The sequence below is a fragment of the Acetivibrio sp. MSJd-27 genome (assembly GCF_018918095.1).
Lineage (GTDB): Bacteria > Bacillota > Clostridia > UMGS1840 > HGM11507 > HGM11507.
Map to the genome: position 1 here is coordinate 57672 of NZ_JAHLPV010000001.1, position 115343 is coordinate 173014.

Here is a 115343-nt window from a genome sequence, read left to right on the forward strand (position 1 = left end):
TATTATATTCCGCACTCCCGCCAGCATTTTTAATTATATTGCTATCACAGTCACTTTCGTCAGTGTATTTTTGCTGGGAATGAACCGCTACAAAGTAAAATTAAATAAAAACTGGCTGATTTTCTGTATCACTGCTTTTCTGGCCAGCGGAATCTATCAGACGATTTCAGCGATTCCCTCACAGTTTCAATATACTGATACCATCAATTTCAGAGGCTTTTCTTTCGCGCTTGGCATTCTGCTGTTTTTCGGAATAGCCAAATTTGCCCTGAAAATTAAGAATGACCCGCTGTGTATCAAAATCGGCTTCTTTACAGGCGGCTTCATTGCAACAATCGTTCAATTTACCATGTACAAGGCCATGGATTTACTGGCATTGAATGACGCGGTTTATATGTATTACCCGATTGTCACCGCACTGACGATCCTTCTTTATTCTCTATACAGCATGTTTGTGCTGAAAGAAAAGTTCCGTCCGCTTCAGATTTTAGGCCTGTTCGGCTGTGCATTCGGTATTCTTTTGCTGATTATATGAAACGGTCTGTCTGTTGAAGTACACAGACAGAAAAAGCCAGATGATTTCAAATTTCATCTGGCTTTTTAAGCATTAAAAAGCTGCATACAGCACCATTTCCCGCGATTTTTCACGACTTTCTCATAATGCAGCGCTTATCACTTAAAGCATTTTGAACAAGGAGTATACCCCTGTGCAGCCGCTTTGCTTTTGCTGATAGGGATCTTGCTCTTGCTGAGGGAACTGCAGCCGTCTCTATGGTATTTCTTTCCACTTTTTGTAACATAAACCGTACCGGAATTTTTATCATCCGCATCGGTGCTTTTCTCATTGGATGCAGCCGCCGGCGCCTCCGTGTTCTTCTCCGTTTCCGGCGTTTGAGTTGGTTCCGGAGCAGGACTGTCACTGGGGGTTATAGCTGGTGTAACCGTCGCGGATGGCTCAGGAGTATAAACTTTTATATTCTGCGTTTGCTTGTCTTCCCCGCAGCCTGACAGTAAAAAGAAAAGAACAAATACCAGACAAACTGTTTTTTTCATTTGTTTTTCCCCCTTTTTTCCTATCTTACACCGAATGGCGTTTTTTGTCAAATAAAATAGAAAAAGTGAAAATAGAATTTTTATCGATTCCCCTTTTTTCAAATGCCGCTGTGCAGCACTCAAAACGGAAGGAAAATTTCTGTAAAAAAGTACAAAGAGGCTGCAGCAAATATTGCTGCAGCCTCTTATCTGTTTTCAATAGGGGGCGTAGCCCCGGTAAACAACATTTCTGCAGTGGATGGTACCACCCAGAAAAATGAAGGGAACCTCGTCTAAAAGGCGGAGAACCTCTTTCTTTTGTTATATGTCAACTCTCTACTTTAATATCACTTCATGGCCCGTCCTGGCAGATTCATAAATCGCATCCAGAATGCGCATTAATTCAATACCGTCCTCTGCCGGAGCAATGCACTTTGTTCCATTTGCAACGCAATCCACAAAGTGATTGATTTCTCCCTCAAATAGCCCGTCAAAATCGAGTGCTGTCTGGGTGTCCAGCTGAACATTGGCAAGATAATCATTTAACTCCGTATACATTTCCAATTCCGGATCCAATTTCGCGCCGCCCTTTGTCCCGAAAAGCTCGATCTTTCCTTCATCCTTTTTTATATTCAGACTGAAGCTGGCTTCAACCGAAAGGACTGCCCCGTTGTCAAAACGGATAAGAGCAGAAGCCAGATCCTCCACATCGCAAATGTCCTCCGTGCTTCTTCCCACAGAGGAATACCCTTTGACCGATTTTATATTTTTACGGTTGAACAGCTTTTGAAACGTTGCGCCGTACACTGAAGTTACCTTTGGATTTCCCATCAGATATCGAACCAGATCGATTACATGAACGCCGAGATCAATCAGAGGTCCTCCTCCGGAACGGGATTTATCCCCAAACCATCCGCCTGGATTGCCGTTTCTTCTCAGATAAGTCGCTTTTGCATAATAAATTTCTCCCAGAGAATCATTTCGGATAAAATCCTGAAGAACTTTGCAGTCATTTCCATGTCTTCTCACAAATCCAATCATCAGAAGCTTTCCGTTTTTCTCTGCCGCTTCCTTCATGGTTTTTGCCTCTTCCTCTGAAACCGACATGGGCTTTTCACACAGAACATGCTTGCCGGCGTTCAGTGCCGCAATAGTGCAGGAGGCATGTGCGGAATTCCAGGTGCAGACGCTGACCGCATCCAGTTCCTTTAATTTCAACATTTCATTCACATCTGTGAACGTGCGTTTGACCTGATATTTTTCCGCCATATCGTTTAGCTGTTTTTCATTGATATCACACAGCGCGTACACTTCTACATCAGGATTTTTTTGATAGGCCTGAATATGGCAATTCGAAATATTTCCGGCACCGATAATGCCGATTTTTATTTTACTCATCTTTCTACCTCTTTAAATTTTGTGTCAAAAAATCAATCGCGGTCTGAATATCTTTCACCGGCTGCTCGCCGACTTCTCTTTCAATGGTCAGAAAACCTTTGTAGCCTATGTCTTCCAGCGCTTTTAAGTAAGCAGGAAAATCCACATCCCCCGTGCCGAGAGGAAGTTCAATAAAAGCCGGATCCGTCAGCATTTCGGATTCCACCACGCCATAGATAATTTCAGGATCCTTGTCAAGAAGCTTGCGTCCATCCTTCGCATGTGTATGTACAATATAATCTTTTAAATTGTAAACAGCCTGAACCGGATCATCCCCGGTCACCATAACCAGATTTGCCGGATCCAGGTTGACGGCAACCCCGGTGGAGCCGAGTGAATCCAAAAATTCTTTCAGTGTTGCGGATGTTTCCGGTCCTGTTTCTATCGCAAAATGGGCATTTAAACCATCCGCATAGCGGGACAGTTCATAGCAGGCCTCCTGCATGATTTTATAACGGTCATGATTCTTGTCCTGCGGCACTACACCAATATGGGTTGTCACAACATCGGTATGAAGTTCCTTTGCCAGTTCCATAATTCTCTTGGAACGCTCAATTAAATCTGGATTTAACTCTTTCTTGCCAAATCCCTTGCCGAGATCGCCGCACAAGGCCGATAAAACCAGTCCATTGTCTGAAAGCAAGCTGTTTAGTTCATTGATGCGGTCTCTCGTCATGTTTTCAGGCGCAAATTCCCCGTATGTGGAATGAATCTGAAGCCCCTTTGCCCCCATCTGTGCCGCTTTTTCAATCGCACTCTTATAATCCAATTTTAAGGATTCCAACATAATCCCAATCGGAAACTGATACATTGCAATATCCTCTCTTTCGTCTGTTTTACAAAATATTTTTGTTCTCTCATAAATTTATTTTATTTACAATTTAATTATATAATGCTATACTGAAAAGTAAAGAACATATTTTGCTTTATTTTAGCTCTATATTGCGCTGAAAGGAGTACAAATGTATGGAACAGAATTTTTATGAACACCATACTTATAAAGAACATGATCTCCCCATTATCTTTAATCAACTGGAAACCAAATATAAGCGCTTCTATTTTCACTGGCATGAAAACCTTGAAATCCTTTATTTTATGAGTGGGCAAGCCCGGGTGGTTTCCAACGCCAAGGAAATAACCGTCGGCGTGTCGGACATTGCCGTGATTAACTCCAACAGCATCCACGATGTTCAGGTAACTGACGGCTCTGTCAAATACTGCTGTCTGATTATTGATAAAGAATTCTGCGACAGTTTTGGCTTTCCTATTGAAGAGGTAACCTTTCAGCAAAAAATGAGCGATCCCGTTCTCGTCGGCTGCTTTGAAAAAATAAAGCTGGAAATGGAACAAAAAAAGCCTTACTACAAGGAAGCAGTAAAGCTGGAAATCGTAAAGCTGCTGCTTCATCTTTTCCGCAATTATCAGCAAAAAAATGATCATATCGTAAAAAATTCAACCAAGATCGATATGGTCAAAGAGAGCATGAAATATATCAAAATGCACTTCAGCGAACATATTTCGCTGGATTTGATTGCCGATCACGTTGGATTCAGCAAATATTACTTCTGCCGGGCATTTAAAGATGTCACCGGCTATACCGTGAACTCTTACATCAATTTTCTGCGCGCAAACTACGCCTATGATCTGATCAAAGACAAAAAATATACCATCGGAGAGGTTGCTCTTCAAAGTGGATTTGAGAGTTTTTCTTACTTTACCAAAAACTTCAAAAAATATATCGGCTTGCTCCCCTCAAAGGTAGACTAAGGGGAAATACTTTTTAATGTTATAACTGCGTGCAAGATGTCCCCCGCCTCTTAAGGTGGCGGGTTCCATATCCGCAATCATCGGGAGTACAATCTCCCGATGATTGCGGCACTGCATAGCAGTGCCCTTGTCCTCGTTGAATGACGGGACAAGCCCTTATTGAACAACAATTTCTCCGCGGTTGAATATCCTGGGCACCGAAACCGCATTTCCGATTCCCCGGCTGACAAGATAAGTATGTCCATTCACCTCATATCTGCCGCCGCTGTACTTTGGGAACCAATCTCCATGAGGGGATTTGAGCCCGCCTAAAAAAGGAATTCTAATCTGACCTCCATGCATATGTCCTGACAGAACAAGATCAAAAGTTTCGCCGTTAAATAGATCAAGCATATTGGCTCTGTGAAACAGAAGGATTTGATAGCCGTCTATGCGTTCTTGTTTCTGCAGAGCCTTCTTTACATAGGTCTCCGCCTCGTCGTTTTCCCATGTATCCGGATCCCCGATTCCATACACAGAAATGGATTGTCCTCCCCGCTGAATCACTGCACTTTTCCCATCCAGAAAGGTAACCGGGTAATCCCGCTCCCATTTTTCTCTCAGTTCATCAAATCTTCCCGACCATTTATCATGATTGCCGGATACCGCATAAACCGCTTCCGGCAGTTCGCAGTTCTTAAGCATTAGAGAGTCGAACACAACATGGTTTACACAGGCAAATTTTCCGCAATCCTGCGTCAAAATGCTCGTCAATCCGTCAGGATTATCTGCGCTTTTTCCTTGTCTTACGAAAAAATTTGCTCTGTGGAAACTCTGCGACCCTGCACATAGGAAAATTTTCGTTTTTTTGGTGCGTAAGGGTGCAGCAAGGCTGACGCCTTGCAAGACCGACAATCCGAAAAGGCGGAAATTTAACATGTGCATGGCATATTGGGTTCGAGTCCCTAATGCTTAAACAGATTTTCGATCGTCTCTATGCTTCCGGGAACTCCCATGTCAATCAAATCGCCTGCAAAAACGACCATATCAGCCTGCTGCTGTTCGATCTTGTCTATCATCATCTGATTTTTTCATCGAATTCAGAGCCTTGAATATCAGCCAAAAGTACGATCTTGTACCCATCAAAAGCAGAGGGAATCTTTGCATTTTCAACCGTATAGTTTGTAACTCCCAGCGTGTAATTATCCCAGTACAGATAATAACAGCCGCCTATTGCCAACGAAAGAAAGAGCAAAAGGCATCGTATCTTTTTCATAAATGCACCTCTTATTTGTTCTTCCACATTTCCACAATCTGTTCCAGGTGATCAATCAGAAATTGCTGTGCCTGCGGACTGTACATTACCGCCTCATATTCCCCATACATACCGCTTCTTGTCTCAGAAAAAATGCCGACTCCTTCCGCGGCAGGTACAGGTACCTTTCTTCGCTTGTTTCCTCTGGTCAGTTCCTCCCGCAAAAGTTCCTTGGAAACAAGCCAGTTGGTGAAAGCGGTCGTTGGAAGGTTTCGCATTCCGTATTCCTCTATGATCTGATTGATCCGCTTGGTAAAATCACTGATTTGAAGCGCCTGCTCTGCCGGCTGCATGCGTGACAGCATATCGTTGTGCAGCAGCAACTCCTCCTTTTTTACGGACGGTTTTCTCCCGACCGTTCCGCCATTTTCAATCACCTTATTCAAAATATCCGCCACATAGTAAAAACATCTGGCCAGCCTGACCTGATTCAAACAGGTATCTTCCGGCATTTCCTGCCCGGAAATCGGATCGGTTCCCTCGGCCAGACGGATAAGATAATACTTTGCCCGTTCCAGTTTTTCCAAATCGTTCATCTCATTTCCTCCTCTTGCAAAATGACTGGTATTTTCTCATCTATCTGCATACTGTTTTCCGTTACCCGGCAGTCAAACGCCAGCACTTTCACTCCCGCGTTCTGAGCGAAAACCAAAGCATCTGCGAAAGCGGGATGGGTGCGCCGATTGGGTAAAAAACATTGAATGCCTTTCATCTGCACAACAAAAATAACATATGCCTCATAGCCTTCCCTAACGCACTCACGCAGCTCATTCAAATGCTTGACGCCCCGCTCGGTGGGAGCGTCCGGAAAATAAGCGTTTCTCTTTTCCTCAAGGGTTACCCCTTTGACTTCCATATAAATTTTCCGATTCTCCGTTTCCACATAAAAATCAAATCGTGAATGGCGGAACACCTTTTCCGGCTTTATCAGAGAAATTTTCTCAAGCAAACGTCCTTCCTGCAGCATCTCATAAACCACCCGGTTCGGCGCCTGGCTGTCCATATTGATAAGAGTCCTGCCTTTCCAGACAGCAATCAAATCATACTCCGTCTTGCGTGCCGGATTTCCGCAAAACTGTACAATCACTTTCACGCCGGGAATTAAGAGTTCCCTGCACCGGCCTGTATTTTTCACATGACATCTCTCCGGTCTGCCGCCAATCTCTATCACAGCGATAAAACGGTTTGGCCGTTCCAGAAAGATACCCTCCATGGTATTTTCATACTTCATTGTTCGAATCCTTTTCCCAGTCAATTCCGGCTTTTCTCGCTTGTTTGTGCTGAAACTGCCGTTTGATGCGATAGTATTTCCCGTCCTTTTTAAAACGGGCTCCGGTCTGCTTGAAATGAAAGGATACCCCTTTTGTGATACACTGCTCCCTTAAATCGAGTATCCAGTCATAATCACAAACTCTGGCCTCATTGCCCGATTCCCCGCCGGCAATCACCTCCAGGACCCAATCACCCAGATAGGTTGAAAGATCCATTCTTTCCAGCAAGGGTTCACAGATAATACTTTTGTACCGAATGGGAGCTTCTTTGTAAAGCGGCAGCCGGTAATCGGCTCTATCCTGATTTTCGGCTGTACAGCAGATATGCACATTTGGATAACCTTGCCCCCAGTCCTCCGGAATACAGCTCCAAAAACGGTCAATGCGTTTTGTAATCATCAGAAAACGGCAGTCTGACCGCTCCCGCATCATCTTCCAAGCTTCCTCCCGCCACGGATCCGCATCCTCCACAAAAAAGTCTGAGGTAAAGCAGGTATAAATCATTTCTCCGGACGGTATTTTATAGCTTCCATCTCTCTTTCTCTTCAACGGAAGAGAAAAGTCTTTGTTTTTCGTCACTTTGGAGCTGTCCTTTTCCCGCTTTGCATCCATGCGGTACACATAACAGTTCATGCACCCCGGGCTTAGCTTATGGCATCCATGCCATGGATTCCAGTTAACCGCCATCCGCTTCCCTCCCTAAAAATCTACTCTCTGTTGTTTAAAATGCTTGCTCATAAGGGCATTTTTACACAACCGTCAATCACACAAGTTCGTGAGGACCACGAAAGGGCATCACTCAAAAGTTTGCAAAGCAAGCCTTCTTGTGGATATTATAACAAGATGAAAACGCTTTTGCAAGGCAAAAGCCATTCAATAAGGGCTTGTCCCGTCATTCAACGAGGACAAGAACACTGCTTGGCAATGCCGCAGTCAGCAGGAGATTGCACTCCCGCTGACTGCGGATATGGAAACGGTTTCACAGAATGAAAAAATTCACAAAATGTCATAAAAAACCGAAAATTTTTCTATTCAAATGTTCCCTTATCGTTTATAATAGAATTCAGAAAAAGGAAAGGCGGCAGACGGAAATGAAAATAACCAATCTTCAAACCGGGGATATATACTTTGGGGAAAAAGATCAAATGCTGATTGACGTTCTCAATCAAAACAATCTTTTTATCACAGCGCCTTGCGGCGGCAAGGGAATCTGCGGGAAATGCAAGCTACAGCTTCTTCCTGCCGACACTCCCGTCTCGCCGCAGGATCTCAAGCTTTTAACCTCTGCGGAGCTGGAAAATGGCTTTCGGCTGGCATGCACCTTTCCCCTTACGCAAGATATCTCCTTTTTTCCTCCAGAGGAGGAAAACGGGTTGGTCCAGATATGGAAAAGAACAGAAGATGCAACATTTGGAATCGCGGTTGACATCGGGACAACCACGATTGAAATGGTTCTCGTCGGATGCAGCGGGGAAAAGCTTGCACAGTTCTCTATGCTGAACCGCCAGAAAAGCTTTGGAGCCGATGTTATTTCCCGCATCAACTATACCATAGAGCATTCGAATGGCCTTTCTGTACTTCATCAAATTCTTCTCCATCAAATCAATCATATGATTGACCGCCTCACCGAGGAATATGGCTGTCCCAAAAACGCAGTCAAAAAAGCGGTTGTTGTGGCTAATACGACCTTGATTCATTTGCTGCTGAACCGAGATCCCCGCTCTATCGCTTTCTATCCATTTACACCGCTGTTAAAGGAAGCGCAGGTCCTGCCGCCGGAAGCACTCCCGATTCATGCACAAGAAATTGATATTCTGCCCTGTATCTCAGCCTATATCGGCGCTGATATCACGGCAAATATGGTATATTTTGATCTGGAACATGCAAAGAAAAATATTCTTGTCGTAGATATCGGAACCAACGGTGAGATGGCTCTAGCCGCAAACGGTACCATTTTATGCTGCTCCACCGCGGCAGGCCCCGCCTTTGAAGGTGCAAATATCAGTTGCGGGGTGGGAGGTGTTCCCGGCGGAGTCTGCCGGGTTTGGCTGGAAGAAAACCGTCTCCGCTTTCACACCATCGGTAACCGGGATGCTGTCGGACTTTGCGGCAGCGGCGCCATTGATCTTCTCGCTGTCCTTCTTGAACTGGGCATTGTGGATTCCTCCGGTTATATGGCAGATTTCTCTGAGGTCACCTCCATCACTGGTATGAAAATATACAGACAGTCCATCCGGGAGGTTGACAATGAAAAACGGATTTATCTGACGGATAAAGTATGGCTGTCGGCCAAGGACATCCGGGAATTCCAGCTGGCAAAATCCGCCGTTTTTTCCGGCATGCAGATCCTGTTAAGAGAAGCCGGTCTGGCAGTGCCTGACAGATTGATTGTGACCGGCGGTCTTGGAAATCATTTAAATATCGAAAGCGCTCTGCGGATTGGCCTGTTTCATCCGTCTTTGAAAGAAGTGATAGAAGTGGTTGAAAACGGGGCGCTTGCCGGTGCCGTTCAATGTATCGACTCTGCGGAATTTGAACGTTCCAAAAGATATAAAAATACCTGTAACTACATTGAATTGTCCACACATCCTGATTTCTCAGAGTTATATATCGAAAATATGGAATTTTAAAATTTATCTTACTTAAATGTTCAATAAGGGCTTGTCCCGTCATTCAACGAGGACAAGGGTACTGCATAGCAGTGCCGCAATCATCGGGAGATTGTACTCCCGATGATTGCGGATATGGAACCCGCCGCCTTAAGAGGCGGGGGACATCTTGCCCGCAGTTATAACCTCGCTAAGAGAACCCCGTTTCCTTTAAACGGAGGGTATCGTATTATTGAAGCAAGCGGGCGGGCATATATCCTCCGCTTCGCGAGGTTGAAACGCCTGCAAGGCGGATTTTGCAGCAAAATGCTACAAAAGTGATTTCATCTTGTTATAAAAAATAACGCCAAAGGTTCTTTCAAAGAGCCCTTTGGCGTTGTTTTATCCCGTTTCTTTCCATAAGGGGTATAGCCCTGGAATGCGGCGTTTCTGTGGTGGATGTACCGTCAGAAAAATGAAGCGAAACCCGCCGCCTAAGAGGCAGGGGATATCTTGCTGTTCGTTATTTTCTGTCGTAGGATACCTCTTTTTTCTTTCTCTGATGTTTTGCTTTTTTCATCGCACGGTAAATCAGATAAGAAGCGGCAAGCACGACCAATCCAATGCAGAGCCAAACCATTGCAAACCCCAGTGTATTGGTAAAATGTCCTTTTGCTGTTATTTTATTTACCGTGCCGGGGATCAGAATCCATTCCAGAGTCTTTCCATGATCTGTTATCTTTCCCGCATTGCTTGAAATCACCTTGTCCGGAAATTTCATGACGACTTTCAAGGTTGCATTTGCAAGCAATTTATTAACACCATCTTTTTGAGCTTCCGCCTGCTGCAACTCACTAGGTTTCGAAGTATCTTTGACTTCCTTGTCATCCACTGTCACATTTTTCTTTTCATAGATCTCATTCGTCTTCTGCGTACCTGCCTTATCCGTTTTATCAATAATCGTCACGTTGCTGTTCTGATAAACATTGGCGGCAGCAGTTTGCTGCGGTGTTACCGAAGTCAATTCTTTCTGAACATCCGGTAAAAGTTCCGCTTTTTTCTGCTTCAGAAAGTCTTCTGTCAAAAAAGTTAAGTCAATCGATGAATCCAGTTGAAAACTGTCTGCAAATACTCCTTCCGTGACAACAAGTCCCTGCAAAAGCTCGCTGGAATAGTCCACGTTTTCTTCTCCTGCCTTGCCTGTCACCGCAAGTTCGCCGGGGCTCACATCCCGCTTCACCACCTTGATGCCTGTAAATCCGTCCTCCTCATACTCTAAGACCTCGTATTTATCCTCGGTAAAATGTTTCCGGAATTCTAAAACCAAAGCATTCACGATTTCCGCATCAGCCGTTTTGGAATCGAACAATATTTTATACTTCGCATCCGCAGAACCGTTGCGGTGAATTTTAAACTCATACGTAGCATTTACACATCCGGAAAAAAGCAAAGTGATACACATCAGGATTGAAACCAAACCCACAAATTTTTTCAATATAACATCCCTCCAGTACTTGTTTTCCCCTATTCTTCTCATAACACATAAAATGATGCAGCTCTGTGCATAATTCGAAATGTTTTAAGAAATTTACCAATATCCCCTAGAACGGGGATAGGGGTTGAAGTGCTATAACACTTTTTATTATGTATTGAGCGGACTTTCTTATTTTACACTAAAAGTCCTCAAATTTCAATACCAAAAACCATGATGAACCAAATACTGGATATTCATATCGTTTACTTTTCTTTATATACAACTGATTTCTCTATGCTGGTTAAACGCTTTTTAATCAGTTCAATGTCTCGCTTCAGGCTGCATAATTCCAAATCGTTTTTTCGGTTTTCAATCTGTTCCCTGTTAAAATCGTCCGTCGTTCTATGAAGTCCCGCAAAGCGTTCAATCTCTGAAGAATCGTTTGAGGACTCCCTTTTATCACCATCTTTCAAAATTAAGAGCTCCGGCATATTGTGATTCAGGTACCCATAACTCCGCCGTACGCTGCTGCCCGACTTAAAATAAAAATCTTTAAAATCTCCCCGGCTGACAAACTGCTGTGGCGTGCTGAATGTATAGGTGCCCAATGTACAATAGGCGGCGAACATACTGGCTCCGTTATGATATAGTATCCACAATTTTCCGTCTTCTATGACAAGGCGCACGTTTTTTTTCACACTGTTTAAAAAAGGCAGTGGAAACTGCTGTTGGGAATACGCCGTTTGATAAGTATCTTTTTTTAACAACTTTAAATAGCAAGCCTCCTCCTGGCGGTAAACGACATAAAGATTATCCTCGCCGTCCTTCACAGCGGAAAGAAGTTCCCCCTTATCAATCGTCTCAAAACGGCTCCATTCTTTCTGATTCCATGCGTAAAGTTTGAACCCCAGATTGCCGTTTGAATAATCAGAATGATATACCGCCAAAAAATCTCCGTTCTCCAGTTGGAATACATGGAACGTTTCCCCGCACAACAGATCCACAACCTCCGGCTGTATATCCTCATTATCAATAACATGATGCACCAGTAAAATCTGCTCCTGATAGCTCAAACAATAAAAACCGTTGAGCCATCCGCTTACCTCGAACAGAGAAAAATTTTTGGGGCCGCTTTGACCGCTTTTACTTTTCAGCAAAGTGGTTTTCAGCCAATCTCCACTGTCCTCCGACAAAAAGACGATTCCCCCCTCCTGATCCTCACATAAAATGACCATTCCTCCGCAATCCAGTTCCAGCACATCAAACTGTCCGGTACAATCTTCATAAATCATTTTCTGAGGCTTTCCAGAGCTCCCTATCTCGCGAAAACACAGACCTCTGTCATAAAAAAAGTAGAACTGCTTTCCGTCTTTTGTTTTGAGTATCACATTGGATTCCATTTCATCACCATCTTTTTCAATAAGGTTTTCAAGCGCTATGCTTCACTCTGTTTTATCTATATGGCGGGATTTTAAAAATCATTACCCTCTTTTCGGGTCAATTCTTAAAATTTCCGTTTTTCTTTGACTTATTTGTTTTTTTATACTATAATTTAAAAGAAGTTTTCACCATATTTTAGAGAACCGTTTCATATCTATAAAATACGGAAAATAAAAATTTAACAGAGAAAGAAGTGTGACAATTGATTGAAATCATCAAATCGATTCTTTTTGGTATCATAGAAGGGATCACAGAATGGCTTCCTATCAGTAGCACAGGCCATATGATTCTGGCGGAGGAATTCATTAAACTGAATGTCTCGCAGGAATTCTGGAATATGTTTCTTGTGGTTATCCAGCTGGGTGCAATTCTCGCTGTGGTCGTGCTGTTCTGGAACAAAATCTTTCCTTTTTCCATCAAAGAAAAACCCCATATAAAAAAAGATGTCTGGTCCATGTGGTTTAAGGTTCTGGTTGCAATCATCCCAACCATCCTAATCGGCTTACCTTTTAATGAAAAGGTGGAGGAACTATTTTATAATCCCTTTACAGTCGCTGTCATGCTGATCTTGTATGGCGTTCTGTTCATTGTCATTGAAAACAGGAACAGGAAAAGAAATTTTCTGGTCAATGATATTCCGGAATTAACCTATAAAACTGCTTTTCTGATTGGATTGTTCCAAGTGCTGTCCATCATTCCCGGCACTTCCCGTTCCGGATCGACCATTATCGGTGCAATGCTTTTGGGATGCTCCCGTTTTGTGGCGGCAGAATTCACTTTTTTCCTGGCGATTCCGGTTATGTTCGGTGCGAGCCTGCTGAAAGTAGTTCAGTTTGGATTTGCATTCCAGCCGATGGAAATCGCAATCCTGATAGCCGGCATGGTTTCCGCGTTTGTCGTTTCCGTGATTGCCATCAAGTTCCTTATGGGATATATCAAGAAGCATGACTTTAAGGTGTTCGGATGGTACCGGATTGTATTAGGAATCATTGTGATTGCTTATTTCGCAGTCAAAGCGTTTGTTTAAATGAAAACGACGGTGCGGGGCGAACTGCCCTGCGCCTTCTTTCGTTTCATAACGATTCAGAGCGATTTCTTGAAGGAGTGAGTATATGAATCATTTTGACACCATTGCCGCGATTGCAACGCCGCCCGGTACCGGGGGAATTGCTGTTATCCGCGTCAGCGGAAAGGATGCCTTTGCAATTGTTCAAAGGTGTTTCCAGAAAAAATTATCGGAAGTAGAATCCCATCGCATTGTATTCGGTCATATTGCGGATGACGAGGGAGCAAAGATAGATGAAGTATTGGTATCGGTATTCCGCGCACCCCATTCCTTCACAGGAGAGAATACCGCCGAGATATCCTGTCACGGCGGCTATGCCGTCACCCACATGGTGCTGAACCGGATCCTGCAATGCGGCGCACGGCTGGCAGAAGGCGGTGAATTTACCAAACGGGCTTTTTTAAACGGAAAAATGGATCTCTCTCAGGCGGAGGCTGTCATTGATATCATCAACGCGGAGAGCGCCCTTTCCGTTTATGCAGGGGAAAATCAGCTTTTTGGATGTTTAAAAAACAAAGTGGAAGAAATCCGGGGACAAGTGCTGGATGTTATCTCCAGCATTCTAGCTGTCATTGATTATCCGGACGAGGATATCAGCGAGATGAAACAGGAGGATATTTTACATTCTCTTCGGGAGGCAAAAGAAAAAACCGAACAGCTGACCCGCACCTATCAGACCGGAAAAATTCTTCGGCAGGGTGCGAAAATTGTGATTGCAGGAAAGCCCAATGTAGGAAAATCCTCTCTTTTGAATGCCATGCTGAAAGAAAACAGAGCAATTGTCACCGACATTCCCGGCACCACGAGGGATATATTGGAGGAAACGCTGGACATCGGCGGTTTGAAAGTGCAGATTCTGGATACTGCCGGTATCCGGGAAAGCGGAGACAGAGTGGAAGCTATCGGAATCGAACGCGCGGTGGAACACATCCGTTCCGCCGATCTGGTTTTGTTTCTCGCCGACCGCTCCCGTCCTCTTTCGGCGGAGGATTTCCGACTGATGAAAGAGATAAAGGATAAAAAAGCCTTTTTACTTTTGAATAAAACGGATATCGAAGCACGGATGGATGCTGCAGAACTGAAAAGCTATCTGCCGGACAAGCCGGTTTACGCCATCAGTGCGAAAAATTTTGAGGGAATCAATGAGCTGACGGATGATATCCGCAAAGCAATTTTGGAGGGAGACATTCCGAAAAAAGACGCTTTGTATCTGACGAATCAGCGGCATTATGAAGCCCTTTCCGGATGTGCCGTCCATCTTGAAGCCGCCATTTCCGATTTGGAAAAAGGAATTTACCCGGACATTGTCACAATTGAATTGGAAAACGCTGTTCAATCGTTGGGAGAGGTTACCGGAATGACGGTCAGTGAAGAGGTGATTGGGAACATCTTCGCAAAATTCTGCGTGGGGAAATAAAGGAGCTATAGGAAGGGCGCATCGCAATAAGCTGTGCGCCTTTTTAACGTTTTCTGCAGTGCATAATTCATCATAGTATTTTTAATAGTTTAACATAGGAACCGTATTCGTCTTCTCCTTCAAACAGAATATCGTTAAATCCCTTTGACTGATATAAATGCAATGCAATAACGTTGTCTTTGTCTACCCCTATGCTGATTTCAGAAAATCCCATTCGCTTAGCTTTATCGCACAGATAATCAACTAATATTTTGCCAATGCCACGATTTCGGTGTTCTTTCTTTACAATTAATCTCGAGAGATACACTCTCCTGTTAGGAATCGTATAATGAGGATCACTGTTTTCTATAACCAATGCGCCTTCCCCTAAGAATTCGTCGTTGACAACATATGTATATGGAATTCTTATCCCTGCTTTGATTTCCGCAAGCCATTTTTGTGTTTGCGGCTGCTTATCCATATTCCAAATATTATTACATTTCGCATAGGATTCCGGAGTTATCCGGATTATTTTATCGTTTTGCATCGTTTCTTCCTTTCCATTCCAGTTCTGTTTTGATTCGGTCAAAGCAGCCTTATTCTGAAATTCTGTTCTTCCCGATCCTGCACGATATGGACGCGAACACCGTATTTTTCCTGCCAAAGCAGAACATTTTTTCTCCGGTTTCCAATCACTTTTGACACCATAGAGGGAGCACAGACGATTTCCAGCTCTTTCCCCATAGTCTGCTTGCCATCCAGAGCATGTTCAACGGTTCTGCATATCCGGTAGCTTTCCACCAGTTCCCGATAAGCAGAATGATAAGGTCCCGCTACCTCTTTTTCATGAACCTCCTCACCTGCCATCAAGCCCAAACGGATCACCGGAATGCCTGCGGATTCAAACAGCTCAAGCAATTCTGCGGAAAGCCGTACGGAATCCTCCAATTCCATCGGGACATATTTTCCCTGCAAATATAAATCATATAACGCGGTATCCCGCAAGACTACGGTCGGATAAATCCGCACAAAATCCGGTTTCAGGCGAATTAACTCTTGCGCGGTAAAGAGATCCTTCTCCTCATCGGAACCAAGCATCCCGGTCATCATCTGAAGGCCCAGAGAAAATGGATATTTCCGGATATACGCCACAGCCGTCTCGACAGCGGAAGCCTTCATTCCCCGCCGGTTCATCCGAAGCACCTCGTCATCGGCAGACTGTACCCCCAGCTCGATGGTTGTGACATGGTTCCGGTACAACCGTTCACAGATTTTTTGATCCATATAATCCGGCCTTGTGGAAACGCGAATCCCTTTCACCTCACCCCTTTGTATATACGCCTGGGCAATTCGAAGGTACATCAATTGTTTTTCTTCTTCAATGCCGGTGAAACTGCCGCCGAAATAAGCGATTTCTTTCTCCGCTCCGCTTGTCCGGCAGGTGGAGAGAAAGCGTTCTATCTTCTGTCTGATTTGTTCTTCCGTCTCCTCATTCCGAATTCCTGTAATGCGTTTCTGATTACAGAAAACACAATCATTCGGACATCCTTGATGAGAGACAAAAATAGGTATGTTAATCGTTCGTTTCATGATGTACTCCCTTAAGCATAGAACGCAGTATCCGAACCCGCCGAAACCAACCAAAAACGGGTTCGTATGCTGTGCTCTATGCTTATACTTTGTTATCCTCAGTATAGTATGAAACCGAAAAGAAATCAAACTTTTTTCAGCAGATTGGAAGCTATATTTCATAAAATATTGAAAATTTGTTGAAATAAATGCGCTTTCTTTGTTAATTTTACAAAAAAGCCTTTTCAGAATCCAGTTTTAATGCTATAATATCTAAGTTAAAATGTATATTGAATTTTTAAATACAGAGAAGTGTGTTTGTGTTTTTCACAAAGAAAAACGTTTCATTGAATAGATTTATGCTGGAAACGATGCGATTCATTTTTCTTTTTCAGTTGTTTTCCAGCGGGCTGAAATGAATTTTATTGATAAATTTAGGAGTGAAAAATTTTGGAGAAATATGTGATAAATGGGGGAAAGCCGCTTTTTGGTGACATTGTTATCAGCGGAGCAAAAAATGTTGCTGTGGCGATGATTCCGGCCTGCATCCTAGCCGATGAACCTTGTATTATTGAAAATGTCCCTTTTATCAGGGATGTGGAATTGATGATAAAAATTCTGAGAGAACTGGGCGCTGAGATCGACTTCATCGAACCCACCACGCTGCGGATTGACAGCACAAAACTGCACACCACCTCCTGCTCTGCGGAGTATACCAGCAAGATGCGCGCGTCCTATTATCTTCTGGGAGCGCTTGTCTCCAAATACGGTTCTGCTGAGATTTCCCTGCCGGGCGGGTGCGATCTTGGTCCCAGACCGATGGATCAGCATATCAAAGGATTTCAGGCTTTGGGCGCTGACATGAAAATCAGAGGCGGCCGCGTACTTGCGTCTGCGGAACAGCTCAGCGGAGATTCTGTGTTTTTGGATATTGTTTCGGTAGGCGCAACCATTAACATCATGCTGGCTGCCGTCAAGGCAAAAGGGGTAACGGTTATTGAAAATGCGGCAAAGGAGCCGCACATTGTGGATCTTGCCAATTTTTTAAATTCGATGGGTGCTAACATTAAAGGCGCCGGAACAGACATTATAAAAATAAAGGGAGTCGATCGTTTAAAAGGTTCCCGCTATCAGATTATCCCCGATCAAATTGAAGCTGGTACTTATATGATCATGGCCGCGGCAAGCAAAGGCGACCTCATGATTAAAAATGTGATCCCGAAACATATGGAGCCCATCACAGCGAAACTGGAGGAAATGGGCGTCGGCATAGAAGAACTGGGAGATTCCATTCACGTTTTCTATAAAGGTTTGCTGAAAAAAGCAAATGTAAAAACGCTTCCCTATCCCGGTTTTCCTACCGATATGCAGCCTCTGATTACCACTTTGCTCGCATTGGCGGATGGGACAAGCACGGTCACCGAAAGCATCTGGGACAACCGTTTTAAATATGTGGAAGAGCTGAAAAAAATGGGAGCTAATATCACTGTCAACAGCACCACCGCGATTGTGGAAGGGGTAAACGAATTGTCCGGCGCTCCCGTCTTTGCCACGGATCTCCGCGCAGGTGCCGCAATGCTGGTGGCAGGTGTTGCCGCCAAAGGAACCACTGAAATTATGGATATCTACCACATTGATCGCGGCTATGAGAATGTGATAGAAAAAATTTCAGGAGTAGGCGGCACCATCAAAAGGACTGTGGAAGAATAATGGAAGCAAAATTTACTTCACTCTATTCCGGAAGTGACAAAAACTGTCTTGTGCTTGCCTATGGCAGAACAAATTTACTCATTGACTGCGGCGGCAGTATGAAGGCCATCCGGGAAAGGCTTACCTCCCTTGATATGGGCTTAGAGGATATCTCTGCTTTGCTGATCACCCACGATCACATTGACCATATCAATGCATTGAAAACACTGGTAAAAAACACAGATATGAAAATATATTCCTCTTACGGAACCCATAAGGCAATCTATAAAAGCGGAATTGATATGAACCCACACCGCCGGATTATTGCGGAAGCAAACACGGTATTTGATATCGGAGATATCGGCGTGGAACCTTTTGCGACACCTCACGACGCGGCAGAGCCTTTTGGATATAACTTTTATTGCGGAGAAAAGACCGCTTCCGTCGCTACCGATTTGGGTCATATTCCACAAAATTTTGAGCATACGGTAAAAGGCAGAGATTTTTTATTTTTGGAATCCAATCATGACATCACGCTTTTGAACCAGACAAACCGTCCTTATTCCCTGAAGAAAAGAATTTTAGGAGAAAAAGGCCATTTGTGCAATCAAATCAGCGCCGATTTCGCCTCCGGCCTCGCGCTGAAAGGCTTAAAACGTTTGATGCTGGGGCATTTAAGCGGCGATGCGAACAATCCCCCTCTTGCATACCGCACTGCGGCGGAAACGCTGGAGCGCCGAGGTATAAAAGTACGGGAAGATATTCTTCTCGGTGTAGCTATGCGTGGGACACTGAGCGAAACGGTCTGTTTTTAAGAAATTCATTCAGGGGACGATTTCGTCTCCTGTTTTTCACAGTAGGAGAAAAAGATTGTGCTGAAAATAAAAATTGTATCGGTTGGAAAACTGAAAGAAAAAGCTATGCGGGAACTGACCGCAGAGTATGAGAAGCGCCTTTCCCGCTATTGCAGTCTGACGATGGTGGAACTAGCGGATCTTGCTCTGCCGGAAAAGCCTTCCCAAGGAGAGATTGACGCCGTTCTCAAAAAAGAGGGCCGTGAGATCGAAAAACATCTCTCACAAAGAGGGTTGAACATCGCTTTGTGCATCGAAGGAAAATCCTATTCCTCCACCGCTTTTGCGGAACAAATTTCCAAAGCTTCTCTGCAATATTCTGAAATGGTCTTCGTGATCGGCTCTTCTCACGGGATAGATGCCGCTGTAAAAAAGCAATGTGGTCTCCTGCTTTCTATGAGCGAAATGACTTTCCCTCATAATTTCGCGCGTCTGATGCTCTTAGAGCAGATATACCGCAGCTTCAAAATCATCAGCGGAGAAAGCTATCACAAATAGCATACAAAGGGTGATTCTGTTTTTCACACGGAAAAACTTTTTATGGATAAAAAGCAAGGTACCCCTGCCTCTTTTCGGTGGGGGTACCGCTTTCTTTTTTTCAGCATGGATATAAAAATCGCTGCATTTCGTGCGGGGCGTCTCCTTTTGAAAGGAACCCGAGGTATTCATCAGCCACAAGTCTGATCCTTTTTCACGTTGCCGGTAGCGACCAGATCGATTCCCGTGTTTTCAATATTTCTGAAAAGGATATCACCAATCTGAACCGGCGCTGCAACCTGGAGACGATTTATCTTCTCCATACAAGGCAGCAGTAATTCTTTGGGCAGAGGCATATCCGATTTTATACTGACCAAAGGCTCTGTCCCGCCGCTTACCCTCATGGTAGTCGTAAGCGTTCTGACCGGATGGGTACATTCGCTTTCCGCATATGCTTTCCCACGTCCGCAAGTGTTTCCTGTAACGTTTAAAACCTCGCCGTTCTCATCCAATTCCGCTGTTAAACAGCATCCTATGGGACATATGATACATGTTAACTGCCTTTTCATTGTTCCTTCTCCCTCATTTCCAGTACACAGTTGTTTGTCAGCCGGGAAACAATTTCCGGCGTAAGGATTACGTATTCCATTTCTCCCGGCGCAACTTTTGGGTGTCTTTTGCTGTATAACAGACTTTTTCCATCCCGCAGGACGATTTCAACATTGCGCTTCACGTCGGTTACTCGAAAATAAAGTTTGAGTGCTTCATGGGACTCCCGGTGAAGCTTCTGAGGTACCAGATAACGAATGCCCTCACCTCTTTTCAATGTAACCGTTTCCCCGTCCCGTTTCCACTTTTCCAGAATAAATTTCGCAGCGGAACGTCCGGCCAATTCCGCCTCCTCCGATACATAGTCCACAAGATCGTGTACATGCAACACATTGCCGCAAGCAAAAATACCTTTGAAAGAGGTCTCTCTGTTTTCAAACACCTCGGCCCCTCCCGTGACCGGATCCAACCGGATGCCAGCCTCTTTGGCCAGCTCGTTTTCAGGAATCAGTCCTACGGAAAACAGAACCGTGTCACACTCTATGAATTCCCCGGTGCCTTGAATGGGCTTTCCTGAGCGGTTTACCTTTGCAACGGTTACACCGCAGACGCGGTCTTTCCCATGGATTTGTGTGATGGTATGACTGAGTTTCAGGGGAATCTGAAAATCCTCCAGGCACTGAACAATATTGCGGTTCAATCCCCCTGAATACGGCATAATTTCACATACGGCTTTGACCTGAGCGCCTTCCAGAGTCATCCTTCTTGCCATAATCAATCCGATGTCACCGGAGCCCAATATCACGACCTTTTTTCCGGGCAGATATCCCTTCCCATTCACAAGCTTCTGCGCTGTTCCCGCACTGTATATTCCCGCAGGGCGCATTCCGGGAATATTCAAAGCACCGCGGCTCCTCTCGCGGCATCCCATTGCAAGAATAACAGCCTTTGCCTGGATCTGAAAAACGCCGTCGCTGCTGTTGACCGCAGTGACAATACGATCCGGGGACAGGTTCAGAACCATCGTATCCAGCAGAAATGAAATATTTCTTTTGAAAATTTCCTGCTGGTATTTCCATGCGTACTCCGGTCCGGTCAGTTCCTCGCCAAATCGGTGAAGACCAAATCCATTGTGAATACACTGATTTAAAATTCCGCCCAATTTTCCGTCCCGTTCCAATAGGATAATATCCTTTATACCGGCATCATAAGCACCCAGCGCTGCCGCAAGGCCAGCTGGTCCTCCTCCGATAATCACCAAATCCGCCTTTTTCATTTCACACACTCTCCCGCTTTACATTTTCCAGCCAAAAGCCTTGAGCCCCCGCCGCTCTTTGTAACCTGTTCCATAGAAATCCCGAGTTCTCTTGCCAAAATCTCTATGACGGAAGGGGTACAAAATCCGCCCTGGCACCGCCCCATTCCGGCACGGGTACGCCGTTTGACGCCATCCAGCGTGGTTGCTCCGGGATTTTTATGTATCGCTTCTATGATTTCTCCTTCTGTGATTCCCTCACACCTGCATATAACACGGCCGAACCGGGGTTCTTTCTGTATCAGCTGATTTCTCATTTCCATACTCATTTGTCTGCAGTGGTGCAGCGGTCTGCGCTCGGCCTGAAAAGCGGGGTTCGCCTTCAATGAAATTCCCTCCCGTTTCAGCAGTTCCATAACATACCGGGCGATAGCAGGGGACGCGGAGAGACCCGGAGATTCTATCCCTGCCACATGAATCAACCCCTTCAGCTTTTTGGAGGGCTCTATTATGAAATCCTCTTTTTCAGCGCAGGCGCGCAGCCCGGCAAAAGAGGTAATCACAGTCCGAAGCTGTATGCCGGGAACGGATTTCAAAGCAGTGGAAGCCACCTTCTCCAATCCCTGCTGTGTGGTGGAAGAATCCGTCTTATCAAGTATATTTTCCGAGGTGGGGCCAATCAACAGATTGCCGTCAACCGTAGGCGTAACCAAAATACCTTTTCCCATCTTTGATGGACATTGAAATATCGTGCTGTTTACCAAACCGCCCTGCGCCTTGTCCAGCAGCATATACTCCCCTTTTCTCGGGGCTATGAAAAATCCGTCTTCCCCTGCAGCTTTTGCGATCTCATCGGCGAACAGTCCGGCAGCATTGACGACGTACCTTGCTTTGACCGTCTCATTCTCCGAAGAAATACAGAAATACTCCTTCTCCTTGGAAAGGCCAGTCACTTTAAAACACAGCTTTAGATGAACTCCATTATCCATAGCATTTCCTATCGCAGCCAAAGCCAGCTCATAGGGACATACAATCCCCGCACTTGGCGCATAAAGCGCTTCCAAGACCTTCTCAGAAAGATTTGGTTCCTGTTTTAGAAGCTCTTCCCGGTTCAAAAGCTTCAGATTCTTTACTCCATTGACGAGCCCCCGCTCATACAATGCATGGATATGCTTCACATCTTCCTTATCAAAGGCCAGCACAAGGGAACCGTTTTGCCGGTATGGAACATGCAGTTCGCCGCACAGTTCAGGCATCATCCCGCATCCCTCAACATTCAGCTTTGCCTTCAATGTACCTGGTTTCGCGTCAAAGCCGCCATGGACGATGGCGCTGTTTGCCCTGGTTGTCCCCATTGCCACATCGGACTCCTGTTCCAGCACGCAGACATTCAGATAAAATCTGGACAGATTCCTTGCAATAAGAGCGCCGCAGACGCCGGCGCCGATTACCGCCACATCATATATCATAATTTATAACCTCCATTTTAAACTTCAGAATACATCCTAAATAAATTGCCCAGCCTGTCTGCCACGATATCAGGTTTAAACTCCGCATGTTCCAAATCTTCCTGTCGGGTTTCCCCTGTCATTACCAATATACTCAGCATGCCGTGCTCTGCTCCGATTCGGATGTCCGTATAAAGGCGATCGCCGACAAAAGCGATTTCTTCCTTTGCACAGTTCAGATACCGGCATAAATATTCTGCCGTCTCCACAAATGGCTTGCCGATAAACTTGGGATTTACTCCGGTTGAAGCAGTAATAAAAGCACAGATTGCGCCGCAGTCCGGGATAAAGCCGTCCTCAGTCGGACAATTATAATCCAGATGGGTTGCAACAAACGGTTTTCCCGCACGGATAAAACGGCAGGCATCCGCCAGTTTTTCATAAGTGATAGTTGTATCAAATCCAGCCACTACCACATCCGGATTCTCCCTTGTAAGCAGAATGCCGGCTTCCTTAAAATCCATTTCCAGCATAGGCGTTCCCAACAGATAAACCGTTGGATCACCGTATGTTTTCTTAAGATAATCAATCGTAACCATCCCGGAAGTGACAATTTTTTCTCTTGGCACTTTGATTCCCATTCCCTTTAATTTTTCTTGATAAATCTTATTATTTTTGGATGAATTGTTGGTGAAAAATAAAAAGTCCTTCCCGCTTTTTTTAAGATCGTCAAAAAATGAGTGAGTGCCTTCCAAAAGTTGATCCCCCAGATAGATGGTCCCATCCATGTCCAAAATAAAATATTTGATTGCCTCAAGCTGTTTTTTCATTTTTTCCTCCCTCGTCATAATAAGATGAAATATTTTGCCGCACATCATGCACAAAAGCTGCCATGAAAGTGTTTTCGCCTCACGAAACAGGTAATATCTTTCTTCCGTTTGTCCTGAAATCGGTTCCTCCTCACATGAAGATGCGAAAATTGCACCGCAATGAAAAACTGCGCGTCTGCTGTTTTTTGAAACATGCAATTGCCCACGATTCCGCGCAATTTCCTATGTTATAAAAAAAGCCACAAAAAAACAAAGGTCTTTCCACACCTTGTTTTCATGTGACTCCAAATCTCCGCACATTTATGAAATTTACACTCCCGCCCCATCATCGATAGAAGCACAAACAGACTGCTGTTTTATAACACAACTCTCTCTAATAAAGAGGAAAACCTGTTTCTTATACAGCGGTGAAACTGTTCATATATTATTATTTTATAAGAAAAATTTCTCTTTGTCAATATTTTTCTGGAAAATGCATAGGATAAAAAAGAATGAAATGTGAATAAGAATTCTTAAAAACATCTTAAGATTTGATTAAATTACTTGGAAAATGAAATGATTGTGGTATAATAACCTCACAAACCTCTAAAACATTGAAAATGTTAAGAGGTTTGGAGAACGATTGAATCACAATACTGCGGCGACATTCCGCCGCCTTCGTTGTTGTGGTATCATAAAATCAAATGAAACGTTGAGACAATTTATTTCTTTTTATAGGAGCATATTATTTATGTGGAAATTTAAAAATAAAGACGCATTTGAAGAATGCATCAAAGATCTTTTAGCCGATTCCTCTGTACAGGAAATGCGGCATATTCCCCAGCACACAAAAAACATATCCTGTTTGGATCACAGCATCTTTGTCGCTTATCTCAGTTTCTTAATTTGCCGGCGGTTTCATCTGGATTATAAAGCGGGTGCCAGAGGCGGACTTCTGCACGATTTATTTCTATACAACTGGCGGGATAAGGAACATGAGGGCCACCACTTATTCAACCATCCCAAAATTGCCTTAAAAAACGCTTCCGAACAATTTGAACTGACGGATAAAGAAAAAGACTGTATTGTCAAGCATATGTGGCCTGTTACCAAAAAGCTGCCAAAGTACAGAGAAAGCTTTATTGTAGGCTGTGCGGACAAAATATGTGCAGCACTTGAGATGATGAGGTTATTCCGCGTATTCGGGGTTCAGGCAAAATTATGCGCCGCTGTTTAAACGTCATGTCCAATCGTTAACAAATAGAAATGCCAGATTTCTTAGATACAAGAAATCTGGCATTCTTTATGAAATTTGGGTTTTTATTATCCTTCTATCATCCCCATAAACCGTTTGAGATTGGCAAGACCAATTCGGACTCCGTCCAGATTGTCCTCATGGCCCTCATACTCGATCCCGACATATCCGTCATAATTTGCACGTTTTAGTATAGATAGGCACTGTACGACCGGTACGGTCCCCTGACCAATGATCGCACCCTTCAGATAATTTCCTCCCCTTGTACGGAAAAATCCTTCTCCCGGATCGGGTTCGTTTCCCGATTTCATATAAAAATCCTTTGCGTGTACATGGAAAGCATAAGATGCAACCCTGCTGACGGCTGTCACAGGATTTTCATCCACACATAAGAAATTGCCCATATCGCACAAAAGACCGAAATTCGGATGATTTACTGCGTTAAAAAGCTGTTCAACCCGCAGGGAGTCCTGACAAAAATATCCGTGATTCTCTACCATTGTGCGAATTCCCTTTTGCTGTGCATATTCCGTAACAATCCGGCAGGCATCCGCTATAATTGGCAAAACAGAATCGAAGGATTTACAGTTTATCCCCCCGGTTGCATCATGACGGATACTTTTCGCCCCCAATATCTCAGCAATATCAACCATTTTTTTGACCCGTTCAATCTCCTTCTGGGTATCTCCGCCGCTTCCGTTGATAAAATCAGCCGGAAATACGAAATTGGAAACCGTCATTTCATATTTTTCACATTCCTGACGCAGTTCTTCCGCATATATTTCCTGAGAGGAACTGTTGTGCGGAAGAATGTCCGAAAATTCAATTGCGTCAAACCCCAAATCCTTTGCCAGCTTTATGGTCCCCAATTGGCTTCTGTTTTTCATCCATTTTGCAAAACTATAAGAACTCACCGAAATTTTCATCTTTTTATTTCCTTTCTGAACATGAATATTATTTCTATTTCATTATACAAAGCTGTCCTGAAAAGTAAAGGACGAATTTTGCTTTGTTTTGGCTCTATATTGCGCTGAAAGAAGTACAAATGTATGAAAACAAATTTTTATCAAATCTTGCTGGTATCCAGCCGTTTTTTCAAAATAATAAGGCAAAAGACTAATTGAACAGAAGCTGTCACAAGCCAGGAAACCGGATACGAAATATAAAGGCATTCCAGTGTTCTGAACTGTCTGAATACAGTGAGCAGCCATCCTGCCCGTATGCCGCAGACACCAAAAACGGAGACACACATTGGAACAAATGAGGAGCCCAAGCCCCTTGTCGCACCGACAATCGCCTCCATCAGACCGCACAGAAAATAGGTGGACACGATAATATCCATTCTTCTGACTCCATAGCTGATAACCTCAGCGTCCTGCGGCGTATACAAACCAAGCAGAGGCCGGGAAAAGAGCAGCAAAAGGGCACTGATGCATACACCCATTACCGTTACCTGCAGACATCCCAATGCGATGGTTTTCTTCAGCCGATGTTTCTTTCCTGCGCCAAGATTCTGTCCGACAAAGGTCATCAGCGCGTGGTGGGTTGCATTCATCGTGATATAGGCGAAGCCTTCCAGATTTCCCGCCGCTGAATTTCCCGCAATCGCCGCCGATCCAAAGCTGTTGACAGAGGATTGAATCTGCACATTGGAAATGGAAAAGACAATCCCCTGCAAACCCGCCGGCACCCCGATCCGCACAATTCTTTTTAACATGCTGCGGTCAATCCCAATATTGCGCAGAATCAACTTATAATTGGAATCCCGAGACATCAGGAAACGCAAAATCAAAAATGCAGACAGGAATTGTGAGGTAACGGTGGCTATGCCTACCCCTTCTGCGCCCATGTGAAATACAATCACAAAGACCAGATTCAGAATCACATTGACAATACCGGAAACCGAGAGAAAAAGCAAAGGTGTTTTCGCATCACCGGAAGCTCTTAAAATCGCTGAACCGAAATTGTAAACCAGCATTGCCGGCATACCGGCAAAAATAATCCGCATATAAAGGGTCGCTTCCCCTATAATATCCTGCGGCGTTTCCATCATCTGAAGCAAACTATGGGAAAAAACAATCCCAACAACTGTGAGAAAAATTCCTCCGGCCAATGCAAGACAAATGGATGTATGAACTGCTTTATGTATCAGCTGCTTTGCCCGTTCGCCGCCCATTCCTGTAAACTGTGCAACACACACATTGGTGCCGACAGACAAACCGACAAACAAATTGACCAGCAAATTGGTAAGAGCGGAGGTGGAACCAACCGCCGCCAGCGAATTGCTTCCGGCAAATCTTCCGACAACAATGATGTCTGCAGCATTATATAAAAGCTGTAAAATTCCTGTCAACGCAATCGGCAGGGTAAACAGCAGCAAATTTTTGAAAATCGATCCCTCTAAAATGTCAACCTCTTTTTTCATACATTCTCCCCCCATAGGTACGAATAATACACCCTTTTTCACTTATTGTCAATAAGAATTGCTTTTTTGATATAAAATTAGAACAAAAGGAAGATGTTCCCCCCTTAGACGGCGGATTCCTCTTCATTTTTCCGTGATGATACAATCCGCCGCGGAAAAATTCCATTCCGGGGCTATTCCCCTTATCAGATAATAAGACTTTTTTATAACATAGGAAATTGCGCGAAATCGTGCGCAATTGCATGTTTCAAAAAACAGCGTGCGAAGCGCGGCTGCGTTTTTCAGAATGAAAAACTTTTTTAAAAAAGAAAAACCCGGCATCAGCTTAAACTGTGTGCCGGGTTTTCTATATAAGAAAATATGTGATTGGCATATAACGAATGAAATGCTTTCGGTTAACTAACTAAAGTTGCCTGAAAAGAACACAAAGCGGAAAGCAAGCTTGTTCTTATTTTCCGTAGTATACCTTCAGATACATTTCCTTAATCTCACTCATCAGAGGATATCTCGGATTCGCACCTGTGCACTGGTCATCAAACGCCTGCTCCACCATCTCATCCAGCGTTGCCAGGAAATCTTTCTCATCGATGCCGTATTCCTTGATTGTCTTTTTGATACCGACTTTCGCTTTCAAATCTTCGATCGCTTTTAACAGGTTGTTGAACTTTTCTTCATCATTCTTTCCCTGGATGCCTAAGAAATCAGCACATTCACAGTATCTTTCCAAGGTATGGGGATACTGGTACTGCGGGAAAGTACCCATCTTTTTCGGACAGGGATTTGCATTGAACTTCATCACCTCGGTGATAAGCAGTGCATTGGCAACACCGTGGGGCAGGTGATGGAAAGCGCCCAGCTTATGTGCCATGGAGTGGCAAACACCCAGGAACGCATTTGCAAAAGCCATACCAGCCATAGTGGAGGCATCCGCCATTTTCTCTCTCGCTTTCGGATCGTTCGCACCGTTTTCATAAGCGGCCGGCAGATATGCGAAGATATTTTTCAGGGCTTTTAAAGCAAGACCATCCGTGTAGTCGGTTGCCATCATAGAAGCATATGCTTCCAGTGCGTGGGTCATCGCATCAATCCCCGATGCGGAGGTTAAGCCTTTGGGCATAGACATCATCATATCCGCGTCAATAATTGCCATGTTCGGCATCAGCTCATAGTCAGCCAACGGATACTTCACACCGCTTTTTTCATCGGTAATAACGGCAAAAGGCGTACACTCGGAACCGGTACCTGCAGAGGTCGGGATTGCGATAAAATATGCTTTCTCACCCATTTTAGGGAACGTATAAACCCTTTTGCGGATATCCATGAAACGCATTGCCAGATCCATGAAGTCCACTTCCGGATGCTCATACATTACCCACATAATTTTTCCGGCATCCATTGCGGAACCGCCACCGATTGCAATGATACAGTCAGGCTGGAAAGCACGCATAGCAGCTGCTCCTTCTTTTGCACAGGCCAGTGTCGGATCCGGTGCAACATCGAAGAAAGTGGTGTGGGTGATGCCCATTGCATCCAGTTTATCTGTAATATTTTTCGTATAACCGTTATTATATAGGAAAGAGTCGGTAACGATGAAGGCTTTCTTTTTGCCCATCACGTTTTTCAGCTCATCCAAAGCTACCGGAATGCAGCCTTTTTTAAAGTATACTTTCTGAGGTGCTCTGAACCAAAGCATATTCTCTCTCCTCTCAGCGACTGTTTTGACATTTAACAAATGTTTTACTCCTACGTTCTCGGAGACAGAATTGCCCCCCCAGGAACCGCAGCCCAGTGTCAGAGACGGTTTTAAACGGAAGTTGTACAGATCACCGATACCACCGTGAGAGGATGGAGTATTGATAAGAATACGGCAGGTTTTCATCATCGCCTGGAATTTTTCAATTTTTTCGCTTTCCGTTACCGCGTTGACATACAGGGAGGAAGTATGTCCATAGCCCCCGTCGGAAACCAGTTTATCCGCTTTTGCAAGTGCATCCTCAAAGTTTTTCGCCTTGTACATCGCCAAAACAGGAGACAGTTTTTCATGAGCGAATTCTTCTTCCAGCTCTACGCTTTCCACTTCGCCAATTAAAATCTTTGTATCTTCAGGCACCTTTACCCCTGCCAAGCTGGCAATGGTATAAGCAGACTGACCTACGATTTTCGCATTCAGAGCGCCATTTATCAAAATCGTTTTTCTGACTTTTTCCGTCTCATCTTTTTTCAGGAAATAGCATCCGCGGTCAGCGAATTCTTTTTTCGCCTGTACATATACTTTATCCAGAACAATAACAGACTGCTCGGAAGCACAGATCATACCGTTGTCAAATGTTTTGGAATGAACAATCGAGTTAACAGCCATGGTGATGTCAGCCGTATCGTCAATAATCGCCGGTGTGTTGCCCGCGCCGACGCCCACCGCCGGTTTGCCGGAAGAATAAGCTGCCTTCACCATGCCGGGGCCACCGGTTGCCAGGATGATGTCCGCGCTCTTCATCAGTTCATTGGTCATCTCCAGAGAGGGAACGTCAATCCATCCGATGATTCCTTTGGGCGCACCGGCTTTGACTGCCGCTTCCAGAACAACCTTTGCCGCCTCAATCGTACAGCCCTTCGCACGGGGATGAGGGCTTATAATAATACCGTTTCTGGTCTTCAAGCAAATCAAAGATTTGAAGATTGCCGTCGAGGTTGGGTTTGTGGTCGGGATAACCGCCGCAACCACACCGATCGGCTCCGCAATTCTTTTATACCCTGCAGCGGTATCCTCTTCCAAAACGCCGCAAGTCTGTGTATTTTTATACGCGTTGTAAATATACTCGGATGCATAATGGTTTTTAATAACCTTATCTTCCACAACGCCCATGCCTGTCTCTGCTACTGCCATCTTTGCCAGCGGGATTCTCTGCTTGTTGGCAGCCATTGCCGCTTCGAAGAAAATTTTATCAACCTGTTCCTGTGTATAGGTTGCGAAAATTCTCTGCGCTTCCCGGACTTCTTCAATTTTTGCAATCAAAGCGTCCAGATTGTCCACTACACCTTTCAACTCTTTGTTCGCCATAATAATTCCTCCAATTTTGAAAATCACATATTTCTTAAATTGTATTACAAAGTAAGTTTGTTAACTTATTAACAATTGTATTATACCAGATTGTTAATTATTTATCAAGCGTTTTCCTACAAATATTATAGATAATATTTCACAAATGGTTACATTATGTTTTGTGCAAATTGTATAATTCGGAATGCTTTTTCTGATTTTCCAAAGAACAAAGCATCGAAATGGTCTGAAAATATGTCGAAAAAAGTGGTAAAATCACTGTTGATTTTCAAATAATCCCCTGTTAATATATAGGTGAAACATGTTTCAATTATATTTCATAAACCCCAACATTTTACAACCTGCAACAAATGAAAGGATGGTTATCATGAAAAACATGAAAAAATCGTTAGGCCTGGTTCTCATTTTTACAATGTGTTTCACCTCGGCAGTCTTTGCTGTGGATACAGCGGATACAGCAAACTTGGAAAATGAATATTTACAAGCAATTTTAAACGAGATTAAGGAGCAGGGCGGTTACTCTGACGAAGAGATGGCAACCGCGGAGATTATTTCCGGAAGCAGCGCCCAGCAAGCCAGTCTGTATAGTACGAGTACGGAAAGTCCTTTGATTGAGGATGCGGCTTTAAAAATTGAAACAGTGGAAGATAATATAATAAAATCTGATTATATTATTCCATATAAAATTGATGAAGATGGTACACTAGTAAACAGTTTTGAATTGATCTCAAGGTCACCCGATATTAGTTTTGATGGAAATATCAGTTTAGTCGATGCTACTATTTTTTCTACAGCATATTGGCAGCATAGGGTATGGACACAAAATAATCCGTCTAATGTTTATCATCATATAGGTATAACCGCTAGATGGGTATCATCTAGTCCAAGAGTATATATAGACAACTTAGAAGTTGGGTATGAAACAAATGGTATAAAAACAAACTTTAATACAGGTGTAATTTCAAATATAGAACTTAATAAAGTCAGTAAAATTTTTGAAGTTGCTCCTGTGGCCGGAACACTGTATAGCGATTGGGAACATCAAATGGCGAGTGATGAAGGTGTGGTACTTACCGATGCCTTTCGTCATAAAGGGATCCAATATATAGAAGTAAACTATGCAGTAGATGGAAAGATGCAACCGTTCAAAAGACAAATGTGGACGTTATACTCTAAGATATAATGAATAAAGCGCCGTCCACATGCTCCATCGCGCTCACCGTATCTTACCGCAATGTGCGATAACGGAACAGAAAGAAGGGGATAGAATGAATAAGCGCCGTTTCCTGCGAATCACGATAATCGCTGTCTGCCTTATAACAGCGGCGGCGCTCCTGACCGTCATCCATCGGTCTCTTAATTCTTATCAGGACTTTGCCGAGACTGTAACGGACGGTAAGGGCAACTATCATTTTCGCAGTCTAAAGATGGGGATGAGCCTGGAAGAGATCATCCAAAGCGAACAGCTTGACCGGGAGCGCTTGTTGTACTGGCCGGAAAAAAATGCCGAACATCCTCCAACCTACATTCAATACATGGTTCCCATCTATTTTGAGAGCCTGAACACCGCTTTTTACTGTATTTACTATTTAAAAAGCGATTATTTGGTAATGGTTGAATATTCCGCTTCCTTCGACAAGGAAGAGAGCTTTCAGGAAGCCTGCAGCCACATCATCCGCTTTGCGGAGAGATGGCTTCCCAAGAATCCATCGAACGGCTCAATGGGACTGACGATTCCAAGGGAGGGCAAGCTGCTCAGCGCGCCCCAGTGGGAGGATACCGATCCGTCAGGCAACCGTCTGTCGATTCTGATGCAGGACAGAACAGCAGATGCAGCGGCCTCCATACGGGTCATTTTTCAGTAGCATCCTCTGGATGCATTGATGTTTATGGATGGATATTCCGCAGCCGAATTCAAAGAGTGCCGCAAAAACTTTTATTCTTGCGGCACTTTATTGTTTGTCTATTTCGCATTGATTTTACAGATAGAAACAGTTCATATAAGGATAAGAACGGCATTGTCTTCAAACCGTGATTTTAACGGAAGGAGTGTTCGCATTATGCGCAGATCATCCCTATCTTTTCTTTTGATTGTCACACTGGTTACATCTTGCCTATCCCTCTCCGGCTGCGGAAAGGTAGATAGGGAATACCGGGCTTTTTATAACAGCCTTGTCAATAAAGACGGAAATTTCCGTTTTCGGGGAATGGAGCCTGGAACCAGTCAGAAGGATATCATTCAAATGGAGGGCATCGACGGGATAGAAGGCGAGGATATCACCTCCAAAGACAGCACTGGTCTTTTTCGCTGTCTCGTTCCGGTACAGTTCCCCTGCTTTTCTTTTGATCTGTATCGGGATTACAAAACGGCAACTCATATCCCCTCACGGGACGGCGGAAGATTGGACGGATTTTTGACAAGCGGCAGCTACCTTGCCTTTTTTGAACAGGAAGAGGATTTCACGGCGGCATGCCGGCAGATTTCCGCCTTTCTGAAAGAGCATTTTCCAACGGGAACTTCCTTTGAAGGGCTGGATCAAATCCCGGAGCCGGAGCAGCGGATCCTCTCTCCTCAATGGCAGACGGAGGCGGAGGACGGCAGCCGGCTTCTGGTCACCTTTCAAAACAGGGTTTCGCCGATAAATCCCAACCGTGCTCCTGCTTTCTGCTCCATTCGGATAGAGGTTTCCTATCAAAACCTCGCAGAGTCATCGATGGAAGACTATCAGGAATTTTATCAGGCTTTAAGCAATCGGGAGGGTAATTTCCGTTTCCGTGGAACAGAACCGGGACAGACCTATGAAGAACTGATCGCTTCCTTTGAAAAAGAGGGGTATGGAAAAGATGTGCTTACCCCCTTCGATCTTTTTGTCAGCTGCACCGTTCCGGACAGCTTCCCTTGCTTTGACTTTTCTCTATATAAAAGATATCATATGGATGAATCTTCCAACTCCATAAATGGTAAAACAGATTGGACGACGAAGGATTCTTTGACGGGAGGATCGTATCTTTCCAGTTTCTATCGGGAAGAGGACTGGATTGCGGCATGCCGGCAGATCATTACCTTTCTGAAAGCAAAATTTCCGGGAGGAGTTTCCTTCGAAGAATTGGAACACACACCGGATCCTGAAAAATTAATGTCTCCGCAATGGGAAATAGAAGGAGCCGATGGAAGCAAGATTAGCGTTACCTTTCAAAATAAAAATATGGATCATCCTCTGAATAAAGCGCCGTCCACATGCTCTATCATGATCACAGTATATTACCGTAATATGAATTAACGGCTTACAGCGTACTATGAAGCGAAAATTTCATAGTGCGCTGTACTTTTCATTGACTTTACAGATAGAAACAGTTCATATAAGGATAAGAACGGCATTGTCTTCAAACCGTGATTTTAACGGAAGGAGTGTTCGCATTATGCGCAGAGCATCCCTATCTTTTCTTTTGATTGTCACATTGCTTTTCTCCTGCCTTTCCCTCTCGGGATGCGGAAAGGTGGACGGGGAATACCGGGCTTTTTATGACAGCCTTGTGAATAAAGACGGAAATTTCCGTTTTCGGGGCACGAATCCGGGGGACAGCCAGGACAGCATTTTTCAGGCAGAAGGGCTCAGCGGCACGATAGATGAGGATGTCAGTATTATGGACAGCACCGGCCTTTTCTACTGTTACCAGCCGGTACAGTTCCCCTGCTTTTCGTTCGATCTGTATCGGGATTACCGGACGCCGCTTCATACGCCTTCCACTGTAGATGATTTTAGATATAACAGTTCCATGACAAGCGGAAGCTATACCGCCTTTTTTGAACAGCAGGAGGAGTTTACGGCGGCGTGCGGACAAATCACTGCCTTTCTGAAAGAGCATTTTCCAAAGGGAACTTCCTTTGAAGCCCTGGAGCAAATCCCGGAACCGAAACAATTCATCTCCGCCCCCCAATGGCAGGCGGAGGCAAGGGACGGCAGCCAGCTTCTGGTCACCTTTCAGAATAAAATTTCTCCTCAGTCGAATAACAAAAAGCATATGGTATCCCAGATTCCTCCCTGCGGTTTTATCCGGCTGGAGGTTTCCTACCGCAAGCTTACGGAATCTTTCACAAAAGATTACCAGGAATTTTATCAGGCTCTGGTTAACTCGGAGGGCAATTTCCGCTTCTGCGGTACCGAATCGGGACAAACCTATGAGGCGCTGGCCGCCTCTTTTGAAGAAAAGGGATACGGGAGAGACGCTCTTGCCCCCTTTAGCGATATGTTTCGCAGCAAAATTCTTGACATTTTCCCCTGTTTTCCTTTTTTCTTCTCCGAAAATTACTGGATGGATACCTCCGTCAACCTGGAAAACGGCAAAGCGAAATCACAGACGGAGGATTCTCTGTCCGGCGGATGGTACACCAGCTTTTTCTATCGCGAGGAGGACTGGGCGGAAGCATGCGGGCAAATAACCGATTTTTTGAAAGTAATGTTTCCGGAAAGGGGATCCTTTGAAACTCTGTATCATCTTCCCGAAACGGAAGAATGGAATGAGGAATGGCGGGTGGAAGCCCCCGATGGAAGTCAGCTTTCCGTCGATTTTCAAAATAAGGAACGGTATTATCATCCTTATTTGAACTTTATAGAAAGTTCCCGGATTCAAATCACGGTGTTCAATTGACGGCAACCAGCGAGCTGTAAAATCTTTTCTTTTCAGCTCGGCGGGTTCCGAATACATAGAATGTCCAAGGTATCAATACCTTGGACATTCTGCATGTTACGTCTCTGTTTTTACCGCAGCACCTGCATCGCCGCTTCCTCCGCAAACTGTTTGGAATACAGCTCAAAGTAGGCGCCCCGTTTTTTCATCAGCTCCATATGCGTTCCCTGTTCGACAATTCTGCCGTCCTTCACCACCAGAATCAAATCCGCTTGGCGGATGGTGGAAAGACGGTGAGCGATCAGGAAAGAGGTACGGTTTTTCAGAAGGTTTCCGATGGCGTTTTGGATCAGCTGTTCGGTCTGCGTGTCGATGGAGGAAGTGGCCTCGTCGAGCACAAAGATCCGCGGATCCGCCAGCACCGCTCTGGCAAAGGACACAAGCTGCTTTTCGCCGGTGGAAAGACAGTCTCCCCCCTCGCCTACATCGCTGTCATAGCCGTTTTCCAGGTTCGCCACCACCGTATCGGCAGAGACGCTTTTGGCAACCCGTTCGATATCCTCATCGGTTGCTTCCAGGTTCCCATAGCGGATATTTTCCCGCAGGGTACCGGAAAACAGATGGGGATTCTGGAGAACATAACCGATGTTGCTGTGAAGCCAAAGCTGGGAGCGCTCCCGGTAATCCCTGCCGTCAATCAGCACGCGTCCGCTGGTTGGTTCAAAGAAACGGCAAGCCAGATTCACCAGAGTACTCTTTCCCGCGCCGGTCTCCCCCACGATAGCCACATTGGTTCCCGCCGGAATTTTCAGGTTAAAGTGCTCCAGCACATACTCGTTGCCGTCCGGATACTTGAAGGAAACATCTTCAAATTCGATATCGCCCTTGATGGGTTCCCAGTTCTCCTTTTTGGGATGAAAGGAATCCCCGTATTTTTCGATCACCTCCGGTGTGTCGGTGATCTCCTCGGGCTTTTCCAGCAGACCGGAAACCCGCTCGATATTCGCCTGGGTCGCGATGACATTGGAGAAGGTTCTCGCCAGCTGTTGAATCGGCTCAAAGATACCCACCGCATAGGAGATAAAAGCGGAGAAGGTGCCGAATTGAAGCGCCTGATTCATCACCAGATATCCTCCTCTTGCCAGCACCAGCGCCGTGGCGATGGAGCTGAAAAACAGGATGGAGGGAATGTAGATAGCGCTCAGCTTATAGCCATGGAGCATGGTTTGATACATTTCCTTGGATTCCTTCTGAAATTCCCTCAGGTTCTTTTCCTCGATAACCAGCGTTTTGGAGGTTTTCGCCCCCACGATTCCCTCATTGTACGCGCCGGAGATCCGGGAATTCATTTTCCGGATCCGGCGGTTATTGTTGAGCAGTTTATTCTGAAAGAACACCGTGAGGATTGCGATCAAAGGCACCACAACAGCAATCAGAAGCGCCAGCTTCCCATTGAGCAGGAACATGGAGATGAATACGCCGACCACATAGGCCAACGCCCACAAAATGTCCACCAAGCCCCAGGCAATCATACTGCCGATCCGCCCGGTATCGCTCATCACCCTCGCCAGCAGGTAGCCAACCGAATTTACATTGTAGAAGGAAAGGGAAAGCTTTTGCAGATGGACAAAGCTCGCCCGCTTCAGATCCCGCCCCACCTGCATCTCCACGCTCATCGCCTGGCGGGAGAAGACAATGACGATCCCCGTCTGTATCAGTACCAGCGCGGCATAGAACGCGATAAAGAAGCCAAGCTGTGAAAGGCTCCCCTCCATGATAAAGCGGTCCACCGCATACCGCTGAAACAACGGGAAAATGACATCAATCCCCGCCGACCCCAGCATCAGAAGCACAATGGACAGCAACAGCCAGCGGTAAGGCTTGAAAAACGGCAGCATTTTTGCCCAAATTTTTATGTCAAGGGATTTTTTTGACTGCGTTTCCTCATAGAACGCCATTATTCTCCCTCCTTTTCTGTCAGCAGCTTATCCTGCTGGTTCATCTGAATATCATAAATCTTTTTATAGATTCCATCCTGTTTCACCAATTGCTCATGGGTGCCCATTTCCTCGATCTGTCCGTTTTCCATGACCAGAATCTGATCCGCCTGCATCAAGGTGGTGATGCGGTGTGATATCAGGATCACGGTGGAATCGCCCAGATTATCCTGCAGGGCGCGGCGGATCTGGGAATCCGTCTCGGTATCCACTGCGGACAGGGAATCGTCAAATATCATGATGGGGGCTTTCTGCATCAGCATGCGGGCGATGGCTACCCTCTGCTTCTGGCCGCCGGACAGGGTGACCCCCCGCTCCCCGACAATGGTGTCGTAGCCGTTGGCGAAATTCAGAATGGAGCGATCCACACAGGCAACCCGTGCCATCCGCCGGATATCCTCCTCGGAGGCTTCCGGACAGCAGACGGCAATATTCTCCCGAATGGTTTTGGAGAACAGGAACGGCTCCTGAAGCACCATCCCGATATTGCCGCGCAGCCAATCCCGGCGGATATGCCGGATGTCCACACCGCCGATGGTGATCCTTCCGCAGCCGTCCGGCAAATCATAGAGCCGGTTCAGCAGATGCATCAAAGTGGACTTTCCAGAACCTGTGCCGCCCAGAATGGCAAAGGTTGAGCCCTTCCTGATGGTAAAATCAATATTTTTAAGGACTGGCTTAGCCCCCTCATAGGTATAGCTGACATGCTCGAAAACGATATCCTCGGTGAGCGGCGGGGTGATATCGTCCGGATTGTCCCGTTCCTCCTCCGCCTGAAAGATATAGTTGATACGGGACAGGGATACCCCTGTTTTACTCATCTCGGAAAGAATCCGTCCCAGACCGCGGATCGGCCAGATAAGAGTCGTATTGTAAGAGATGAAAACCAGGAATTCTCCCAGCGTGATATTCCCGTGAACCGTCTCCACCGTGCCCAGGGCAATGATGGTGAGAATCTGCAGGCCGGTGATCAAATCGCCGATGCCCCAGTAAGAGCCCAGCACATAGCCCAGCTTAATCCACAGGTTGGAAAACCGGTTATTCTTCTCATCAAACCGATCAATTTCATATTTTTCCCGCCCAAAGGCCCTTACTACCCGAACGCCCGTCAAATTCTCCTGTACCCCTGCGGAGAGCTCCCCCTCCGCCTCGTCCGCCACCTTGAACTTCTTGCCAATTTTGGCGTAAAAAATGCCGGAATACGCGATGATAATGGGAATGAATACCAGCGCCGTCAAAGACATTTTCACGTTCATGGTGAACATGATGCTAAGGGCAAACACAATCAAAAAAATGGTGCGTATGATATCCAAAAATTGATTGGCAATAAAGTTGCGGATTAGATCCACATCCATCGTGCACCGCTGGATGATATCCCCCGTCTGATGCCGCACATGCCACCGAAACGGCAGCTTCTGAATATGGCTGTAAAGCGCGTCCCGCATCCTGCGGATCATGCCTTCCGCACCTTTCGCGTTGATGGTGATCCGGATGTATGTGCAAAGCCCCGACAGAATCGAAAACAGCAGGATAAATCCTGCACACCATAGAAGATTCGTCCGGAACAGCTCCCGCACAGCGTTGAGATCCACTTTTTCCGCAAAGAACGCCGGCAGGGAAAACGGTTTGTCGCCTATCACCGAGTCAACCGTAATCCGGATGACCTGAGGCGTTAGAAAATCAAACACTGTGCCAAACATAGAGGCGATAAACGCAATCACAAAATAGTGTATTTTTCCTTTGGAAAACCGCAGAAGCAAACCGACACGCGGAAATTTCTGCTGAATCATTTTTGTCCCCTCCTTTGTTGAAAAACGTTATGCTCCTGATAGAATCTTTTTCCTGTTTTGACTTGACCTTTTTCCCTTTGAAAAAAATGCCCCTCCCCATTGTCTTCTTCTGTCTGCCGCGGAGGACAGAGAGGCGGACGGAGAAGAGGCGTTTTTCACAACGAAAAAAGCGCCCCCGAACCTTCAGAGGCGCTGTCTGTACCCTTTCTTTGGACGGCAAAGAAGCCCGTCTATCTGGACGCAGGCAAAATCCCTCTGAATGGTATCTGGCTATTGCCATAAAAATTACCGTGATTCATTCTCTTTTTCATTTTGCCTGCCTCCTTTCTTTCCAAATTTGTATCTTTTTCTATCAAGAACGTGTGGCTATTCTAACATAGATATGCTTTCCATGTCAAGAAAATTTTTCTATTTCTGCATTACATTTTTGTTACAGTAATAAATATCTTTTTTGCTGTAAATACATTACTCTTCTCTAGGACTAGGCGAAAGTCCCCTGAAGAAGTCTTCATAATTGACGTTAAGAATTTGTTTAAACAATATGAGGTCACTGACAAAAATATTTCTTCTGCCTTGTTCAATATGAGCATATTGAGCACGTGACATAGAACGGCCTGCTAACTGTAATTTAACCGCCATATCGTTTTGGGATAAATTTTTCTTTTCTCTCAATTTCTTTAAATTAGCACCAATATTAACGTCCTGTAAGAATTTTTGCATGATTAACCCCTCCATCAAGATACCAATTAGTATCTTTTTCTTGATTGTATCAGCAAAAAGATGTATAATTAGATACTATGTAGTATCACAAAGAGGCATATTTTTATTATGCATTTTGAGACAAATAAATATTTAACAATAAGGAGGAAAAAAATTGAAAAAAGTTTTCTTTTTAACGCATAGTCCAATCTCAGAACAAGAAGCAAGAAAAATATGTGAACGACTCATTCAACAAGGTTATTTGTATTTTATCTGTTATGCAAAAAATTCAACAGACATTTTAATACTTCAAATTCTAAAACAATTAAAGAAAAAAGGGTATAAGCTCCGAATTGAGTTGGTTTGCTCAGACGCAAATCTGAAATTTTCATTGAATGGTAGAGAGAGATTATATCATGACTGCAACGAGTTTTGTTTAATAGATAATGTATCAAATAATATAGAAGATCAGATAAAATATCTCGCATATAGAGCGAATTTAGTATATGAAATATAATTATTAGAAAACCAGAAATTAATATATTAAAACACGAAACGCCAGAGAGCATATTGCTCTCTGGCGTCAATTTTTCTAAAAACTTGGTAAGCACCTACTTGCTGTCCATTCTTACTGCACGCTTTCCCTTCCGAAAACATCCATTTTAAACTGCGCCCTTCTGCGGTATTCGCTGGGCGTCATATGATAAAGCTTTTTGAAATTCCGGTCAAAAGATGTTGCGGAATTATGACCTGTCTGAAACACAATCTGCATAACCGGCAATTCGGTTGATTTGAGCATCACCGCCGCCATACGTATCCGTATCTGGCTTAAATATTCATAGGGAGTCAGATTCATCACTTCCCGAAATACCCTTCTGAAATGGGTGGGACTTAGAAAACAGAGAGAAGCCAGCTGTTCGATTGTGATTTCCTCCCCATAATTGTGACAGATGTGGGTAAGCGCCGGGGCAATCATCTGATATTGCTTATCGCTCCCCTCTTTGATCTCTCTGCCGTCTTTCTCCGCATCGATACGGGCAATCTTTAAAAACAGCACCCAGAGCAAAGACTTCACAACCGCCTGGTAATCCTGCTTCTGTCTTTGCATTTCCTCCACAATCATCTTCATCAGCTCGGACGCATCTCCATATTCCTTTCGGCTGATGATATTGGGAACACTGCTGTTAAAATAAAACAGCCGGCTGATATGCGGATCCAAGCTGATATCGATGGAAGAAAACAGCCTTTCCACATCCACGCCGATATACACCCACTGGCTGGGACTGTCATCCGGGCTTTGTGCCACGTGCGGTTCCCCCTTTAAGACAAAAGACACATCCCCCGCGTTAAACCGGTAATCCCTGTCCTCCACATGAAAGATTCCGTTTCCAGAAAGGCACAGGCCGATTTCCAGCACATTGTGAAAATGGTAGATATCCGAATCGGACAGCATCTGCTCATATTCCCGATAATCCACCGGAAACAAAGGATCCATCTGAAGTTCAAAGAAATTGATTACATTTTTGAGCTCCTTCATAATCCGCATCGCTTCTCCTCCTTAACGGCTGTTTTTTCCGTGTGAAAAAGAGTTAGTGTTGGCGAATAAAAGCTGCAATGTCATCAATCACTTTCTGCTCCACATGTCCTTTGATATCGTACTCGGTAGTATCCTGCTTTCCGTTATTCGGCATGAACAGATGGTTTAATCCGTCATATAAACGAAACTGCACATTGTCTTTTCCAGCCAAAACCTGCTGCCAAAGCGGGTAATCCTTATCCGCATAAACCTGAAAATCTGCGCTTCCCTGCTGGATTAAGATGGGGATGGAAAGCGATTTTGCTATGCTCTCGGTATCAATTTCATTCAGGCTTAACCAATAAGCGGCCGGCATATTGAAAATCATATCGGCGGAGGCGCCTTTTTTCAGTTCCTTAATTTTCTGCACTTCCGCTTCAATTTCGCGCAGTGTTCTATCCTTCTGTGACTGGGACTGCTGGGTCTGATCCAACAGCATTTTATTTTGATCAAAGACGATGTCCTCCAAACGGCGGGGAGAGCCTGCCATGATCACCAATCCTGCGACAGCGGGGTTGTCCTGCGCAATTTTGGGCGCCAGCATGCCGCCCAGGCTGTGCCCCAAAACATAAATACGGCTGGTGTCCACAGAGGTGAGCGTTTGCGCATAGGCAACCGCGGCATTCACGTCATTGAGCACCTCATCCTGAATGGTAACCTGTTTGCCCAACTGCCGGAAGGTTTCCGGATAGGCATAATTGCGCTTGTCGTAGCGGATGGAAGCAATGCCCTGTTCCGCCAGCCCATGGGCCAGATCCTCGAAAGGCCTGTTGTCCGCCGCACCGACGCTTTCATTCAGATCCGTAGCGCCGGAACCATGAACAAACAGCACAACCGGAGGATTCTGTATTCCTTTCGGAAGCGTTAACGCACCGGTAAGCGGTTCCCCGCTGTCCCCGACTTTAATCTCCTGCTGGGTATACGTCTGCGTTTCCGTATTTAAGTTCCCGACGATGGATTTATAGTTCATATATAATGCTTTAATCTCGTAATTGGTATCGAAGGAAAAGGTCGCTGTCATACCGTTCTGCTCAAACTCGGAAACCAATAGAACCGTGGCGTTTTTCCCGTTTGATTCCACATCGGCGGATACAAAACGGACAAAGTCACCCAGCTTTTCACCGGTTTGTTCCCAAGCCTGCTGCAGGTTTGCCGCGCTCAGTTTAGAACGGCTGGAACGCTTGACCATATTTTCCACACCCGCAAAGTCTTTTTGGATAAACCGATTCATACAATCCTGGCTCAGGTTCCTGAGTTTTTCTTCCTCAAAGGCAAATTCCTGTTTTCCGCAGGAAGCCATTGCCGTAAGCATAATCAATGTCAAAAATAATACTAAGATTCGTTTCATTTGTCTTTCTCCAATTTGTCATATTCTTCTTTCAGCAGCGCAAACATTTGACTGTCCAGCAAAACGCCGTCTTTCACAACCGCTTTCCTATGGATGGCCTCCTTGAAAAATCCGGCTTTCAAAAGAACTTTTTCAGAGGCAAAATTTCCCTCAAAGACTTCCGCATAAATCCGGACAATATCCCTGTTTTGAAATGCCCAGCCGCTCAGTTCCTTCACAGCGGCCGTCATGATACCGTTGCCCCAGTAATCCTCTCCGAGCCAGAAGCCCAGTTCCGCGGATTTGCGGTAAACGTCCTTTCCAAACGTGAGCCCGATACAGCCGACTGCCTCCCCCGAGACGTCAATGGCTTTTGTAATCTGGTCTTCCGAAATTGACTCTTTGCAGACATTGATGAAAAATTCCGCGTCTTTTTTCGTGTAGGGCGATGGAAAAACATCTCTGAGTTTCTGTGCAATTTTCGGATTGTCCGCATTTTCTGCAAGGCTTTCCACATCGCTCCTTCTCCAGTCACGCAGTGTGAAAATCATGGCTCTGCCTCCGTTCTTGTCGTTTTTTTTATTATACAACATACCGGAATAAATGCAAAGCTTTTTCACAATCTTTTTCTGTTGTAACACGGGAACATTTTTAGTATAATATAAGTATCATAAATGGATAAGCATTAGAGAGTTCATTAAAATAGGGGGCTGCAATGGATAAAATAGTAAATGTTTTTCTGCCGGACACATGCAGGCTGGCTGTCATAAGCGATATTCACGGCAGTCTTTCTCTGCTTCGTCGGCTTTTGAGAAAAGTGGAACGCCGCCAGCCGGACTATCTCTTTCTGCTTGGCGATTTTATCGAAAAGGGAAAACAGGGGTTGGAAACCCTGCAGTTTATCCGCCGCCTTTCCAAATCCGGAAACGTGTATGCTCTTCGCGGAAACAATGACGGCGTACTGAATTATCTGCTCAATCCCCCTTCGCGAAAAAACGCTTTGGATTATATCGCCCGGAAGCCTTTTAATATTCTGTCGCAAATGGCTGCATCCCTTCAGCTTCCCGCTGTGACTTTGCAGAATTACAGGGATATCGCCGCAGAGATTGAAAGATGCTATGAGGAGGACATTGCATGGCTTTCCGGTCTGCCTCTGGCGTTCGAGACAGAACATTTTGTTTTTGTCCATGCTGGGATGGAAAACCGCAGCGACTGGCAAAACAGCTGTGAGGACAGTTTTCTCCGTATACCCTGGTTCCATACACAGCAAAATCCCACCGGAAAGTGGGTGATTGCCGGGCATTTTCCCACCTACAATTATCCTCAGTCTGCCCTCTCCTGTTCTCCCCTTATCGATTGGAAGAAAAAAATCATTTCCATAGACGGAGGGAATGAGACAAAAAACGGAGGGCAGCTGAACGCGCTTATCATCGATGGGAAAGATTCCTTTTCCTTTGAATGGGAGGACAGTTACCGAAAAGCGAAGGTTATCCGTTCTGTCCGCGGGAATTTGTCTGATTTCTCGCTGGTCAATTATGAATATCCGGAAATAGAGATCGTGGAACCGGGAAAATATTTTTCCAAATGCCGTTTTTCAAGAACCGGCAAAACCGGCTGGTGCAAAAATGAATCCATTCAGAAAGAAGGAAATGTTCTTTATTCCTATCGCAGTTTTTCAGACTTTGTCCCCCTTCGGAAAGGCGACATCATCTCGGTTGTCGACGGCACCTGCGCGGGATATGCTCTTGTAAGAAACGGAGATCTCAAACTGGGATGGGTACCGAAAAACAGCTATGAATTGCTCTGAAAGTATCTTATTTCCCTTTCATACGCAAAAAAGGACAGCCGGCAAGAGCTGTCCTTCTATGTATATTTTATCATCTGATATGCCGTGTACACACCCAGAGCGATGATAGCTGCCGAGAGCAGAAGCTTAACCCACATACCGATCCCTTCTTCCATCTTTCTTCCGGTATCAGCATATGCGGTCTGGTAAGAGGATGTGCAGATTTTATCTTTTCCGATCCTTGCTCAGATCTTTTTTTCTCTTTGACAAAGCAGAAAATCCAAAAGCTTCTCCGCAGTCTCCTCTTTGCTCATCAACGGCAAAGCATGTTCTTCCGCCTCGGTGATCAGAGTAACCACGTTGGTGTCCCCCTGAAAGCCAGCCCCTTCCACCTTCAGGTTATTGGCGGCAATCATATCCAGCTTTTTCTTTTCCAATTTCAGCCGTGAATTTTCAACAAGTTTTTCGGTTTCCATCGAAAAGCCGCAGATATACTGTCCCGGCTTCCGGTTTTCTCCCAGCCACTGCAAAATATCATCGGTCTTTTCCAGAAGGATTTCCATGGAAGCTCCCGCCTTTTTGATCTTTTCCTGTGCGGCATTTTTGGGACGAAAATCCGCCACAGCCGCTGCTTTTAAGATGATATCCTGCCCGCTGTAATGGTCTTTTACCGCTTCAAACATCTCTTTTGCACGTACTGTTTGAATGACCTTCACAAAAGGCGGCGGCGCAACCGAGGCATTTCCGGTTATCAGCGTCACTTCCGCCCCCCGCAGCATGCAGTTCTTCGCCAGCGCATAGCCCATCTTTCCGCTGGAGTGATTGGTGATATAGCGTACCGGATCGATGGCTTCACAAGTCGCGCCTGCCGTTACCAATACCTTGAGTCCGTCCATATCCTTTTCATGGGAAATCTCCCGTTCTATATAGGAAAACAGGGTTTCCTCCGAAGGCATTTTACCTGCCCCCACGTCATTGCAGGCCAGCCTGCCGACCGCCGGCTCAATCACCTCAAAACCGTATTTTATCAGAAGCTGCAGATTATCCTGGGTAATGGGATTCTGAAACATATTCGTATTCATTGCCGGAGACACCATCTTTTTGCAGGTACACGCCAAGACAGTGGTTGTCAGCATATCGTCACAGATGCCATGGGCAAGCTTGGCAATCACATTGGCGGAGGCCGGGGCAATCATAACCGCGTCCGCCCGCTTTGCCAGGGCTACATGTTCCACATTATACTGAAAATTCCGGTCAAACGTGTCTATCAGGCATTTATTTGAAGTCAATGTTTCAAAGGTAATCGGGTTGATAAAATGGGCGGCGTTTTTCGTCATCAGCACATGGACGTCACATCCCTGTTTTACCAGCATGCTGGCTAAATTCGCCGTTTTATATGCGGCGATGGAGCCGGTCACTCCCAAAAGTACTGTTTTTCCTTTCATCCGAAACGTCCTCCTTGTTTTCTTCTGTCTGTTTTGGTTTATTCCTTAAAAAAGCTTACTCCATCGATACAAAGTACAGATCCAGCTGATCAGCGGTGGAGGAACTATAAATTGATTTGGAAGCTTTCTCAAAGGTTAGATTTCTGTCGTTTGTCAGGACAATATAGCTGCTTTCCCTCTCTGCGTTTGGCAAAGTACCCTTTAATGCAACGCAGTATTTATAATAGCTGATATCCCTGTCGGCTGACAGCTTACGGAACAAATACCATTTGCCGTCGACCGGTATTTCAATCGTATCTCCTGTGCCCAGCTGATAGCCAAATTCCGTCCCGAAGTTAGATGTATTCTCCTCTGCTGGAATCTTGGGCAACTCTGTTTCAGCGGTTATCTGACCGTCCATAACACCGCAGCGGGCTTCTGTTTCACTCTCTTTTCCGGTGTCATAATACAGCTCTCCGTTCACATTAACCATCCGTACGCCTTGCCCTGTGTTTTCTTTGTTCTCCTGCGCGCCATCTGAGGATACATAAACCTGCGTAGGCCCATCTGCACCGCCGATGATTCCAATGCTTGAACTGGAACATCCCGTAAACAGCACGCAAACCGAGAATAAAAGCACTGCGATTTTATGCATTTCTATATACCTCCCGCATTATCTTTTTCATTTTAGGTTATTATACCACAACAACGAAGGCGGCGGAATGTCGCCGCAGTATTGTGATTCAATCGTTCTCCAAACCTCTTAACATTTTCAATGTTCTAGAGGTTTGTGAGGTTATTATACCATAAAAGCAACACTTTTTATGGTATAATTGTCCATGAGCTTCGGTTGTCCGGACTTGTTCCGGACGAGAAGCTTGGACATAGCTGTATAATATGCCCTGCGCATATTATACCATAATCTCACCTGAAGTAGCAAATCTTTTGAAGAAAAGATGGAAAGGTTGTCTTTTTGCGAAATGGAAATGCTTTTCATATGGATTTTGTTGCCAAAAGCGTTTCATCTTGTTATAATAAATTCATTCCGAAAACGATTTTAGGATTCCATTGAAAGGAGGAAATACCATGCTGATTGCTGATTTGCATATCCATTCCAAATATTCAAGAGCCACCAGCAAAGACTGTATACCGGAGCATTTGGATGTCTGGGCCAGACGGAAAGGGATCGATTTGGTAGGAACCGGCGATTTTACCCATCCAGCCTGGCGGGAAGAACTGAGAGAAAAACTCCAGCCCGCCGAGGAAGGGCTCTATTGCCTGAAAGCTCCTTATCGAATCGGAACGGACGGGAAACAACCTCGTTTTGTGATATCCGGAGAAATTAGTTTCATTTATAAAAAGAACGGAAAAGTGCGCAAAGTGCACAACCTGATTTTGCTGCCCGGTCTGGAAGAAGCGGAAACACTTGCAGTCCGTCTGGAAGCGATTGGAAATATACATTCCGATGGCAGACCGATCCTTGGACTGGACAGCCGTGATCTTTTGGAAATCACTCTGGAAGCATGTCCAAATGCCATATTCATTCCAGCACACATCTGGACCCCCCACTTTTCCCTTTTCGGTGCCTTTTCCGGATTTGACACCATCGAGGAATGCTTTGAAGATTTAACACCCCATATTCACGCTCTGGAAACCGGTCTTTCTTCCGATCCACCGATGAACTGGCGGCTTTCCGCACTGGACGGTTACCGGCTGGTATCCAATTCCGATGCCCATTCCCCCTCCAAGCTCGGACGGGAAGCTACCCTTCTGGACTGCGAGCTCTCTTATACCGGACTTTATCAGGCTCTGAACGGATCGGGAAAGGGATATGCGGGAACTCTGGAATTTTTTCCCGAAGAGGGAAAATATCATCTGGACGGTCATCGGAAATGCAATCTCTGCCTCACGCCTGGGGAAACGGAGGAAAACAACGGAAAATGCCCTGTCTGCGGCAAAAAGATTACGGTGGGAGTTCTTCACCGCGTCGAGCAGCTGGCAGACCGCCGGGAGGGCTTCCGCCCGCAGAGTGCCGGGCATTTTGAAAGCATCATTCCTCTTCCGGAGATCATCGCGTCCTGCTTTGGGGTTGGAGCCGCTTCCAAAAAGGTTCTCGCACAATATGAAACCATGCTGGAAAAATTGGGTTCCGAATTTGATATTCTGCGCCGGATTCCAACAGAGGATATCCGGCAAGCCGCCGGTCCTCTGATTGCGGAGGGAATTCTGCGCATGCGGCTGGGCAAAGTGGTTCTGGAACCAGGATATGACGGGGAATACGGAAAAATTAAGCTGCTGAATCAGGATGAAATCAATCTTCTGTCAGGACAAATCAGCTTTGCGCCGGAAACGGCCGGCAACTCTGAGAGAAAAAAGAGGAAGGGAAAGGCCATTGGAAAAACCGAATTTGCTTCCGCCCTTTCGCCGGAGCCGAAAAGCCAGCCTTCACAGACAGAAGGGCTAAATGATCGGCAAAGACTTGCCGTTCAATCGGAGACTTCCTCCATTGCTGTCATTGCCGGACCAGGAACCGGAAAGACAAAAACACTTGTTTCCCGCATCGTTTTCTGTATCCGGGAAAGAGGTGTGCTCCCCTCTGAAATCATTGCGGTAACCTTCACAAACAAGGCTGCCGAAGAGATGAGGAAACGTTTGAATCAGACACTTGGGAAAGAAACCGCGGATGAAATCACCATCGGAACCTTTCACAGCATCTGTCTGAAATTTCTAGCACAGCATGATAAGGCATTGCCTCTTATCGAACCATACTGCGCGCAAGCTGTGGCGGGAGAGGTGCTGCAGGCGCTTTCACAAAAAGGCTCCGCACAAAAGCTTCTGGATAAAATTTCTCGGATGAAAAACGGTTTGACCGATTCGGTTACAGAGCCGTTGGATAAGGCTTGTTCGCTTTATCAGCAGAAACTTTCACAATATGGAGTCATGGATTACGACGATGTACTGCTTCATGCACTGCGCTTGACAGAAGAAGGAGAAATGCCTTCGTGCCGCTATCTGTTAGTGGATGAATTTCAGGATATCAACGAACTGCAATATCGTTTGATCTGTGCCTGGGGAAAACAGAATATCTTTCTGATAGGAGATCCGGATCAGTCTGTCTATGGATTCCGTGGATCGGATACCGAATTTTTCAAGCGTTTTTTGGAAGAGCACCCTCAAACGCAACAAATTTGCCTTCTTGAAAACTACCGCTCCACACCTGAAATTTTGTCCTGTGCCCTTCCGGTTATCCAGAAAAATCCTGCATCCGGATATGAACGTTTTCTTACTGCCCGCAACAATCCTGGTGAACCCGTCCGGCTCGTCACATCGGAAAGCGATTTTTCCGAGGCAATCTATATTGCCAAAGAAATCAACCGAATGGTGGGCGGGGTTGACATGCTGGATTCTTCCCGACACAGTGACAACGGACACCGCTATGGCTTTTCCGATTTTGCCGTGCTGTACCGCACTCACCGTCAGGCGTCTGTCCTGGAAAAATGTTTAAAAAAAGAAGGCATTCCGTATACGGTATCCGGCAGAGAAGATTTTCTGGAGGAAGAATCCGTTAGAGGTATTTTAAGTTTCTTTTCTCACCTGCTTCATCCGGAGGATGTTCTTTCCCTGAAAGTATGTCTGAAAACGCTTATGGATGGTTCAGAGGATATGATACAACGTTTCCCCATTCATGTCTTTCGAGAGGTTCAGACAGCGGAGGAATGCTATCAAAAACTTCCTTTATCCTTCCAGGAGGATCGCGCCGTTGAGAAATGGCATCGGCTGGCAATACGTTATCTGCCCATGCTGGAACAGGAAAGAACGCAGAAGCTGATAGCGGGTTTTGCTGCGGAGCTTGCAATAGATGAGAACCCCTCTGTCGTCCGCCTGATAAATATGGCTTGTTTTTTTGAAGATCCGGCAGATTTTTTGCTCAATTTGAAACTGGGACGGGAAAGTGATCTCATCCGCAGCGGAACTGGATTTCACTCCTCCGACTCTGTTTCTCTGATGACATTGCATGGAGCAAAGGGCTTGGAATTTCCCGTGGTATTTCTGTGCGGGCTGAAACAGCCGTTTCTGCCCCTTAAAACCGCAAAAAATACAGCGGATACCGAGGAGGAGAGAAGGCTTTTCTATGTTGGAATGACAAGGGCACAGGAGAAGCTAATCCTTCTGACAAACGGAAGCCCTTCCCGTTTTCTGAAAGAAATTCCACTCCATTTACTAAAGGAAGAAAAGGCAAGCCAAGACGCAGCCGGTCCCCAGCAATTACGGTTCTTTTAGAAACCTTTTCCATAAGCATTAGGGAGTTGAACCCCATATGCCCTGCACATGTTAAATTTCCGCCTTTTCGGATTGTCAGCCTTGCTGCACCCTTACGCACCAAAAAAACGAATTGATCGAAAGATTCCTATGTGCAGGGTCGCAGAGTTTCCACGGAGCAAATTTTTTGTAAGACAAGGAAAAAGCGCAGATCATCCTGACGGATTGACGAGCATTTTGACGCAGGATTGCGGAAAATTTGCCTGTGGAAACCATATTGTGTTCGACTCTCTAATGCTTAACAACGCTGCAAAAAATAATCTTAAAAATAATTTTTTGAAATACAGTTCATCATAATTTTTTCGAAACTGGAAATCCTATCAGAGATATTGAAATATTTTTCGGACAAGGAGGATTTTCAGATGGATTTTAGAAACAGCGAAACCAAAACAAACCTGATGCGCGCTTTTGCCGGCGAAAGTCAGGCCAGAAACCGCTATGTCTTTGCCGCCTCCCAGGCAAAAAAAGAACATCTTCATGTCATTGAAGCGGTCTTTACCTTCACGGCGGCCCAGGAGAAAGAACATGCTGAGATTTTTTATCATCAGATGAAAGAACTGGCTGGTGAAAATATCACGATTGACGGGGCTTATCCCATCGATCTGTACGACAGTATGTACGACGTTCTCAAAGCAGCACAGCACAATGAATATGAGGAATATGATCCGGTTTACAAGGCCTTTGGCGATAAGGCGAAGGAGGAAGGATTTTCCCGGACAGCAGCCATTTTCCATAATATCTCGGTCATTGAGAAGACGCACAGCGACCGCTTTGGAAGGCTTGCGCAGATGCTCAAGGAAAACAAACTGTTTGTCTCGGACGTGGAAACCGGCTGGATGTGCTTAAACTGCGGCTATGTCTTTCACGGAAAAGAAGCCCCTGCTGTCTGTCCGGTCTGTGAACACGACCGCGGCTATTTTATCCGGTTGGAGCTGACGCCTTTTATCTAAATAAAGAATTAACCCGCTGTTATTGATATAGCGGGTTATTTTTTACTGTGTGATATTTGTTCCATAGACTCTCTGATAGAGTTTCAGCAATTCCATATTCTTTTTGATCTCTGCAGGATTTCCTAGGCTCGTGCACATTTTTTTGCAGCCGCATGGAATGATGTCCTGTCTTCTCAACGCGGAAAACGTTCTGTTCTTACAGCGTTTTATTTTTCTGCAGCATTTCACTGTTGCTCACTCCCATCTTTCCTCTTCATCAAATTCCAAAAGAGAGGCACAAATTTCATCCATATTACCGTAGTCCATAACAAGCTGCACCATATCCTCCGGAATCATACCCTGCAATTCCTCAAGCACATCCATTTCTTTGAGTATTCCCTCCTCCAATGCATACAGCAACATGTCCTCCTTCCGCTCAAACATCTCATTTTCAAGCAAAAACATTGGACACCTCCTTTCCCTGTCGTTCTCCTCCGCATCCGTGAATCGATATTTTTTGGCACTTCCATTTTTTAGTTTTTTCAATTACATCGAACGCTGGAATCTGCATATTGTTTTCACAATTCTCCGCACACATATCGGGGTTTAAAGATGAATAAAGTATGAGATAAAACCTTTTACTCTTCTGACAAAAACAGCTTCGAAAGAATAAGCACCGTATCGAATCCATTTTATTCCATGGATTCGCCGATATAATCGCAAATACGCTGTTCGTTATTTTTTGAGACAATTAAGCATTAGGGAGTCAAACCCCATATGCCCTGCACTTGTTAAATTTCCGCCTTTTCGGATTGTCGGTCTTGTAAGGCGTCAGCCTTGCTGCACCCTTACGCACCAAAAAACGAAAATTTGCCTATGTGCAGGGTCGCAGAGTTTCCACAGAGCAAATTTTTTCGTAAAACAAGGAAAAAGCGCAGATAATCCTGACGGATTGACGAGCATTTTGACGCAGGATTGCGCAAAATTTTCCTGTGGAAACTATATTGGATTCGACGCCCTAATGCTTAAGAGAAAATTCACTGTCTGACACGGATGACACCTTTATTTGATTCTATTATAAAATAGTTCCATACCATATGCAAGGTTCCCGTTCCGTAGATTTCCGCCGCGCCTTTTCCATGATGGCATTGCCCTCAATGCAGCGATTCATTGGAAGAGATCACTTTTCCCAGATGAGTTCATATGATAATAACAGGAAAGGAGGTATTCCCCATGCAATACAGAAATGCTCCGGAACAGAATTTTAATGATTACGGCCCAAATCCGTTCGCACTCAATATTTCCATGGCTGCGAGAAGAAATGATGCATTCCGCCGTGCCCTGTGGACCGGAAATCATCTGCAGGTTACACTGATGAGTTTAAATCCAGGAGAAGATATCGGATTGGAGCTTCATCCCGATGTTGATCAATTTCTTCGGGTAGAATCAGGCAATGGTATGCTCCGAATGGGCAGCAATAAAAATAATTTAAATTTCCAACAATATGTACATGAAGGATTTGGGATTGTTATTCCCGCCGGCACTTGGCATAATTTGATCAATACAGGCAGCAGGCCTTTGAAACTTTACTCCATTTACGCTCCCCCGCAGCATCCGAAGGGAACGGTTCACCGAACAAAAGCGGATGCGGAGGAAGCAGAACACTCATAAAAATACAAGTCTGCTGTCTGCACTATTTTTTGATACATGCAATCGCGCACAAATCGGTGCAGTTACCTATGTTGTAATGAAAGAAAGAGTTCCACCTTATTGAAAAAATTTTCATTTTGAAAGCACAACTTTTCCATACAATTTTCCAGACTGCAAAAAATAGGAAAAAGCCGTATCATTCGCATGATACGGCTCTTTCCCTTTTTATTCCAATCGTTGAATAAAATACTTTTCCTAAAAACTCTTTTATTTCTCGACCGCTATTTTATCATCCTTGGCAATCAATTTAATGCGGTCCCCTTTCTTCACCTCACCGGACAGCAGTTCCTCGGAGAGCATATCCTCCATTTTGGACTGAATTGCCCGTCTCAGCGGCCTTGCGCCATAGGTTATGTCAAAGCCTTCTTTTCTCAGGTATTCATAGACAGAATCATCCACATCCACATCAATCCCTTGAGATTTCACACGGTTTACAAGCTCTCTTACCATAATCTTGGCGATCTCTTTGATCTCATCGCCCGTCAGCTGGCGGAATACAATGATCTCGTCAATCCGGTTCAGGAATTCCGGACGGAACATCTTTTTCAGTTCTCCCAGCACATCCGCTTTGATGGTTTCATAATCCCGTTCCTTTTTATTTTCCTCTGTTTCCGCTGCAAACCCAAGACTCTTGCTCTCGTTGGTAATCAGCCTTGCCCCCACGTTTGATGTCATGATGATAACCGTATTCTTAAAGTCTACCCTGCGTCCTTGAGAATCCGTCAAAATGCCGTCCTCCAGAATCTGCAGAAGGGCATTGAAAACATCCGGATGTGCTTTCTCGATTTCATCGAACAGGATAACGGAATAGGGATTTTGCCGAACCTTCTTGGTCAGCTGTCCTCCCTCCTCGTGACCGACATAGCCGGGAGGCGATCCAATCAGACGGGACACGGAGTGCTTCTCCATATATTCTGACATATCAATACGGATGATGGAATCTTCATTGTCAAACAGTACTTCCGCCAATGCTTTGGACAGTTCCGTTTTTCCAACACCGGTCGGCCCCAGAAACAGGAACGAACCGATCGGCCGTTTCGGATCCTTTAAACCGGCTCTTGAGCGCCGGATCGCTCTGGCCACGGCGCTGACCGCTTCACTCTGGCCAACCACCCTTTTATGAAGGGTATCCTCCAGGTGAAGAAGGCGTTCGCTCTCCTCCTGCGTCAAGCGTGCAACCGGAATCTTTGTCCAGCTGGACAGTACCTCAGCAATGCTTTCCTCCGTAACGGTCGGATAATTCTTTCCGTTCTGATCGCTCCAGTCTTTTTTCTTCTCTTCCAATTCCGTTTTTAATGAAGTCTCTTCATCCCGCAGTTTCGCGGCACGTTCAAAGTCCTGTGCTGTAATGGCTTCGTTTTTTTCGTTTTTCAGCGTTTCCAGTTTATCTTCCAGACTCTTCAAATCCGGCGGAGCTGTCAGATTTTTGATGCGGATTTTAGACGCCGCTTCATCGATCAAGTCGATCGCTTTATCCGGCAGAAACCGGTCGGTGATATAACGCGCGGATAAATTTGCCGCCGCTTTCAGCGCCTCATCTGTGATTTTTGCTTTGTGATGCGCTTCATATTTGTCACGGATGCCTTTTAAAATCTGAATCGTCTCCTCCACACTGGGTTCCTCCACCGTGACCGGCTGAAATCTTCTCTCCAAAGCAGCATCTTTTTCGATATATTTGCGGTATTCGTCCAGCGTGGTAGCGCCGACAATCTGAATCTCGCCTCTGGCGAGAGACGGCTTTAGAATATTCGCCGCATCGATTGCTCCTTCCGCAGCTCCTGCGCCGACAATCGTATGAATCTCATCCAAAAACAGAATAACATTTTTGGCGCTGACCACTTCCTCCAGCACTTTCTTGATCCGTTCCTCGAACTCACCGCGGTATTTCGCCCCAGCCAGCATGGACGTCAAATCAAGGGTGACAACCCTTTTATTCTTCAGTGTTTCAGGCACTTTGCCCTCCACGATTTTCTGTGCCAAGCCTTCGACGATAGCTGTCTTTCCAACGCCCGGTTCCCCGATTAGGCAGGGATTGTTTTTCGTCCTTCTGGACAAAATTTCAATCACGCGCTGGATCTCCGCATCACGGCCGATAATCGGGTCGGTTTTGCCGTCACGGACACTTTGATTCAAATCTTTCCCATATTGGTCAATCGTAGGTGTCTTGGCACTTTTCGAAGAACCGGTTCCCTTGGCAGGCGTTGCGCCAAGGTTATCCGAATCCTCTATTAAGTCCACAATCTCCCGTTTGATACGGTCAGGGCTTTTCCCTAAGCTTTCTATGATCTGGCAGGCGACGCAGTCGGTCTCCTCCAAAATTGCCATCAGCATATGCTCGGTACCGATAAAACTATGGTTTAAAGATCGGGCAATCTCGAAGCTCATTTCGATGATTCGTTTTGTACGGGGAGTCAGTGCTCTCTGATATCCCTCCCCGGCTGTACCGGTTCCAATCATCTGACTGATCTGCTGGGCCACCTTTTCCTCCGTCACTTCATTTTTCTCCAGGATATTATAAGCGATTCCGCTGCCCTCACGGATGAGACCCAGCAGCAGATGCTCGGATCCAATATAGTTATGCCCGAACTGAGCAGCCGAGTTTTCCGCCAAATTGATTGCGGCGGCCGCTTTTTGGGTAAATCTTTTTTCCATCATGGTTTTCAAACCTCCTTTGAATCGGCAGTAATCCTTTTACTGCAGTGTTTTTTTCAATATCTCCGCTCTCGCTTTGTCCCTTCTGGCGGCATCCATATTCTCCTTTGAACTGTACAGGATCGTGTACGGACCGCACCGATAGAGCAGATCGTTTAATGTTTTCCAGCTCATATCCGGCAAGATTCCCATGGACACGCCCAGCCGGACATAGCTCCAAAGATTCATAAACTCTTTATAGGATATGAGATAGGCGTATTTTAGGATACCATAGCTCCTGGAAATCTTATCAATCAGGTTGTCATTTTTCAGCTTCTGGCGGAAGCTGATCTCCTGGTCGATAATTTGATTTACTACATTTTCCAGCTTGTCTATGGTTTCTTTTTCCGACAAGCCGAGGGTGACCTGATTGGAAAATTGAAAGATATTTCCCAATGCTTCCGAACCTTCGCCATAAATTCCCCGCACCGTGATGCCAAACTTGCTTACCGTGGAAATCAGCTCATTCATTCGGTTCGCCATCACGATGGCCGGTAAATGAAGCATAACGGAAGCCCGAAGGCCTGTACCAATATTGGTGGGACAGCTGGTCAGATAACCGTAATGCTCATGAAAGGCATATTCAGCGCCTTCCTCCAGCAGATTATCCAGCTTGTCTGCCTGCATATAAGCTTTCCTTAAATCATACCCCGGCTCAATGACCTGAATACGAATGTGATCCTCCTCGTTGAGCATAACACTGATGGTCTCATCCCTGCTGACAATCACGCCGCAGGGATGCTCCAGATTCAGCATATTGGGGCTTAGCAAATGCTTTTCCAGAAGGGAGCCGCCCTCTCTTTTTAATCCCTCTCTGTCGACAAACCGGAATTCCTCTTCCGCCGCCGAGCTGGCTGTCAGCATACAGCCTTTTGCTGTTTCTATCACTTCGGTTGCCTGCTTGTCACTGATTTTCGGAAGAAAGGGAAACTTTTTATAGTTCCTGGCCAGCCTTATCCTTGTGCTTATTACAACACTCTCCTTATTTGTCATTGGTGGATTCTCCTTTCTCCAATTCCCTAATTCTATCGCGAAGCTGAGCGGCCTGTTCAAAGTTTTCTTCCTCGACCGCCTTTCTGAGCTCATATTTTAAGTCGTCAATCTCGCGTTTTACTTTCAAAGGCGCTGCGGAACGCTGCGGCAGTTTTCCCACATGCTCGATATTGCCGTGAATGGATTTCAGCATCGCATCGATATATTTATCAAAGGCAGTGAAGCAGTCACTGCAGCCGAATTTGCCCAGATTTTTAAATTCACGGTAAGTCATATCACAGGTGGGACAGCGCATTTCATCGGTATCCAACTGCGGAGTGAAGTCCTTAAAGAAAGCGGAAAAAAGCTCATCGGCCGGAAAAGATGGAAATTTAATGTTTTCACTGGCCGCACAGTCGCTGCACAAATGCAGTTCCATGACGTTTCCGTTAATATTTTTGATGATTTTCACATTGGCAGGATTCTTTTGACATTTTTGACACAACATAAAGATTACCTCCTTTAAATTCTCTGTTAACTCTATCCTTGACGATTCTACATCAGTTTAATCAGCATATTTTTTAAAATATTCGCCCTTACCAGATCGCGGACCTCTCCTGCCGGAGCCAGTGTAATATCGCTTAAAGCGGATATCATCAATTCCGCCTCCCTGCGCTCAACGATATCATTGTCATAGAGCGTACCGATATACTGGTACGCCTCCTGCTGCTTGATAGCGCCACCTATCGAATGAATCAGATTCATCAGATAAGAATTTTTATCCATCGCAAGCCTCCGGATTCGGATATAACCGCCGCCTCCCCTGCGGGATTCCACGATAAATCCGTTTTCCGCAGTGAAGCGGGTGCTGATCACATAGTTGATTTGGGAGGGCACACAGCCGAATTTATTGGCTAAATCGGCACGCCGGATTTCCAGTTCATTGTCTGTCATCTCACTTTTTATATATTCTTCAATAATATCAGATATTCTCATTTTTACCGCCCCTCTTTTGACTTTGACTTTCTTTGACTTTCATAGCTTTATTATACGCAGAAAGTTTCAGAAAGTAAAATCCTAATTTTAACTCGTTTCCAAGGTTTTCTCTTATTTTCTGAAAAACAGAGAAATTTTATACGTTTTTCTTATCTTTTTACACGATTTCTCTTTTTTTCATTTGATTTCTCAAAATAAAATGTGAATTTTATGTAAACTTCAAAAACGATACTGATTTTTCAAACATCAAAGAAGAACAAATTAAATTTTTTCGATCTTTTCCTTCTTTTCAGAATTTCATACCTGCTTTCGGCAGCGCCTATATCCGAAAAAGAAAGCAGTGCTCCGGCAAAGAGCACTGCTGTTTCAGGACAATAAGCGTTTTCAAATCATTTACAGTAATATGCAATATAGTTTTCAATTGCCTGCTCAATAATTTTGACAGCTTCGACAGGTCCGCTGACTTCATTGACGGCAGTTTCTTTTCCCTCCAGCGCTTTATATACGGAAAAGAAATGGCTCATCTCATCAAAAATATGCTGTGGAAGCTGTTCGATACTGGTATACTGTTTATAGGTAGGATCATTATAGGGGATAGCAATGATCTTCTCATCCTTCCTTCCATTGTCAATCATCGAAATGACGCCGATCGGATAGCTTCTCACCAGTGTCAGCGGATGAATTTCCTCCGAGCACAGCAGAAGCACGTCCAGCGGATCCAAATCATCCGCATAGGTTCTGGGAATAAAACCATAATTGGCGGGATAGTGGGTGGAAGTATACAAAATTCTGTCCAGCACCAGCATTCCGGTTTCCTTGTCCAATTCATACTTCTTTTTGCTGCCTTTCGGAATCTCAATCACGGTTATAAAATCCGTAGGACTGATCCGCTTTGGACTGATGTCATGCCAGATATTGCTCACAGCCTCTCCCCCTTTTCTATCTTTTCAAGAATCGTTTTACGGCATGCATCCAAATTGGTTTCCCGGATTTTCTTTCTGAGTCTCAGAACAAACGGCGGGGAGACGGAGAGCTCATCAAACCCCATTGCAAGAAACGCCTCGGTCAGTTCCAAATCCGCTGCCAGCTCTCCGCAGATACCCGCCCAGATACCGTTTTTATGAGCGTTGTCCGCAACCAGCTTCAGCATGTGCAGAACCGCTGGATGGTGCGCGTCATAAAAGCGATCCAGCTGGGGATTCTGGCGGTCAACCGCCAGGGTATACTGGGTCAGATCATTGGTGCCGACGCTGAAGAAATCGACCTCCTTGGCAAGCTGATCGCTTACGAGAGCAGCCGCAGGGGTCTCTATCATGATTCCCATCTCCAGCTTTTCATCAAAGGGCAGGTTCTCCGCCTTTAATTCTCTCTTCACCTGTTCCACGATCTTTTTGATTTCCTTTATTTCAGATACCGAAGTGATCATGGGAAACATCACCGCTATGCGTGAAAAAGCGGAAGCGCGGAACAGAGCCCGAAGCTGGGTTTTAAAGATTTCCTGACGTTCCAGGCAGATGCGTATCGCGCGGAATCCCATCGCGGGGTTTTCCTCCGGCGGGAGCTGAAAGTAATCCGCCTGTTTGTCGGCGCCGATGTCCAGCGTACGGATAATCACTTTTTTCCCCGCCATATTTTCCGCCACCGTTTTATAGACGGAGAACTGCTGTTCTTCGGTTGGATAGTCACTGTTTTCCAAATACAGAAATTCACTGCGGAACAAACCGATTCCGCCGGCGTCGTTTTTGAGCACACTTCCCACATCGGAAAGATTTCCGATATTCGCATACACCTCTATCTTTCTGCCATCCTGTGTGATATTCTCCTGCCCTTTGAGCTGTTCCAGCAGTTGTTTCTTCTCTATTTCATTTTTCTGTTTTTCCTGGGCTTTTCGAAGCGTTTCCTCGTCCGGCTCAAGCACCAGAGTTCCCTCAAATCCGTCCAGAATCGCTGTCATGCCGTTATACTCCGGCTTCAGCGCAATATCGGTATTGATAATCGCAGGAATATTCATGGTCCGTGCCAGAATTGCCGTGTGGGAATTCGCCGATCCGTGAACCGTCACAAAGCCCAGCACCATATTCTTGTCAAGCTGGACAGTTTCACTGGGAACCAAGTCATCCGCCATAATAATAACCGGCTCCCCGGAAGAAAGAGCGGAATCCTCCGAGCCGCTCAGTATGCCAATCAGCCGTTCCGACACGTCCCGGACATCTGCCGCCCGTTCTTTCATATAAGCGTCCTCCATGGATGCAAACATCTGGGAAAAGTTGTCGCCCGTGGTTCCAACCGCATACTCCGCATTCACCTGCTGGGTGTGAATAATATTTTCGATCGACTCACAATAGTCCAGATCGGTCAACATCATTTGGTGAATATCAAAAATCATGGCATTGGCTTCGCCGACTTCAGAAACCGCCTTTTCAAACAGGTTTTTCAGCTGGCGTACCGCCTCATCCCGCGCCGCATGAAACCGCTCTGTCTCCGCCTGAACATCTTCAATATGATAGCGTTTTATCTTTTGCTCTTTGCGTTTATAGAGCGATATTCTGCCAATGGCAATACCGCCGAATACACCTTTTCCTCTGAATTTTTCCATTGTCTCCACCTCTTTTCGCTGTGTGAAGGGAACGCTCCCCTTCCGTACGGAAAACGGACGGATAGGAAATCCGTCCAGTTCTCCAGATACGAACAGTCATCCAGCCTATTTAAAGATTTTCTTTTAGAAATGCCTCCATCGCGGCGATCGCTTCCGCCTCGTCTTCCCCTTCCGCGGTCACGGAGATGGTTTCACCTTTCTTGGCAGCCAAAGCCATCACTGCAAAAATCCGCTTCGCGTCTCCGGCTTTGTCTCCTTTTTTTATCTGAATATTACTCTGAAATTTGCCTGCTTCTTTTACAAGCAAACCGGCCGGTCTTGCATGGATTCCCTCCGGATCCGTGATAATATAGTCAAATTCTTTCATGGTAAACTTCCTTTCTCCGATTTTATTTTAAGACAATGATTGTTCTTCTTGAATTGGCTTTTTAAATAGTGCAAGCAGAATCATCCCTACAACGGAGCCTGCCAGCAGAGCCACAACATACCACAGGGGATTGCCCACCACGGGGAAGACAAACACACCGCCGTGAGGGGCTCTCAGCGTGCACCCAAACAGCATGGACAGTGCTCCCGCAACCGCGGAGCCGATTGCCGTGGCAGGGATGACACGCAGAGGATCCGATGCCGCAAAAGGAATAGCTCCCTCCGTGATGAACGCCAGCCCCATAATATAGTTGGTCAGTCCAGACTGCCTTTCTTTCCTGGTAAACCGATTTTTAAAGAAGGTGGTGCACAGTGCGATGGCAATCGGCGGAACCATACCGCCAACCATGACCGCCGCCATGATATCCAGCTGTCCCGTTGCAATGGAGGCGGTTCCGAACACATAAGCCGCCTTGTTCAGCGGACCGCCGAAATCAATAGACATCATTCCACCCAGAACAAAGCCCAGGATAATCTTGCTGCTCTCTCCCATGCTGTTGAGCGCGCCGGTCAGCCAGTTGTTGAAAGCGCCGACCGGAGGGTTGACGACAAACGTGATAATGGCTCCAATGGCGAGAATCCCCACGAGAGGATAGATCAAAACCGGCTTGATTCCTTCCAGGCTCTTCGGTAGCTTGTCGCACAGCTTTCTGAGACCTACAATCAGGTAACCAGCAATGAAACCGGCAAGCAACGCGCCGAGGAATCCGGATCCGCCGTCCTTCGCCAGCAGTCCGCCGACAAAACCGACTGCCAGAGCGGGACGATCCCCGATGCTCATAGCGATAAAGCCCGCCAAAATCGGCAGCATAAAGCCAAAAGCAGCATCGCCGACCGATTTTAGAAATGCCGGAAAGGGTAGATTAGAACCAAAATTACTTGGGTCTATCTCATAATTATCAAACAAAAACGCCAGTGCAATCAAAATGCCTCCGCCGATGACAAAGGGCAGCATATGGGAGACGCCGTTCATCAGATGCTTGTAAATTTTATGTGCCGCACCTTCCTTATCCTCATGGGAACCTGCGTTTTCTCTCTGCTTTTCACCGGAATGATAAACCGGAACGTTTCCGCTTAAAGCTTCCTGTATCAGTTCTTTCGGCTTGTGAATGCCGTCGGCAACCTTCGCAAACAGAACCGGTTTTCCGTCAAAACGTGCGGTTTCCACATTTTTGTCCGCCGCAATGATAATACAGTCTGCCTCCTCGATCTGTTTCCGTGTCGGTACATTTTTTGCACCCCCGGATCCATCGGTCTCCACTTTAATGGAAATGCCCATTTCCTCGGCGGTGTTCTCCAAATTTTCCGCCGCCATATAAGTGTGGGCGATCCCGGTCGGACAGGCAGTCACCGCGATCAGCCGGAAGCCGTCCCGGGGTTTTTCTTCCTTTTTCTCTTCTTCAAATTTTTCTTTTTCCGCCTGATCCACCAGACTTAAAAATTGCTCTTTGCTGCCGGCAGAAATCAATTTTCTGCGGAAATTATCATCCATGAGCAGAATGGAAAGCCTTCCCAAAACATCCAAATGAATGTTTTCTTCTGTATTTGGTGCCGCAATCATAAATATCAGCTTTGCCGGCTCTCCATCCATGGATTCAAAATCGACCCCTTGGGGCAATACCATAACACTCAGCCCCGCCTTTTTCACCACATCTGTCTTTGCATGTGGGATGGCGACGCCTTCGCCGATACCAGTGGTTCCCTCTTTTTCACGGGCGAGAATACACTCTTTATAAACCTTCTTATCCGAGATGTTGCCTGCTGCCGCCATCAAGTCAACCAGCTTGTCGATGGCTTCCATTTTATTGGAAGCTTTTCCGTTCAGCTGCATAGCGGATTTGTTTAGCAAATCTGTAATTTTCATGATTTTTCCTCCCTCTCTTTTTCGTATTTTTTCATTAATTTCAATACGTCTTCCCGAACGGCCAGCCACTCGGAAAATGCCGAAGCGCTTCCTGTGCACAGTCCCATTTGAAAAGCGTATTCATAATCCTGTTTCTCCAGGTATCCCGCAAGAAAACCTGCCACCATGGAATCTCCGGCGCCCACCGAATTAACCACCTTTCCCTCCGGCGGAAGGCTGTGATGGACGCCGCCCGTTTCATCCAGCAAAACGGCGCCCTCTCCCGCCATGGAGATCAATACGTTGCGTGCCCCCAGCTGCTGCAATTTTTTTGCGTAAAACACAATTTCATCCTTGCTGTACAGCTCCGTGTCAAATATTTCTCCCAGTTCATGATTGTTTGGTTTTATTAAAAAAGGCCGGTATTTTAAAACATTTAACAGCAAATCCCCTGTAGCGTCTACCACCGAGCGGATTTTTTTATCGGACAGCCTTTTTAAAATAATCTCATAGATATCTGCCGGAAGTGTGTTGGGAATGCTTCCGGCCAGCACCAGAATATCGTCCCCGCGCAGCTGTTCCAATTTTTCATATAGAATACAGATATCATTCTGTGTAATCTCCGGGCCCTGTCCGTTGATCTCGGTTTCTTTTTCCGCTTTCATCTTTACATTGATACGCGAAAGACCGTTTGGAATGTCTATAAAGTCCGTTTCACATCCAAATGCCTCGACCATCCGCTGGATTTGCTTTCCGGTAAAGCCGGCTGTAAATCCCAGTGCCCGGCTGCCGAATCCAAGGTTTTTCAGAACAACGGAAACATTGATCCCTTTTCCACCCGGATAGATTTCCTCATGCTGCGTCCGGTTCACCTGACCCAGCGTTAACTCCTTCATCCTGACCACATAGTCCAGCGCGGGATTAAACGTTACGGTATAAATCATCCTTCCACCTCCACTACATTCGTGTGCGATTTGAATTGCTTATCGGAAAGGCAGGTTGTTATGATAGAGGCGTCAGAAAGCTTGCCGAAAGAAACCGACGAGACTTTCCCAACTTTGGTGGGATCGGTTAAAATGTATCCCCTTCGGCAGCGTGATAACGCTTCCCGCTTCACCATGGCCTCCTCAATATCGGGAGTCGAATATCCCTCTTTGAGGCTGACTCCGTTTGTTCCAAAGAATCCGATTGTAAAATGATATTTTTTCAGACCTTCCATCGCCTCCGCGCCAATAACCGCCTCCGTCCTAGCCTTAACTTTTCCTGGAAGAATATAGACCTGAAAGCCTGCCTTTGCCAGTTTCCTGGCCAGCACAATTCCATTGGTGACATAAACCGCGTTGTGATTGCTCAAATAGTCCGCAACCATCTCTGTTGTGGTTCCGGCATCGAAATAGACAAAATCATTTTTGCTGACCAACTGTGCCGCCCGGGACGCAATTTTGCGCTTTTCCTCCATATTCAAGGTATACTTCAGCTCTACTTCCGCCTCTTCCGCTCCGTAGCTATCCGCAATCGCCGTTGCACCGCCATGTACCTTATTAAGTTTTCCAATCCGGTCAAGACTTACCAGATCCCGGCGTATTGTGGATTCTGATGTGTCCAGCAAATGTGTCAATTCCACTACAGTCACCGCTTTTTTGGTTTCCAGCAGACGCAAAATAGCCGCATGCCTTTCCTCCGTCAGCATGAACAATCCCCTTCCTCTTCCTGTGTTGTGTCTTTCATCTGACATCATGATACCACCATATACAGTCAAAGTCAATCATTTTCACTCAAAATATCATCCAAATTCATTCATCATTTTTCAGCATATTGCACTATTTTGAATATTTATGAATCATTCTTCCTAAATTATTCTCTTTTTTTGCTCATTTTATGAGCGATTTTGAACATTTATTCAAAAAGATCGTAATACTTTTTCATTAAGAAGTGTTGCTCCGTTATGCAGCGTTTCAACTTTGCAAAGCGGAAACATATAACTGCGGGCAAGATGTCCCCCGCCTCTTAAGGCGGCGGGATTCATATCCGCGATCAGCGGGAGTGTAATCTCCCGCTGATCGCGGCACTGCTATGCAGTGCCCTTGTCCTCGTTGAATGACGGGACAAGCCCTTATTGAAACAAGGTTATCATTAGTATGTCATTTTCGTTTATCTTCTATCCTTTTTCATTTCTCTTCCATAAAGATATATATCGCAACGGCACACAGGGACAGAAGCGTTTCTTTCTCCTGTCCAGCGATGGGAATTGTTCTGTTATCCTATGCTTTCAGAGAACGAAAACCGCTTTCTTTTTTCAATAGGAGATTGCATGTGGGTATAAATCCCTTATTGAAAAACAAAGAGTATTTTTCATCCGATTATAAGATTTTTACAGAATGATATTGACAAAATGAAAAAACAGTGGCATAATATTAACATATAAAACATATGCGGGTATAATTTAGTGGTAAAATGTCAGCTTCCCAAGCTGAATATGCGGGTTCGATTCCCGCTATCCGCTCCAAGAGTCCTGAATGCTGAAGCATTCAGGGCTTTTCATTATCCACACAAATAAACTGTTTCAATATTAGGGGATGTATTATGAGAGAATATAACTTTGATATTGCGATTATCGGAGGCAGTCTGGGCGGCTGCGCCGCTGCGCTCTCTGCCTGCGAATACGGCAAAAAGGTTATTATGACAGAGGAAAGCCTATGGATTGGAGGCCAGCTCACCTCACAGGCGGTTCCCCCCGATGAAAACCAGTGGATTGAGAACTTGTGCGGGACCGAAAGCTACCACCGTCTGCGGCAGAATATTCGAAATTATTATAAAAATCATTATCCTTTGACCGATGAGGCGCGAAACATAGAATATCTAAATCCGGGCGGCGGTTTCGTCAGCCCTATCTGCCACGAGCCTATCGTTGCACACGAAGCGCTTCGCCAGCTTCTTTTGCCCTATATCTCCAACGGTTTGCTTTCCATTTTTACTGACACGGTTCCATTTAGCGCAAGAACGGATGGCAACTGTATCCAAAGTGTCACAGTGAAAGAAAAGCTTTCCGGAGATACCTGTGAAATCACGGCGGAATATTTTTTGGATGCTACAGACTGCGGCGATCTTCTTCCCCTTATCGGTGCTGACTATGTAACGGGCAGCGAGAGTATTTCCCAGACAGGAGAACCGCATGCCCTGGCGGGAGCGGCAAATCCAAAAGATATGCAAGCCACGACCTGGTGCTTTGCAATGGACTATGTCAAAGACGAAGATTTTACCATATCCAAACCCGAGGACTATGATTTTTGGAAAAACTACCGGGCGGATTTCTGGGTGGGGTCTCTTTTGAGTTTTGACACTTGCGACAGCCGCAACTGCAAGCCCCGCAGGCTCACTGTATTCGATGAGGAAGACAGCGGATTTCTCTGGAATTACCGAAAGATACTGGACAAGAAATTATTCCGCAGCGGCTTCTATCAAAGCGACATCACTTCCGTAAACTGGCCGATGAATGATTACTGGCTGGGAAATCTTTATGACGAACCGGAGAAAACGGTCAAAAAGCACATGGACGGCGCTCGTTCGCTCAGCCTTTCTCTGCTGTATTGGCTTCAAACGGAAGCTCCAACCCACGACGGGAAATCCGGCTATCCAGGGTTCCGGCTTCGGGGAGATGTAAACGGAACGAAGGACGGGCTTGCCATGCGTCCCTATATTCGGGAGTCCAGAAGAATCAAAGCGGAATATACCATATTGGAACAGGATATCAGCGCGGAGTGGAATCCCGGAAAGAAAGCACAGCGCTATCCTGACAGTGTAGGTATCGGCGCTTACTTTATCGATCTGCATCCCAGCACCGGAGGACGAAACTATATCTATGTGCCTACCTTACCGTTTACTATCCCATTGGGCGCAATGATAGAGCGGCGGTTTGACAATCTAATCCCCTCCTGCAAAAATATCGGCACGACTCATATCACCAACGGCGCATACCGTCTTCATCCGGTAGAATGGAATATCGGCGAGACAGCCGGATGGCTGGCGGCCTACTGCATGGAACATAAAATGACACCTCGCAGTATCTATTATAGCAGAACAAAATGCACTGATTTTCAAAACTCTCTCATACGGCGTAATGTTCCTCTATACTGGGACGAAAGCCGGATGTAAAAAACAGATTATCATACAGGAGAAGATTTCAATGAAAAATGCACTTCTTTTAGGGGATTCCATTCGCATTGGATATGATGAATTTGTACAGGAAGCATTAAAAGATACCGCCAAGGCCTATTATTCGGATGACAACGGCAGATGTACCCAATACACCTTGGTTTCCCTTATGGAAATCGCGGCTTTGACGGGCGAACCTCAAAAAATCGATCTGATTCACTGGAATAACGGCCACTGGGACATCGCCCATTACGGGAAAAATGCCCCCTCCCTCAACAGCAAAGAGCAGTATGCCTTCATGCTGGAAATGGTGGCAAACAGACTGCACGAGCTTTTTTCGAACGCAAAAATTGTTTTCGCTACCACAACCCCGATGAATCCAAACGGAAGCCCGGCCGTTAATCCCCGTACTACCGAAGAAATTATGCTCTACAATGAAACCGCCAAACAAGTGATGAAAAAGCTTCAAATTCCCGTCAACGATCTGTTTTCCGTGATGAAAGACAAGTCCGCCGCATTCTACAAGGATTACTGCCACTATACGCAGGAGGGCTTCCGCATTTTGGGGAAACAGGTGGCGGACACAATACGTAATTTTCTGTGATAAACAGAACGATGGAGGCTGGAATGAAACGTTTTACAGAAAGACAGAAAGATACTTACGCTGTTGCAGAAGAAAGCATCATACATGAAGAAAATTCTTACACAGGTGAGGCGGTCAATCGTCTGGCCCAATTTGAGAATATATTTGAAAATCTTGTGAAAAGCCAGTAACTTACACTTTCTGAACTGGAAAAATTAAGGGCAGTGGACAAGACCAAAACCGTTCACTTTCGCGAATTGCTGACAAAGAAGTTAACTAACAGCCAGATGCTCCTCCTATTTAAATCCGGAGGCATTGAATAATATATTCTAAATATTCTAAAATATATGTCCTGCGTCCTCATGAGGATGGATTCCGCTGTTGCGGCAAGGGGAGAACATTACTTAACAAAACTTTTCATTCTGAAAAGCGTAATCGCACTTCGTACATTGTTATTTGAAACATGGAAATTTCTACAATTCTGCGCATTTCAAAATGCGGATACTACTGTTTTTGAATAGAATTTATTTTCCGAAACGTATATTACGTCGTTTTCTCTCCTAACATCCGCTGACTTTTTCAATCATATCCGCGGCTTTTGGAGCCCCGCCCGCATTGTGGAAGGTATGGGATATCCGCTGGGCATTTTGCCGGTAAGCCTCCGTTTCCAGCACTTTAAAAACAGCTTTGCGGAGACGGGAGGGCCGAATGCTTTTCAGACGTAGGCCGGTCCCGGTCTGTTCCGCGCGCATTGCCACCAATCCCTCCTCAGAATGCTGCGGAAAAAGCACCATAGGCACTCCGTAATAAATGCTTTCATTTACACTGTTCATACCGCAGTGAGTAAGAAATACATCCGCCCGCTGTAGAATTTCAAGTTGATTTACGCTTGAACGCACCGTAATATGAGACGGAATCTTTCCGAGCGCGGAAATCTTCGTTTTCTCTCCTACTGACAGAATCACATCTATCTCACAGCCGGAAAACGCTTTGATACAATTGCGGTAAAATGTATCGTTTTTATTTAGAACCGTTCCCATGGAAATATACAAAAGCGGTTTTTGCGCCGGTCTTTTTTTCACTGTGATATCTGCGACAGATGGTCCTACAAAGAGGTATTTCTCAGAAAAAGTTTCCGCCATCGGTTGAAATTCCCTTGAAGTATAGACAATGGTATGGGTGTCATTGTCGTTTTCTATAAGCTGTTGCACATTGCTCACGGCATAGCCGTGTTCCTGCAGCCGTTTCATTTTGGTATGGATTCGCGGCATGCCTGCCGCCGTTCGGAAGACTTCCCCAATTCCCGGCTTCATTAATCTTGCTGTGTAACGGTTAAAGGCAAACGTAGTCGTTGAACACACAAATGGAATATTATGTTTACGGGCAAACAGCTTTCCCCATGTACACATGGAATCGGAAACAATGCAGTCCGGTTTCCATCTTTTCAGCATTTCAAAAACCGCTTGTTCCATCCGCAGGGTTGTATCCACAGTCATCTCAATCAGGGAAGCGAAATCTCTCCCCACCTTTTTCTGGATATCCGCCGGAGCGGGTGGAAGGTATTTGTCACAGGAAAGGAATTGACCGCCGGCCGCCTCTATTTTATGCCGAAACGCATCAAAAGAACAGTACCAGACCTCATGCCCTCTAGAGGTCAGCTCGCGCACCACCTCAATGGTGGGATTGGTATGCCCGTGCGCAGGAATACCAAAAAACAGGATTCTACTCATCATCCGTTTCCTTTCCCGCGGGGTCTCCATTAAAAATAGCATCTGCAAGTTTTGCAAACATCTCTTTCGGCGGAATGGCTATCCCCTTCTTTTTGTCGGCTAATACGATAATGGTGTCCCCCGGATGCATTCCAAAAATGTCCCGCGCCTCTTTTGGAATAACAAACTGCCCTTTCTCTCCAATCTTGACTGTCCACGCAAATTTATCCTGTTTTTTTATCATTTGAATCCTCCAAAATACGAATAATATGAATAGTATGATTTATATGATTTATTATAGCTATATATCATGGAATGTCAATCGAAAAATACGATTTTTTCTTAATATGACAAAAATTTTTATAAGGGTAATATAAGCGCCGGACCTTCCAACCGGAAAATTATGATTGCTTTCGGCTTGTTTATTTTTCGTTAGCGCAAGGAAAAAGCGCAGAGTATGCTAATATAATTGTATGGTTCAAAAAACATGTTCGGATACTGCTTAAAAGGATCCAGTTTGACTTTCTATCGAAATCATGTTACAATTTATGTAAACTGAATCTTACATAAAAGGAGATGAACAATATGGCTCTGCGTGAGATCCGTACGTTTGAAGATCCCGTTTTGCGTCAGAAATGCAGACCGGTGGAGGTAGTAGATGACAGAATCCGCATGCTTCTGGACGATATGGCACAGACGATGTACCATGAGCCGAACGGCGGAGGATTGGCCGCCTGCCAGATTGGCATTTTAAAACGTGCAGTGGTCATAGATATTGGAACCGGACTTTTAAAATTGGTAAATCCGGAAATCGTCAGCGCAAAAGGTACACAGATCAGTACGGAGGGCTGTTTAAGTTTTCCCGGTTTTTGGGGAAAAGTAAAACGCCCCTGGCAGGTTGTGGTGCGCGCTTTGGATGAAAACGGAAAAGAGCGCAAAATAAGAGGAACCGGCTTGCTCGCAAAATGTTTATGCCATGAAATGGATCATCTGGACGGAATTGTTTTCACCGATAAAGTTATCGAATATTTATAACAGGAGGAAATACTTTGGCAATGCTGATCCAAAAACCTTTTTCCCTGATGCAGTGGAATTCTATTCCTCCGTCTGTCCATTAATCTGTCTTAGATTTCTTGAAAGTAAGGTTATACCTCCGTGAAACATACTTTACAATGATGGATAAATAACGTATAATGAAAACATAATAAGCTTGCAAATCCGCAAGGAATGGAATAGGCTGCTCTGTATCCTATAACCGTTGCAAGATAAGAAAATTATGGCTTAAGAAAGAGGGAAAACAATGGAACAATTGAAAGCGGCTGATATCGCCCGGGTAAAAGGAATGGGCTTTCTTCACAACCGCGGAACCCAAAATTTCTCGGGACGGATTCTGCCAAAAGGAGCGGTGTTCACCGCCGACGAGCTGGCAGCCGTGGCCGAGTGCGCCAAGCGGTACGGAAACGGCAAAATCGCCTTCACAAGCCGTTTGACCGCGGAGGTTGTCGGCATTCCTTATGAGGAGATCGACAATGCAATCGCTTTTATGGAACAGGCGGGATTAATTTTCGGCGGAACCGGCGCAAAAATCCGTCCGGTGACAGCCTGCAAGGGAACCACCTGCGTTTACGGAAATTTCGACACCCAGGCAATGGCTGAGGAAATCTATGAAAAATACTATTGCGGCTGGGCGGATGTCAAGCTCCCCCACAAGTTCAAGATTGCAGTGGGCGGCTGCCCTAACAGCTGCATGAGGCCGAGCTTAAATGATTTCGGCATAGAGGGGCGTCGCGTTCCGCAGTACGACGCGGAGAAATGCCGTGGCTGCAAAATCTGCCAGATCGCAGCGAAATGTCCGGTGAAAGCGGTGGAGCTGACGGACGGAAAAGCGTCGATCGACGAGTCAGTCTGCAAGAAATGCGGCGTTTGTGTTGGCAAATGCCCGTTTAAAGCGTTCGCTCACGAGTCGGAGACTGTTTATCAGATCTACGTCGGAGGTACCTGGGGAAAACGCACCCGCATGGGAACCCCTCTTTCCCGTTTTGTGACAAAGGAGGAAATCTTCCCGCTTCTCGAAAAAACCTTGCTTTGGTTTAAGGAGAACGCTTACCACAAAGAGCGGCTGGGCGAGACCATTGACCGCATCGGCGAGGAAACGCTGGAAAAAGCGTTGTTCAGCGATGATCTTTTGAACCGCAAGGACGAGATTCTCTCCGCGGATATCCTTATACGCTAAGGAGGTCTCCATGACAATTCAAAAACGTTTCACAGCGCTTGCCTGCGCACTGCTTTTGACTGTGGGCATGGTTGGCTGTCAAAATCATAAAAACGAAAAAAACGGCGCTTCTCCTTCCGGCGAGTCTCCGCTGCAAGGACAGGCCTGGTCCTTCACCGATGCGCTGAATCGTTCCCTGACCATCCAGCCACCCAAAACAGTGGTATCCCTGTATGGCTCCTTTGCCGAGACATGGGTTCTGGCAGGCGGGGAACTGGCGGGCACCACCGCGGATGCGGTTGAGGAACGGAACATGGAATTGCCCGGCAGCACACAGATTATCGGCACGGTAAAAACACCTGATACGGAGCGCATGGCTGCACTGAATCCGGATTTTGTGATTCTGTCGGCTGATATTGCCAGCCATGTACAGATGGACGATATGCTGACAGATATGCAGATTCCCCACGCCTATTTCCGTGTGGATACTTATCAGGATTACCTAGATATGCTGAATGGGTTCTGCCGTTTAACCGGCCGCGATGATCTGTATGAAAAAAACGGAGCCGCGGTGGAACGGCAAATCCATGAGATTCTACAAAAAATTCCAAAGATGGAGAAAAGGCCAACGGTTCTGCTGATCCGTGCTTTTTCAACCGGAGCAAAGGCCAAGGGGAAGGATAATCTGGCCGGAGTAATTCTGGACGATCTCAATACAGATAACATTGTACAGCGGCATGAATCTCTGCTGGAGGATCTGAGCCTGGAGGAGATCATAAAGGAGGATCCTGATTTTATCTTTGTGTCTGTCATGGGAGCGGACGATGAAAAGGCTTTGGACGCACTGAAAAAAGACCTCCAGTCCAATCCCGCATGGCAGGATCTGAAAGCGGTCAAAAATGACCGATATATTGTTCTGCCAAAGGAGTTATTCCACTATAAGCCCAATGCGAAATGGGGAGAAAGCTATGCGTATCTGGCCAGGATCCTTTACCCTGAGGCAATGGATTGAGAAATCTTGGAAATACAAGCTGGCCTTGCTACTGTTGCTGGCGGCAGGGCTGTTTTTGTGCGCCGTTTTAAGCCTGTGTATCGGTTCCACATCACTGTCAGTACCCCAGGCTTTCAAAGCTGTTCAGACAGGTGATATAGCAGCGGCAGACTACCGTATCCTTGTCTATGTACGGTTTCCACGGACATTGGCCGCAATGCTGTCCGGCATTGCTTTAGCAGTCAGCGGTGTGCTTATCCAGGCTGTACTGAACAATGCGCTGGCAGGTCCGAACATTATCGGTGTCAATGCAGGCGCTGGCTTCGCCGCATTGCTGGCGGCGGCCCTCTTCCCTGCTATGCCGGATCTGATTCCCGCCGGCGCTTTTCTCGGAGCCTTACTGACCGGACTTCTCATCTTTCTTCTCGCCGTGCGGACGGGAGCCGGCAGGCTGACCATCGTGTTGGCAGGTGTGGCTGTCAGCAGTATTCTGTCAGCCGGAATTGATGCGGTCACTCTGCTGGATCCCGATCTGGCCGTAGGAGCATCCAATTTTATGATCGGCGGCTTTTCGGGAATCTCCTTAAAGAAAGTCTTTCCAGCGGGCTGGTACATTTTGATTGGTCTGCTGCTGGCATTGCCGGCAGGCAACGAGCTCAACGTTCTCTCGCTGGGGGAAGATATCGCCAGAAGTCTGGGAATGCGTGTGACGCTTGTAAGGCTTTTTCTCTTGGCTGTAGCCTCCGTTTTGGCCGGAGCGGCAGTCAGCTTCAGCGGATTGCTGGGATTTGTAGGACTTTTGATTCCTCATATTGCCCGGCGGCTGACAGGGAACGACAACCGTTTGCTGCTGCCGTCAGCTGGGATGATGGGCGGCATCTTTGTTCTGCTCTGTGATGTGTTCAGCCGTGTCGTCTTCGCTCCCTATGAACTGCCGGTTGGTATTGTGATGTCCTTTCTCGGCGGCCCGTTTTTCCTCTTTTTATTGCTGCGCACGAAACGGAGGCGGATTCATGATGGAATGGCGTAATGTTACAGCGGGATACGGCGGAGAACCTGTCCTGCAAAATGTGAACCTGTCTCTTCCTGCTGGCCGTATTATTTCACTGATAGGCCCAAACGGCTGCGGCAAAACGACTTTGCTCAAAACCGCAGCGCGGCTTTTGCCGGTAAAGGAAGGGGAAATTCTTCTGCACGGACAGAATACCGCTGCTTTCACAAGACGTGAGCTGGCACGGCGGATCGCTGTTCTGCCCCAAACGCGTGATGTCCCCGACATATCCGTGAATGCATTGGTTCTTCACGGGCGTTTTCCCTATCTAGGCTGGAGCCGTCAGCCCCGTCCGGAGGATCGGGAGCTTGCAGATCAGGCCATGCGGCAGACCGGCGTCTGGAATTACCGGACACGCAGTCTGCGTTCCCTTTCCGGCGGCGAGCGGCAAAAAGCCTATCTCGCCATGACCATTGCGCAGAATGCGGACTGGCTGCTGTTGGACGAACCGACCACCTATCTGGATATCAATCATCAATTTGAAATTCTTAAGCTGATTGAACAGCTGCAAAAACAGAGGAAGACCATCGTCATGGTGCTGCATGATCTGGGACAGGCGCTGCGATACAGCCATCATATCGTGCTGATGCAGTCGGGAAAAATCGTTTCCTGCGGCACGCCCGACACCCTTTTTCAGAGCGGTCTGCTGCAGAAGGTATTTCACGTTCAGCCCCACCGGCAGGAAAAAGAAAAGCGGCCGTTTTATTTCTTTACGCCGCTTTCGGATTGATCGCCTGATTCAATTTTGCATTCTAATTTGCTGTCCTGTAATCAGAGGATAGGATATGAGTTCAGAGCTCTCTAGATTTTCCCTGTGCATGTCAACGCCGCTTATCTGACTGTTCTCATAAGTCCGGTAATAATAAATGCCCTTGTCGGTGTTGCAGCAGGAGGTATAGATGGTAATTTCATACTGCCCGCCGCCGAGATGCACACAGCCTCGCTGCTGCTCCACAGATCCCAGAATATGAAAAAACTGGCTTATGCTTTCCGACTCCGATTCGCCCGAAATGGAATGCAGTTTTGTGAAAGCGGCTTTCACAAAACGAGAGGCCGACGACAGATCGCCGGGCAGCCCCATAGCGCCCATTCCCCGGCTATAAGCCGTTAGATCCAGCTTGTCCGAAAATCGATTGGCCGGAACTTCCGCCGACAGGTTCATATAATTGTTCAGATGAAACAGCTGCACATCAAAAGGCGGATTGTTGGTCAGAATTCCAACCGGATTTTCATAAATCTTCAATCCGTCCTTCACCGGTTCTACCGTGAGGGATTTCTCTCTGTCTGAAAGAATCCAGTGCAAGGGTGCCACAGGAAGATCCTCGCTGAAGGAAATATCAACCAAATTCAGTTGTTTCAGCCGCTTAAGCGCCTCGTCAACGGACGCGCACTGCCCCAAAATCCACGGAATAAATTCAAAGGGCGCCACATTATCCTTCCCCTCTTCGAACGGTTTGTAAGCCGCATTCCCTGGAAAATTCAGTCCCGCCATACTCAGCCCTTTTTCATTGGTTGCATCATAATAAAGCGGAAAATTCTCGTTCACAAACGCCATGCCGATGAGCGCATAGTGTTTTTCAAGATTTTCCGTTTTTCGGAACCGGAACGGGAAATTGCGCGGTGTTACCGTCACGGTCTCGATGTAGGAATATTCATAGTCAAGCGTTCGTCCAAAATAGTGATCTCTTGTTTTATAAGTTGCTGCAGTGCACATTTGAAAACCTCCGTTTCAGCAATCGTAGTATTTTAATAGGAGCCAACAAAGTCATTTCAATAAGGGCTTGCCCCGTCATTCAACGAGGACAAGGGTACTGCATAGCAGTGCCGAGATCAGCGGGAGATTGCACTTCCGGTTATCTCGGATATGAATCCCGCCGCCTTAAAAGGCGGGGGACATCTTGCCCGCAGTTATAAAAAAGCTTTTCATTCTGAAAAGCGCAGCCGCGCTTTGCACGCTGTTTTTTGAAACATGCAATTGCGGACGATCCCCCGCAATTTCCTATGTTATAAAAAAGCTTTTCATTCTGAAAAGCGCAGCTGCGCTTCGCACGTTGTTTTTTGAAACATGCAATTGCGGACGATTCCCCGCAATTTCCTATGTTATGAAAAAATGAAGGGTATGCTTTAAGCATACCCTTTTATCGATAAATTTATGTTTTTTGAATGGATAAATTGCCCAATGGAATCAACCTCTGTTCTTATTTTTCCTTATGAACTGTCTCAATCACTCCAATCACAGCAATCTATTTTTATAGCCTCGCTTCTATATATCCCGTCTCTGCACACAATCCATACAAAATTTCCGGCATGCGGAGGAACGAAATCGTAACCAATGCGAGGCTGAAACGCTTTTCAGGAATTTTTGTACAATAAAAGCGTTTCATTCCTGTAATTATAACAAATTAAATTTTGTATCATTTTGCATGCATCAATAAAACTGCTTCACGGTTATTTAAAATAGGATACTATAAAATATTTTTCACCCAAATAACTTATCTGCAATTTTATCGTTCTTTCACACTTTGCAAGACCTTCGCTTTTCTTTTTATGGATCCTTCTGAATTCATAACCGTGAAGCAATTTGCCAGGAACACGAAAAAGCAAACCTGAAATCCTGCCCTGTTGCTCATCACGCAAAATGAACGGTTTGCGCAAAGCGTCTGTTCAAATTTATCGGGAAGCAAACATTTCACAATACAAAACTTCAACTTCCGGAAAGATTTTATTTCCAGTCAAAATTCAATACCTTACAAATGAATTTCCTTTCCTGCTTCCTCTTTGGGAACAAACACCTGCATATTATTTGTTCCAATCAAGATTTGTTTTTCATAAACGCAAAGTTTTCTGGCGGCATGATCTCCACTCCTATGAACCATTGATGTAACCGTCTTTCTGAAAACCATTCACACGGAACAGCCCGTTCTTTCTCTCTAATCAGAACTCATTCATCCACAACTGCCAAAAGTGGCATCTGCCCAAAAGAACGAATGCTATTTCAATTTTTCAGCCATCCCGCATGACTTAAACTGTGAATCATCTAAGAACATCGGAATCACCTCTTCTCACTTTTCCTCTATTTTCAGAAGCGTTCAGGAATCCGCCTGTCAAATACATCCATCGATGTGCCGTTTGACTGTTCTTTTTCTCCTGCTTTTTTTGCTTCTATATATAATTTCGACAAAAAAATGAAAAACCCTCTTTTTTTCTTATTATTTTAATCATTAAATTAAATCAAAAACGCTGCACCCCTTATAGCCAAAGGAATACAGCGTTTCAAAAAGTTATTTTTACCAATGATTCAAAACATCAGACAAAGGAATTCCATTTTGCTGTGCCAAAGATTTTGCCGACTCGTATTCCGGATAGCATTTTTCTATCCCCTCATAGGATACCCGTTTGATTGTTAACGCGCCCCATTTGGTCAAGACGGTTTCAAATGTTCTGTCCATTTTTGTACGGCTCACAGCGTTCTCCCGAATGCCTATGCTGGTGGTCTCCGAAAAGATAATCTTCTTCAACTTTTCTTTGCAGCTGGAATCACAGATTACCGTGAGCAGATAAGCCGGACGGTTCTTCTTCATATAGACGGGCGTATAGAAAACATCCCTTGCCCCGCCATTCATCAGCTTCTCCATTGTATACCCAAGTGCTTCGCCGGAGCAGTCGTCAATATTGGTTTCCAATTTCACGATTTTTTCTTCCGCCGTCCCATTGCTTTCCGCAAGCATAACCCGCAGAATATTTGGCCGTTTGAATTCTCTTTCACCGCATCCATAGCCGGTTTTTAAAACAGAGCCGCACAGATTTTCCCCGAACGACTCCGCCGCCTCGCAGATAATTGCCGCACCGGTCGGTGTGACCATCTCTCCCTGCTCGTCTGTCAGTTGCAGAAGAGCTCCCCGCCTTTTCACAATTTCCATTGTAGCAGGAACCGGAACCGGAATCCTTCCATGGCGGCAGTCCACAAATCCCCTGCCGTCACACAAAATAGAACTCACAATTTTGTCAGGACGGACAGCGTCGAGCAAAACAGCCGCTCCGATAATGTCCACAATGGAATCCACAGCTCCCACCTCGTGAAAATGCACCTCATCCACCGGTTTATTGTGTACGCTTGCTTCCGCTTCCGCTACCCGGCGGAAAATATTTTTTGACATTTGCTTGATCGGTTCGGAAAAAGCGCTGCTGTCTATCAGCTCACAAATCATTTGAAAATTTCTGTGCGGCTGTTTTTCGTCCGATATCACTTTCACCGTTTTTCCGTGTATTCCGGACTTTTCCGCTCCGCCGATTTGAAGCCGGAAAGGCACCGTGGTCTTCAGCTTTTCCATTTCCCAAACCAGATATTGCGCGTCTCCAATCAAATCGGTTAGAGCTCCCAGCACCATATCGCCGCTGATGCCGGAAAAGCAATCAAAATAGAGTATCTTCATGTATATTCCTTTCCAAAAGGGCACAGCCCTGTTATTCAACCATTTCAGTATTACAGCTTGTTGATCATAGAGGCCAGCATTGCCGCTCCAAAGCCGTTATCGATATTCACCACGCCCACACCGGAAGCACAGCTGTTGAGCATGGTCAGCAGGGCAGACAAACCGCCGAAATTTGCGCCATATCCAACGCTGGTGGGAACCGCGATCACCGGTTTGTCTGTCAGCCCCCCTACAACACTGGCCAAAGCGCCTTCCATTCCGGCGACTACCACCAAAACCCGTGCCGCATCCATTCTTTCCCGCTGGGCAAGCAAACGGTGGATACCCGCCACCCCCACATCATAAATCCGGTCAACCCGGTTGCCCGTCGCCTCCAAAACGATTGCCGCCTCCTCGGCTACTTTGATATCCGCTGTCCCGGCCGTAAGAACCGCAACTGTTGTTTCTGTCTTTTCCTCGGGAAAACCGTTTATCACTACAATGCGGGCCTGCTCAAAATATTCTGCCCGCTGCGTCACTTCAAGGCAGACCTGAAACACCGCTGTATCCGCTCTGGTTAAAAGGATGGTTCCATTTGTTTTGGCCGTCATAGACTCCACAATACCCCGGATATGGGAGAGTTCCTTTCCCTCCGAGAAGATAACCTCACAGTATCCATTCCGGATTTTTCTGTGATGATCCACCTTGGCATATCCAAGCTCTTCATACGGAAGATCTTTCAGCATCTGGTATGCCTTTTCAATATCTATTTCCTGATCTTTTACTTTTTTTAATAACTCCATCATTTCCAAAGCGATCACCTCACTTTTTATCTTATCTTAAATAGGTAGAATAATCAAGTGGATTTTTGCCAAAAATAATCAGAACAGTACAGTAGATAAAATACACAAAAATACGGGAAAACTGGGAATTATTCAAAAAAACTATGGACAAGTTTCCCTTTTGTGTTTATAATAAATGTGATAAATTTCACAAGGAGGATTCATATGAGTCAATTTACACATGAAGTAGAAAAAATGACTTGCATTGCTAAAGGTCCAAACCACGGACCGGCTCCGATTCCCGAAGAGGGAAAATGGGTACAGGCAAAAGAAATCAAAGATATCTCCGGTCTGACACACGGTGTGGGCTGGTGCGCACCGCAGCAGGGAGCCTGTAAGCTTACACTGAACGTAAAAGACGGCATCATAGAGGAAGCATTGGTCGAGACCATCGGCTGTTCCGGCATGACTCATTCCGCGGCGATGGCTGCTGAAATTCTGACCGGAAAAACCCTTCTGGAAGCAGTCAATACCGATTTGGTATGTGACGCTATCAACACGGCAATGAGGGAACTGTTCCTGCAGATCATCTACGGAAGGACCCAGACAGCATTCTCCGAAGGCGGACTGCCGATCGGTGCCGGACTGGAGGACCTGGGGAAAGGTCTGCGTTCCCAGGTAGGTACCATGTACTCCACAAAGGAAAAAGGCCCCAGATATCTGGAAATGGCGGAAGGTTATGTTACCCGTCTCGGCGTGGATAAGGACGGTCTGATCATCGGCTATGAATTTATTCATTTCGGTAAAATGATGGACTTTATCAAAAAAGGCGATTCCCCGGAAGAAGCGATGAAAAAAGCAACCAACCACTACGGCAGATTTGAAGACGCCGAAAAATATATCGATCCGAGAGAAGAATAGGAGGTGCGCGACTATGGCATTATTTGAAGGTTACGAAAGAAGAATTGACAAAATCAATGAGTTTTTAAAAGGCATCGGTATCTCCTCCATCGAAGAAGCAAAAAAAGTCTGCGATGACAAAGGAATCGATGTATATAATCTGGTGAAAGGCATTCAGCCGATCTGTTTTGAAAATGCATGCTGGGCTTACATTGTAGGCGCTGCAAACGCAATTAAAAAAGGTTGCACCAGCGCTGCGGAAGCTGCGGAAGCAATCGGCGAGGGACTTCAGGCTTTCTGTATTCCCGGCTCGGTTGCCGATGACAGAAAAGTTGGTTTAGGCCACGGTAATCTGGCAGCAATGCTGTTAAGAGAAGAAACCACCTGCTTTGCCTTTGTTGCAGGCCATGAGTCCTTCGCTGCTGCGGAAGGCGCTATCGGTATTGCGAGAAGTGCGAACAAGGTTAGAAAGGTTCCGCTGAAAGTTATCTTGAACGGCCTTGGAAAAGATGCGGCTATGATTATTTCCAGAATCAACGGCTTTACCTATGTACAGACAAAATTTGACTATGCAACCGGCGAATTGAAGGTTGTAAACGAAATTGCTTATTCCGATGGGGAACGTGCAAAAGTTCGCTGCTATGGTGCGGACGATGTCCGTGAGGGCGTTGCTATCATGCACAAAGAAGACGCGGGTGTCGGCATCACCGGAAACTCCACCAATCCGACCCGTTTCCAGCACCCTGTATCCGGCACTTATAAAAAAGAACGGATCGCAATGGGCAAAAGCTATTTCTCGGTTGCTTCCGGCGGCGGTACCGGCAGAACCCTGCATCCTGACAATATGGCAGCCGGTCCGGCTTCTTACGGTCTGACCGACACCATGGGAAGAATGCACTCCGACGCACAGTTCGCAGGTTCTTCCTCCGTTCCGGCCCACGTGGAAATGATGGGACTGATTGGAATGGGCAACAACCCGATGGTTGGCGCGTCCGTTGCAGTTGCGGTCGCGATTGAAGAAGCAAGCAAATAATTTTTAAAATAAGAATATTGGCGGTAACTAGAATTCATTTATGGTTACCGCTTTTTCTTTTAAGGTTTGTGATATCTCCCAACAAGATTGTCACACATTGACGTATCCTGCTATGTTTGTAATCTCTATGCCACTATACTTAAAGATTTTTTATACAATAAATGGGAGGAATGTATGAAGAATTATACGCAGGTCTATGTCAAGAACAGCATTGAAGCTGTCGAAATGTATTGCAATGCCTTTGGAGCAGAAATAACCTTTGAAATAAAAAATGAAACAAATGACGCTTATGCACACTGTGAATTGTCAGTAAAAGGAGAACCGTTTCTTGCTGCCAGTGAAGCGGCAAATCCTTGTGATGTAAGTATAATCCACAAAGAAAAATGGCAGACAATGACTTTCAATGTTTGTGGAATGGGAAGGGAAGAAGCCGTACAGAAAGCTTTCAATATTTTAAGCGATGGCGGCGTTGTGATTGAGCCAATAAAAGAAGTCCCTTGGAGTAAATGCTGTGCAACCGTTATTGACAAATATGGTGTTTGCTGGTGGATTTCTATTTAACTGAAAAATGAGTATTTTACATAACAAGGGCAGACCGCTGACTGAATCAGCGATCCGCCCTTCAGCTTATCGAAAAGTCCGAACGTAACCGTTCGGACTTTTCGCTATGAGAAAAACAAAAAAATGTTAGAAACAGGCGTTATTCATAAAATTCGATTTCCTGAAGCAGAATATAATCGGTGTAGGTGCCCCCTTTGCCGATATATCGAATATACTTCGCATTAATTGGCTGATCCAGTTTAAAGGTATCTATATCCTGCTTCTGAGAGGATTTTCCTTCAAAAAATTTCGTGAAGGTTTTTCCGTCAACCGAATACTCCAGTTCAAAGAAATATCCTCTGGAAATGGGATCATTAAACGCAGTGCTGAAAGAGGAAATCTTTTTGACCCCGTCAAACTCCAGCGTCAGATTTTCGCCTATTCCATTGGCAGCCCAACGGGTATCCAAATCGCCGTCCACCGCATTATAACCGCCCTTGTCATCCGCTGTGGCGGAGCTCCAGGTGACGTTAACGACCGGGATTTTATTGCTTGCACCGCTGTCCTTCGGTTCCGAGATATTCACAATCTTCGCAAAGTCATCCCAGGTTACCGTCGAGCCAAAGGTTTCGGCAATAAAGCGGACCGGAACCAGAAATCTTCCGTCTACAATCTGTGCCGGAACATCTAGGGTAACCGGCTGATCGTCAACATATACGGTTTGGGAGTCCTCGGTGAGGCGGATGGTTTTTCCTCTTCTGGTCGCTGTCGCTGTCTGTGTAGCGTCCTCCCATTCCACTTCCGCGCCGAATTTTTCAAAGATGGCCCGCATGGGAACCAGGGTTCTGTCGTCTTTTATCGTTGCGGGAACATCCGAATACAGATAATCCTTTCCGATTTTGATTGAAATGTTCTCATGTTCAACCGGTTCAACCTGAGGAGTTTCCTTCACTTTGGAGGCATCTTTCATCCGAAGGGTATAGTTTCCTGCCTCTCCGCTGAAATAAATCATACCGCCTTCTTCCGAGGCGATCTGCGTGCCGATCTCCTTGCCGTTGAGCAGAATGCTCCATTCGCCTTTCTCCAGACCGCAGACTGCGATGTCATAGGTTCCGCTGCCCGGAACGGTAAAGGACGTGTTGCCTGCAATTCTCTTCTGCTCTTTATTGAACATCGTCACTTTCTGATCCAATTTTGCTCCCAGAAGTTCATCGGTTTCAATCAATTCCGCGGGAATGACTTCCGTCTTGCCATCCGCGTCACTGACATACATAGCATTTAAGAAATAGTCGGTTTTCTGTTTCTCCGTGGGAGAAATCTCCACCCGTCCCCAGCCGCTGCTGAGGTCTTTATTCATTGTCTCCGCAGTTCCCTTGCTGGGCACATAGTTGGTTCCATTGATGTACCACTGCTTGCCCTCACCGCCAATCTTTTCGATGGTGGGATTCTGCGGGTATAAGGTCTGAACCGTCAGCTTTCCGTTATAGCCGTCGGTGTCTCTTTTGATGGTTGTCACATTGCCATCCACTTCCGGTTCCTGGAGGGAGTGCAGCAGAAACGTCTTTTTAAAGTTTGCTTTCTTTGCCGCAATTTTATCCATCACAAAGAAGACTGCAGGAGCGTCCTTGTTTTCATTGGGCATAAACATCATGGAACGGGTTACCTCAGAAACCTTGTCGGTGTATGATTTTGTGATATCCCCACTGATGTAGGAGTATTCCGGCTGATAGGGATCCGGACCGAATTCATGCCCAATCACCTGCGCCATTTTATAATCATTTTCCAGATATCCGTCGATGGTCACCTGCTCCCCGCCCGGTCTGCGCTGACCACCGGAATTGACAGCTCCCCCGGAGGGCACCTCCGAAGGATCGTAGATCAAAAGCCCGTTATGGGCGATCGTTTCTTTATGCCAATTGACATCATGAGAAACGCCATAAGTTGTATAAAGACCGGAATCATTTGCTAGGTTTCCCTTATAATAAATCTGAAAAGTCCCGTTATCCAAATGGTTATGGTTTGCCATCCACAGACCGCCGATTTTCATCATTGCGATGGCGACAGGGGATTCCACTCCCAAATCCCAGCCGGTTCTTGCCATCATCAGCCCGTTGGGCTCTCCGAAATATTTTGTGTTGGGAAGATCCTTGTAGGATTTTGGTTCCAAATCCGGATCATTCATAATCAAAAAAGTGACCGGTGTCAGCCATTGAAAGCTGTTTTCAAACTTGGAATACTGATCCGAAAGACGGGCAAGCTCCATTTTCAGATAAGGATCTTTGTAAAAACCGGACGCCAGAAATCCCATCCGCATAGCATAGGAATTGGCGCTGGGAATTCTTCCAAGGGATTCGCTGGAGTAATCTCCCTCCCGGAAGATCTGCTCGTCCGGCCGGGTATAATAGAGGCATTGATAGCTGACATACTGGCAATCGTCAACAAACACCCTTTGACCGCTTATTTTATACATAAGCCACTGCGCCCACAGATCAAAGGCATAGCGCACCGTATTGTATCCGGAGCCCTGGTGAAGAGAGTGAGACTTATACCAATAATTTCTGGCAGGCACGTACTCGTCAAAAAACCGTCCTGCCACATACTCGTAAATGTCAGGAGATTCATCGTAGGTCGCAATGGCAAAAGCAATGAGTTCTTTCAAAAACTGTGCCTCCGCCCCATGTCCGATTACCGCGCCGAATCGTTCCGGCGGCCAGCCAACCTCCATATTGGCGCTGGCGGTTTGACCGTCCGCGATAAACTGTGTCTTATCCTTATCACTCAAAAGCGGATAGCACCAGTCGTATACGATGGAGATCACATAAAGCACCATTCCGCTGTCACGGCTGTAATCCCCGACCGTCGGGTATTTTATGGTTTTAATTGCGTTTTTAATGGAAGCAACCGCGTCGGCGCCGCTTTGCTCATTGCCATTGATGACATAGTCAAAGGCTTTTGCCTCGATGGCGGTGAGCAGCTGCACGTTGGCGGAAATATTTCCTTTTCCGGCTTCCTTCTCGTCCGGAAATCCCCCTGTTGTATCCTGTGTCAGCAGTTCCTGAAACTTTTTGTATGCGTTTTGATTCTGCGGTTTGGTCAGGTTTGCTTTGATCACGGGAATATCAGCCTGGTTGATGAGCACTCTTGGATGCGCGCCCTTCTCCGGATAAAAAGGCGGACTGTTCCATTTGCTTGTCAAAGACGCAGACGCTGTGAAGGGAAAAAGCAGAAAACTCAGACACATGGAAAAAAGAATCGTTAAAGAAATCAGTTTTTTGTTTTTCTTCATCGTTATCCTCCTTAAATAGGTTTTTGGTTCCGGATAGAATTTCTATCCGGAACCACGCCCACCGCTAAGCGGCTTAGCATATTAAAAATTGGTTGTACACAAACTTCACTCCGCTGTAAATTCAGCAGAAACCTCATCGGACTTGCTGTCATCCGCAAACACTGCCTTACACACTACGATGTATGTATGCCCTGCTTCGGTATTCTCCAGCGTATAGGAGGACGCGTCCGCAGCTAGGACCTCCTGCGTGACCGGAGTCAAATCATAGCCGTCATAAATGGTCAGTTCTATCCCGGTGATCTCATCTGCACTCGCTGCCGCCAGATTCAATTTTAAGCTTCCCCCTTCAAAGCTTCCGGTGATTTCCAGTGAGAAAGGCACCGAAGGGGTAAAGGTCAATCCACCGGGTGCATAGTATTCCGGTGTGCTTAGAACCGGAATATTGTTTGTATTGTCAAAGATATAGCCTGCGCTCAGTAAGCTCTGAACACAAGCGTTTCCGGCATCCTTCAACTCTTCCTGTGCGACCAAAGTACTTCCTTCAAGACCATCGTCTACGCTTCCCTCACTGACATAATAACAATTTGTTAGTATATAGGTACAGCTTGTTACCGTATTCACCAACGGAATTGCAATCTCGTCACCTGCAGTATCTCCTGCGGCACGCTTGCTGAAAGTGCTGGAGGAATAGCAGTTGCTTACGGTCAATGTCTTGCCCGGAGACCATCCTGCACCTATCAGTCCGCCGCCTCTTCCATCACGATCTCCAAGAACAAGTCCTGTGCTGAAGCATCCGGATACCGTGAAATTAGCTGCCCACTGTCCTATAATACCGCCTACCTGTCCACCGGTATGTGCGACAACCTTTCCGGAATGGTAGCAGTCAATCACATCCGCACCGCTTAATCCAACAATTCCGCCAACAACAGATTGTGCTCTGACGGTTCCTGTATTTCCGCAGGCATTGATTACAATATTACTTCTTCCGATGATGCCGCCGACCTGCATTCCGGTAACCTCAAAATTTCCGGTATTATAACAGTTGGATACCGTACTCCCTGTGACAACGCCATCATATGCATTTCCAATGATACCGCCAATATACATACCTGTTGCTTTGATTGTAGCCATGTTGATGCATCCGCTTACATCAGCGTTGATCAATTTTCCTGCAACAGAACCCACATTTGCAGTGACGTTGTTTTTCGAAAGAGTCGCTGTAATGCTTCCAGCAATCACCAGATTGGAGACGGAGGCCTTTGCATCCGCTGAGCCGAGAACTGCAAAGAGCCCTGTGTTTTCGGTTGTAGAATTGATATTAACGGTCAAGATATATTTCTTATCGCCACCGGATGTAATCGTTCCCGTAAATTCCGGGATCGGTGTATAGTCACCCAAATCGATATCATTCATCACGACAAAATGTTTGTCCGGATTGCTGCGAACCTGCTCGAAATCCTCTTTTGTGCGCAGCTGGAAGGGATTTTCCGCACTGCCGTCTCCGCTGTCTCCCGCGGCCGGAACAGGCGTATGCACGACCTTCACCTTCAAAGCCTCCGAATCCAGCAGCTGGGAGTCCCCGCTGATTGCTTTGATCTCCACGTAAGCTTCCGCATCTCCGATCACAGACGTGTCCGGAATGATAAACAGGTTCTTTTCCGCATCATACTGCATTGTGCTGTTCTCAGCAGAGCCTATTACAAATTTCCCCTGATAACCGGAAGCATTTTCATCCTTAGCCACTGCGATGACAACACGGTTTTTGCCGTCCACCGCTCTGCTCCTCAGTTCCGCCTGCGGTGTATCCAATGTGGGAAGGGTACGCGTAACGGTGATTTCATCGGAATAGGGGGAATCGCTGTACTCGGTGCTTCCTGCGATGGCTTTGACCGAAACGGTAACCTGTGTTACTGCCTGGGAAGAACCGGCTGTTTTTTCCGCAATCCAACTTTCCAGATCATAGGAAGTTCCGTTTACCGGAATCACTTCCTGAATCTGTCCCAGCACCGCTTTCAAAGCATAGGAACCTGCATTCTCCACCGCATTCCAGTTCACAACCGTGCTGCCGGACGGAACGGGAGAGAGAACCGGCTTTTCCAGCGTGTTGCCGGAATAAGGAATCACCTCGTAAATCTTTTCCGTGGAATAGAGGGATTCACCGTATTTTAACCGTACAATTACTTCGTAAGGATTCTGCTCTTTGCATCCGGGAACCGCAAAGGTATTTTCGGCCGCGTCCACAAGCTGTCTTTCCAGAATCGTCTGGAAGTTATTGTTATTGATAACGGTCAGCTCGATCCCTGTAATTTCAGGATTGGTCACCGGATTCCAGGAAAGCAGCATATTCCCGTTTTCGTATACTCCCTTTAAGCCCATATCAAAATCAAATAACTTCAGTTCTCCTGCCCCGTAATAGGGAATTGCTTTCAGAACAGGATATTGGAAGGCAACATATTCATAGGCCGTTCCCATTAACTTGTCAAGGCCTTCGGTCGTCTTATCCGCCAGCTGATTCGAGGTGAGCGGCGTGGAACCTGCAAAGCCGTCATCCTCCCCTGTTTCGCTGAGATAGAAGCAATCGGTATAGGTAAAACCGGCCGCCCCTTCAATATTATTAAAGCCAAGGGGAGTTGTTCTTCCCACTGCGCCGGTAACCGTTCCCGCGTTATAGCAGCGGTTGAGCGCGCCGTGGCTGCTGGCGTTCCAGAAACCGCCTACGATACCGCCCGCTGCGTCGCCGGAGACAATCTCACCGGTGTTGAAGCAATCAGTTATCGGTGAAGAGGACTGCCGCACACCGCCGGCAATTCCGCCGACGTTTGCTTTACTGGTTGCGCTGACCCGTCCGGAATTATAACTGGAGGCAATGGTTGCGTAGGTCATACCAGCAAGACCGCCCACATGGCTTCCCACGCCTGATACATTGCCGAGATTCGCAGATTCTTTGATGGATGCATGGCCGTAGCCAATCAGCCCGCCTACCGAGCTTCCCGCTCCGATGACATCCCCCAGATTAAAACAGTTTTCAATGCTGCCCTTGCCAACCTCGGCGGTTAAATATCCAGTAAACCCGACAAGACCGCCCACATAGGTTGTTCCGTTGATTGTCGCATTATTGATACAGTTGCGAATGGTTCCATTGTGCATCCAGCCGACGATACCGCCTACAGCCGATTTGCCGGAAACGCTTCCGCTTAAGATAATATCCGAGACAACGGCGCCTCCTTCCAGCTTGTAGAACAAACCGACTCTATCGCCGCCGTTGACATTGATATCAACTGTTACCGTATGCTGTCCGCTGTCAGAGCGGAACGTGCCGGTAAACTCCGGCAGAGGTTCAAAGCTGCCCAAATCCACATCGTTCATCAAAACAAAATGTTTATCCGGATTGTTCCGCACCAGTTCAAAATCCTCTTTGGTGCGCAGAAGGTAGGGATCCTCTTTCGTTCCCGTTCCCTGTTTTGTGTCATCCGGAACCGCCGTATCCGTAATTTCCGCTTTCGTGTATGCCGAATCCCTGTACTGGGGCTTCTGGCCGCTGACCGCTTTGATCTCCACTGCCCCTTTGCCGGAACCGATCACCGAGGTGTCGGGAATGATGAATACCTTCGCGGATTCATCGTAAACCATACTGCTGTTTTCCGCGCCATTCACCAAAAAACGTCCGGCATATCCGGCGATGTTTTCTTGCGGATCCATAGAAATAACCACGCGGTTTTTCTTATTTACAATTTTGTTTGCAACATGCAATACAGGTGCATCCACGGAGGGATACTTCTTCGTGTAGCTTACCCGCTTGGAAAAATCAGAGGAGGTATATCCTGATTTGGAGGCAATTGCCCGCACTCTGACGGACACCTCAAAGGAAGATTCTTCCGATTCAGCGGTAACCGTATCCACCGTGTCTGTCAAATCATAAGAGGTACCGCTGACCGAAACCGTCTTTGTAATACCGTGAACTGTGAGCTCCAATTCATAAGCGGACGCATTGGAAACCTTGCTCCACTGAATCACTTCCGTCTCCGGATCCATCTTGCTGACAGACGGCGCGGAAAGCTTGCCGCCGTTTGTGCTTCCACTTCCGCCGCTGCCGGAGCCGGAACCGCTCCCGCCGGTACTGATGGAAGAGTTCCCTCCCATACTGGAGATATCTCCTGTGTTGTTCTCGGATGGATTTTCAAAATCCGCTGTCTTTTTCAGATGCCTCCCTACAACCGAGAAAGCTTCCGCTCTTGTAATGCTGTTCTCCCCCTGAAAGCTTCCGTCCGGATAGCCGGAAAGATATTCTGCTTTTACCAGGGCAGCCACAGCTCCTTTGCCCCAATCGGCAATCTGGTCCGCATCAGTGAACGTTAAGGAAGTATCCGCCGTGTCCAGGTTGAGAACGCGCGCCAGAATCACGCACACCTCTGTTCTGGTGATATTGTCCTGGGGATTTCCGTTTCCCTCCGCGTCTCCCTGAATGTATCCTTTCTTCTTGGCGATTGCCATTTCATCCGCATACCAATCGGAAGCGTCCACATCCGGGAAGTTCTCCGCTCCCTTTTCGGTATAGCGAAAGGTTTTGTTGATCACTTTGATGAATTCCGCTCTGGAGATAGCTGCGTCTGGATTCACATTGCCGCTTTCATCCCCGGAAACAATACCGTTTTTTATCAAAAGTTCAATGGTATCCTTTGCCCAATGGCTGTCATAATCCGAAGCAAAGCCGGGCAGTACCACAGCGCTTAGCAGCATCAGGATGGAAAGAAAAATACTTAAGCTCTTTTTCATGGTTCTCTCCCCTTTCTATTGTTCCGTGTTAAATATGATTAGCTGGCTGTAGGTGAGCAGACGGTGGAAGAACAGAACCTGACTGGCCTTGTCCTTTCCGTCAGCCGCTACTGTTTTGATGTCGTCCATGGAGCCCTTCTTAATGGTAACCTCTCCGGTGGAAGCCTTCGTGGTGATCGTCAGAATCGGAACGGACCCCGCCTTGATATAACTCTCCATGTAGGTACCGGCATCCATTGGCGTGATATCGGAAATGGTCGTTTTCGGAGTATAGCTGATCAGATTGTTTCCGACTCTCTCTTTGATCAGACCAATCCCGACGACATAAGTTGATTCCAAATCCGCCGCATAGGTTGACATATAGAATGGGAAGGTTTTACTGGTTTTGCCGCCCTCGGTTGTATACGGGTAAGTCATCCCGGAGGGATACCATGCCATCGGCAGGTTGGAATCCAAGTCTCCCAGATTGGCAACCCGTTCAATATGGGTCAATTTTCCGTTTGTTTTCCCGATCCGCACAATATCGCCTTTTTTCAGCGGGGGAATGTTTGCGGTATAGGAGGTATCTCCTTCCTTGTGTCCCTCAACCAGATAACGGTAGTAGAAAGGAAGCTCATCGAAATTCATAACCGCATCCATCTCGGTCACACCGTCCTTGGTGTAATAGATCTTCTTTACTGTCTCCCCGGATGCCTCGTCATAAACATCTGTCATCCGCACCACCGCACACATGGGATTGGCGGTATCCCAGCTGAAGGTGGAGAGAATATCGGTTCTTCCCCGCACGACCAGCAGACCGGCAACACCCGTGCTGGGATCGATATCGTATGCCTGCAGATCATAACGGCCGTCGCTGTTAAACTGTCCGGAGGACAGAACCTTATAATTTTCGTCAAGCATATCATTTTCATAGGCTTTTATCAGATCCAGCTTGAATGTAAACTGTTTCCCGCTTGAACCATATTTGTTGGCGTATTCCTTCAAGCCAAAGGTATCAATATCCGGCACACTGATAATGCGGGTGGAGCCTGTGACGAAATATCTTCCGTCCACACAGTTGGTTCTTGTGCTGTAGCCTGCTGTTCTTGGCGTCCTAAGAGCCGCTTTTAACGTGTTGTCGTCCGACATTTCATCCTCACTGTATGGAATTGGCGTCAGACTTCTGTATGTATTTAAGACATTGCCTTTCGCGCTGCTATCTTCCGGATAGTTGGGATTCTCCGTCTCGATCTCCGTTACATAACCATCCGAGCTGATTTTTACAACGATCGGTTTTGACAGATATTCTTCCGGTGCAGGCCCGTATATCTTATTCCCGCTGGTATCCGTTTCCTCATATCTTGCAAATTGAGAGGGACGTTTTACCAAAGCTGCCATCTGTTTTTCCGGTGTGTCACAGGTAACGCCGTCGATTTTCACTTTTCCTCTTAACGCATACTCCCCGACGCCGGTATCCGGAACAAAAATTTTCGCCCTGACCTCGTCGTTCAGTCCGTCATCCCGTTCCGCCGCAATCAAGTAAGCATAATTTTTGGAAGCACCCTGCGTCTCCACATAGGCAACCTTGCCTGTCGCATCCAGATGCAAGGTTACTTCCGCTCCCAAACGGATCATGGAAAGGTAATTCGGTTTCACGCTTAAAATACTGGAAGACAGCTCATAAGCCGTTCCGTTAACCGTGACAGAAGAATCGGACTGTGCAACAGACTCCACGGTTCCGGCAGCGGATTCCTCTCGGACTGCAAGGAAATAAAAATCTTTGCTGTCAATTTTTCCCGGCGCCTTTGCCACCGAGACAACAATATCTGTACTCAAATCCGCAATGGTCTCATACTCGGTTGTCCAAATAAATTTATAATCCGCATTCTCCTCGGACACATCGATGGACATGGCGGGATTGAATTTACAGTTGAGCATATCCCCTACACTGTCCACAAAAATATTTCTCGCCGATCCGGAAAAGTTGGTCTCATCATAATAGTTAAAACTGATAACATCCAAAACGTCAAAACGATTGTCGTTGTCGGTATCGATCAACCGAATGGTGCCATCTGTAAACCGCAGCATATCATTGGTGTAAGAGGTCAGATGAACCCCGTTGAAAATAACAAGAGGGGCGCTGAAGCTATATTTTTGATATTTTCCGGAATCCTTTTCCTTTTCGTATTCCAGATAGGAGTCGGTGACGGAAATCACCTTGGAAGCGTCCAGCGTTACCTCATTGGAACTGCTGTGCACATAATAATGGACAACCTCATCCCTTCCGGTCTCCTCGTTTGCACGGACATAGACCTTAAGCCGGCTGCCAATATAGTTGTCAATATCGGTTTCCCCTTTATATACGGTCAGGGTTGTACCCTCTTTGTACAGCTTGAGCACAATGCGTTCTGCATCCCCTGTCGGATCCGACAGAAGAGAAGTGATGCCGTTATCCACGACCTGTGCATCGTATTCCCGGATATTCAGTCTGGAAAGCAGCAGATTGGAATTTTTATCAATTTCAACCTGAATATCCGGCGAGACAACACTGGAGATAACAACCAGATCGGCAAACAGTGAATTGTATACCAATTTGGCCATCACCGCACCGCTGATAGCATCCCTTTGGGAGAGATCCACATTCTTTGTCATCCCAGTTTCGGTTGCAACTCTGTAATATCCCGTGGGATAACCGCCGTACGCTTTTGCATAGGGCGTATACCCCAGGGCATTTGTCAGAATCGTAATCGTGTCAATCATGGTCAGTTCACTGTCAGGATGAAAATAATTTGCGTTATCCCCAGTGATAATCCTCAGATCTTTACAGGTCTTTATGTAAGGATAATACATATTTTCCGGCCCCACATCCACAAAGATCGGTTCATAGGAATCCGTGACGGAAAAATCACCGTTTGGCTGTAAAACACTCAGAATAATTTTCGTAAACTCCGCTTTCGTCACCGTCTTTTGCGGATCAAATTTTGCGTCCATCACTCCGATTTTTTGCAGAAACGAAATCTCGTTGGCATACTGCTCTGACGAAGTTTCCCCTTCCGCCGCAATAATGCCGCATGGAAAGGCTGAAATCACCAGAATAAGTACAATGAAAAGAGCCATAATTTTGTTTCTCATAGTTATTCCTCCCTTTTATTTTTCTACATTTTCATTATAAATAAGGACTATTTTAAAGTAAAGCACATATATTGCCCAATTTTAGCCCGATATTGCGCTCAAAAAATGCTTTTTTTGTTTCAAACAAAAGTGATTCTTCCACCCACAAGGTTCCCTGTCCCGGTCATAGCAAGCTGAAATGATTCTGCCGGCTCCCCGCCTCCTTTGGTATATTTATTTTATCACAGAAACTAAAAAATTTGGATGGTATTTTTTGTATAAAAATAAGGCATACTATAGGGCAGCAGCAAGCAATATTGTGATAACCGGTTTTCCTTTTCAATTTTCTCCGAAGCTCTCAGCATTTTTAATGCGCTAGAGGTTCGTGAGGTTATTATACCATACATTTTGTTCTCCTATCATCACATATGTTATTATCAATTGTTCAAAAACGACCATTCCAGCATTTTCCTTCGGGAGCGCTTTTCTCCTTTTAAAATGATAACATAAATTGAAAGAAATATCATACAATAAAGAGTGTCTTATTTTAAAGTCTTTCTTTTTCGACTGAATTATGTATCATTCTATCTAAAAAAACAGAATTTTTACAGAGATTTTATGGCAATTATAAATAAAACTGTGTATAATAAAGATAGAATTTTCTGCAGCATAAAAAATTACATCAAAATAAAGTTTTGTATTTCACCCGGAAAATTTCATTCTTTTTTCTGTTTTGGCGAACGACTCGAAAAAGGAAAAATTTCAAAAATGCACAATAGTAAAAGAAAAGCAGAGGTGGTTATCATGGACAAAAGAAACAAAAAGCCCCCGAAAAAGGAAACCCCGCTCTCCCTTTTTTTAAAGGGGCAGAATTTTAAGGCATATGAGTTTTTAGGCTGTCACCGTCACACACGGGATGAAAAGGACGGTTTTGTGTTCCGGGTATGGGCGCCTCATGCAAAAAGCGTTCGTGTTGTCGGCGATTTTAACGGCTGGGACACGGACGCGAAGCCAATGGAAAAGCTTTCCGGAGGTATATGGGAATATTTTTCCGCAAAGCCGGAAATCTATGATTGTTACAAATATTATATTGAGAGGGCGGACGGCTCCTTTGTCTATAAAAGCGATCCCTATGCCTTTCATATGGAAACCCGTCCGGCCAACGCCAGCAAAGTCTATCCGCTGGAAGGATACCGCTGGAAAGACAGCGCCTACCGCAGCGGAAAGAGCAACAAAAAATACTTACAGAATCCCGTGAATATCTATGAACTTCATTTTGGGTCCTGGAAGCGTCACGAGGACGGCAGTCTTTTCAGCTATCTGGAGATGGCCGACCGCTTAATTCCCTATGTCAAGAAAATGGGCTATACCCACATTGAGCTGATGCCCATTTCGGAATATCCTTTCGATCCTTCCTGGGGCTATCAGGTGACAGGCTATTATGCCCCTACCTCCCGCTATGGGACACCCCTAGACTTTATGAAATTTATCGACCGCTGTCATCAAGCGGGTATCGGCGTGATTCTGGACTGGGTGGCCGCCCACTTTCCGAAGGATGAAAACGGTCTGTATGAATTTGACGGCCAATGTCTGTATGAATATGCGGACCCTTTAAAAAAGGAGCATCCGGATTGGAATACCCGTATCTTCGACTACGGGAAAAACGAGGTCATCTGCTTTCTGATATCCAACGCGGTTTACTGGATTGAAAAATATCATATTGACGGACTCAGGGTGGACGCCGTCGCGTCCATGCTCTATCTGGATTACGGAAAACGGGACGGACAATGGCGCGCCAACATCCATGGTTCCAATGAAAATATCGAAGCCATCGCATTCCTGCGGAAGCTCAACACGGCTGTCTTTGAAGCCAGCAAATCCGTTCTGATGATCGCCGAGGAATCCACAGCGTTTCCTATGGTGACCAAACCTGGTTATGACGGCGGGCTCGGCTTTAACTTCAAATGGAATATGGGATGGATGAACGACATGCTGGAATACATGTCTCTGGATCCTCTGTTTCGGAAAAACAAGCATAAAAACATTACGTTTTCCCTGACCTATGCCTTTTCGGAAAATTATATTCTTCCGCTTTCCCACGATGAGGTGGTCCACGGAAAGTGTTCTATGATCGGAAAAATGCCGGGGGATTACGACGAAAAATTTCATCAGCTGCGTGCTTTTTACGGCTATATGATGGCGCATCCCGGCAAGAAACTGAATTTTATGGGAAATGAATTTGCACAGTTTATCGAGTGGGATTTTTCCAAGGAACTGGATTGGAATCTGCTCGAATTCGACCGGCACAGACAGATGCAGGAATTTGTCCGGCAGTTGAATTTTTTCTATCTGGAGCATGCGGCTCTGTGGCAGAATGACACCGATTGGGAGGGCTTTGACTGGATATCCAACGACGATAATGAACAGAGTATCATCGCTTTCCGGCGGATTGACAAAAAGAAGAATGAATTGATTGCCGTCTGCAACTTCTGTCCGGTAAAGCGGGAGCATTACCGGATTGGCGTTCCTGTCCCGGGGGATTACTGTCCCGTGTTTTCCAGCGACGCGGAGGAATTCGGCGGCACCGGGACAGAGCTGGTTACCGTCCAAAGCGACGACATTCCCATGCACGGATACAGCCAAAGCGTGGAACTGACCATTCCTCCCGTGTCCGCTGTCTATTATGAAAGAATCAAAAAAAGAAAAAAATAAGGAGGCTCACCCCCATGTTAGAGATGAGAAGAAAAGAATGTATCGCGATGCTTCTGGCGGGAGGACAGGGCAGCCGCTTAAAGGTGCTGACCGAACACACGGCCAAGCCTGCGGTTCCCTTTGGCGGGAAATATCGTATCATAGACTTTCCCCTTTCCAACTGTGTCAACTCCGGCATCGATACGGTCGGTATTTTAACCCAGTATCAGCCTCTTGAATTAAATGATTATATCGGAAATGGACAATCCTGGGGTTTAAACCGCAATTTTGGCGGCGCACACATTCTGCCCCCGTACGCGAAGAGCAAAAAATCGGAATGGTATAAGGGTACGGCCAACGCCATCTATCAGAATATGCATTTTATCGATCTGTTCCATCCGGAATATGTTCTGGTGTTATCCGGTGACCATATCTATAAAATGGACTATTCCAAAATGCTGGACTACCACAAGGAAAAAAACTCCGAGTGCACCATTGCTGTTCTGGATGTTCCGCTTAGGGAGGCCTCCCGCTTCGGCATCATGAATACAAAAGAAGACGGCAGCATCTATGAGTTTGAGGAAAAGCCGGAGCACCCCAAAAGCACCAAGGCGTCCATGGGGATTTATATCTTCAACTGGGATATTTTGAAGCAGTATCTGATAGAAGATGAAAAAAACGCCGGCTCCTCCAATGATTTCGGGAAAAATATCATTCCCAATCTGCTGGCGGATCACAGAAACCTTTTTGCTTACTCCTTTTCGGGTTACTGGAAGGATGTGGGGACCATTGAAAGCCTTTGGGAAGCCAACATGGATCTGCTGAACCCGGAAGTTCCTTTTCAAATCAAGGATCCGAATTTTAAGATTTATGCCAGAAACTATGCGCAGCCCTCCACCTTTGTCTTTTCCGCCTCGGAGGTGCATAACTCTCTGATTGCGGAAGGGTGCAATATTTATGGAAAAATTGAGCATTCTATCATTTCAACCGGCTGCAGGATTGCCAGGAACGCGACGGTGACTGACAGCGTGATTATGGGCAATACCGTCATTGAAGAAGGCGCGGTAGTGCAGTATGCCATCATCGGGGAAAACTGTGTGATTCATAAGAACGTCAGAATAGGAGCAAGCCCGGAGGAAACGGAAAAAGGCTGGGGCATCAGCGTTGTGGGTGCCGGAAAAGAAGTGGAAGAAGGCAAGATCATCAACGCGAATGAAATCATATAGACAGGAGTGGTGTTACGATGAAAGCAATCGGCATTATTTTTTCAAATATATATGACGCGACCATGGGGGATCTGACAAAGCACCGGACAATGGCTTCCCTCCCCTTTGGCGGAAGATACCGGCAGATTGACTTTGTTCTGTCCAATATGGTAAATTCAAATATTGCACGGATCGGCGTTATCACAAAATATAATTATCAATCCCTGATGGATCACCTGGGTTCCTGTTCCGAGTGGGATTTGAACCGAAAAAACGGCGGGCTGTATATTCTGCCGCCCTATGGAACCGGACACACCAGCATCTACCGAGGCAAGCTGGAAGCCCTGTACGGTGCTGTCACCTTTTTGGAGAAAGCCAACGAAGATTATGTAGTGATGAGCGACTCCACGGTTCTGTGTAACATTAACTTCGAAAAAGTGCTAACCGCACATATAAAATCCGGTGCGGATGTCACCGTCATTGCCAACCATGAAAAACCTGAGTCAAGCCGTGACAGACAGGATTTAGTCCTGAAAACCGAGGACAATAAGGTCGTTGATCTGACCGTCAACGATGAATACGATGAGTCGGTATTCTGCGGCATGGGAATGTTTGTGATTGAACGAAAAATGCTTTTAAAGGCGATTTACGATTCGGTTGCACACGGTCTTTTCCACTTTGAAAAAGATTACTTGCAGCGCCAGTTTCTGGCACACCGCATTACCATCAACGTGTATCCCTTTGAGCGAACGGTTCTCCGAAACCGCGATGTTTCCACTTATTTCCGGAACAACAGGCTGCTTATGTATCAGGAGGTTCGCAAAGATATTTTCCGCGAGGACGCCCCGATCTACACAAAAGTCCGCGACGAGGTTCCCACCTTTTACGGTGAGGATGCCGTTGTCAACAACTGCCTGATCGCAGACGGCTGCACAATCAATGGGACGGTGGAAAATTCCATCTTATTTCGGGATGTGACCATTGAAAAGGGCGCCGTGGTCAAAGACTCCATCGTGATGCAGAGCTCCTGTATCTGCGAGGGGGCGGATATCTATTATACCATTCTGGACAAAGAGGTACTCATCACTCCCGGAAGAACGCTGATGGGTTCCGAAGCCACACCGCTTATCATCAATAAAGAGGAGAGGGTTTAAGACCAATGAAAATATTATATGCGGCAAGTGAAGCCGCACCATTTGTCAAAACAGGCGGACTGGGCGATGTTGCTTATGCGCTTCCCCAGGCGCTGTCCCAGCGGGAGGATACGGAGATCTGCGTCTTTTTGCCCTGCTATAAGGCAATCAAGGACAATCCCGCCTATCCGCTGGAATATATCACGCATTTTTCCATGCCTCTTGCCTGGCGAAATACCTATGTGGGTCTTTTCCGCGCGGTCGTTGACCGTGTGACCTACTATTTTATTGATAATGAATATTATTTTTACCGGGACGCTGTCTACGGTGACTACGATGACGGAGAACGCTTTGCCTATTTTTCCAAGGCGGTTCTGGAATCTTTGCAATATCTTGATTTTTATCCCGACGTGATCGAGGCCAACGACTGGCAGACCGCTTTGATCCCTCTGTATCTGAAAGCCTTTTTTTCCGCTCTGCCAGCGTACTGCAATATAAAGACGGTATTCACAATACATAATATTGAATACCAGGGAAAAGTGTCGGATGACTTTCTGTCCGAGGTCATCGGCGTGGGAGAAGAGTGGAGATCCGCCCTCAGCTATGACGGATGCATCAATTTCATGAAGGGGGCCATTGTCCTGTGCGACCGGATTTCCACTGTCTCCGAGACTTACTCCCATGAAATCCGGCATGCCTATTACTCCCACGGTTTGGATCCGATTCTGCGGGAGAATGAATATAAAATTCTCGGCATTCGAAACGGAATCGATACGCAGCTCTACAATCCGGAAACCGATCCCAATCTCTACGCCAACTATAAAGCTGGTGAGACAGAGAAAAAAGCCGACAACAAAAAATTTCTGCAGGAAAAGCTGGGACTGCATTTGAGAAACGATGTGCCGGTGGTTGGCATGATTACCCGCCTGGTTGCCCACAAGGGGCTGGAGCTTTTGGAATATGTAAATCACCGCCTGATGGAACTGGATATCCAGCTTGTGGTCATCGGTACCGGAGACGAGCGTTACGAAAATCTGTTCCGTTCCCTGGCCGCCTCTTATCCCGGGCGTGTATCCGCGAACATCACCTTCGATTCGGCGCTGGCAAGCCAGGTTTACGCCGGATCCGATCTGTTTCTGATGCCCTCCAAGAGCGAACCCTGCGGATTATCCCAGATGATCTCCATGCGCTACGGCACCATTCCCATTGTGCGGGAAACCGGCGGACTGGTCGACTCCGTCAGGCCGCTCAATACCCAAACCCTTGAGGGACAGGGTTTTACCTTTAAAACCTTCAATGCGGATGATATGCTGGACGCGGTGCGGCGCGGCGCAGAGTTCTGCCATGATACTTGGAAGCACCAACAGGTCGTGAAAAATATTATGAGCATTGATCTGAGCTGGCGGCAATCTGCTGAAAAATACCATGAAATGTTTCGCCAGTTGATTTCATAGGGACATAATCCAAAGATAACGTTGATGACATATAATAAAAAGAGATTCCAAAAAGCAGAGTTATGCCCGGTTGCGGAGCAAAATTCTGCTTTTCCCTGTCAAGTTAGGGAGTCGAACCCTATATGCAGGGTCGCAGAGCAAATTTTTTGTAAGACAAGGAAAAAGTGCAGATAATCCTGACGGATTGACGAGCATTTTGACGCAGGATTGCGAAAAATTTGCCTGCGGAAACCCTATTGTGATCCACTCTCTAATGCTTGAAAGGAATGATATGGTTATAAACCATATATTTTCCGATTGCAAAATGGATGGAGATTCTTTAATATTAGTGTGTATCAAAAAGATGAAGGGGCTGACAAATATGAAATTCAATCAGGAAGAGCTGAAAAAGAAATTAAATGAAGAATGTCTGAATTTATTCGGATGCTATATGGCGGAAGCCACAGACAAACAGATTTATAGAACCGTGTGCAGTGTGGTGCGGGAACTGCTGCAGAAAATGCGCAGAAATTTTGAGCGCGATATCGAAAAAAAGGAAAAGAAACAGGTCTATTACATGTCCATGGAGTTCCTGGTGGGAACCTCCCTGAAAAACAATCTCTACAATCTCAATGCGGAAGCTGTTTTTGCAGATATTTTGAAGGAACAGAAAATAGATATCAAAGATCTTTATGAGATGGAACCGGACGCCGGTCTTGGAAACGGCGGTTTGGGCCGTCTGGCATCCTGCTATATGGATTCCGCGTCCTCACTGGGCGTATGTGCAACCGGTTTCTCCATCCGTTATGAGTTCGGCATTTTTAAACAGAAAATCATCGACGGATGGCAGATGGAGTTTCCCGACAACTGGCTGGACATGGGGGACGTTTGGCTGAACGCACGGCCGGATGACGCGGTGAAGGTGCGTTTCGGCGGAAAAATTGCCGAAAGCTTTGAAAACAGGAAATATCAGGCGCATCATTATGACTATGACGAGGTAATCGCCATCCCCTATGACATGCTGATTTCCGGTTACGATTCCAAAGCGGTGAACAAGCTGGTTCTGTGGAGCGCAAAATCTTCCAACGCTTTTGACATGTCGGCTTTCTCCCGTGGGGAATACGTCAAATCTTTAGAGCAGAACACTCTGGCGGAAACCATCTCCAAGGTGCTGTATCCGGCGGACGATCATATGGAAGGAAAAATTCTGCGCTTAAAACAGCAGTACTTTTTCGTCAGTGCTTCCCTGCAGAGTATTCTGGCAAAACATATGGAGCAGTATGGAACCCTTGATAATCTGTCGGATAAGGCCGCCGTGCACATCAATGACACCCATCCCGCTCTCTGTGTTCCGGAACTGATGCGTTTGCTGATGGACGAATACAGCTATGGCTGGGATGATGCCTGGAACATCACCAAAGATACACTGAGCTACACCAACCACACGGTGATGAGTGAAGCGTTGGAGCGCTGGAACGAGGGGATGTTTTCCGCCCAGCTTCCGCGGATCCATCAGATTGTGTGCGAGATCAACCGCCGTCTGCTGATTCAGTTAAACGAGGTGTACGGCGGGGACATCCCAAAAATTGATTATATGGCAGTGATCGCCCACGGCGAGATCCGTATGGCAAACCTTTGCCTTGCCGCATGTCACAAGGTAAACGGTGTTTCCAAGCTGCACAGCGATATTTTGACCAGCAGCATATTCCATGACTATTACGTTATCATGCCCGACAAATTTACCAACGTGACCAACGGGATTGCATACCGACGCTGGCTATGCCAGTCAAATCCGAAACTGACCGCCCTTCTGGAGGAGCTGATCGGCCCGAAATTCAAGAAAGATTCCGCCGCCCTTGAGGAGTTGACAAAATATTATGACGACGCCAGTGTTTTAAAACGGCTGCAGAAGATCAAGCGGGATAATAAGATCGCTCTGGCGCGCTATATTTCACAGGCAAACGGCATCAACGTGGATCCCGCCTCCATATTCGACGTGCAGATCAAACGTCTGCACGAGTATAAACGGCAGCTGTTAAACGCGCTGCACATTCTGTATCTGTACAATCAAATCAAGTCGAATCCCTCGGCAGACTTCCAGCCCCGCACCTTTCTCTTTGCCGCAAAGGCGTCGGCCGGATATTATCTGGCAAAGCAGGTTATCCGCCTGATCTCCGCCATCGGCAACCTGGTCAATTCCGATCCGGCTGTGCGGGACAAAATCAGGGTGGTTTTTCTGGAGGATTACAAGGTATCCCTGGCGGAACTTATCATCCCCGGCGCAGAGATCTCGGAACAGATCTCGGTGGCGGGCAAGGAAGCCTCCGGCACTGGAAATATGAAGCTGATGATCAACGGCGCGGTCACACTGGGCACACTGGACGGCGCAAATGTGGAAATCTTTGAACAGGTGGGAGAGGATCATATTTTCCTCTTCGGTCTGAAAGCGGAGGAGGTGGAAGCCCTCTGGAAGAAAGGGTACCAGCCTCTTCATTACGTGCAGAGCAATCCGGCGCTCAAAGAGGTACTGGATATGCTGATGTCGGATCGGCTGGGCGCACGGTTTGACGATATCGCCAAATCCCTGCTCACAAACACCTTCGGCGCAGCAGACGCCTATATGACGCTGGCGGATTTCGATGCTTATGCCAAGGCGCAGCAAAGAGTCGGGGAGACTTACCGAGATAAGCGGAAATTTACCAACATGTCCCTGATGAACATTGCAAAGGCCGGCATTTTTTCTGCTGACCGAGCCGTCAGGGAATACTGTGATGGGATTTGGCACTTATGAGAATTCTGTATAACAGCTGGAAAAGGGCGTTCAAAACGCCCTTTGGCGCTGTGCGTCAGGAGGAATCCTGCCGCATCGAAATCAGAGTACCGAGGCGTTGCGCCGCAATGACAGTCTCCCTGCTTCTGGAGTCTGACGGTGCTCCGCCCAGCCGGATTTCCATGGCATGGATCGATCTGGACGAGGAGGGCTATGATCGGTATGCGGCCACCTTTTCCCTTCCCGGCTGCGGACTTTACTTTTATTATTTTGAGATCGAAGAACCGGATAACCGCTATTTCCTGTACCGTCACAAGAAGACCGAAACCAATATCAGTGAGGGGGAAAAATGGCAGCTCACCTGCTTTTCAAAGGATTACCAGCCCCCCAAAGGGCTGGCCGGTTCTGTTATGTATCAAATTTTCCCCGACCGTTTCTATCACGAAACACCATGCGATACATCGGAAAAGCTGAGGCCTTTCACCCTCCATCAAAGTGTTTCGGAGTGTCCCTGCTACCTTCCGGATGAGAAGGGTGTCATTCAGAACAACGATTTCTATGGCGGAAATCTGGAGGGAATCCGAAAAAAAATCCCTTATTTGAAGGAGCTGGGAATTGATATCCTATATCTCAATCCCATCTTTATGGCTTACTCCAACCACCGCTATGACACGGCGGACTATCTGCGCATCGATCCTCTTCTGGGGACGGAAGCGGATTTCAGAAAACTTTGCAGGGAAGCACATAAAAACGATGTCAAAATTATTTTAGACGGTGTTTTTTCCCACACGGGAAGCAACAGTGTCTATTTTGATAAGGAGGGCGTTTTCGGAAACGGCGCTTACCATAACCCCAACTCCCCTTACCGGGAATGGTTTGACTTTCAAATCTACCCGGAAAAGTACACCAGCTGGTGGGGGATCGAGACCCTCCCCTGTGTTGCGGAGGAGAATCCCGGCTATATGGATTTTATCATCGGCAGGAAGGACAGCGTCATCGCCCATTGGCTGGAATGCGGCGCCGACGGGTTCCGGCTGGATGTGGCCGACGAATTGCCTGACGGCTTTATACAGGCTCTGACCAAAAGAGCAAAGGAACTGAACCCGGAGGCTGTTATCATCGGCGAAGTGTGGGAGGACGCCTCCAACAAAATCAGCTACGGCAAACGCAGAACTTACTTTTCCGCTCCATCCGGTGTGGAGCTGGACTCGGTGATGAATTATCCCTTCCGAGACGCTGTCATTGGTGTGATCACCGGGCGTGAAACACCGTTGTCTTTCCAAAAACAGATTCTGTCCATCGCCGAAAACTATCCAAAGCCCGTGCTGCACGGCCTGATGAACAGCCTTTCCACCCATGATACGCCACGTCTCCTCAGCCTGCTGGGGCAGGACGCTTCCCGTATGACGAGGGATGAGAAAGCGGTCTTCCGGCTGGACAAAGAGTCCTTTTCCCTTGCTGTAAAACGAATGAAAGCCGCTGTTTTTCTACAGTTTTTGCTGCCCGGCATCCCCTGTATCTATTATGGGGAGGAGGCGGGCATGGAAGGCTTTGAAGATCCCTTCAACCGGGGATACTTTCCATGGAATGAAATGCATCCGGAAATTTTTGATTTTTACAGGCAGATGATTCGTCTGCATCGGCTTCTTCCCCCGTTGGCGGAAATCCGTTTTTGGGAAGAACCCCAGGAGCAGTGTGTTGTCTTTCATCGCGGAGATTACACGGTGATCTGCAATCCGAAAAGCAGCGGCTGCCATATGGAAACCGGATATCTGCGCCCGGTTTATCTGCAAGCCGCCGAAAAAAAGGAACATATGCTGTATTTGGAATCTTACGGCTTTGCGCTGATGAAACGCCCGTAAAAGGCAATTCATGGCAGGCTGCAGGGCTCTTTTTCTATCCTTCCATGATTCCATCAGAAGTCATTCATCGTTTTTTCTATATCAAAACAGATTTTGTTTTGTACCGTATCAAATTTACGGAATTTTTTCTAATATGATAAATATTAACAATTTTTTCATTGCTATTTCATTGAAAAACAGGTATAATAGAATCAAATATTTCTTTTTTGCTGAAATATGGAATGACTCGGAAAAATAATTCATTTTTATTGTCGCAAAAGGAGCCAGTAATGAAAAAATTTTTGAAAGCACTTATGATATTCACCATGTTTCTAACCGTTGGCGTGACTGCTCTGGCAATCTGGAAGGGAGACACCATTATCGCGGCGGTCAATTCACTGCAGTACCAAAATTATACAAAAGAAGAACTGACGCAGAAAATTCAGGAAAATGATCAGAAACTGAAAGCAGAGATTGCGAAGTACACAGGCGGCGCTCCCCTGCGTGAACTCTCAGAGGAAGAGCAGGCGCAGATAGAACGCGGAGAAACCACTTATGAAGAGGTTTACGAAAAAATTCTGAATGAAATCAATCAGGCAGAACGGGAGAATCTGGAAAAGGACAATCCTTCCCAGCCGGAACAGAGTGATGGAAACCCTGTCCCGCCTGTCTCTCCGGCAAAAGCGATCACAGATAAATACATCGCAAAAATGTACGGCTTGAAAAGCAAATATGTCGGACAGCTGGACGCCTGTATTGCACAGGCGATCTCGGAGTATAAATCCCTCCCCAAAGAAGAACATACCAGCGCGTCCAAGCGCTCTATCATGTCCAAATACATGGGGCAGATGGCTGGTCTGGAAAGCGCCTGCGACACGGAGGTAAACAGTGTTCTTTCCTCTTTGGAAAGAGAGCTGAAAGAAATCGGCGCGGATACCTCTATCCTCCAGACAATACGCAGTGCCTACGCAAACGAAAAAAGCATGAAAATTGCCTATTACATGGCTACATACGGTTGATCTTTTACAGAACACTCGTTTGGGACATTTCCAAAAGAAATACATATACTGATTATGGAACGGGCGGAATACGATTCCGTCCGTTTTTAATCTCATTTTGGAGTGAGCCAAATGTCTATGAATATCTTTAACTGTATGAATGGCGAGGCCGTTTTGATGAATGAGCAAGTGGATTCCCGGACATTAGAACAAAATTGCTTCTCCCGCTGCTGTGGAAATTGCCGTTTTAGCCACTGTGAAACCCGCGCGGTTTCCAATGAATCAAACGATACCTCATTGCCTACTCCCACCTGCGCCGCAGTCAATCAGATGAATTTTGACAGAGATTCATCAAATCGTTGCTGTAACAGATGCTGCTGTCAGAACAGATGCTGCTGCCGGAACAGATGTTGCTGCAATCGTTGCTGCTGCAGGCGCGGATGGTTTTTCTGATAACAAGCATACAATGACAGCGCTTCATACAAAACAGTAGAAAGTGCAAGCTGCCGGCAACCGGCAGCTTGCACTTTCAAAATATATGGTTTTTCAGCAGCTACACAGTCTTTAAAAAGACAAAGCTAGCCTTTTTTGAAAAAGTAACCTTTAATTTGCCGTGATCGTCTTCCCATTTGCATTCCGCGTTGCTGTATAATTCCTTAAGCGGCTGAAAGGTTAAGGCGTAAGTGCAGGTATCTTCCTTTGTCATTTCCCGGAACAGAATGTAATAGCCGCCATCTTCCCCCTCCAGTTGAAACCCAGTAAAAGAAAATCCGTCCGGCTCATGACCCGCTCGATTTACAATACACTTCGCAATCTGTCCGCGTTCCCTTTTGTAAACCGCAATCAACTCGGACAGCGATGTCACATCCGCTTCCGAAAGCCGACTCATTTCCATCCACATCAAAGGGTTTCCAACCATCGCGATAGCGAAAAGATATTCAATATCATAGCTGCAAGGCGCGAGAATGGTCTGATACTTATCTTGATTGCGCTTATTATTGAGCACTTCAATCTGAAGTTTCTGGGTAGGGATATATTCCGAAAGCTGCCATACGCTTCTGAGCGTCAAATGCGGATAGTAGGTTCCCCAATCCGTGTATCGGTTTTCCAGAAAAAGATTCCCGTATTTTTTATAGTAGAAATAGCCCAGCCGTTTGCCGTTCGTGATATCAAAATTGAAAGTGATCTCACCGCCGGTTCTTTCATAGACTGTTTCGATCATTTTGAGCAGACGGGTTTCGGTTATCTTGTTTTCCAGACGGATTCCGTCCAGTTTAAAATATCTTGTTCCGTATTTTTGATAAAGACCGGTTATGGTTTGTACATCCTTTTCCCAATTTTTATAATTATCCGCCAAATCAGGCGAAAACCAGAGCCCAACCTCAATGGAGGTGTTTTCCAAAGCTTTCAGTCCATTTGGAAACTTTTCTCTGTTCAGCTCCCAGAAATCAAAGTCTACGCCGTAATATCCGCTTCCCCACAGGCTACTTTTTTTGACCATGGAATTTTTTGTGGTCCCTGTCTGCCAGCCGTCATCCAGTTGAATCACGTCGACACCCAGCTTTTCCCCTGTCTCTATCTCACTTTTTAAGAGCTTCTCGCTCACCACTTTATCATTGTTGCAGTCTCCCCATGTATTTGACATGATGTACAGCGAAGATATACTTTTACAGTTTTTCTTATAATATTCTTTATAATATTTGAGAATGGATTCCTGCCTGCCAACCCCTATGGTATAGCCGTACAGGCTGGTATACTCTTCCGGTTGCCTCACAAGCGCTTCCAAATCCGGCGCATTGATTCCGATAAAGCAGTCCCTTACGATTTCAATGGTTCCATTTGTTTCTTCCACACTGTCAGCGAGAGAGGGGGAATCTTTTACAATACAAATACATGGATCCTCCGCAGGATTGCTGAGGACAAATACATTGCCTGAAATGCTTTTTCGGGTCAAAACCATATACTCGTTTTCGGTGACCGTATTGCAGTCATAATCGGTGACAGTATTCAAGGCCGCGCTCTTTATTTTCAGTTCACAAGCGGGAATGTCAAGCTTATCAAGATAAGCTCCTCCATTTTTCAGTTCCCCTTTTATCCGATACTGGAAAGTGAGAAAGGGGGAATTGTCACTGACGCTTATCTCAAGAAGGATTCCTTTCCCGTCTGCCTCCCACTGCACAAGCGCTTTCAGCCGCCCTTCGGAGAGACTGTCTTCGGGACACAGAGAGAAAGATATCTTGCACTGGCTCTTCTCATACGGGAAATCCGAAAAAGCATTCCAATCCTCTTTTTGATTTTTTTCATTTTTCCACTTTTTATTGTGTTTTTTGTCCAAAAGCCAGATACCGCACAGAATGTTATCCCTACATTCAAATTTTCGTTCTATAAGATTATTACCTATCAAAAGGATATTTTTATCCAGTTCCAGATAGCAGTTTTTCCATTCTTTCCTCATGATAATCACCTCACCGTTATTCTAGCACACCCCCATCCGTGACGCAATCTTATTATTTTCACACATATAAGAATATTAACATTTTAGCTTGTATTAAAAACACTGCTATGTTAAAATATTTTAAAAAGAGAAAGGGGATGCGCTATGAAAAATACAACAAAAGATCCTGATCCGGAATACAGCGTTTCCAAGGTAGCGAACAGCAACGGCGGAAAAACGAATCCCTCCCCACAAGATGGGGAATCTCTTGCTTTCCGTTATAATGCTTATTATCCGCTTGTTCTGGATGAGGCAAAAGAATTGCCCCTCTATATTGCGGTGATCGGGGTCATCGAAAAGGAAAACGGTATTTTCAGGCCCAAAGGCATTGAGCACTATCAGCTTTTATTCACAAAATCAGGGGAAGGAACGGCTGTGACGCAGCAGGGCGTCCTATCCGCAAAGGAACATTCGGTCTTTCTCATCCCCCCCAACACCGCCCATAATTACAGGGGAAAAGTCAATCCGTGGAAAACATACTGTATCACCTTCAACGGGATTGCCGCCCAGCATATTTTAAAAAATGAAACCGGTGTATTCCGCCTTGCCAATTTTGATTTATATGAAACGATGTTTTTCAATATTTTAGAATGTAAAAACAAGGAGGATTTTATCTATAAATCCTCAGGTCTTTTGTATCCCCTCTTGCTTCAGCTCAAAAAAGATATTTTGTCAAAAGGGACCAGAAAAGAAAAAACAAATGAAGTGATAAAATACATGGAGGAAAATTATAACCGACAAATAACCCTTCCGGAATTAGCTCGCATTGCCAACCTTACACCCCAGAGTTTTTGCAGAAGCTTTAAAAGCACCTATAAGGTCCGTCCTTTTGAATATATCACCCTTCTGCGCATTCAAAAGGCCAAAGAACTTTTAACCGCGAACCGCGAGCTTTCCATAAGCGAAATCAGTCGAATCGTCGGCTACAGTTCAGCGAGTTATTTTGGAATGCTGTTTAAAAAATACGAAAAGATAACACCCGAAACCTTTCGGGAATTTAACTGAACGCAAAAAAGAGAAATCCAGGTTCAATGGATTTCTCTTTTTTCTCATCTTCCGATCACTACGACTCGGACCCTTCCGCCGTTTTTTTCCGCCTTATCGTAATAGGCATAAATAGATTTTCCAGTGACCTGAACCGCTTCGCTCAGCGGCAGCACCATATACTTCAAATAACTATCAACCTGATATACCACCACGTCGGAAGCCAGCTTCAGCCGCTCGCCGTCTAAGGTTTCCAGATAGGTTTCCGTCAGTTTGCCGATCGTTCCCTTAACGCCGGAAAGATTGGTCATACTCTCCACCCTGCCGCCGCTTAACACAAACTTTGCCGCCTGGCCGGAGCGGATAGAGTAAGCCATATTGGAGGTGTTCAGCGTGGTGGAGGTTCCGCCGATATCATACGTATAGCTCCCGCTGACCGAATTTCCGGACAGATTGCTTTTGGCATAGGTAATCATGCCATACTCATACATATCGCCGGTAACATCCTTCAGAATCATGGACACAATTCTCCCTTGGGCGTCCCTCTCAGCATACAGCACGGAGGAAGAACTTAACTGTACCCCGTCCAGTCTCTGCGGAAACACAGTGACATAAGCGGAAACGGCGGAACTGTCCGTGGTGCTGACATCCAGAATACTGACATTACCGGCCAGGGTAAAATTTCCGATTTTCATCCCGTCCGCATCCACCGTGCCGGAAACCGACGCGGAATCCTCCAGCTTGCTCACGGCTGCTGTTCCGTTCTCATAGACCGCTTTCACCACACTGTTCTTATAGCTGGAATAATCGGTTTTGGTCACCAGCTCATAGGCGGAACCGTCCGGTGCCACCAGACTGATATAATTGGAGGAATAGGTCTCCCCGTTGGTGTTGGTGAAGCTCTTCTTCCCGCTGGCCGTCATATAGCCGTAAATATCCTTGTCCAGAACGGAGGGGGAGACGACATCCGCGATTTGTCCGGTTTTTCCGATCAGAAGCGTGACCGTGTCGCCATATTTAAAGCTTCCGTTGGAGGAAAGGGCGTTAAATGCAGATACCCCTTCCAGCTCATAGGTCACGCCCGAGACAACCACACTGGTGGGCAGATCCTTGTTGGGGGTTGCCTTCTCATAGATGCCGGTAATCTTTTTGGAGTATGCCAGAACCATATTTAAATCTTTGGCATAGTAAGCAATGTCATAGGGCTGAATCTCGCTTAAAGAGGATTTTTCCCCGTCCCGGGTGACGGCCGGCGAGGAAGCGCGGAAGGAATCCGCCCAGTTATCCCCTCTCACCGTGACAGGGCCCTGCACATTGCCGTCCTCGATGCTGACATATTCAATTTCGCCGTTTAAATCTCTTCGCACATAAATGATATCTCCCAGCGAGAGGGAGGATTTCAGTGCGCCGAAAGTCGATTTCTGATTCTCCTTGTAGGCGGTGTCGCTGTCCAGGATATTCAGTTCACTCATGGTGCCGTTCTTGTATGTGATCACGGTATTGTCCAATCTGGAATAAACAATGTATTGCTCCAGACGGTTCACATCGATTTCGGTGCTTCCGCTCCCGCCTGCATAGAGAAAAGCGTATTCCACCGTTCCGGCAGAATTGGCATAGGTTTTCAGCGTATAACCGCTCTTGGCGCTGGCGACCAGATCCTTGTAAGTCGCCTTCTGAGATTTATAGTAGGTGGTCAGGTTCTCGTCAATGTTCAATATTTTGCCGTCCAGTACCATATCGGAACCGATGGTTCCCGTGACGCTATAGCTTTGCACATTCTGGGAATAGGGACTGAAATAGAGGAGATCCTCCTTGTTTTTCAAGACGATATCCCCCTTCTCGCCCACATGAGAGGTATCGAAATTTGCGTCAATGTCATAGGTCCCGCTGGAGGTGTAGATCTTTCCGCCATTGATGGAGGGATCCTGCCAGGTTGTTGCAATCAGAGTGACATTCTCAATGATTTCGCAGTCGAAAACCGAAATATATTTTTCAGAACTGCCCTTTTTCTTCGTGTTCAAGAGATTGTATACCAGGTTCATCACATCGCTTCGGGTGAGCACATCACCGATATTCTTGCCCACGCCCTGCGTCAGCTTCAGGTTGTTGGCAAGCCCAACCTGTCCGTAAGGCCAGGAGGATCCGAAATCATCATTGGTATAGCCCAAAAGCTTTAGGAATATGGTGACCGCTTCCTCATAAGTCACATTGTTTTCCGGACGGAAGGTGGAATCCTCATAGCCGTTCACCAGCTTGTTGGACACCGCCAGTTGAATATAGGGCGCCGCCCAATGGCTGTAAGAGACATCGTAAAAGGGGGAAACCGTCATGCCCGCCGCTACCGCGTTCCGGTAATCCGACGCGGCAATGGCGATTTTCGTGAACTCCGCCCTTGTCACATTGTCATACAGACGAAAATTCCCGTCCGGATCTCCCTTCATGATATCCAGCGCGGATACCAGCCAGGTCAAATCGCTTGGTTCCTCTGCCGCCGCGGGCAGACAGCCCGCTGTCATCAGCAGAATCAAAAGAAGACTGATTATTTTTTTTCTCATGCAAACTCCTCCTAGTCATACCGCAAAGCTTCAATCGGATTGAGCCGGGAAGCTTTCTTGGCGGGAAAATATCCAAAGGTGACTCCAATCACCACCGAAACGGAAAAGGCAATGAAAATTGCCGTCATGGAAATCAATACGCTCAAATCAAAGAACGTGGTTGCATACGAGGCGGCGATTCCCAAAAGGATGCCGAGAATGCCGCCTATGGCGCTGGTGGTGATCGCCTCCACCACAAACTGGCTCATAATATCCCAGGGCTGGGCGCCAAGGGATTTTCGGATACCGATCTCCCTCGTCCGCTCCGTCACCGAAACCAGCATAATATTCATGATGCCGATACCGCCGACCAGCAGAGAGATACCGGCAACGCCGACCAGCACCATGGTCATCATGCCTGTCATCTCGTTTACCTGCTCCAGGGCTTCCGCCTGATTATAGACGCTGTATGCGTTGGAGCTGGAATAAACGCTCAAAAGGAAATTGTCGATCACATCCATGGCCTGATCCACCGTGTCCTTGCTGGCCGCGCTGAAATTATAGCTGCTGACCATAAACATCCGCGCCAGCTTTTGCGCAACGGTATAAGGAATCAAGACCGTATCGTCGGAGGAACCCTCCGTTCCGTTCTGCTTTTCTTCCAGCACGCCGACCACTTTGAAGCTGTAACCGTTGATTTTCAAGGTCTGCTCCAGAGGATTCTCCCCCTCGAACAGAGTGTTCGCCAGATACGTGCCAATGACGCAGTTGTTCTGTTTGGTTTCCACATCCATGTAGGTGAGAAAGCGCCCTGCCTGCACATTGGAATTTTTGACATCCTTATAACATTCATTGACGCCGGTACAGGTGGTGGAATCCAGATTGGTATCGCCGTTTTTGATTATGACACCCGCCACTGATATCATCGGGCTCATCGCTCCGATCACATCCGGATTGTCATCCACCAGCTGCTGCATCTGATCCGCAGTCACCGTGCGGTTTCCTCCCCTGCCACGGATGGAGACGGAAATCAGGTTCGTCCCCATGCTCTCGAAGGTGGAAACCATCTCGTCGCTCATCCCCTGCACAATGCTGACCAATACAATCACCGAAGCCACGCCGATGATGATGCCGAGCATGGTCAGAAAGGAACGCATCTTGCTGCCCATCAGGCTTTTCAGTGCAAGAGTAAACGCCTGCTTAATATTCATACGTCTCCTCCTTCACCTCGTCCGATATGATTTTCCCATCCTGAATCCGAACCACCCTCTTAATCTGTGCCGCAATGGAATTGTCGTGGGTGATCAGGACGATGGTGGTCCCCTCCCGGTTAAGCTTTTTCAAAAATTCCAGAACTTCCTTTCCTGTTTTGGAATCCAGCGCTCCGGTGGGCTCATCGGCAAGAATCACCGGCGGCTCTCCCGCCAGGGCGCGGGCAATGGATACCCTTTGCTGCTGCCCTCCGGAAAGCTGCGCCGGAAATTTGCTGTGCCGGTCGGCAAGTCCAACCCGCTCCAGAGCCGCCATCGCCATTTCTTTTCGTTTGTCATGGCGGATTCCCCGATAAACCAGCGGCAGCTCCACATTCTCCAGCACATTGAGCTTACTGATCAGATTGTACTGCTGAAAGATGAATCCCAGCTCCCTGTTACGTATGGTTGCCAGTTGCTTTTCATTCATCGTGCTGACATCGGTGCCGTTTAAATAATAGGATCCGGAGGTCGGAATGTCCAGACAGCCAATGATATTCATGCAAGTGGATTTTCCGGAACCAGAGGAACCGACGATCGCGACAAATTCGCCCTTCTCCACCTGGAAGGAGACACCGTCCAGCGCATGGATCTCGCTGTCCCCATCCAAATAGATCTTATAGATGTCCTTTAATTCTATCATGAAAGATTACTCCTTTACCGCTTTATCGGCCCATACCGCCGCCACCGCCGGGCATTCCTCCGCCGCCGGAAGGCATACCTCCCCCACTTGGCATACCTCCGCCGCCGGGCATTCCGCCCATACCTTGCTGGTTCTGATTATTGTTGCTCTGGGCGGCAGTCGAGGTGGTCTCATTCAATAAAACGGTATCCCCTTCATTCAATCCGCTGATAATTTCCACATTGGTATCGTCATTCAAGCCGATTTCAACTGATACCCGCTCGTAGCCTTCCGGAATGTTGGAGCTGCCTGGTGTTTTTGCCTGGGAAGCCCCTGTGGTCTTTCCGGCTTTACTGTCACCGCTTCCCCTCTGGCGGCTTCCGCCTGCCTGCGCGTCAGCGTCCGGCATACCCTGGGGCATTTCCCCGTCACTGGGCGGCTGGACTCCTTCCGGAAGCTGTCTCTGCTGGTTCTGAGAGCGTTCTGAGGATGGAGCATCCTTGGAATCCGCTGTTCCGGACGCGCGTTTTACCAGCACGGTATTCCCCCGGTTTACCGCGGAAAGAGGCACGGTCAACACATTTTCCCGGGAATCGGTCACGATTTTCGCACTGACGTTCATGCCGGGAATCAGTTCTTCCCCTTCTCCTTCATTGACGTAAACCTTGACCGGATAGGAGGTGACGCCATTGGATGAGGTTCCGACAATGCTGATATTTTCCACATAACCCCCGAAGGTTTTTCCGGTGACGGCGTCCGCCGTGATCTCCACGCTTTGCCCCACCTGAATACTGCTGATATCCAATTCATCCACGCTGATTTCAAAGGTCAGTGTGGACAGGTCGGCAATGATTGCCATAACGGTATTGCTGTTGGAGTTATCTAATTTCTCACCCGCCTTGGAGGTCTTTTGGATGACCTTGCCGGAAATCGGCGCCGTGATACTGTAATTTTCCAGCTGCTGATACAGATTGTCCAGTGCAAGCTGGGCATCCTTGACAGAGAGCTGGCTCTGCTTCAGGTTGTTGCTGGAATTGCTGTCGTTATCCAGCCTTAAAATGGTTGCGCCGCTGTTTATGTAGTCGCCTTCTTTATAATTGAAACCATAAATTTCGCCCGACGTCTTGGTGACAACCGTCTTGGAAGCGGAATAGGAAAAGGTTCCCGCTTCATTGCAGGCATATGGCCCAACCACGGCAGTTGCCTTATTGTTCGGAACAATGCCTCCGGGATTGGAGACCGTAATCTCCAGATTGGTGACACTGACACCCGCGTCATTCGCAATCGAACCGGTGCTGACGCTTGTCACTCTGCCAAAGAGCGAGGTAAAAGAGTTTTCCATATTGACGGTGGCGCTGTCCCCCACATGAATGTTCTGTGCGTCATTGGCATTGAACTTAATTTTCAAAACCATGTCGTCCGTATTGACAATGTCCATCACCTTAGCGCCGTTTTGAACCGTATCGCCGTCCGCCACGTAAACATTGGTGATAACGCCGGAGATAGGAGCCGTCACCGTCTCATTGGCGGTTGTCTTCCGGCTCGTCTCCAAAGCCTGCTGGTAAGAATCCTGTGCCTTTTCCAGGGAAGCCTTGGCCTTTTCAATGCTGTTGGTCATCTCCTCGGAGTCGATGGTATACATCAGGTCTCCCTGATTGATTTCCTGCCCCTCGCTGAAATAGTCGTTCAAAATCTCGCCTTTTACCAGGGAGGTAACCTCATATTGATTGATTGCCGCGATGGTTCCGGTTCCCTCAATCGACTTGGTGATATCGCCCCTGGTCACTCTCGCGACTTTCTCGGATGCCGACGCATCCTTTTGAAAAATTTTTGTATATCCAAAATAGGAGCCTCCTCCGATGGCAGCAACCAGGACAGCAATCAGGATATTGCGCTGCTTTTTGCTGAGTTTACCGAATTTGCGCTGCTTTTTCCCCGTGCCGTCCGCTTTTTTTGTTTTCATGAACATATTTTCCGATACTCCTTCCAAATCAATTGCTTTTTCATGAAATGCGCACTCTTGCGCCGTTGTTTTTTTATTATAGAAAATTTGCTTGATAAGGCGGTGGTAGGTTTATGATAGTTTTGTGAAAATGAAAACAATTTGCCAGCAAAAGATACAAATTTCCAACAAAAAACAGGGCGGAACATGTGTGTGTGATGTTCCGCCCTGAAAGCATTAGGGAGTTGAACTTCCAAATGCTTAAGCATAGAATACCGTATCCGAATCCGCCGCAACCAACCAAAAACGGAATTTTTCTGTGTTGTCGGGCTTGGCATACGTCGGTATGCCTGCACCCTTTCGCCTTGAAAACTTCTCGTTTTATGATTGCTTTCGGTTTGCAATTTTTTTGATTCGTTTTTTCGTCAGGACGAGAAAAAAGCGCAGGGTATACTAGTGTATGCGCGAGCATTTTGACGACGTAATGGCGGAAAAGCGTTCAAAAAAACGGGTTCGTATACGGTACTCTATGCTTAAGCTCCGAAGAGCTTTTGAAGGAGTTTATGAAAAAAATATTCCTAGTGAATAGGAAAGGTGAGGGAAACCGATGCGCTTCGGCTTCCCTGTATTCTGTGAAATATTTTGCAACAAAAAGTGATTGACTTCTCCTTTCTGCGCAATTTATTTTCTGTTTTATATATTACATTACAAATGTGATAGAATGATGAAAGCAAAATGAAAACCAGATGGAATTTTTCTATTCAGCGAAACATTTTATTGTGCAGCACCCTGCTCAAAAAAGAAAGCGGCATACAAAGGAAAAACCATAGCACAGAGTATAGAAGGCACACTTGTCCTCCCAGGTTAAAATGCATTTTGGAATAATCCCACACATTCCATTTTAGTTTTACATTGACGATGCAGCCAACAACAAACTCAATTCCCGTCACGATGGCGGATCCTGCCAGGCAGCGCTTCCAGAGCGGCTGGCAGTTCATTTTCAGATTCGTTTTATACAGGCATAAGAAACAGATCCCTCCGGTTACCCCCATTGTCCAATGGGTGAAGCCCCGCCAGAGAATTTCAAGGAAACTGTACCCCACGGATCCGATGGTATATATGGTTAAATTTTCTTTTATTTTTTTCATGTTATCACCCGCTTTTAGTATTCACAAATTCAGGTGATATCATTACGGTAATTATGTGGAACACAAAGAAATTATTTGAAAGAAATACTTATGGTTTTCTTGACAAGTGCTTTGAAACGCTTTATACTAAAAGAAAAAACGGGAGCTTTTGAAGGCTGAGAGGGAATTTGATTCCGACCGTAAAAACCTGTTCGGATAATGCCGGCGTAGGGAAAACACAAAGAGAAAAACAATAAGTGTATTCCTGCGCGGAATATGCTTTTTTTATAACATAGGAAATTGCGCGGAATCATGCGCAAAAAAACAGCGTGCGAAGCGCGATTGCGCTTTTCAGAATGAAAAACTTTTTTATGATATATTTTATATGCATCATAGCATTCTGATACAGAATTATGGAGATTCAATAAGGGCTTGTCCCGTCATTCAACAAGGACACTGCACTCCTGCTGACTGCGGATATGAAACCCCGCCTTCTTTCAAGGCGGGAGACATTTTGCCCACAGTTATATTCATAAAAATCAACGTCTTGATACGAATAGCCCCGCTGAAAAAGGAGAATGAGATATGAAAAAACAAAGACTGGTTGCCATGACGGAATCCGCTGTTATGGCGGCTCTTTCGCTGATACTGAATTTCATTATTGTATTCAAGATGCCCCAAGGCGGTTCTATCACTTTGGGTGCTATGGTTCCCATCATGATTGTGGCACTGCGGCGCGGAGCCGGATGGGGGATCCTTACCGGCGTCTTATCCGGCCTTCTGCAGTTTATCACGACAGGGCAGGCTGCTCATCCCCTGTCCATCCTGTTGGACTATCTGCTGGCTTACGGCGTTCTGGGAATTGCAGGGTTCTTCAAAGGTTCCCTGCCGAAAATTGCGCTTGGTATGACGCTGACAATCTTTCTTCGTTTTGTATGCCA

91 protein-coding genes, 1 tRNA gene and 1 riboswitch (2 of these 93 cut by a window edge) are annotated in these 115343 nt (G+C 46.2%); of the genes, 39 read left to right on the forward strand and 53 right to left on the reverse strand.

Annotated elements, in window-relative coordinates:
* Positions 1 to 535 carry the 3' portion of a hypothetical protein gene (locus KQI32_RS00260; RefSeq protein ID WP_216423477.1) on the forward strand. The gene continues 353 nt to the left of window position 1, outside the view, so 535 of the gene's 888 nt are visible here — the last part of the coding sequence; its start codon lies off the left edge, out of view; the stop codon is at positions 533 to 535.
* Between the two features lie 137 nt (positions 536 to 672).
* Here the strand turns inward: KQI32_RS00260 and KQI32_RS00265 are convergent, their stop codons facing one another.
* The 3 genes from KQI32_RS00265 to KQI32_RS00275 all read right to left on the reverse strand — a co-directional run bounded on the left by KQI32_RS00265 (position 673) and on the right by KQI32_RS00275 (position 3280).
* The gene (locus tag KQI32_RS00265; RefSeq protein WP_216423478.1) at positions 673 to 1053 is read right to left on the reverse strand and encodes a hypothetical protein; all 381 of its coding nucleotides are present in this window, start codon (positions 1051 to 1053) and stop codon (positions 673 to 675) included.
* Positions 1054 to 1368: 315 nt separating this feature from the next.
* Positions 1369 to 2430, reverse strand: a complete 1062-nt coding sequence (locus KQI32_RS00270; RefSeq protein WP_216423479.1) for a Gfo/Idh/MocA family protein — start codon at positions 2428 to 2430, stop codon at positions 1369 to 1371.
* A gap of 4 nt (positions 2431 to 2434) precedes the next feature.
* Complete coding sequence (locus tag KQI32_RS00275; RefSeq protein ID WP_216423480.1) at positions 2435 to 3280, reverse strand: sugar phosphate isomerase/epimerase; 846 nt, start codon at positions 3278 to 3280, stop codon at positions 2435 to 2437.
* Positions 3281 to 3435: 155 nt separating this feature from the next.
* Here KQI32_RS00275 and KQI32_RS00280 point away from each other — a divergent pair, with 155 nt between their 5' ends.
* Positions 3436 to 4236, forward strand: coding sequence for an AraC family transcriptional regulator (locus tag KQI32_RS00280; RefSeq protein WP_216423481.1), 801 nt, complete (start codon positions 3436 to 3438; stop codon positions 4234 to 4236).
* A gap of 156 nt (positions 4237 to 4392) precedes the next feature.
* Here the strand turns inward: KQI32_RS00280 and KQI32_RS00285 are convergent, their stop codons facing one another.
* The 5 genes from KQI32_RS00285 to KQI32_RS00305 form a co-directional block, all read right to left on the reverse strand.
* Positions 4393 to 4977, reverse strand: coding sequence for a metallophosphoesterase (locus KQI32_RS00285; RefSeq protein ID WP_216423482.1), 585 nt, complete (start codon positions 4975 to 4977; stop codon positions 4393 to 4395).
* Between the two features lie 316 nt (positions 4978 to 5293).
* Positions 5294 to 5491, reverse strand: a complete 198-nt coding sequence (locus KQI32_RS00290; protein WP_216423483.1) for a hypothetical protein — start codon at positions 5489 to 5491, stop codon at positions 5294 to 5296.
* Positions 5492 to 5502: 11 nt separating this feature from the next.
* On the reverse strand, positions 5503 to 6066 hold the full coding sequence (locus KQI32_RS00295; RefSeq protein WP_216423484.1) for a hypothetical protein: 564 nt from the start codon (positions 6064 to 6066) through the stop codon (positions 5503 to 5505).
* On the reverse strand, positions 6063 to 6761 hold the full coding sequence (gene sfsA, locus KQI32_RS00300) for a DNA/RNA nuclease SfsA (RefSeq protein WP_177691406.1): 699 nt from the start codon (positions 6759 to 6761) through the stop codon (positions 6063 to 6065). The genes KQI32_RS00295 and sfsA overlap by 4 nt, the downstream gene beginning before the upstream one ends.
* Positions 6751 to 7488: a DUF5131 family protein gene (locus KQI32_RS00305; protein WP_216423485.1), complete on the reverse strand. Its 738-nt coding sequence runs from the start codon at positions 7486 to 7488 to the stop codon at positions 6751 to 6753. The genes sfsA and KQI32_RS00305 overlap by 11 nt, the downstream gene beginning before the upstream one ends.
* 404 nt (positions 7489 to 7892) lie before the next feature.
* Here KQI32_RS00305 and KQI32_RS00310 point away from each other — a divergent pair, with 404 nt between their 5' ends.
* Positions 7893 to 9431: an ASKHA domain-containing protein gene (locus KQI32_RS00310; protein WP_216423486.1), complete on the forward strand. Its 1539-nt coding sequence runs from the start codon at positions 7893 to 7895 to the stop codon at positions 9429 to 9431.
* 481 nt (positions 9432 to 9912) lie between these two features.
* On the opposite strand, the gene KQI32_RS00315 is transcribed toward KQI32_RS00310, so the two are convergent.
* Together KQI32_RS00315 and KQI32_RS00320 are read right to left on the reverse strand one after the other, a co-directional pair.
* Positions 9913 to 10884: a hypothetical protein gene (locus KQI32_RS00315; protein ID WP_177691372.1), complete on the reverse strand. Its 972-nt coding sequence runs from the start codon at positions 10882 to 10884 to the stop codon at positions 9913 to 9915.
* 242 nt (positions 10885 to 11126) lie between these two features.
* Positions 11127 to 12263, reverse strand: coding sequence for a hypothetical protein (locus tag KQI32_RS00320; protein ID WP_177691373.1), 1137 nt, complete (start codon positions 12261 to 12263; stop codon positions 11127 to 11129).
* 242 nt (positions 12264 to 12505) lie between these two features.
* On the opposite strand from KQI32_RS00320, the gene KQI32_RS00325 reads away from it, so the two are divergent.
* Together KQI32_RS00325 and mnmE are read left to right on the forward strand one after the other, a co-directional pair.
* Complete coding sequence (locus tag KQI32_RS00325; RefSeq protein WP_177691374.1) at positions 12506 to 13330, forward strand: undecaprenyl-diphosphate phosphatase; 825 nt, start codon at positions 12506 to 12508, stop codon at positions 13328 to 13330.
* Positions 13331 to 13415: 85 nt separating this feature from the next.
* Entirely contained in the window at positions 13416 to 14786 is a 1371-nt protein-coding gene (gene mnmE / locus KQI32_RS00330; protein WP_177691375.1) for a tRNA uridine-5-carboxymethylaminomethyl(34) synthesis GTPase MnmE, read from the forward strand.
* A 70-nt stretch (positions 14787 to 14856) separates the two neighbouring features.
* Here the strand turns inward: mnmE and KQI32_RS00335 are convergent, their stop codons facing one another.
* Together KQI32_RS00335 and KQI32_RS00340 are read right to left on the reverse strand one after the other, a co-directional pair.
* Positions 14857 to 15312, reverse strand: a complete 456-nt coding sequence (locus KQI32_RS00335) for a GNAT family N-acetyltransferase (RefSeq protein ID WP_177691376.1) — start codon at positions 15310 to 15312, stop codon at positions 14857 to 14859.
* A 38-nt stretch (positions 15313 to 15350) separates the two neighbouring features.
* Positions 15351 to 16355, reverse strand: coding sequence for an elongator complex protein 3 (locus tag KQI32_RS00340; RefSeq protein WP_216423487.1), 1005 nt, complete (start codon positions 16353 to 16355; stop codon positions 15351 to 15353).
* Between the two features lie 429 nt (positions 16356 to 16784).
* On the opposite strand from KQI32_RS00340, the gene KQI32_RS00345 reads away from it, so the two are divergent.
* Genes KQI32_RS00345 through rlmH form a run of 3 tightly spaced genes read left to right on the forward strand, consistent with a single transcriptional unit; the run spans position 16785 to position 19375 of the window.
* Positions 16785 to 18044, forward strand: coding sequence for a UDP-N-acetylglucosamine 1-carboxyvinyltransferase (locus KQI32_RS00345; RefSeq protein WP_216423488.1), 1260 nt, complete (start codon positions 16785 to 16787; stop codon positions 18042 to 18044).
* Positions 18044 to 18838 carry an MBL fold metallo-hydrolase gene (locus KQI32_RS00350; protein WP_216423489.1) on the forward strand — a complete coding sequence of 265 codons (795 nt, stop codon included), beginning with the start codon at positions 18044 to 18046 and terminating at the stop codon, positions 18836 to 18838. The genes KQI32_RS00345 and KQI32_RS00350 overlap by 1 nt, the downstream gene beginning before the upstream one ends.
* 57 nt (positions 18839 to 18895) lie before the next feature.
* Positions 18896 to 19375: a 23S rRNA (pseudouridine(1915)-N(3))-methyltransferase RlmH gene (gene rlmH, locus KQI32_RS00355; protein ID WP_177691380.1), complete on the forward strand. Its 480-nt coding sequence runs from the start codon at positions 18896 to 18898 to the stop codon at positions 19373 to 19375.
* Positions 19376 to 19545: 170 nt separating this feature from the next.
* Here the strand turns inward: rlmH and KQI32_RS00360 are convergent, their stop codons facing one another.
* From KQI32_RS00360 to KQI32_RS00375, 4 genes are read right to left on the reverse strand one after another with little or no spacing between them, the layout of a single operon-like run.
* Positions 19546 to 19923, reverse strand: a complete 378-nt coding sequence (locus tag KQI32_RS00360) for a DUF1667 domain-containing protein (RefSeq protein WP_216423490.1) — start codon at positions 19921 to 19923, stop codon at positions 19546 to 19548.
* Positions 19920 to 21179 (reverse strand): NAD(P)/FAD-dependent oxidoreductase, encoded by a 1260-nt coding sequence (locus KQI32_RS00365; RefSeq protein WP_216423491.1) that lies wholly within the window; start codon positions 21177 to 21179, stop codon positions 19920 to 19922. The genes KQI32_RS00360 and KQI32_RS00365 overlap by 4 nt, the downstream gene beginning before the upstream one ends.
* On the reverse strand, positions 21176 to 22627 hold the full coding sequence (locus tag KQI32_RS00370; RefSeq protein WP_216423492.1) for an NAD(P)/FAD-dependent oxidoreductase: 1452 nt from the start codon (positions 22625 to 22627) through the stop codon (positions 21176 to 21178). Before KQI32_RS00370 ends, KQI32_RS00365 begins: the two co-directional genes overlap by 4 nt.
* Positions 22628 to 22644: 17 nt before the next feature.
* Positions 22645 to 23436, reverse strand: coding sequence for an HAD-IIA family hydrolase (locus KQI32_RS00375; RefSeq protein ID WP_253290946.1), 792 nt, complete (start codon positions 23434 to 23436; stop codon positions 22645 to 22647).
* Between the two features lie 730 nt (positions 23437 to 24166).
* Between KQI32_RS00375 and KQI32_RS00380 the strand changes: the two genes are divergently transcribed.
* On the forward strand, positions 24167 to 24652 hold the full coding sequence (locus KQI32_RS00380; RefSeq protein ID WP_177691384.1) for an HD family phosphohydrolase: 486 nt from the start codon (positions 24167 to 24169) through the stop codon (positions 24650 to 24652).
* 86 nt (positions 24653 to 24738) lie between these two features.
* Here KQI32_RS00380 and KQI32_RS00385 read toward each other — a convergent pair whose 3' ends face one another.
* From KQI32_RS00385 to adhE, 3 genes are all read right to left on the reverse strand, one after another.
* Positions 24739 to 25596, reverse strand: a complete 858-nt coding sequence (locus tag KQI32_RS00385; protein ID WP_216423493.1) for a sugar phosphate isomerase/epimerase — start codon at positions 25594 to 25596, stop codon at positions 24739 to 24741.
* A 140-nt stretch (positions 25597 to 25736) separates the two neighbouring features.
* Positions 25737 to 27095, reverse strand: a complete 1359-nt coding sequence (locus KQI32_RS00390) for an MATE family efflux transporter (RefSeq protein ID WP_216423494.1) — start codon at positions 27093 to 27095, stop codon at positions 25737 to 25739.
* Between the two features lie 448 nt (positions 27096 to 27543).
* Positions 27544 to 30153, reverse strand: a complete 2610-nt coding sequence (adhE, locus tag KQI32_RS00395) for a bifunctional acetaldehyde-CoA/alcohol dehydrogenase (RefSeq protein WP_216423495.1) — start codon at positions 30151 to 30153, stop codon at positions 27544 to 27546.
* Positions 30154 to 30520: 367 nt separating this feature from the next.
* Here adhE and KQI32_RS00400 point away from each other — a divergent pair, with 367 nt between their 5' ends.
* The 4 genes from KQI32_RS00400 (at position 30521) to KQI32_RS00415 (ending at position 34803) form a co-directional block, all read left to right on the forward strand.
* Entirely contained in the window at positions 30521 to 31336 is an 816-nt protein-coding gene (locus KQI32_RS00400; protein ID WP_216423496.1) for a hypothetical protein, read from the forward strand.
* 85 nt (positions 31337 to 31421) lie between these two features.
* Positions 31422 to 32018: a hypothetical protein gene (locus KQI32_RS00405; protein WP_177691389.1), complete on the forward strand. Its 597-nt coding sequence runs from the start codon at positions 31422 to 31424 to the stop codon at positions 32016 to 32018.
* 195 nt (positions 32019 to 32213) lie between these two features.
* Entirely contained in the window at positions 32214 to 33434 is a 1221-nt protein-coding gene (locus KQI32_RS00410) for a hypothetical protein (RefSeq protein WP_216423497.1), read from the forward strand.
* Positions 33435 to 33573: 139 nt separating this feature from the next.
* Entirely contained in the window at positions 33574 to 34803 is a 1230-nt protein-coding gene (locus tag KQI32_RS00415) for a hypothetical protein (RefSeq protein ID WP_216423498.1), read from the forward strand.
* Between the two features lie 110 nt (positions 34804 to 34913).
* Here KQI32_RS00415 and KQI32_RS00420 read toward each other — a convergent pair whose 3' ends face one another.
* The 3 genes from KQI32_RS00420 to KQI32_RS00430 form a co-directional block, all read right to left on the reverse strand.
* Entirely contained in the window at positions 34914 to 36740 is a 1827-nt protein-coding gene (locus KQI32_RS00420) for an ABC transporter ATP-binding protein (RefSeq protein WP_216423499.1), read from the reverse strand.
* Positions 36740 to 38569 carry an ABC transporter ATP-binding protein gene (locus KQI32_RS00425; RefSeq protein WP_216423500.1) on the reverse strand — a complete coding sequence of 610 codons (1830 nt, stop codon included), beginning with the start codon at positions 38567 to 38569 and terminating at the stop codon, positions 36740 to 36742. Before KQI32_RS00425 ends, KQI32_RS00420 begins: the two co-directional genes overlap by 1 nt.
* Before the next feature lie 465 nt (positions 38570 to 39034).
* Complete coding sequence (locus tag KQI32_RS00430) at positions 39035 to 39289, reverse strand: helix-turn-helix domain-containing protein (RefSeq protein WP_177691410.1); 255 nt, start codon at positions 39287 to 39289, stop codon at positions 39035 to 39037.
* 154 nt (positions 39290 to 39443) lie between these two features.
* Here KQI32_RS00430 and KQI32_RS00435 point away from each other — a divergent pair, with 154 nt between their 5' ends.
* Positions 39444 to 39785, forward strand: a complete 342-nt coding sequence (locus KQI32_RS00435; RefSeq protein WP_216423501.1) for a hypothetical protein — start codon at positions 39444 to 39446, stop codon at positions 39783 to 39785.
* A gap of 111 nt (positions 39786 to 39896) precedes the next feature.
* On the opposite strand, the gene KQI32_RS00440 is transcribed toward KQI32_RS00435, so the two are convergent.
* Genes KQI32_RS00440 through KQI32_RS00450 form a run of 3 tightly spaced genes read right to left on the reverse strand, consistent with a single transcriptional unit; the run spans position 39897 to position 42722 of the window.
* Entirely contained in the window at positions 39897 to 40814 is a 918-nt protein-coding gene (locus KQI32_RS00440; RefSeq protein ID WP_216423502.1) for an AraC family transcriptional regulator, read from the reverse strand.
* Positions 40815 to 40857: 43 nt separating this feature from the next.
* Positions 40858 to 42192 carry an alpha/beta fold hydrolase gene (locus KQI32_RS00445; RefSeq protein ID WP_216423503.1) on the reverse strand — a complete coding sequence of 445 codons (1335 nt, stop codon included), beginning with the start codon at positions 42190 to 42192 and terminating at the stop codon, positions 40858 to 40860.
* Positions 42189 to 42722 (reverse strand): GNAT family N-acetyltransferase, encoded by a 534-nt coding sequence (locus KQI32_RS00450; protein WP_216423504.1) that lies wholly within the window; start codon positions 42720 to 42722, stop codon positions 42189 to 42191. Before KQI32_RS00450 ends, KQI32_RS00445 begins: the two co-directional genes overlap by 4 nt.
* 164 nt (positions 42723 to 42886) lie before the next feature.
* Between KQI32_RS00450 and KQI32_RS00455 the strand changes: the two genes are divergently transcribed.
* Positions 42887 to 43978, forward strand: a complete 1092-nt coding sequence (locus KQI32_RS00455) for a metallophosphoesterase (RefSeq protein WP_216423505.1) — start codon at positions 42887 to 42889, stop codon at positions 43976 to 43978.
* A 224-nt stretch (positions 43979 to 44202) separates the two neighbouring features.
* Here the strand turns inward: KQI32_RS00455 and coaBC are convergent, their stop codons facing one another.
* Positions 44203 to 45402 carry a bifunctional phosphopantothenoylcysteine decarboxylase/phosphopantothenate--cysteine ligase CoaBC gene (gene coaBC, locus KQI32_RS00460; protein ID WP_216423506.1) on the reverse strand — a complete coding sequence of 400 codons (1200 nt, stop codon included), beginning with the start codon at positions 45400 to 45402 and terminating at the stop codon, positions 44203 to 44205.
* A 55-nt stretch (positions 45403 to 45457) separates the two neighbouring features.
* On the reverse strand, positions 45458 to 46036 hold the full coding sequence (locus KQI32_RS00465) for a hypothetical protein (protein WP_177691417.1): 579 nt from the start codon (positions 46034 to 46036) through the stop codon (positions 45458 to 45460).
* 431 nt (positions 46037 to 46467) lie between these two features.
* Between KQI32_RS00465 and KQI32_RS00470 the strand changes: the two genes are divergently transcribed.
* Both KQI32_RS00470 and rbr read left to right on the forward strand, forming a co-directional pair.
* On the forward strand, positions 46468 to 49662 hold the full coding sequence (locus KQI32_RS00470) for a UvrD-helicase domain-containing protein (RefSeq protein WP_216423507.1): 3195 nt from the start codon (positions 46468 to 46470) through the stop codon (positions 49660 to 49662).
* Between the two features lie 401 nt (positions 49663 to 50063).
* Complete coding sequence (gene rbr, locus KQI32_RS00475; protein ID WP_216423508.1) at positions 50064 to 50651, forward strand: rubrerythrin; 588 nt, start codon at positions 50064 to 50066, stop codon at positions 50649 to 50651.
* 234 nt (positions 50652 to 50885) lie between these two features.
* Here the strand turns inward: rbr and KQI32_RS00480 are convergent, their stop codons facing one another.
* Positions 50886 to 51095: a hypothetical protein gene (locus KQI32_RS00480; RefSeq protein WP_177689531.1), complete on the reverse strand. Its 210-nt coding sequence runs from the start codon at positions 51093 to 51095 to the stop codon at positions 50886 to 50888.
* 768 nt (positions 51096 to 51863) lie between these two features.
* Between KQI32_RS00480 and KQI32_RS00485 the strand changes: the two genes are divergently transcribed.
* Positions 51864 to 52301 carry a cupin domain-containing protein gene (locus tag KQI32_RS00485; RefSeq protein WP_374197050.1) on the forward strand — a complete coding sequence of 146 codons (438 nt, stop codon included), beginning with the start codon at positions 51864 to 51866 and terminating at the stop codon, positions 52299 to 52301.
* 246 nt (positions 52302 to 52547) lie between these two features.
* Here the strand turns inward: KQI32_RS00485 and KQI32_RS00490 are convergent, their stop codons facing one another.
* The 10 genes from KQI32_RS00490 to KQI32_RS00535 all read right to left on the reverse strand — a co-directional run bounded on the left by KQI32_RS00490 (position 52548) and on the right by KQI32_RS00535 (position 63602).
* Positions 52548 to 54992: an ATP-dependent Clp protease ATP-binding subunit gene (locus KQI32_RS00490; protein WP_177689534.1), complete on the reverse strand. Its 2445-nt coding sequence runs from the start codon at positions 54990 to 54992 to the stop codon at positions 52548 to 52550.
* A 39-nt stretch (positions 54993 to 55031) separates the two neighbouring features.
* Positions 55032 to 56024, reverse strand: coding sequence for a protein arginine kinase (locus tag KQI32_RS00495; RefSeq protein ID WP_177689529.1), 993 nt, complete (start codon positions 56022 to 56024; stop codon positions 55032 to 55034).
* The gene (locus tag KQI32_RS00500) at positions 56014 to 56511 is read right to left on the reverse strand and encodes a UvrB/UvrC motif-containing protein (RefSeq protein WP_177689528.1); all 498 of its coding nucleotides are present in this window, start codon (positions 56509 to 56511) and stop codon (positions 56014 to 56016) included. The genes KQI32_RS00495 and KQI32_RS00500 overlap by 11 nt, the downstream gene beginning before the upstream one ends.
* A 47-nt stretch (positions 56512 to 56558) precedes the next feature.
* The gene (locus KQI32_RS00505; protein ID WP_177689527.1) at positions 56559 to 56999 is read right to left on the reverse strand and encodes a CtsR family transcriptional regulator; all 441 of its coding nucleotides are present in this window, start codon (positions 56997 to 56999) and stop codon (positions 56559 to 56561) included.
* Positions 57000 to 57388: 389 nt separating this feature from the next.
* Positions 57389 to 57922, reverse strand: a complete 534-nt coding sequence (locus KQI32_RS00510; RefSeq protein WP_177689526.1) for an inorganic diphosphatase — start codon at positions 57920 to 57922, stop codon at positions 57389 to 57391.
* Entirely contained in the window at positions 57919 to 59595 is a 1677-nt protein-coding gene (gene ptsP, locus KQI32_RS00515; RefSeq protein ID WP_216423510.1) for a phosphoenolpyruvate--protein phosphotransferase, read from the reverse strand. The genes KQI32_RS00510 and ptsP overlap by 4 nt, the downstream gene beginning before the upstream one ends.
* 109 nt (positions 59596 to 59704) lie before the next feature.
* A complete protein-coding gene (locus tag KQI32_RS00520; RefSeq protein ID WP_216423511.1) occupies positions 59705 to 59962 on the reverse strand; it encodes an HPr family phosphocarrier protein in 258 nt (85 codons plus the stop codon).
* 27 nt (positions 59963 to 59989) lie between these two features.
* Positions 59990 to 61885, reverse strand: coding sequence for a fructose-specific PTS transporter subunit EIIC (locus KQI32_RS00525; RefSeq protein ID WP_216423512.1), 1896 nt, complete (start codon positions 61883 to 61885; stop codon positions 59990 to 59992).
* Positions 61882 to 62808 (reverse strand): 1-phosphofructokinase, encoded by a 927-nt coding sequence (pfkB, locus tag KQI32_RS00530; RefSeq protein ID WP_177689521.1) that lies wholly within the window; start codon positions 62806 to 62808, stop codon positions 61882 to 61884. Before pfkB ends, KQI32_RS00525 begins: the two co-directional genes overlap by 4 nt.
* A complete protein-coding gene (locus KQI32_RS00535) occupies positions 62805 to 63602 on the reverse strand; it encodes a DeoR/GlpR family DNA-binding transcription regulator (RefSeq protein ID WP_308167024.1) in 798 nt (265 codons plus the stop codon). Before KQI32_RS00535 ends, pfkB begins: the two co-directional genes overlap by 4 nt.
* A gap of 694 nt (positions 63603 to 64296) precedes the next feature.
* Here KQI32_RS00535 and KQI32_RS00540 point away from each other — a divergent pair.
* From KQI32_RS00540 to KQI32_RS00555, 4 genes are all read left to right on the forward strand, one after another.
* Positions 64297 to 64370 (forward strand) — tRNA-Gly (locus KQI32_RS00540).
* Positions 64371 to 64447: 77 nt separating this feature from the next.
* Positions 64448 to 66016, forward strand: a complete 1569-nt coding sequence (locus KQI32_RS00545; RefSeq protein ID WP_216423513.1) for an FAD-dependent oxidoreductase — start codon at positions 64448 to 64450, stop codon at positions 66014 to 66016.
* A gap of 31 nt (positions 66017 to 66047) precedes the next feature.
* Positions 66048 to 66620, forward strand: a complete 573-nt coding sequence (locus KQI32_RS00550) for an SGNH/GDSL hydrolase family protein (protein ID WP_216423514.1) — start codon at positions 66048 to 66050, stop codon at positions 66618 to 66620.
* A gap of 23 nt (positions 66621 to 66643) precedes the next feature.
* On the forward strand, positions 66644 to 66790 hold the full coding sequence (locus KQI32_RS00555) for a hypothetical protein (protein ID WP_216423515.1): 147 nt from the start codon (positions 66644 to 66646) through the stop codon (positions 66788 to 66790).
* A 369-nt stretch (positions 66791 to 67159) separates the two neighbouring features.
* Here KQI32_RS00555 and KQI32_RS00560 read toward each other — a convergent pair whose 3' ends face one another.
* The gene (locus KQI32_RS00560) at positions 67160 to 68329 is read right to left on the reverse strand and encodes a macrolide family glycosyltransferase (protein WP_216423603.1); all 1170 of its coding nucleotides are present in this window, start codon (positions 68327 to 68329) and stop codon (positions 67160 to 67162) included.
* On the reverse strand, positions 68322 to 68552 hold the full coding sequence (locus tag KQI32_RS00565; RefSeq protein ID WP_216423516.1) for an AbrB/MazE/SpoVT family DNA-binding domain-containing protein: 231 nt from the start codon (positions 68550 to 68552) through the stop codon (positions 68322 to 68324). Before KQI32_RS00565 ends, KQI32_RS00560 begins: the two co-directional genes overlap by 8 nt.
* A gap of 341 nt (positions 68553 to 68893) precedes the next feature.
* Between KQI32_RS00565 and def the strand changes: the two genes are divergently transcribed.
* The 5 genes from def (at position 68894) to KQI32_RS00590 (ending at position 73292) form a co-directional block, all read left to right on the forward strand.
* The gene (gene def / locus KQI32_RS00570; protein WP_177689513.1) at positions 68894 to 69343 is read left to right on the forward strand and encodes a peptide deformylase; all 450 of its coding nucleotides are present in this window, start codon (positions 68894 to 68896) and stop codon (positions 69341 to 69343) included.
* Positions 69344 to 69608: 265 nt separating this feature from the next.
* Positions 69609 to 70541 (forward strand): 4Fe-4S binding protein, encoded by a 933-nt coding sequence (locus tag KQI32_RS00575; RefSeq protein ID WP_177689512.1) that lies wholly within the window; start codon positions 69609 to 69611, stop codon positions 70539 to 70541.
* 10 nt (positions 70542 to 70551) lie between these two features.
* Positions 70552 to 71532 (forward strand): ABC transporter substrate-binding protein, encoded by a 981-nt coding sequence (locus KQI32_RS00580; RefSeq protein WP_216423517.1) that lies wholly within the window; start codon positions 70552 to 70554, stop codon positions 71530 to 71532.
* The gene (locus KQI32_RS00585; protein WP_177689510.1) at positions 71489 to 72541 is read left to right on the forward strand and encodes an iron ABC transporter permease; all 1053 of its coding nucleotides are present in this window, start codon (positions 71489 to 71491) and stop codon (positions 72539 to 72541) included. Before KQI32_RS00580 ends, KQI32_RS00585 begins: the two co-directional genes overlap by 44 nt.
* The gene (locus tag KQI32_RS00590) at positions 72525 to 73292 is read left to right on the forward strand and encodes an ABC transporter ATP-binding protein (RefSeq protein WP_216423518.1); all 768 of its coding nucleotides are present in this window, start codon (positions 72525 to 72527) and stop codon (positions 73290 to 73292) included. The genes KQI32_RS00585 and KQI32_RS00590 overlap by 17 nt, the downstream gene beginning before the upstream one ends.
* Before the next feature lie 9 nt (positions 73293 to 73301).
* Here the strand turns inward: KQI32_RS00590 and bsh are convergent, their stop codons facing one another.
* From bsh to larB, 3 genes are all read right to left on the reverse strand, one after another.
* On the reverse strand, positions 73302 to 74276 hold the full coding sequence (bsh, locus tag KQI32_RS00595) for a choloylglycine hydrolase (protein WP_216423519.1): 975 nt from the start codon (positions 74274 to 74276) through the stop codon (positions 73302 to 73304).
* Between the two features lie 1573 nt (positions 74277 to 75849).
* On the reverse strand, positions 75850 to 76995 hold the full coding sequence (larC, locus tag KQI32_RS00600; RefSeq protein ID WP_216423520.1) for a nickel pincer cofactor biosynthesis protein LarC: 1146 nt from the start codon (positions 76993 to 76995) through the stop codon (positions 75850 to 75852).
* Between the two features lie 50 nt (positions 76996 to 77045).
* Complete coding sequence (gene larB / locus KQI32_RS00605; RefSeq protein ID WP_253290948.1) at positions 77046 to 77780, reverse strand: nickel pincer cofactor biosynthesis protein LarB; 735 nt, start codon at positions 77778 to 77780, stop codon at positions 77046 to 77048.
* A gap of 201 nt (positions 77781 to 77981) precedes the next feature.
* Here larB and KQI32_RS00610 point away from each other — a divergent pair, with 201 nt between their 5' ends.
* The 3 genes from KQI32_RS00610 (at position 77982) to KQI32_RS00620 (ending at position 80250) form a co-directional block, all read left to right on the forward strand.
* Complete coding sequence (locus KQI32_RS00610; protein ID WP_177689503.1) at positions 77982 to 78677, forward strand: iron-sulfur cluster assembly scaffold protein; 696 nt, start codon at positions 77982 to 77984, stop codon at positions 78675 to 78677.
* Positions 78678 to 78690: 13 nt separating this feature from the next.
* Positions 78691 to 79689, forward strand: coding sequence for a GGGtGRT protein (locus KQI32_RS00615; protein ID WP_177689501.1), 999 nt, complete (start codon positions 78691 to 78693; stop codon positions 79687 to 79689).
* A gap of 174 nt (positions 79690 to 79863) precedes the next feature.
* Positions 79864 to 80250 (forward strand): glyoxalase/bleomycin resistance/extradiol dioxygenase family protein, encoded by a 387-nt coding sequence (locus KQI32_RS00620; protein WP_216423522.1) that lies wholly within the window; start codon positions 79864 to 79866, stop codon positions 80248 to 80250.
* Between the two features lie 139 nt (positions 80251 to 80389).
* On the opposite strand, the gene KQI32_RS00625 is transcribed toward KQI32_RS00620, so the two are convergent.
* The 3 genes from KQI32_RS00625 to KQI32_RS00635 form a co-directional block, all read right to left on the reverse strand.
* Positions 80390 to 83515, reverse strand: coding sequence for a stalk domain-containing protein (locus KQI32_RS00625; protein WP_216423523.1), 3126 nt, complete (start codon positions 83513 to 83515; stop codon positions 80390 to 80392).
* Between the two features lie 105 nt (positions 83516 to 83620).
* A complete protein-coding gene (locus KQI32_RS00630; protein ID WP_216423524.1) occupies positions 83621 to 88288 on the reverse strand; it encodes an S-layer homology domain-containing protein in 4668 nt (1555 codons plus the stop codon).
* 15 nt (positions 88289 to 88303) lie between these two features.
* Complete coding sequence (locus KQI32_RS00635; RefSeq protein ID WP_216423525.1) at positions 88304 to 91399, reverse strand: S-layer homology domain-containing protein; 3096 nt, start codon at positions 91397 to 91399, stop codon at positions 88304 to 88306.
* Positions 91400 to 92182: 783 nt separating this feature from the next.
* Here KQI32_RS00635 and glgB point away from each other — a divergent pair.
* The 7 genes from glgB (at position 92183) to KQI32_RS00670 (ending at position 103470) form a co-directional block, all read left to right on the forward strand.
* Complete coding sequence (gene glgB, locus KQI32_RS00640; protein ID WP_216423526.1) at positions 92183 to 94090, forward strand: 1,4-alpha-glucan branching protein GlgB; 1908 nt, start codon at positions 92183 to 92185, stop codon at positions 94088 to 94090.
* Between the two features lie 14 nt (positions 94091 to 94104).
* Positions 94105 to 95295 (forward strand): glucose-1-phosphate adenylyltransferase, encoded by a 1191-nt coding sequence (locus KQI32_RS00645; RefSeq protein ID WP_216423527.1) that lies wholly within the window; start codon positions 94105 to 94107, stop codon positions 95293 to 95295.
* Between the two features lie 17 nt (positions 95296 to 95312).
* Positions 95313 to 96428, forward strand: a complete 1116-nt coding sequence (gene glgD, locus KQI32_RS00650) for a glucose-1-phosphate adenylyltransferase subunit GlgD (protein ID WP_216423528.1) — start codon at positions 95313 to 95315, stop codon at positions 96426 to 96428.
* 5 nt (positions 96429 to 96433) lie between these two features.
* Entirely contained in the window at positions 96434 to 97861 is a 1428-nt protein-coding gene (gene glgA, locus KQI32_RS00655; protein WP_216423529.1) for a glycogen synthase GlgA, read from the forward strand.
* Between the two features lie 361 nt (positions 97862 to 98222).
* Entirely contained in the window at positions 98223 to 100631 is a 2409-nt protein-coding gene (locus KQI32_RS00660) for a glycogen/starch/alpha-glucan phosphorylase (RefSeq protein ID WP_216423530.1), read from the forward strand.
* Positions 100628 to 102472, forward strand: a complete 1845-nt coding sequence (locus tag KQI32_RS00665) for a glycoside hydrolase family 13 protein (protein ID WP_216423531.1) — start codon at positions 100628 to 100630, stop codon at positions 102470 to 102472. The genes KQI32_RS00660 and KQI32_RS00665 overlap by 4 nt, the downstream gene beginning before the upstream one ends.
* Positions 102473 to 102741: 269 nt before the next feature.
* Positions 102742 to 103470 carry a hypothetical protein gene (locus KQI32_RS00670; RefSeq protein WP_216423532.1) on the forward strand — a complete coding sequence of 243 codons (729 nt, stop codon included), beginning with the start codon at positions 102742 to 102744 and terminating at the stop codon, positions 103468 to 103470.
* A gap of 301 nt (positions 103471 to 103771) precedes the next feature.
* Here KQI32_RS00670 and KQI32_RS00675 read toward each other — a convergent pair whose 3' ends face one another.
* Both KQI32_RS00675 and KQI32_RS00680 read right to left on the reverse strand, forming a co-directional pair.
* Complete coding sequence (locus KQI32_RS00675) at positions 103772 to 103912, reverse strand: hypothetical protein (RefSeq protein WP_216423533.1); 141 nt, start codon at positions 103910 to 103912, stop codon at positions 103772 to 103774.
* 90 nt (positions 103913 to 104002) lie between these two features.
* Positions 104003 to 105904: an alpha-galactosidase gene (locus tag KQI32_RS00680; RefSeq protein ID WP_216423534.1), complete on the reverse strand. Its 1902-nt coding sequence runs from the start codon at positions 105902 to 105904 to the stop codon at positions 104003 to 104005.
* Positions 105905 to 106048: 144 nt separating this feature from the next.
* On the opposite strand from KQI32_RS00680, the gene KQI32_RS00685 reads away from it, so the two are divergent.
* Positions 106049 to 106948 carry an AraC family transcriptional regulator gene (locus KQI32_RS00685; RefSeq protein ID WP_177691278.1) on the forward strand — a complete coding sequence of 300 codons (900 nt, stop codon included), beginning with the start codon at positions 106049 to 106051 and terminating at the stop codon, positions 106946 to 106948.
* Positions 106949 to 106992: 44 nt separating this feature from the next.
* On the opposite strand, the gene KQI32_RS00690 is transcribed toward KQI32_RS00685, so the two are convergent.
* From KQI32_RS00690 to KQI32_RS00710, 5 genes are all read right to left on the reverse strand, one after another.
* On the reverse strand, positions 106993 to 109482 hold the full coding sequence (locus KQI32_RS00690) for an S-layer homology domain-containing protein (protein WP_216423535.1): 2490 nt from the start codon (positions 109480 to 109482) through the stop codon (positions 106993 to 106995).
* 11 nt (positions 109483 to 109493) lie between these two features.
* Positions 109494 to 110672, reverse strand: coding sequence for an ABC transporter permease (locus tag KQI32_RS00695; protein WP_253290950.1), 1179 nt, complete (start codon positions 110670 to 110672; stop codon positions 109494 to 109496).
* The gene (locus tag KQI32_RS00700; RefSeq protein WP_216423536.1) at positions 110662 to 111354 is read right to left on the reverse strand and encodes an ABC transporter ATP-binding protein; all 693 of its coding nucleotides are present in this window, start codon (positions 111352 to 111354) and stop codon (positions 110662 to 110664) included. Before KQI32_RS00700 ends, KQI32_RS00695 begins: the two co-directional genes overlap by 11 nt.
* Before the next feature lie 22 nt (positions 111355 to 111376).
* Entirely contained in the window at positions 111377 to 113296 is a 1920-nt protein-coding gene (locus KQI32_RS00705; RefSeq protein ID WP_216423537.1) for an efflux RND transporter periplasmic adaptor subunit, read from the reverse strand.
* A gap of 740 nt (positions 113297 to 114036) precedes the next feature.
* A complete protein-coding gene (locus tag KQI32_RS00710; RefSeq protein ID WP_216423538.1) occupies positions 114037 to 114423 on the reverse strand; it encodes a putative ABC transporter permease in 387 nt (128 codons plus the stop codon).
* A 128-nt stretch (positions 114424 to 114551) separates the two neighbouring features.
* Positions 114552 to 114653: riboswitch (TPP riboswitch) on the forward strand.
* 334 nt (positions 114654 to 114987) lie between these two features.
* Between KQI32_RS00710 and thiT the strand changes: the two genes are divergently transcribed.
* Positions 114988 to 115343 carry the 5' portion of an energy-coupled thiamine transporter ThiT gene (thiT, locus tag KQI32_RS00715; RefSeq protein WP_216423539.1) on the forward strand. It continues 169 nt past the right edge of the window, so only the first 356 of its 525 coding nucleotides appear in the window; its start codon is at positions 114988 to 114990; its stop codon lies beyond the right edge, outside the window.

Bases quoted from the DNA above. Each gene is read 5' to 3' on its own strand.
- KQI32_RS00520 (WP_216423511.1), bottom strand. From the start codon at position 59,962: ATGAAAGAATTTGACTATATTATCACGGATCCGGAGGGAATCCATGCA.
- KQI32_RS00295 (WP_216423484.1), bottom strand. From the start codon at position 6,066: ATGAACGATTTGGAAAAACTGGAACGGGCAAAGTATTATCTTATCCGT.
- KQI32_RS00310 (WP_216423486.1), top strand. From the start codon at position 7,893: ATGAAAATAACCAATCTTCAAACCGGGGATATATACTTTGGGGAAAAA.
- KQI32_RS00705 (WP_216423537.1), bottom strand. From the start codon at position 113,296: ATGAAAACAAAAAAAGCGGACGGCACGGGGAAAAAGCAGCGCAAATTC.
- KQI32_RS00270 (WP_216423479.1), bottom strand. From the start codon at position 2,430: ATGAGTAAAATAAAAATCGGCATTATCGGTGCCGGAAATATTTCGAAT.
- KQI32_RS00625 (WP_216423523.1), bottom strand. From the start codon at position 83,515: ATGAAGAAAAACAAAAAACTGATTTCTTTAACGATTCTTTTTTCCATG.
- KQI32_RS00340 (WP_216423487.1), bottom strand. From the start codon at position 16,355: ATGAAACGAACGATTAACATACCTATTTTTGTCTCTCATCAAGGATGT.
- KQI32_RS00505 (WP_177689527.1), bottom strand. From the start codon at position 56,999: ATGAGAATATCTGATATTATTGAAGAATATATAAAAAGTGAGATGACA.
- glgA (WP_216423529.1), top strand. From the start codon at position 96,434: ATGAAAATATTATATGCGGCAAGTGAAGCCGCACCATTTGTCAAAACA.
- KQI32_RS00450 (WP_216423504.1), bottom strand. From the start codon at position 42,722: ATGATTTTCACACTGCGTGACTGGAGAAGGAGCGATGTGGAAAGCCTT.
- KQI32_RS00685 (WP_177691278.1), top strand. From the start codon at position 106,049: ATGAAAAATACAACAAAAGATCCTGATCCGGAATACAGCGTTTCCAAG.
- larB (WP_253290948.1), bottom strand. From the start codon at position 77,780: ATGATGGAGTTATTAAAAAAAGTAAAAGATCAGGAAATAGATATTGAA.
- KQI32_RS00410 (WP_216423497.1), top strand. From the start codon at position 32,214: ATGCGCAGATCATCCCTATCTTTTCTTTTGATTGTCACACTGGTTACA.
- KQI32_RS00690 (WP_216423535.1), bottom strand. From the start codon at position 109,482: ATGAGAAAAAAAATAATCAGTCTTCTTTTGATTCTGCTGATGACAGCG.
- KQI32_RS00385 (WP_216423493.1), bottom strand. From the start codon at position 25,596: ATGAAAATTTCGGTGAGTTCTTATAGTTTTGCAAAATGGATGAAAAAC.
- KQI32_RS00470 (WP_216423507.1), top strand. From the start codon at position 46,468: ATGCTGATTGCTGATTTGCATATCCATTCCAAATATTCAAGAGCCACC.
- KQI32_RS00500 (WP_177689528.1), bottom strand. From the start codon at position 56,511: ATGTTGTGTCAAAAATGTCAAAAGAATCCTGCCAATGTGAAAATCATC.
- KQI32_RS00440 (WP_216423502.1), bottom strand. From the start codon at position 40,814: ATGCGGATTATGAAGGAGCTCAAAAATGTAATCAATTTCTTTGAACTT.
- KQI32_RS00275 (WP_216423480.1), bottom strand. From the start codon at position 3,280: ATGTATCAGTTTCCGATTGGGATTATGTTGGAATCCTTAAAATTGGAT.
- KQI32_RS00560 (WP_216423603.1), bottom strand. From the start codon at position 68,329: ATGAGTAGAATCCTGTTTTTTGGTATTCCTGCGCACGGGCATACCAAT.
- larC (WP_216423520.1), bottom strand. From the start codon at position 76,995: ATGAAGATACTCTATTTTGATTGCTTTTCCGGCATCAGCGGCGATATG.
- bsh (WP_216423519.1), bottom strand. From the start codon at position 74,276: ATGTGCACTGCAGCAACTTATAAAACAAGAGATCACTATTTTGGACGA.
- KQI32_RS00390 (WP_216423494.1), bottom strand. From the start codon at position 27,095: ATGAAAAAAGAGGTTGACATTTTAGAGGGATCGATTTTCAAAAATTTG.
- KQI32_RS00400 (WP_216423496.1), top strand. From the start codon at position 30,521: ATGAAAAACATGAAAAAATCGTTAGGCCTGGTTCTCATTTTTACAATG.
- KQI32_RS00420 (WP_216423499.1), bottom strand. From the start codon at position 36,740: ATGGCGTTCTATGAGGAAACGCAGTCAAAAAAATCCCTTGACATAAAA.
- KQI32_RS00535 (WP_308167024.1), bottom strand. From the start codon at position 63,602: ATGATGTCAGATGAAAGACACAACACAGGAAGAGGAAGGGGATTGTTC.
- KQI32_RS00615 (WP_177689501.1), top strand. From the start codon at position 78,691: ATGGCATTATTTGAAGGTTACGAAAGAAGAATTGACAAAATCAATGAG.
- KQI32_RS00555 (WP_216423515.1), top strand. From the start codon at position 66,644: ATGAAACGTTTTACAGAAAGACAGAAAGATACTTACGCTGTTGCAGAA.
- mnmE (WP_177691375.1), top strand. From the start codon at position 13,416: ATGAATCATTTTGACACCATTGCCGCGATTGCAACGCCGCCCGGTACC.
- KQI32_RS00480 (WP_177689531.1), bottom strand. From the start codon at position 51,095: ATGTTTTTGCTTGAAAATGAGATGTTTGAGCGGAAGGAGGACATGTTG.
- KQI32_RS00495 (WP_177689529.1), bottom strand. From the start codon at position 56,024: ATGACAAATAAGGAGAGTGTTGTAATAAGCACAAGGATAAGGCTGGCC.
- KQI32_RS00675 (WP_216423533.1), bottom strand. From the start codon at position 103,912: ATGCTTGTTATCAGAAAAACCATCCGCGCCTGCAGCAGCAACGATTGC.
- KQI32_RS00375 (WP_253290946.1), bottom strand. From the start codon at position 23,436: ATGAAAAAACAGCTTGAGGCAATCAAATATTTTATTTTGGACATGGAT.
- pfkB (WP_177689521.1), bottom strand. From the start codon at position 62,808: ATGATTTATACCGTAACGTTTAATCCCGCGCTGGACTATGTGGTCAGG.
- KQI32_RS00680 (WP_216423534.1), bottom strand. From the start codon at position 105,904: ATGAGGAAAGAATGGAAAAACTGCTATCTGGAACTGGATAAAAATATC.
- KQI32_RS00370 (WP_216423492.1), bottom strand. From the start codon at position 22,627: ATGATATATGATGTGGCGGTAATCGGCGCCGGCGTCTGCGGCGCTCTT.
- KQI32_RS00415 (WP_216423498.1), top strand. From the start codon at position 33,574: ATGCGCAGAGCATCCCTATCTTTTCTTTTGATTGTCACATTGCTTTTC.
- KQI32_RS00580 (WP_216423517.1), top strand. From the start codon at position 70,552: ATGACAATTCAAAAACGTTTCACAGCGCTTGCCTGCGCACTGCTTTTG.
- ptsP (WP_216423510.1), bottom strand. From the start codon at position 59,595: ATGGAAAAATTCAGAGGAAAAGGTGTATTCGGCGGTATTGCCATTGGC.
- KQI32_RS00455 (WP_216423505.1), top strand. From the start codon at position 42,887: ATGGATAAAATAGTAAATGTTTTTCTGCCGGACACATGCAGGCTGGCT.
- adhE (WP_216423495.1), bottom strand. From the start codon at position 30,153: ATGGCGAACAAAGAGTTGAAAGGTGTAGTGGACAATCTGGACGCTTTG.
- KQI32_RS00405 (WP_177691389.1), top strand. From the start codon at position 31,422: ATGAATAAGCGCCGTTTCCTGCGAATCACGATAATCGCTGTCTGCCTT.
- KQI32_RS00550 (WP_216423514.1), top strand. From the start codon at position 66,048: ATGAAAAATGCACTTCTTTTAGGGGATTCCATTCGCATTGGATATGAT.
- KQI32_RS00635 (WP_216423525.1), bottom strand. From the start codon at position 91,399: ATGAGAAACAAAATTATGGCTCTTTTCATTGTACTTATTCTGGTGATT.
- KQI32_RS00320 (WP_177691373.1), bottom strand. From the start codon at position 12,263: ATGGAATCCAATGTGATACTCAAAACAAAAGACGGAAAGCAGTTCTAC.
- def (WP_177689513.1), top strand. From the start codon at position 68,894: ATGGCTCTGCGTGAGATCCGTACGTTTGAAGATCCCGTTTTGCGTCAG.
- KQI32_RS00670 (WP_216423532.1), top strand. From the start codon at position 102,742: ATGAAAAAATTTTTGAAAGCACTTATGATATTCACCATGTTTCTAACC.
- KQI32_RS00430 (WP_177691410.1), bottom strand. From the start codon at position 39,289: ATGCAAAAATTCTTACAGGACGTTAATATTGGTGCTAATTTAAAGAAA.
- KQI32_RS00360 (WP_216423490.1), bottom strand. From the start codon at position 19,923: ATGAAAAGGCAGTTAACATGTATCATATGTCCCATAGGATGCTGTTTA.
- KQI32_RS00465 (WP_177691417.1), bottom strand. From the start codon at position 46,036: ATGCATAAAATCGCAGTGCTTTTATTCTCGGTTTGCGTGCTGTTTACG.
- KQI32_RS00585 (WP_177689510.1), top strand. From the start codon at position 71,489: ATGCGTATCTGGCCAGGATCCTTTACCCTGAGGCAATGGATTGAGAAA.
- KQI32_RS00710 (WP_216423538.1), bottom strand. From the start codon at position 114,423: ATGAAAAAAATAAAAGAAAATTTAACCATATATACCATCGGATCCGTG.
- KQI32_RS00365 (WP_216423491.1), bottom strand. From the start codon at position 21,179: ATGAAAAAGGCGGATTTGGTGATTATCGGAGGAGGACCAGCTGGCCTT.
- sfsA (WP_177691406.1), bottom strand. From the start codon at position 6,761: ATGAAGTATGAAAATACCATGGAGGGTATCTTTCTGGAACGGCCAAAC.
- rbr (WP_216423508.1), top strand. From the start codon at position 50,064: ATGGATTTTAGAAACAGCGAAACCAAAACAAACCTGATGCGCGCTTTT.
- KQI32_RS00545 (WP_216423513.1), top strand. From the start codon at position 64,448: ATGAGAGAATATAACTTTGATATTGCGATTATCGGAGGCAGTCTGGGC.
- KQI32_RS00525 (WP_216423512.1), bottom strand. From the start codon at position 61,885: ATGAAAATTACAGATTTGCTAAACAAATCCGCTATGCAGCTGAACGGA.
- KQI32_RS00665 (WP_216423531.1), top strand. From the start codon at position 100,628: ATGAGAATTCTGTATAACAGCTGGAAAAGGGCGTTCAAAACGCCCTTT.
- KQI32_RS00445 (WP_216423503.1), bottom strand. From the start codon at position 42,192: ATGAAACGAATCTTAGTATTATTTTTGACATTGATTATGCTTACGGCA.
- glgD (WP_216423528.1), top strand. From the start codon at position 95,313: ATGAAAGCAATCGGCATTATTTTTTCAAATATATATGACGCGACCATG.
- KQI32_RS00565 (WP_216423516.1), bottom strand. From the start codon at position 68,552: ATGATAAAAAAACAGGATAAATTTGCGTGGACAGTCAAGATTGGAGAG.
- KQI32_RS00630 (WP_216423524.1), bottom strand. From the start codon at position 88,288: ATGAAAAAGAGCTTAAGTATTTTTCTTTCCATCCTGATGCTGCTAAGC.
- KQI32_RS00305 (WP_216423485.1), bottom strand. From the start codon at position 7,488: ATGGCGGTTAACTGGAATCCATGGCATGGATGCCATAAGCTAAGCCCG.
- KQI32_RS00700 (WP_216423536.1), bottom strand. From the start codon at position 111,354: ATGATAGAATTAAAGGACATCTATAAGATCTATTTGGATGGGGACAGC.
- KQI32_RS00335 (WP_177691376.1), bottom strand. From the start codon at position 15,312: ATGCAAAACGATAAAATAATCCGGATAACTCCGGAATCCTATGCGAAA.
- KQI32_RS00265 (WP_216423478.1), bottom strand. From the start codon at position 1,053: ATGAAAAAAACAGTTTGTCTGGTATTTGTTCTTTTCTTTTTACTGTCA.
- KQI32_RS00575 (WP_177689512.1), top strand. From the start codon at position 69,609: ATGGAACAATTGAAAGCGGCTGATATCGCCCGGGTAAAAGGAATGGGC.
- KQI32_RS00280 (WP_216423481.1), top strand. From the start codon at position 3,436: ATGGAACAGAATTTTTATGAACACCATACTTATAAAGAACATGATCTC.
- glgB (WP_216423526.1), top strand. From the start codon at position 92,183: ATGGACAAAAGAAACAAAAAGCCCCCGAAAAAGGAAACCCCGCTCTCC.
- KQI32_RS00350 (WP_216423489.1), top strand. From the start codon at position 18,044: ATGGAAGCAAAATTTACTTCACTCTATTCCGGAAGTGACAAAAACTGT.
- KQI32_RS00620 (WP_216423522.1), top strand. From the start codon at position 79,864: ATGAAGAATTATACGCAGGTCTATGTCAAGAACAGCATTGAAGCTGTC.
- KQI32_RS00425 (WP_216423500.1), bottom strand. From the start codon at position 38,569: ATGATTCAGCAGAAATTTCCGCGTGTCGGTTTGCTTCTGCGGTTTTCC.
- KQI32_RS00645 (WP_216423527.1), top strand. From the start codon at position 94,105: ATGTTAGAGATGAGAAGAAAAGAATGTATCGCGATGCTTCTGGCGGGA.
- KQI32_RS00590 (WP_216423518.1), top strand. From the start codon at position 72,525: ATGATGGAATGGCGTAATGTTACAGCGGGATACGGCGGAGAACCTGTC.
- KQI32_RS00610 (WP_177689503.1), top strand. From the start codon at position 77,982: ATGAGTCAATTTACACATGAAGTAGAAAAAATGACTTGCATTGCTAAA.
- KQI32_RS00695 (WP_253290950.1), bottom strand. From the start codon at position 110,672: ATGAATATTAAGCAGGCGTTTACTCTTGCACTGAAAAGCCTGATGGGC.
- coaBC (WP_216423506.1), bottom strand. From the start codon at position 45,402: ATGAAAGGAAAAACAGTACTTTTGGGAGTGACCGGCTCCATCGCCGCA.
- KQI32_RS00485 (WP_374197050.1), top strand. From the start codon at position 51,864: ATGCAATACAGAAATGCTCCGGAACAGAATTTTAATGATTACGGCCCA.
- KQI32_RS00290 (WP_216423483.1), bottom strand. From the start codon at position 5,491: ATGAAAAAGATACGATGCCTTTTGCTCTTTCTTTCGTTGGCAATAGGC.
- KQI32_RS00380 (WP_177691384.1), top strand. From the start codon at position 24,167: ATGTGGAAATTTAAAAATAAAGACGCATTTGAAGAATGCATCAAAGAT.
- KQI32_RS00490 (WP_177689534.1), bottom strand. From the start codon at position 54,992: ATGGAAAAAAGATTTACCCAAAAAGCGGCCGCCGCAATCAATTTGGCG.
- KQI32_RS00660 (WP_216423530.1), top strand. From the start codon at position 98,223: ATGAAATTCAATCAGGAAGAGCTGAAAAAGAAATTAAATGAAGAATGT.